The following is a 115,343-nucleotide window of genomic DNA, read 5'->3' as shown; positions in this document are numbered from 1 at the left end:
TTCCAGGCGCGCAAAAACAACCAGAAACGGATTCAGCCATACATTCTCTCGCATCCCATCGGAGGAGGGCTTGGCGCCACGGGCGCATGGGGGCAGCGTTTTGCCCCGCAGTCGTATCTGGCCAATTTTCCGCCCGACAGCGGTTATGTCCGCATTGCCGTAGAGCTCGGCTGGGTAGGATTGTTTCTTTTTTGCCTGCTGATGTTTTTTATTCTGAAGGAGGGAATCAACAACTATTACCTGATCCGAAATGCCGAGCTCAAAACCTACTGCCTGGCTATGTTGCTGGTCGTGTTTGCTTATAATGTAGGTAACTATCCGCAAGAGGCAATCGTGCAATTCCCTTCCAACATCTACTTCTATCTGGCTGCTGCGATCATCAATATTACCCGAGTACTCGACGATCGCGAATTTATCGGTTAGTGATATGTAAAATTATTTGTACAAAAACTGTAAATTAAGGGCGGTTCGGGCCTGTACGGTGGCCCTGAGTAAAGAAATAATGCCCAGCGTAGGAAATCGCTCACCTTATACTGGCAGATGCCTCGACGGTAAAATACGGGACCATCAGCAATAAAATTAAATAAATCGACTGAACCGGGCGGATCAGCTTCTGCCCGCACATGTGCCACTTGAATTATGGATATTGTCATTACAGGACAGCAGGCCTGGGATGTGGAAATCGGAAGTAATTGTAAGAACATTGCCTTGGAATTCAGTAAGAATCACCGGGTGTTGTATGTCAATTCACCATTGGACCGCATTAGTTTGCTCAAAAATGGCCATGATCCCAAAGTTGTCAAACGGAAGAATATAGTCTACGGCAAGGCCGATGGGCTGGAAGAGATTCAGAAAAACCTCTGGGTACTTTACCCCGACCAGCTGATAGAATCCATTAACTGGCTGCCGGGCCTTTTCTTCGATATTTTAAACAAACGGAATAACGGGCTGTTTGCTAAGTCGATAGCAATGGCTGTGCAGAGGCTGGGTTTTGGGGACTATATTCATTTCAATGATAATGACATGTTCCGGAGCTTCTATCTGAAAGACCTGCTCAACCCGAGGCTGTCTGTATACTATTCACGGGATTATATGCTCGCAGTTGACTACTGGCGCAAACACGGTGCACGTCTTGAACCCGAACTGATTGCGAAGAGTGATCTATGCGTCGCCAATTCTACTTATCTGGCCAGTTACTGCGCCCGGTACAACCCGCGTTCCCATTATGTGGGGCAGGGGTGCGACCTGGATATATTCGTGGAGGGTAAAGATGCCCGGGAGCCTGCCGGGCTCGGTGCAATTGCTCGTCCACGGATTGGGTACGTGGGCGCACTACAGAGCATCAGACTGGACGTGGAATTGTTGCATTACATGGCCGTTCAGCGCCCGGAATGGAACATCGTGCTGGTCGGCCCCGAAGACAACGAATTTTTGCAAAGTAATCTCCACCAATTGCCGAATGTGACCTTTACAGGATCGCGGAACATCAGAGATTTACCGGCCTACATCAATGCATTCGACGTATGTGTCAATCCGCAACTGCTCAACGAGGTCACGATCGGTAATTATCCCCGTAAAATCGATGAATACCTGGCAGTAGGCAAGCCGGTGGTTGCCACGGCTACCGACGCGATGAGCGTGTTTTCCGAACATGTCTACCTCGGCAAAAGCAAGGAAGATTATGTCCGGCTGATCGAAAAAGCACTCACGGAAGATTCGGAAGCCCGCGCAACCGAAAGACGTGCATTCGCCAGCTCGCATACATGGGAGAACAGCGTCGGGGAAATTTATAAAGCCATCAGCAAAGCCGGAATCGGTATGTGACAGCTTTTTATTCCAACAATTTTTTGAGCTGGGATAGTCCGAGTTCCGCCTCAGCTTTCAATTGCACCAGTTTCTCGCTTAAAGCGGTCGTCCAGATACCTTGTTTCAGTGTTGCTTCCAAATCCTTGTACTGGTTGGCGGTATTGAGCATGCCCACGGAAAACAGTGAGGAACGGAACTTGTGAATGGCCTGCCGGAGTCTTTCGGTATCACCGGCTGCCGAGGCCTCGGCTATGTTCGACAACTGGTTCTGGCTGTCTTTTTCAAAAAGGGCTATCAGTTCGTCGCGAAGTTCATTATCTCCACCGGTGATCTCCGCCAGGTAATCAAGATTCAGGATTGTATCGGTCATTTTGTTTGAGGGTTGAGTAGGTTCTTTCGGCTGGGATTGTAGTGGTTCGTAATTGTCTTTGTTTCCAAGATGGGCAATAGTATACAGTAGTTCACTTTCTTTAAACGGTTTCGAAATATAGCTGTTAGCGCCAATACTCAGGCATTCTTCTTTTTCACCTACCATCGCATGGGCGGTCATGGTGATGATCGGGATAGTGGGGGAAATGTTTTGTCGTATCTCCTTAATCGCCGTATAACCATCCATGACAGGCATCTGGATATCCATCAGCACCACGTCGAACGGCTCTTCTTTTAGCCGATCGACTGCCTCCTGGCCATTGTTTACAATTATAAGCGGGATATTCAGCCTTTCAAAAATGGCTTTCAATAATTTCTGATTAAGCGTGTTGTCCTCCGCAGCCAGTACCCGCAGCGATATAATGGAGGTGTTGAAATCTAGTGTTTTTTCGATCTCTTCCTGCAAATCTACTTCCCTGATCACCCGGAAAGGGAAATCAATGGTGAAGACGCTGCCTTTGCCCAGCTCACTTTCCAGGTTGAGGGTCCCGTCGAAAAGCTGCACGAGCGATTTTACGATGCTCAGTCCAAGACCGGTACCGCCGAAGACTCGGGTCGTACTTTCGGTAGCTTGCACAAAACGGTTGAAGACCTCTTTGATCTTATCCTCTGGAATGCCGATTCCGGTATCCCGGACTTCGAAACGAAGATTTTGTATATCATTGATCGGCTCGCCGAGAGGTGCCACCAATAGTTTTACGCTGCCGTGCTCGGTGAATTTCACCGCATTGCCACAAACATTGAGCAATATCTGGGTCAGACGTAATTTATCTGTTTCAATGTATTCAGGCAGACCGGCTGCCAGGATAGGTTCGTACGTAATGCCTTTCTCTACCGCCCGATGGTTGATGATCGCCGAAATAGAGTCGGTCAGTTCGCGGATCGATACCGGCGTTTTTTCAAGATGTACCTGACCCGCTTCAATCTTGGAGAAATCCAGGATGTCATTGATCAGTTCAAGCAGGTTTTTCCCGGCATACTGGATGTAGCCCACGTATTCCTGGCTTTTAGGATCGGTAACTTCGCCCAGCAGCAGGTTGGTAAATCCGATAATCGCATTCAGCGGCGTACGGATCTCGTGGCTTACATTGGAAAGAAAAATATCCTTGACACGCACCGATTTTTCGGCCAGAATACGCGCTTTTTCAAGCGTAGCCTCGTAGTTGGCGCGTTCGGTAATATCCCTGAAAACCGTAATGGCGCTGGTAATCTGGCCATCGAGGCCGATTACAGGCTGTACATTCGTTTCCAAATGATAAATCCTGTCGTTTTTGACAAGGTCTATCTTATTGCCTGTCAGCTTTTCTCCCTGTAATGCGCGCGCTACCGGCAATGTCTCCGATGTAAAACGAACATGGTAGCGAGTAGGATCGAGCAGTTTGATCCGCTGAACCTGTTCTTCAAGTGATTCGGGGCGCTCGCCTGCCACCCCAAGGATCTCGCGACCCGATTCGTTAAGCAGTTCAATCTTGCGCTCGTTGTTGATAACCATTACGCCATCCGGGATTGCTTCCAGGTACTGGCTGACGGTCCGTTCTTTCTCGTTGATCTCCTTTTGTAAAAGTTGCTGCTTACGCTTGTCGAGGTTAAGGAACACGATCGAAAGGATGGTGAGGATAAACCCGACCGCTCCGGTGACAAAGATGAACAGCACCGAATTCTGCTGGGTGTCCGACACTAGTTTGCGCCGCTGGTCAAGATTATGATTTTCGTAATCATCTATCTCGTTGATCTTCCGGGTAAGCAGGCCGTTGAGCCGGATGCCTTCCCCCTCCTGTATCTTGCTGAATGCCTGTTGAGAGCCCTGAATGCGGTAGATACTGATCACGTTCTGGGAATAGCCAACGATCTGGCTGGATATGTCAAGCAATTCCTTAACCCGGCGGGTCTGAACACTGTCTGTCTTAACAAGGTTAAAAAGCGTATCCGTGATTCCGACAAGCTGGATCTTTTTGTTGTAGTTGTCCGCAAGCAGGTTGTTGTCTCCTGTGATGAGGTAACCGCGCATGTTCGACTGAAAGTCCTTTGTCACCAGTCCGAAATTGGCAGTCTGGTTCAGGACGCCTATCGTCACATTGAGGCGTTCATTGTTCAGCGAGAGATCCCTGACGTTTTTATAGGTAAAATACTGGGAGCCGAAGATAAGCGCCAGGCCCAGGTAAATGCTCGCGTAATACCATCTGAATGAGTCATTTGTCAAGCTGGTGGGCATGTGCTGGGGTGGAAACGTTGGAGTTTGACATGAACAAGATCGGAATAAAGTCAGACTTCTATTCAGATCAGGTAGTCAAAATTAAATTTTAGATGCCGGTAAAGATGCCTCATTTGGGTGAGCAGGAAGCCGTTGCTTTCGCGCCACATGTTCCTTTTCATCGTACTGGGTTCGGCCTCTGAGTTCTTTTGCGTGAACAGTCCTGTGAAATCTTTGTAGAAATATGCTTTGCCATTATTTTTTAGGAAAGACATCATCATCCGGTACTCGGTAACATCCCCTTTCTGTCCTTCGACATACCTTCCGAACTTTTCAAAAAAATTGCTCCTTCTCAGGTGTGGGTGGTCGCTGTACATGTAAAATTTCCTGTAACCCGGTTTAAACAGCCCGAACACCATTTCGTGGTAGCCCTTTTGCGGGTTACGCAGATAAGGATACTCGAAGTAGGCATAGAACCGTACTACATCGTTGTCCGGCTTTTGCTGCATAATGTCCAGTGCGTGATTGAAGCTTTCCGGAAAGATCGCCGCAGGCGTGAAATCTTCCTGCACATACAAGGTAAGCGGCGTGCGTACTGCGTCCTGGCCTTTGTTGATGTTGTTGCCAAGCCCCCTGTTTTGAGGCGTTGTAATGAGCCGGAACTGGTATTTTTTCTGCAATTGCAGCAGGTAGTCGACGTGTTCGGGTTTACTGCCGTCGTCCGATACTACGATCTCTTCGAACCGGCAGTCGAGCGCAACGAAAGATTGGAGCAGCTGTTCCAGCGACTGACTCCTGTTGTAATGGGTGATGAGCAATGTCACTCCCTCGAAGAAATATTCCTTTTTCATGCAGGTCAGTCCGGTCTATTTCATAAAAGCCACGTCCAGGGTATTTTTCAGCCAGCGATAGCGCAGGTAAGCGAGCCTGGAAAGTTTGATCAGCGGGTTTTCACTGAGCTTCCAGTTGGCACGCTCCATGGTGCTGGGTTCGTCAGATGAGTTTTTTTGGTAGAATAGCTTGGTAAAATCATCGAAAAACAGCCCTTTGCCCCTTTTTTGGAGGAAGCTTACCGCCATTTTATACTCGGTGAGGTCGCCTTTGATGCCTTCCGGGTAACGTCCGAATTTTTGCAGGAAATTGCTTCTGCGTAAATGCGGGTGATCGCTGTAGTAATAGAATTTGAGGTGATTCATGTCCCAGAAACGGTACACCATTTCGGAATAACCCTTCCCGAATGATTTCAGCGTAGGGTAGGCGAAATAGGCGTAAAAACGCACGATATCCCAGGCAGGATCTTCGCGCATGAATGCGAGCGCGTCCTGGAAATGTCCGGGAAAAATGTCGGAAGGCTCGAAATCCTCTTGTACATACAAGGTGTATTCCGATCGCACCGCATCCTGGCCCTTGTTGATATTGTTGCCCAGGCCCCGGTTGACCGGCGTGGTAATCAGCCTGAACGGAAAGCGTTCTTTGAGCGCGGTTACTTTGTCGAGGTGCTCAGGTTTACTGCCATCATCGGACACGACGATGTCGGCGAACCGGCAGCCGAGCGATTCGAAGCTGGTCAGTAGCCTTCCCAGGGAGCCGCTGCGGTTGTAGTGAGTGATCAATAACGTAGTGTCCGGGAAATCGTGCTGCATAGTGGCTTACAGGATCGAGAGATAATCGCGCATGCCTTGCAACTGGCGTTTCGCGCGGTTAAAGAATGCATTGCTGATGCTGCCGTCGTCGAGCAGGCGGCGCGGGGAAGTAAACACCGTCGCCCTGGAGCTGGTCACTTGTTTCAGGTCTCCGGCTTTTTTCAGGTTCAGGGCCATCCGGCCATCTTCCGCCTCGTTCTGGAAGTCGCTGCCAACAATGTTGGCATAAACCCGCGAACCGCTCACCTTGAAGCCTCCGGTGGTGCGCCCAATTTCGGTGACAAAACCCATATTGAACCCATACACATTCAGGTATTCCCTGTTTTTCTTGCGTATCCGGATCATGATGCCGGCAAATTTTTCATAGAGCCATAAACCCAGGCGTCCCTGACCGGCCGGGGGAATGAAAGCATAGTTGCCGTAAACACCCGTAATCCGGGTATTTCTGGCCATCGGCTCTACCATCAGATCAATCCAGTCGGGTGGGTAAAACGTGTCTGAATCGGCGCAGAGGTGGTATTTGCCACGTGCAAGTTCGAGCCCCATTTGCCTGGCAAACGGCGTTCCCTGTACCGTCTGGAGATAATTCCGGACGCCGAGTGTATCCAGCACATGTTGGGTGCCGTCGGTAGAGTTGTTGTTAATGACAATGATCTCGACTTTCGCCCGGGTATTGCTCGCCGAGAGCGATGAGAGTGTCCTGTAAATGTTGTTTTCTTCGTTCCAGGCCGGAATTACCACTGAGATTTCCGGACTTTCTTCCTTGAAGCGGTTGATGCGTTCCCGCAGGTCCCGGATTTCACCTTCGGTGAGGTCTTCAAATCGCTTGTTTGTAAAAAGGTGCGGTAAAATCCATTTAGGTAAACCCAATAAACTCATATTCTGGTAATCAGTAGGTTTTATACATCTTTACAGTCATGGAGGCCCGGTTGCCGGGATAGCACGGAGGAAAGTTAAAACATTATTCCAGCTTTGCGCAAAAATATTGTAAAATTACTTCGCATATTGCGTGGGGTCGGCTATTGGTAAATTCGTTAAAATAATCTGTGGAAATAATTCCGGTTGACCATAATATCTTGCAAGCTACCTTATGGCCATTCACCTTTTACAGAAATTAAGGAATAAACATTTTCTTTCGCTGGCGGGTAACGGGATCATGTCGGTACTGGGAATGCTCAATATGATCATTCTGTATCGCGCTTTACCTGTGGAGGGTATCGGGATGTGGGTGTTCTTTCTGTCGATCCTGCTGCTGGTCGATACTTTCCGGTCGGGATTTCTGACGACCGCCTTTATCAAATTTTACGCCGGCGCGGACGAAGCGCGCAAGCGGGAAGTGGTGGGTTCGGCCTGGTTAATAGGCGGGGCGATCACAGGCATTCTCGCGTTGATCAACATACCTGCATTTCTGTTTTCTTCCTGGATTCAAAATCCTTCCGTCGTGCTGTTCGTGGAATGGTTCGGGATCATTTACATTGCCTCGCTGCCCTATTTTATTGCTTCATGTGTGGTACAGGCCGAGCAGCGTTTCGATCAGTTGCTTTGTATCCGTTTCCTGAGTCAGGGGTTTTTCATTTTGTTCGTGATGGTGATGGCGTTTACCAGGATGGCAACGCTTCAGAATATTATCTATGCCTACCTGGGCGGAGCAGCGCTCACCAGTGTGTTCACTATCGTGATGGGTTGGGCGAGGGTGGCCAATTTCAAGGACCGCACCAAGGAATGCATTGACGAAATTTTTCATTTTGGCAAGTTCTCCGTTGGAACCACATTGAGTTCCAATCTTTTTGGTACCTCCAATACGCTGATCATCAATTTCATGCTGGGACCGGCGGCACTGGCCGTCTTCAACCTGGGGCAGCGGTTGATGGAGATCGTTGAAATCCCGCTTCGCAGTTTTGCCGCTACCGGAATGCCCGAACTTTCGGCCGCCTATAATGAGGGCAACCGCGAAAAGGTGATTCAAACGATGAAAAGATATGCCGGGCTCATAACCATGGCGCTGCTTCCGGCCTGTACCGGCGCGGTAATCCTCGCCGACGTGGCGATCCATATCATTGGCGGGGAGAAGTATGTGAATTCGGAGGCCGCCAACATCATGCGCTTGTTCATGACGTTCGCATTACTTTATCCGCTCGACCGCTTTTTTGCGTTGACGCTCGACGTGATCCATCAGCCCGAAATCAATTTTGTGAAGGTTTTGATCATGCTCGCTTGCAGCGTCATCGCTTCCGTCACGGGCATTTACCTCACCGGCAGTATTTACGGTGTTGCCATCGCGGGTGTTGTTCCGACACTCATTGGAGTGAGCATAGGTTATTGGGGACTGAACCGTTTCTACCCCTTCAACATCCTGAGCGTCTTCACCACGGGTTACGCGGAAGCGATGAACCTCGTCAGGAACTGGTGGGGGCGGCTCGTTGTACACAGGGCACGGTGATTGGAGATATTGAACATCCGGCCGAATGGTTGCGCTCCCGACCAACAGCAAAAAACCAAAGAAATCCTGGCAGACCACTTTAAATGGAGGGATGTATGACAAAAATTTCTAAATTACGGGTTAAACGACCATGGTTGAGGCTGTTTTGTCATGCCGATCTGAGGAGAATCTAATGAATGCGATTTACTCATGAAACTGAAAGGACATCAGATCTTGATTTTAGGTTTATCCCGATTTGACGCGCCCATTGAATCAGCCAGCTACACGACCGCCAAAATGCTGGCGAGGGAGAATGAGGTGTATTATATCGAAAATCCCTTCACGCTGAGCGATTTTTTCAGACTACGCAAAACAGCTGAATACCGGTTCCGGAAGGAGCACTTTTCACTTACCGGGCATAGTCTGATAGAAACGGAAATCCCAAACTTGAAAGTGATCATACCGCCGATCCTGCCATCGGTCAACTTCCTGCCTGAAAACGTTGCGTTTCGTACTGCATTGAGAATCAATGAATTTTTGATCCGCCTGAAGCTCAACAGTATTCTTCGGGCTTACAAGATCAGGGATTATATTTTTATCAACTCCTTCAATCTCCATTATCCTACCGTTGCTGACGGACTCACGCCCAAGTTGAAAGTTTATCATTGCATGGACTCGGTGATGCCACCCCTTTACAGGAGACATGGTGTGGCATCGGAGGATATCCTCGTTAGAGAAAGCGACGTAGTAATATGTAGCACCAAGCGCCTCTATGAAGAAAAGAAAAAGCAGAACCTGCACAGTTATTTTATAGCCAGTGCGGCAGATTTGGGACATAGCAGCAAGGCGCTTCGTGTAGATCTGCCCGTTTTTCCGGTCATTCAGGCATTGAAAAAACCGGTGATCGGCTATCTGGGTGCCATTGGACGCGAATTGGACTATCCATTGCTGCGGTCGGTCATCGAGGCTAATTCCGACAAGCGTTTTGTTTTCGTCGGGCCCATTTCCAGGGAGTTTGTTCCGGATTGGTTCTTCACCGCTGAGAATGTCTATTTCTCCGGACCGGTCGGTTATGACGACGAGCCCGCGGTGATTAAAGGCTTCGACGTGGCACTGATCCCGTTCAGGAAGGATGATGAGAGCAGCAGTATTTTTCCTTTGCAGTTGTTTGAATACCTCGGAGCAGGTAAGCCCGTGGTGGCGGTGGATTTTAATCCGGATCTGAAAGAGTTTACCAAGGGCGCAGTGATATTTTGTGACGATGCCAGGCAGTTTTCCGCGGCGATCGGCCATGCATTACAAAGCGATAGCCCCGAACAACGCAGAACCCGCGTTACCATAGCGGCAGAAAACAGCTGGGAAAACAGGGTGGACGCGATCGCCGATATTATCCACTATCACCTCGAACAGGTCATCCATCCCTGACCGGCGCGGCATTATTTGCCCACTACCTCTTCGTCCTGCACTTTTTTCGGGGACTTGTACTGGAATCGCATTTCGATGTGTTTGTACGTCCAGGCCGACACAAAATAGATCAGTATAAAGTTGAGTACAAAAAGGTAAGTGTAAGCCTCGGGTGGAAATTTGAGGATGCGGATAAAAAGCACATTGAAAAGGCTGATCAGCAATGCATGCGTCATGTAAATGGAGTAGGAGTACTTGCCAAGCTGATGCAGCAAGCCCACACTTTTCATGGCTTTTGAAACAATCCCCTTCTCAAAAGCGAAAGTATAAATGCAAAGAAAGAACAGCGCTTCGAAAACCACACCCCAGGGTTTCATCTCTTCGCCATTGTAAATGCATAGCCCGATCAGCCCCAGGGAAGTGATTTCCATCACCGAGAAAAACAGGGGAGGCCATTCCCGAACCGAAAGATGTGTTCCGCTAAACAGGTTGAAGCAAAGTACACCCGTGAAAAAACCCAGGATACCCCTCAGGAAACCATAATCGAAGCTGTAATTGATCTGAAAGCTGTTGGATACACTCCAAAGGCCGGTTAGTGAGATAACGATCATCAAAGCGTACCACATATTGCGTCGGCTCAACTGGCGGGACTGATGAATGTACACGACCAGGGTTCCAAATACGAGATAAGCCATCATTTCGGCGCTGATCGACCAGCTCGGAATGTTCCAGCTTACGTCGTGCACACCGGGAACGGGCGTGGAATTGATGAGAAAGAGCGAGGTGAAAAAGGTGTAAACATTATTAGCCGGGTTGACCAGGTTATTGACCTGAATGTATGGGTTAAGCAGGTTTTTGGCTATTTCCATGCCCACAAATGCCAGCAGCATCACCAGATGCAGCGGATAAATCCGGTAGACCCTCTTTTTCAGGAATAGTCTGAACTGCGGCCAATCGGCCAGGAACTGGTAGCTGTATGCGATTACGAAGCCGCTGAGCACAAAGAAGAAATCTACGAACATATCCGAATTCTCCACAAAACGGTTATTCAGGATGGGGGTGTTGGCGAAAGGGCCGAGATGGAACAGAAACACCAGGCATGCAAAAAGCCCGCGGAAAATGTCCAGTACTTCGAAACGGTGCTTCATGTCAGGTGCGGGTCAGATGGAATGTGCTGATAAACCGGTTCACGCCGGTAGCGGGGTCGTATTCATAGGTGAACTCGTCGGAGGCTTTGGTCATGATCAGCAAGCCGAAATGTTCGCTGGTATCCGACAGCAATGCGGGCATTTCAAGTTCTGCCAGCTGTTCGATAAAAAATGTCGCTTTCCCTGATTCATCCATGCGCACACAGAGGGAGTCCATGCCATTGTGGTAGATGGGGAAATCGAAGGGACGCATGAGACCTTCCAGCGGCCACATGATTTTTTTTCTGTCGTGTCCCACCAGTACCAGGGGAGGGCCGTAATCTTCCTTTTCCAGGACTATCGTTCCTCTGGAGACGCTGATTTTTAACATAGATTCCCGCTCGCCCGAATGCTTGACTGCATTGGTAAGCAGTTCAATCACGACCCATTTGATTTTGTCCATGACTTCATCTGCCAGTGGGCTCGCCCCCGCTTTGATCCGGATATGGTCCAGGCACAGGTGTAGCGTTGCGGGAACTTCTTCCCGTTTGCTGCTGAAAACTATTTTAATATGATCAGAATCCCCCCTCATAAACTAGTTAAGTGTTCCCATGGCCTCCCCGTAATTGTCAAAAATCCTGAAGACCTTATCCATGCGGATGAGCGTGAGTAGGTTTTTGACATCCGGTTTGAGCGAGACCAGGTAGATATCAACATTTCGTGGCATCGCGTATTTCAGCGCCACCACAAGGCTTCCCAGAAAAGAGCTGTCGATGTAATTGACGTTTTCAAAACTGACGATTACCAGCTTAATGCCACCGGCAATCAAGGTGATCATTTCTTCCTTGAATGCATCCGCATTGGCCAGGCTTGCTTCCTCAGGTAATATGGTGGCCTGTACTACACGGTTGACTTCTTCTGTTTGCAGTATCATATAGGGTTATTGTTTTTCTATAAAAATGATGCTAGCGTCGTCCATCTGGTTGCTGTCATCAATGCGTTCCAGAACGTGCTCCCGGATCAGTCCGAAGCTGTCGGGTTGACCGAGGTACGGCATTATTTTTTCCACAAAGAAGGGATAATCACTTTTTTTGGATCCATTCGACGGTATATCGATCATCCCGTCGGTAAAGATCGCAAGCTGATCACCGGGCTTCATCGAAATGGTCTTGTTATCATAGAATCCGTCTTCCAGCAGACCCAGCAACAGTCCTGCCGATTGTATCGTGGTCGTTTTACCTGTCTCAGGCTGGTAGCTGATCAGTGGCAGGTCGCCTGCACCTGTGTAATGCACATCGCCCGTACGCGTATCCAGCAATAGCAGTGACAGGCTGGAAAGAATATTCTGGAGGCTTTCATCCAGGTAAATCAGCTTGTTGATCTTCTGGACGATGGTAGCCAGGTCAAAATCCTGATCGAGCACACAAAACCGGATCGCGGCTCGGATATAACTCAGAAAGCCGAATGTGAAAAACCAGGCCTTCCATTTCTTCCCCATGATATCTCCCAGGAATGCAAAACAGAAGCGATCGTCGACTTGTACAAAATCGATAAAATCGCCGCCGGGGTAACCGCGGTAACCTTTATGCCAGAAGTGGATGCGGAAACCCTGAACGGAAGGGGAATGCGTGGGGATTGATTTGACATTCAGCGTTTCAGCCGCCACTTTCAGTTCCCTGACCGAACGAACGTGTTCGTTTTCAAGGGTTTTGATAATGTTATTGAGCTTGGTGATGATAACCGGGATCGGCGTTTCTTTGTTGATGAAGTCCAGCGCCGACATGTTCAGGCCTTCCAGCACGAGTTTGTTGTCGGTGGCAGAAGTGAGGAACACGAACGGGATGTCGCTGATATTCGGGTTGAGCAGGACGGCCTGGCGGAAATCGAAGCCATTCATTTCCGGCATATCGTAGTCCGAGAGGATCAGGTCCGGTGTTTCTACAAGCAGCAGGTTCAGCGCTTCCGTAGCCGATTCGCATAACACGCAATTGTAGCCCGCTTTTACCAACGAAGCTTCCACCACTTTGCGGAAAAGCAGGTTGTCTTCTACAAACAGGATTTTTTTGACGGTTGTAGGCGGATCGCGAAAGCTGATCATTTTTTGTTGAAGTTTAATACAAACAAAAGTACTCCCCCGAAAATAATCAGCAGCGAGACGAGATCCATCACCGTCACGCCATCATTCGCATTAAAATAGAAAACAGTAAAAATTTCAAAACTCGGCGGTGCGGGCATGATGATCATCGCAAAACCGACGACGATGAGCAAGATGGACAGGATAAACATAACCCCCTTCTGGACCATTTTTCCACTGCGCTTTGGAGCGCTGATCCGGCTGTCGATCTGGTTCTCGGCCAGCAATTTTTCCAAACCTTCGAGCAACTCCTCCCTGGAAAGGTTATTGTCCTGGTCCAGCTCCTTGAACGGCGCAATTCTTTTTTGTGTTTGCGCGGACCGTTCGAATGCTTCCGCTATCTGTTTCTGATACTGACGTGCATGCTGCGGATCAATATCTGCATGTGCTATGGCATCGATCAGTTCCCTCATCCTGGTTTCAACCTGTGCCAGGTCCTGTGCGTGAGGACCGGACGGGGAATGGCCGGGTTCTGAGTCGTTGAGCAGGCGGTTGAGTTTCACGCGAACAGGATTGTTTGGTAGCCGGAAGCCTATCGGAACGAATCAGGCATGTTTTTAGAAAAACATTTGACGAATTCCGGATTTTGGTTAAAGCTATGTTTTTATTGTTAAATTTGAAATAGTTCTACAAATCAATCAAGATATTCCTTCATTTCCAGTACATCCTGAGAGTTTGGTTTTACCAATGAAAAAAGTCTCCATTGTCACAGTGAATTTCAATCAGCCGAAGGTGACAGAAGATTTATTGAAATCATTGCAAGAAGTTAATAGCTATCCAAACCTGGAAATCATCGTCGTCGACAATGGGAGTAAAGCCAATCATGTACCTGACTGGCAGGAGCGGTATCCGGGGATGACCTTCATTCGCTCGGACCTGAATACAGGTTTTGCGGGTGGAAACAATATAGGAATGGCGGCTGCGACGGGTGATTATCTCTTTCTGATCAACAATGATACCGAAGTGACGGCCGGTGTGATCGGCAAGCTGGTTGCTACTATGGAGGCCAATCCACAGATCGGGATGATTTCCCCGAAGATCCATTATTTCGATCACCCCGGGATGTTGCAGTACACCGGCTATACCCCCATGAACTACTACACCGCCCGCAACGCATGTATCGGGCAGTTCGAAACGGACCAGGGGCAATATGATTTTCTCACGGGCGTAACCGGCTACGCACACGGAGCAGCTATGATGATCAGCCGGGAGGCCTGGGAAAAAGTGGGCGGAATGGCCGAGAATTATTTCCTTTATTACGAAGAGCTGGATTGGTGCGAGCGCATCCGCAAGGCTGGTTATGAAATACACGTGAACCTGGATGCATTGATCTACCATAAGGAATCCGTATCAGTAGGTAAAAGGACGGCGCTCAAAGAATTTTTCATGAACCGTAACCGCATCCTTTTCATCCGCCGGAATGCACGGGGCTTTACTTTTTTCATTTTTTGCTGCTACTTCCTCATAGCGGTGATCCCCCGGAACATCATTCAATATATCAGGAATAAAGAATACAACTTCATTCCGGTTTTTCTGCGAGCCATTACCTGGCATTTCAGCAATAAACCGGATAGCTCAAACCTCGGCTTTCCGTTGACCCGCTGATTTATGGAAATACTTTTCTGGCTCAGTTTGTTTATTGTTTTCTACACCTTTCTCGGTTACGGCATCCTGCTTTACATGATGGTGCGGATCCGCCGGATTTTCAGAGGGAAGCGGCTGGCGCCCGGCCTGGACCAGGAATTTCCCACGCTTACGCTTGTGATTGCGGCATATAACGAAGAGAGTATCATTGAAGAGAAAATCAGGAATACGCTGGAACTCTCGTATCCCTCGGAAAAGCTCAGCGTTCTCTTCGTAACCGACGGCTCCAACGACCGCACGCCGGATCTGGTCGCAGCTTACCCCGAAATCAGACTCATGCATACACCGGTGCGTAGCGGCAAGATTTTGGCCATGCATCGTGCTATGGATCAGGTAGATACGGAAGTGGTGGTGTTTACGGACGCGAATACCTTTCTCAACCGGGAAGCACTGCTGTTGATCGCGCGGCATTACGCAGACCCCCGTGTGGGTGCGGTGTCGGGGGAGAAACGGGTCATGCAGGATACGGTGTCGGACGCGACGGCCGGGGAAGGTTTTTACTGGAAGTATGAATCGGCATTAAAAAAATGGGATTCTGAGCTCTATTCGGTCGTTGGCGCGGCAGGAGAGCTGTTCAGTGTGCGGAGGTCACTCTATAAATCGGTGCAACCGGATACGATCCTGGACGATTTCATGATTTCCATGCAGATCGCCGAGCAGGGTTATCGGATCGTGTACGAACCGGACGCTTATGCTTCCGAACTTTCTTCTGAAAGTATACAGGAGGAGTTGAAAAGAAAGGTGCGTATTGCGGCAGGCGGGATCCAGTCCATACTGCGATTGAAAAAACTGATGAACCCATTCCACGATTCGCTGCTTTCGTTTCAATATATCAGCCACAGGGTATTGCGGTGGACTGTCACGCCATTCCTGATGATCCTGGCACTGATCCTGAATGTTTTCATTGTTTTCAAGTCCGGTGGTTTCCTTTATAGCTTACTATTGGCAGGACAGGTCGGATTTTACTTGCTTGCGCTGGCCGGATGGTTGCTGGAACGCCGCAAGATCAAGGTCAAAGCCCTTTTTGTACCTTACTATTTTTGCATGATGAACTATGCGGTATTGGCCGGGATCCGAAGATACCTGAAAGGGTCGCAGAGCGCTGCCTGGGACAAAGCCAAAAGAAAAAGCGCATAACCGGCCATGCGCTCGAATCATGCTGTATCACAGGCTTACATTTGTTTCAACCGCTCCGACTCGACTTCCAGGATGGGGGTCAGTGCTGCAAGCTCCCCGGAAATCTCCTGGTACATCGTCATGAGCGTTTCGGTCGGTTCGTTCTCTTTAATCGCCTTTTCCAATACTTCCACCTTTGGTCTGACAAAGGTGAGGCCAGTCATGGTGAAGGAAGGTTTTAATCCATGTACGATGCTGGCCGCTTCTTTGAGTTCACCCGACTGCAACGCATTCTGAAGAGTTTGCCAGCGGGGAATGGAGTCACTGAGGAATGCGTCAAAAATCATGTGCAGGATCACAGGATCTTCTCCGTAGGCCTGGTCAATGTATGCGAGATCCAGGGCGGGGTTGAGTTGTAATGCCATTGTGCTATGCGATAAGTTTTCAGAAGCTCAACAAGTGGGATTTGAGCCGGGATCGTTGGTGAAATATTTCGACAATATAGCCGCTTTCTGCAAAACTATCACATTTATTGGTTCACCGGCTCCTTAGCCTCTTCTTTCACCGGTTGTTTGGCTTCTTCCTTCTCTTTCTTCCGGAAATACCTCCGGAAGAGGAAATTGGACCGTAGGGCAGTCATGTTTTCATCCAGCTTTTCGGTGGTACTTTCCAGGTTTTTAAGCGTTTCCTTCATACTTGTCGCGGTCGCTTCATCGTGGAGAAGGACTCCCAGGGGGCTGGTTTTATTCGAATTAAGATCGGCACTGGCAGTTTTCAGGTTGTTGACCATCACGTTGGCCGACGAGACTGTCTCATTCAACCGCGCAATGCTTCCACGCAGGTCTTTCATAATGACCGTGTCGGTGGCGAAATCATTTGCCAGCCCGCCTTTTTGGGTCAGCTTGGCCGAGTAGCTGGCCAGTGACGCTGTAAGTGCCTGCGCATTAACCGACGCTTTTTTCATCGCAGCCAACGTCTGATCCAGGTCGTTATAGAGGCGTTCGTCGTTCAGTAACATACCTACGGTACCTTTTCCGGCGAGGATATTTTTACTGATCGTCTTGAATGCGCTCGTGATGCCCAGCAGGTTCTTGTTGTTTTCGGACAATACTGCGAGCATTTCTTCGGTGCTTTCGATCTTTTCAACGGCCAGTTCGTCACCGTCTTCTATGGACGGAACTTTCTGAGTGCCACCGTAGATAACGATGATCTTATTGCCGATTAAACCGTCGGTGCTAACCTTGGCTTTCGCATTTTTGCGGACAAATTCCTGGGACTTCTCCTCGATATTCAACATGACCTCCACTTTTGAGTTTTCCAGGAACCGGATCGTTTTGACCGTCCCGATTTTTACCCCTGAATACCAGATGTTGTTGCCGATTTTGAGGCCGTTTACATCATCGAAAATGGTCTTGACGGTAATGGTGGAAGAAAAAACCTTTTTCATGCTGCCGACCGTCAGTATCCCCACAACGAATATGATAATGCCGATCACAACAAAAAGGCCTACGGTGACGGATCGTTTGATTGATGTTTCCATTATTACTGAATAAAATTATAATCGTAAAAACTTTTAATGCGCTCCTCGTCGGTATCGAAAACTTCCTCAAATGTGCCTGTTTTCAGGAATTTACCATCCAGAAGCATTGCGATCCGGTCGCCGGTGGACCGTGCGCATGTGAGATCGTGTGTGATGATGATCGAGGTTGTCTGGTACTTTTCCTTTACTTCGTTTATCAGCTCGTTGATTTCCAGACAGGTAATAGGGTCCAGGCCCGCAGTTGGCTCGTCATAGAGCATGATTTCAGGTTTCAGGATCAATGTGCGTGCAATACCAATGCGCTTGCGCTGCCCACCCGAGAGCTCAGAGGGTACCTGGTTGATCGTTTGCAGCAAGCCTACGGCATCCAGCACATACTCCACCTGTTCGTTAATTTCGGCGCGTTTCAGGTTCGGGATGTTTCGTACCAGTGGAAATTCCAGATTTTCGCGGACGGTCATGCTATCGTATAATGCACTGTTCTGAAAAGAAAACCCTATTTTCAGTCGTAGATCGCGCAATTCTGTACCAGCCAGCTTGGAGACTTCCTGTCCCAGTACAATGCAATCGCCCCGGTCCTGTTTAAGGAGACCGATCATAATTTTGATCAGGACCGATTTCCCTGTTCCGGAACGACCCAGCACAACCAGGTTTTCGCCTTTTTCAACAGCCAGGTCAACGCCGCGGAGGACGTGTAAATCGCCGAATGATTTGTAGAGGTCCCTTACTTCAATGACCGGTTCGCCGGATTTAAAAACTTCTTCCATTTTAAATTCTGAAATAATTGGAAACCTGCACGATGATTACCTCTTCTATGAAAATAAGGAACATCGAGATCACGACAGCAGAATTGGCCGCTTTACCGACGCCCTCGGTGCCTTTGCTTGCATTATAGCCCTGGTAACAGCCCACGATGCCGATGGTGAACCCATATGCGACGGCTTTTGCCACTGATGTCCAGATGTCTAGAAATGTAATCTGTTCGAATGCGTTTTCGAAGAAGGCAATGAAACTGGTACCCTCGTTCAGGGTCACATTCAGAAATGCGCCGAACAGGCTGACTAATGAACAGTAGAACATTAGCACGGGAATGGCGATGGTGGAGGCCATTACACGGGTTACTACCAGGAATTTGAACGGGTTTACCGCGGAGACCTCCATGGCGTCAATCTGTTCGGTAACCCGCATGGAGCCTAGTTCTGCACCGATGCTGGAACCTATCTTCCCGGCACTGATCAGGGCCGTGACGAGTGGTGCGAGGGCCCTCACGATGGCGATCGCCACAAGTGAAGGCAGCCAAGAAGTAGCTCCGAATTCAGAAAGGGAAGGCCGCGACTGCTTGGTAAATACCATTCCGGTAATAAATCCGGTGAGACTGATCAGGACCAGCGACTTATTGCCGATCGCATAACATTGCCGGACCATTTCCTGGAATTCCATCCTTCCGCGGAAGAGCTCGCGAAAGAACCGGATAAAGAAAACATACGCATCGTAAACCGCCAAAAAGGCGTTATCCAGAGTTTTGCCGTATATGTATTGCTTTTTCTTAGCGCTCATTCAATGGGACCAAATAGATCTTTACTGTACTAATACTTATTTTATTCAGGCTGTGGTAGGCAGGAGCGTCCTTTCGCCACTGTCGAGCATGCGTTCTTCAAACCACCTCATCCTGTAAGCGTTGATTGCATTCTTGCCGAGTTGATCAAGCAGGCGGTAATTGACAATGACACCCACAGCCGCGCCAATCCCGGGGATCAGCTGTGCCATTTTGGCCAGATCGATATAGTCCCGGTACTCTTGCTGGAATGTTTTCCAGTCGAACTGGTGTATGTCTTCCGGAAGTTCTCTGCTTTTGGAATCCCATTGTACCATTCTGGCAAATATTTGTTGCCGTTCTTTCTGGCTGGAAAATGTCAGTTGAAAAATATGGAGGATGAAAAGGCGTTCCCGATAGTCGTTGACGGGCTTGCCATACAGGGCGGCAATCTCAAACAGTAACTTGATTTTGATGCCTAACAGGATCGGGAAGTCGGCTAATGCAAGCCAGAACCCACCGGCTCCGGCAATACCCCCTTCCGCAGCGCCGGCCTTTTTATAGAAATCCAGCTTCTTTTTTACCGCGGTTTCGATTTCTTCGAGAGAGCTGGCCGGTGTCGGTTGGGATGTGGTGAATTCAGCGCCTGTCAGCACGCCACGCACCATTTGTTTGATCGTGCCTGTAACGATCTGATGTATTTTGTCAGGGATAATATTGTTGAGCTTGTCCTGTACTTTTTTTGACGTCCTGTCAATGAAGTTGGGCCGCTTCTGCATTTTAAGCTGCCATTTGGTGAATTCAGGCATTACTTGTTCTTCATATTTGTTGATGTGCATATCGGATCAAGGCTATTAGCGGACAGGATAGAGACGCGATGAGTTTGCCTTTGTCAGGCAAAAATCATTCCAATAACGCATAAAGTTAAAAATAGCCGCAAGAATTCCCGAAGTATCCGGAGAAGAGGGCCGGAATTTGTCTCAACGCACGGTACTATATGGCAGAACTATTTGACCCACAGTTTTTTGCTCAATATAATATTTCCTGAATCAAATCGGATCAAATGACTCCTGAAGCATTTCGCGGAAACCTAGCTGTTTTGTTTCCGTGTCCCGTGACCGCACGTTCCCACAATTTTGCCCGCCGGAATCGATCATGCCCTGACCAGGATTCAGGAACATCCCTCCACTTATTTACAGGGCGCCGCCGCGTTGGTATAGATCGATAAAGAAAAAATAAGAATTCTCCGGTCCCACTCAAAGGAAGCCAGTCGGACTGGAGAGTTTGGATACTGAGTAGGGGAGGTTATTTTAAACGGACGGCGCTGACGCCTTCTCGGGTTATCTTGACGGGATTGATCATTCCTTTTTTGTCGAAAGTCATTAGGTCGATACAAGTTTCGCGGTGGTTGCCGTCGGTTTCCGTCAGGGGTCTTCTGTGGTAGACAATGTACCATTCGTCTTTTCCCGGAACTTGTATGACGGAATGGTGCCCTGCTCCCGTCGCCACCTTGGGGTCTTGCTGAAGAATTTTACCTACCCGCTCAAACGGACCGAAAGGGGAGTCTGAAATGGCATAGGCGACCGAATAATCCGGGCCTGTCCATCCGCCTTCCGACCACATGAAATAGTATTTGCCGTTCCGGATAAACATGAATGGGCCTTCGACATAACCTTTGGGAGTAATTTCCCGGAAAATCTTTCCGTCTTCGAAGGGAATGAAACCGGTAAAATCACTTTTGAGTTTAGCTACATTGCAGTGTCGCCAACCGCCGTAAAAGAGGTAATACTGGCCGTCTTTGTCCCTGAAAACAAACTGATCGATCGGCTGGGCGCCGTTATGGAATTGATCAACGAGTGGTTTGCCCAGATAATCCCTGAACGGACCTTCGGGCCGATCGGCAACAGCGACGCCGATACCGCCTTTCTCCTGGTCGTTCTGAATGTCATTAGCTCCGAAAAAGAGGAAATATTTTTTGTCCTTTTCAATGATTGACGGAGCCCACATCGCCCGCCTGGCCCATTTGACGGCCGCTGTATCGATAATATTCGGGTGTTTTTCCCAGGTAACCAGATCCTTCGAAGAGAATGCGTCCATATGTACCTGCTGGTTGTAGGGTGCAGAATACGTCGGATAGATCCAGAATGTTTTATTGAAAATGATCCCTTCAGGATCGGCATACCAGCCGGGGAAGACCGGATTGCCGGATGTTTTGGGTGCTTGGGCGAGTACGCTGAGTGTTAAAAGGCAAAGTAGGGCTATTCCGAAAAGTTTTTTCATTACAAATGTTCGTATGTAAATAAGTAACTGTTGTAAAGTTCCAAATTTTTAACGGATTAATAAGCTTCCCCTGCTCCACCTCCTCCGAAATCCCCTCCTCCGAATTCGAGCCTGTTACCTTCCGGTGTTGCGCCTAGTTTTTGCGCGACGATCACCGCTTCAAGGTTGGCAAAACGGCGTTTGCGGTCCTGCTCATCCGAAATACCATATCGGGGCACATGGAGGTATCGGATCAGCGCAACAGACGCTGCGAGCATCACTCCACCAGCCAGGACCAGTTCCTGTGACGCGGTGAATGGACTGAAATAATGGAGAAAAGTATAAATAGAAAATGCGAGAGCCAGCAGCCCCAGAATGAAGAGGAGTCTGTCGCGCTTTTTGGCCCCCGTAGCAATATACACCAGGGGGATAATGCATGTAAAAAGGTAAAACACGGGAGCAAATGAGATCTGTGGGGCTATCGAAAGTGTCAGATCATTGAGCATTGCGTTCGCTTCCCGCACGATCAGGTAATTTCCGCCCAGGTAGAAGGTTATTAATGATAAAACTTCCAAGACCTGCCGGCATTCACGATAATAGAGATCGGTACTTTTTCTGGCCAGCCAGTAAATGAGTGCCGACAAGACCATCACTCCGAATGGCAGTAATGCTTTACCGAGAGGAGATTTCATCATAAGATCGGCAAGCAGGGTGAAAATCAATCCGAAGATGACAATCGCGCCGAGGAGGTCTGCGTAGCGTAGCGTTGCGGGAGCGATAATCGCCAGCGCGACGAGACAATGTATCCACAGCGGGGCGTGATCGAAAAGCAGAAACATGGGTGTCAGCGCCGCCGTGACTGCCGCATATAGCAATGCCTGGTCGACACCCGAGTGAAAAAGGCCTTTTGTTTTGATCAGATATTCCAGGCAGAAGATGAAGCAGGCACAACATATAAGGCTAAGCGTCGAAAAACCTACCTCAGAGCCTGTGTCGTAAAAGAATAGCGACAGGAAGCCCACAAAAAACGAACAGGCAACCACTGCAAAGCAGAAAAGCCCGATTTTGACAAACAAGCCGGGACGGTAAAATTGTTCGGGAAACTGATTTCTGACTTCTGTCTCTTGTTCAGCCGTAAGCAGGTTTTTGAGTTTCCATTGGGATGCCTGCTGTTGAATGTACAGGTTTTCGATCCAGGTTTGGTTGTAGGCCTTTTTCATTTTTTAATCCCCAGGAATTTTTTGAAGTTCAACAGAAAATAAATCACTCCCACACTGGAAAAAAGGAAATAAAATATGCTTAGTCCTAATGCAACTTCAGCGCCCAGCGTGGTAAACAATGTGTAGGTGACAATGCAGTAACCATATACCGTTCCCATCAGGAGAAATAACAGCGACTGCTCATGACGGGCGCGCCGGATAAAGAAGTAACAGAGCCCGATGCCTATGAGAAAGTAAAGGATTTTTGGTGCATGTGTAAACAACCCGATTTGCGCTGCAATAGCTGCCAGATTCCCACCCATTAACATATAGGTGAATGCGAAATGCTTTTTGATTTTTTGCTCTTCCGAAATCCAGCCTACTGCTGTCAGGGCCGAGCCTAGTGCGATAGCCGGGATGATCAGCTTACCGTCTGAAAAGTCGTTGTCAGCCAATACGGAAAGTGGCGCGATCGTCAATCCCAGCCAGGAGGCAAGGCCGGTGATGGCCATCGACAATGCGCCGCGGTGATCGAACCGGTAGGCGCAGACAAAGAAAAGAATGGTCGGAATGATCACAGCCAGGCCGTAACGGCTTCCGAAAATGTTGTACTGATACTGTATATAGCCTTCCAAACCGAGGAATGTAGAGCAGCCGAGCAGCAACACATAATCAACAAACTTGTTGGGGTTGTGGAGCTCACCGTGGTCGTATGGCAGGCTGTTCTTATAGGTGTAATAGAAACATCCGGCCGTCAGACAGGCGATGGCCGCGATAATTACCTGATGCCCTATCGTGTCAATGTTCTCATAAATTAAGATACCGGCACCCGAACTGAAAATCAGTATTCCCAGATAGAGTATGGAGCGCAACTCCCAGTGGATAGAGAAAGTTTTGCCTGCCTCGAAAGATGCAATAGTGTCGGCTTGCTGTTCTGAAATAACTCCCTTGTTCATCAGGGAATTAAGGATGGATTGTGTGGTCATGGAAGTTGAGACGGGGATGATAAAGGTAATAACTTTACCTCCAATTAACCTTTGCGCAACTTCTGATAATTATTCAATGGATTATACTCGTTATTTAATGGTATACGAATTAAAATCGTAACGTGAAGTCTTCTTTAACCTGTCCACTCCGGAAAAAAACCAGTCCGATCCAGAACAGGTCCACGGTGACCGTCACTTTGGGATGTGCTTTGATATACTCCCAGGCCTCGGTCATGCCCTCTGACCAATAGATGTCGTCGAAAATGAAAACAGAACCATCTTGGATATGGGGCAAACAGTCTTCAAAATACCGCACTGTGGGTTCATAACGATGATTGGCATCGAAATACGCGAAATCGATCGGTTGATCAAGCTCTTTCAAACGGGCAGGTAATGTTTCGTCGATGTTGCCGAGTACAATTTCGATGTTATTCGCATTTTGCCTATGAAAATGCTGCCGGGCCTTTTCAGCAGTTTGCGGACAGCCTTCAAAAGTGATTAGCCTGGCTTTGGGATTGGCCTTTGACATGTACAATGTCGTCAAGCCCAGGGAAGTACCCAATTCGATGATTGTCTGCGGTTGGAACCGCTGGATCAGCCTGTAAAACAGCCGACCGAATTTGGCTGGTTTTTCCGCATTTCTCGCAATGGTACGAATCTTACGCAAGTTGGATTTATTCACACGTGATCCCGCGCCCAGGTCGAGTACTTCGATTGCCTCATCCGATCGCAGGAGTTTCTTGCGCAGCGCAACGATGGGTTCGTAATCCGGCCGATTATCTTTTCGGACGGCTATCACCTCATTGTACAGCTCAAACAGAAAGGGGGAATGTATGGAATGCTCATTACCGGAGCGCAAAAGGTACTTGATGTAGGCAGCAATCAATGGTATGGAATTTTAAAAAGGCCGTAGCAGGGCTCATGATTTAGTTGAGGCGGTAGGGCGCAATCAGTGAGAATGCGGGGATTACCACACGAAACTGGCGACCGTCGAGCACCTTCTCCATCAGATAGGTTCCGGCCATTTTGCCCATGTCCGTACGCAGGTTGCAGCCGGACACGTAATCATGCACATCCCCGGGTTCCAGCACAGGTTGTAGCCCGACTATTCCGGCGCCTTCCACTTCCCGTACCGTTCCGTTTGCATCATAAATAAGCCAATGGCGCCTGAGCAACTTCACGGTATGCTCACTATGATTTTCAATCAGGATTTTGTAGGTAAATACAAAATGATCCTGATCCGGATTAGAGTAATCTGGCTGATATTCCGTCAAAACGGTGACTTTGACACCATCTGTAACTTTGGAAACCATATAAGCTGAGGGTGTTGTAAAGTACGGATTGTTAGAGTAGCGGCAAATATATCGGTTTGCACCCCACTTTTAACGAAAATAGTAATCAATTGCTGATAAAACCAAATCAAAAAACACATAATTTGGTTTCCCAAAACAAAAACAACAGCATGGATGTAAAAATTGAGCAGTCGTGGAAAGAGAGGCTTGCTCCCGAATTCAGCAAGCCTTATTTCGAATCGCTCGCCTCTTTTGTAAAGGAAGAATATGCCACAAAGCAGATATTCCCGCCCGCCAAACAGATCTTCAATGCGTTTAACTATTGCAGTTTCGATGATTGTAAGGTGGTGATTCTCGGGCAGGATCCCTACCACGGACCAGGACAGGCACATGGTCTTTGCTTCTCAGTAAATGATGGTGTGCGGATGCCGCCTTCGCTGATCAATATTTTTAAAGAAATTCAGGAGGATCTCGGAAAGCCGTTTCCTCAGTCGGGAAATCTCGAACGCTGGGCCAAACAGGGCGTACTTCTTTTAAATGCGACGCTGACGGTACAAAGCGGAGCCGCGGGATCTCACCAGAACCGGGGATGGGAGCGCTTTACCGATGCGGTCATCAAATGCGTTTCAGACGAGAAAACCAACGTCGTGTTTTTGCTCTGGGGGCGCTATGCGCAGGAAAAAGGGGCTGTGATAGATGCTTCGAAGCATTGTGTACTGAAAGCAAAACATCCCTCACCGATGTCGGCCAATGGAGGCGGTTGGTTTGGAACACGGCATTTCAGTAAGGCTAATCAATACCTGGAAAGCAAGGGGCTGACGCCTATTGCGTGGTGAAGAAGCAAAAAAAGAGAGCCGGGATGCCCGGCTCTCTTTAAGATTTTCACTCCTATTACTATTATTAATTACTTCTCGATGTTGGAATTCATCTCCAGCACTTTGTCCCACTGGGCTTCGTTGGCTTTTACAAATGCCAGCCTGTCGGCATTTGCTTTATATTCCTGAGCAGCTTCGTTAGTACGGAATGTCAGATAATGGATCACATCGAATTCTTCGTTGTTGCTATCCGATTTCTGTACATGTCCCGCAGAATAAGCAACGACATCTTTCACTGCCTTCTTCATCACCGCGAAATCTCGCAAATGCTTTTCAACTTCCTGAGGCGTGGTACCCTGTTTGAACTTGATACATACTACCCGTTGAATTTCAGCAGGCTTATGAGGCACGTAAGCTCCATAAATAACCAGCATAAATACGCAAAGCGCAAAAACCGGCACCAAATATCCTAATGTTTTATTTCTCGTTCTCATTATAGCAAATCAACAAATACACTTATTTATTTTCTTGCTACAAATTTAAAACATTATTTGATTATTGTATTATTTGTATATTAAATATAAATAATTTTGAAAATTTAATATTTAAGAAAAGAAACAGTCGATCAAAATCTACTTTTCGAAATATTCTTCTGAGGCGAAATTTTTGATAATTCTTCGCACTGCAGGCTTTGCCATGCGCGTTACGGAACTGGCAGGCGATAAAATCACCAGCTCCTATGAAAATGGGTTTCAGAAATAAGCAAACCGTTACTTTTTTTTGCAAATGACGTCTTAACGAGTGAGGAAGGGTTAAAAACAACTTCCAAATTTTGTATGGCATCATTTATCCGGCTTCCGAGAGGAAAAATTAAAAAAAGTCGATTTTTTTACAAAAGATGCTTGAATCTCAGCCTTCTGCTTGTGTTTTCAGTCTTGTATGCGGACACCGGAAGCCAATGGGGGTTCTGGGCGCACAAGCGGATCAACCGGCTTGCTGTATTCAGGCTGCCTCCCGAAATGATGGGCTTTTATAAAAAGCATATCGATTTCCTCTCAGAAAATGCGGTTAATCCGGATAAGAGGCGGTATGCCGTAGTGGGTGAAGCCGAGCGGCATTTTATTGATCTGGATGCTTATGGCGGAAAAGATTTGCCGAGACAGTGGCAGGCAGCGGTTAACAAAATAGGGGAGGACAGCCTTCGCAAGCACGGGATTGTGCCATGGCACGTAATGCTGGCGGTACACCAGCTCACGGAGGCGTTCAGGGCAAAGGAGGAAAGAAGGATCCTCCGGATTTCGGCCGATCTCGGGCACTACATCGCTGATGCTCATGTACCTCTGCATACCACACGCAATTATAACGGCCAGCTTACAGGTCAGGATGGTATCCACGGCTTCTGGGAGTCGCGGTTGCCGGAGCTATTCGCTGAGCAGTATGATGTATGGCTTGGGGTGGCGACTTACCGGAAAGACATCTCTGCGGATATCTGGGAGGCTGTGGCAAGTTCGCATATCGCCATGGATTCTGTTTTGCAGATGGAGCGGATACTGACTGATTCTTTCAAATCGGATAAAAAATACAGCTTTGAACTCCGGAATAATGTGCTTACCCGAACCTACTCCCGGGGTTTTTCCGAAGCCTATCACCGCATGCTCTCCGGGCAAGTAGAGAGGCGGCTGCGCGCTTCGGTACAGATGGTGGCCGACGTATGGTATACCTGCTGGATCAATGCAGGCCAGCCGGATTTGCAGGCGCTTTCCGGAATAGCCGTCGACACTTCCGGTATACGGACGGTGGAGGAGCAGAGTAAATTGCGAAAGCAGTTCGATGTTCGGCCGGAAGCCGACCGTTAAAGGGGCGATTAGCTTCCGGAAAACACGGAATTATGTCACCGGATTCCCGTGAACCTGTCAAGATATCCGGTCATCGTGACCCGGTCATCATGACCCGGCCATCGCGACCCTGGCCGTGACCAGTAATTGCCCGACGTGCCGCTGGGTATGCTCAGCAGCGTGGAAGAGCAGCCCCAAATGGGTTGAGGGAACCATCGCCCTGCCCACGTATCGTATTTCCGTCAGCGAGGAAGGGTCGGTTTCTCTGAGTTGTTTCAATGCCCTCGCGAGCTGTTCGCTGAACTCGTCCAGCAAGTAGTCATAAGTACATTCTTCAAACGGTTCGTTTCCTTCCTTTTTCAGATACTCCATTTGACTTTCGCTAAGCGATTCGCTCCGTGCATAGGTGAGGAGGCGATCGAGCACGCCCGCAATATGTTGCAGATGAAAGCCGACAGAAGCTACGCCAGCCGGTTTTTTCCATAGCAGTTTGGAGGGAAACGAATGAGCGAATATACCCAGTTCTTCCCGGGCCTGTAACAATGCGTGTGCGACGGGTTGCAGCAGATCGGGTATCCCGGGAAGTGGCCCGCGAAGCCATACTTCGAGTTGTTCGTTATTTTGCATGACCAAAAATAAACGAAAAAGGGACCTTTTTACAAGTCCCTTTTATCGCTAATTGTTGTCAGAATTTATTTTGCAATGTCGATCTGTACCGGCTTGCCTTTGATGGTGTTGCCATCCATCGCACGCAATACTGCACGCGCATCGCGCTCAGGTACGTCTACGAATGTGAATTTGTCATAAATGTCGATCGCACCGATGGTCTTACCCGGAATGTTAGCTTCGCCGGCAATAGCACCCACGATGTCCTTCGGCATGATGTGATCTTTGCGGCCAAGGCTCAGGAACAAACGGGTCATACCAGCCTCGGGAGCCGACTGACGACGTTCGCCGCCATCACGGCCGCCTTCGCGACGTTCGCCTTTACCGAAACGGTCGCCACCACGATCTCCACCGAAACGGCTTCCGCCATCACGACGGTCTCCGCCTCTTTCGAAACGGCTTCCGCCCTCGCGACGATCAGTTTTAGCATAACGGTCCACACTTCCTTCACGACGGTCGCCGCGACGCTCTTCCCACGCGAGGTTACTGTCGGCATATTCGTTTTTCTGAACGCCCATGATCTGTTTCGCCATTGCGCCAACGATCTGTTCGGTTGAGAAACCGCTGTGGTGCAGCATTTCAAGTACGTCGTTGTATAAACCTTCGTCTTCGGTTTCCTTGATAGAGGCCGAAATGTTTTCTACAAAACGTGCCTTACGAACGCCGACGATATCTTCGAAAGAAGGAATAACCCCTTTTTCAATTTTCACCTTGGTATAGCCTTCAATGGATTTCAGACGGTATTTTTCGTCACGAGCCACGAGAGAGAACGCTTTTCCGGACATCCCGGCACGGCCTGTACGACCGATACGGTGTACGTAATACTCTTCATCCATCGGAATGTCGTAGTTGATCACACCGTCCAGGCCGCTTACGTCGATACCACGGGCCGCAACGTCGGTAGCAACCAAAATGGTAGTAACACCAGCCTTGAATTTGCTCATCACATTGCTGCGTTGCTGCTGGCGAAGGTCGCCGTGGATACCTTCTGAGGCATATCCGCGCAATTGCAGGTCTTCCACAATCTCGTCCACCTTGCGTTTAGTATTACAGAACACCAGAAGGGATTTGATGTGGTGCATATCGATCAGACGGGTCATTACTTCAACTTTCGCCTGTGGTTTAACTTCGAAGTAAACCTGCTCGATATTCTGGTTAGTCAACTCGTTACGAACAACTTTGATCAATACAGGGTCATTCAGGAAGCGCTTGGTGATCGACATGATCGGCTTCGACATGGTTGCCGAGAAAAGGATCGTTTGCCGATCTTCCGGCATATCGGCCAGAATGCTTTCGATGTCCTCACGAAAGCCCATATCGAGCATTTCGTCGGCTTCGTCAAGCACCATCATACGGACTTCGTTAAATTTCAGTGTTTTGCGCTCCATGTGGTCCATGACGCGGCCCGGAGTTCCCACTACTATATGTACTCCTTTTTTCAAAGAGCGGATCTGACGATCGATAGAGTCACCACCGTAGATCGCTTCAATGCGTACACCACGCATATATTTGGCCAGGCGGCCGAGTTCTTCGGATACTTGAACCGCCAATTCACGGGTTGGGCAAAGGACCAGGGCTTGTACTGCGTTGTTGGAAGTATCTATTCTTTCCAGCACGGGAATTCCGAATGCAGCCGTTTTACCGGTACCAGTCTGGGCCTGACCAATTACGTCAGAACCCTGCATTACTGCGGGGATTCCCTGTGCCTGTATCGGTGAGGGTTTAGTGAAACCCATTTCTAGCACGGCTTTCAGGATGTCTTCGTTGAGTCCGAGCTCTTCGAATGTTTCAAAAATTTCAGTAGTCATTATATTGCTTTTAGTATTAATTCTTGAGTTGAACGGTTGTTCCGGAGGGAAGGGGGATGATGGCAGGCCATAACACAATAATCCTCAGGGCGAAGCCCAGCATATGCGTTAGTTCCAATGAAATTGGACCATATCACCGGCATTCCGGTTGTACTCGGTAAATAATTGAAAGGGATCGCGCAAAGCCCACCACAAACCATCCGTGGGGCTCTGCATGTGAACGGTAGGTCCAGCCGGGACAAATTTTGAGGCTGGCAGGTGATCTAAAAAAATGGTAGACCGTTTATGAAGCAGAGAAGCGAACGGATGTTCCTTCAAATTCGATGCAAAAGTAAGAAGATAATCCGAAACTGCAATGGCTATCGAAAAAATAATAGTAATATTTTTAGAAAACAAAAACCCGGCGCACTGGAAATGGCCGGGTTTGTTTAGGCAGGTTTGTTGATTCAGAATAATTCTTTTACGTCGGTATACGGCAATTGCCACGCATCGGCTACTCCCTTAAATACTACTTTTCCGTGAACGACATTGAGTCCTTTGCGCAACTCCTCGTTGGCGGAGCATGCTTGCTGCCAGCCCTGGTTGGCCAGTTGTAATGCATAGGGGAGCGTAGCGTTGGTTAATGCGAGTGTGGAGGTATAAGGTACGGCGCCCGGCATGTTCGCCACGCAATAATGTACGACGCCATCCACTTCATAGATCGGATCTTCGTGCGTGGTAGCCCGCGACGTTTCAAAGCAGCCTCCCTGGTCAATGGCCACGTCTACCATCACGGTACCCGGCTTCATCAGTTTAAGCATATCACGGGTGATGAGCGACGGCGCTTTTGCCCCGGGGATCAGCACGCCACCGATAATGAGATTAGCGCCCTGGATCAGCTCACGGATATTGTATTCGTTGGACATGACGGTGTCTACATTCGCAGGCATAATGTCTTCCAGGTAACGCAGTCTCGCGAGGCTGATATCGACGATCGTTACATTCGCTCCAAGTCCCGCAGCCATTTTTGCCGATTGCGTTCCTACGATCCCACCACCGAGCACTAGCACATTGGCTGGTTTCACACCTGCGACACCGCCGAGGAGGATACCAAAGCCCCCCATTGGTTTTTCGAGGTATTTCGCTCCTTCCTGGATCGCCATCCGGCCCGCTACTTCACTCATCGGGACGAGCAATGGCAAACTTCTGTCTGTTTTTTCAACCGTTTCATAGGCGAGGCATACGGCCTTACGTTCGATCATGGCGTGGGTGAGCGGTTCCGAAGATGCGAAATGGAAGTAGGTGAAGAGGAGCTGGTTTTCTTTAATTAGCGGGTATTCAATTTCAATGGGTTCTTTTACCTTGATGATCATATCGGCAACCCCGTAAACTTCTTCGATGGTGGCGAGGATGACTGCTCCGGCGTGTGTGTATTGGTCGTCGGTAAAACCGCTGCCTTTGCCTGCCTCCGCCTGCACGTACACTGTGTGTCCGTGCTTACGTAACTCTGTGACTCCTGCGGGCGTTAAAGCTACCCGGTTCTCGTTGTTTTTAATTTCTTTGGGGACACCAATGATCATCGGTATGTGAGTGTTTATATAGTTTAGATTGATGGATTCAAAATTAATTTCTGGCAGAAAAACATACTATAACCAGCGAAAAAGACAGAAAAGAAAACTATTTTTGATCTGATTCGTAAGAAAAATTTCTTGCGGGAACGTAACCAGCCTATACACAGCCACAAAAAAAACTGTATGCAGCCAGATCAGACCGATCGCAAAATCCTCGAATTATTACAAAATAATGCCCAGATGACGATTAAGGAGATCGCGAGCAAGATCAACTTGTCGGTTACGCCGGTGCATGAGCGCATACGAAAGCTTGAAAAAGAGGGGTTTATCGATAAATACGTGTGCCTGCTCAACCGAAGGAAGTTGGGGAAAAGTCTGGTGGTTTATTGTAATGTGACCTTGGACAAACAGCGAAAGGAGAGCTTCGAGGACTTTAACCAGGCCATTGTGAAAATGCCGGAAGTACTGGAATGCTCGGTCGTTTCGGGCAACTTCGATTACATGCTGAAAGTAGTGGTGGAAGATGGCGATGCCTACAATCAGTTTTACCAGCATAAACTTTCTGCCCTGTCGAGCGTGTTACACATCAGCAGTTATTTCGTAATTTCCGAAATCAAGTACACCACCGGAATCGCTGTCATCTGATTCGCAACAATATTTTAATTGATCATCGGGCCGGTAGGCGCGCGCTGATCGCATAATGCCCAGCATATGAACAAGAATTTTAAGGATGGCCTGAACCTGATGTCGAAAGTGACGCCGAAGCGTGCCTGGAACGCGATGCAGATATTGGGCAGCTATTTTTATTCGAAAGCAACCGGAAATCCGGTGCATTGGGGAATGCCCATTGCTATTTCTTTTGAGCCCACCACTTCCTGCAACCTCCGCTGTCCTGAATGCCCGAGCGGACTTCGTTCTTTTACTCGGCCGACCGGGATGATGGAAGAGAAGTTATATAAAAGGACGATCGACGAGCTTGGAGATACCTTGTTATACCTGATATTCTATTTTCAGGGAGAGCCCTATTTGCATCCCAAGTTTTTTGAACTCGTCAGATATGCCCACGACAAGGGTATTTATACTGCTACTTCTACCAACGCGCATTACCTTACCGACGAGAAGGCACGGAAAACCGTTGAGTCGGGCCTCGATCGCCTGATCATTTCGATAGACGGCACTACGCAGGACGTTTACCAGCAATATCGCGTGGGCGGTAACCTCGAAAAAGTACTGGAAGGAACGCGCAACATTATTAAATGGAAACGCGAGCTGAAATCCGCGACCCCCCATGTGATATTCCAGTTCCTGGTTGTGAAGCCGAACGAGCATCAGATCGAGGAGGTAAAAAAGCTGGCGGAAGAAATGGGTGTGGATGAGGTAGGCTTGAAAACCGCGCAGATCTACGATTACGAGGAAGGTTCCGATCTGATCCCGACAATTGACAAATATTCGCGCTACAAGAAGCAGGAAAACGGCAGCTACTCGATCAAGAACAAGTTTGTGGACCATTGCTGGAAGATGTGGCATTCGTGTGTGATCACCTGGGACGGTGCTGTTGTACCCTGCTGCTTTGACAAAGACGCGGAGTACAAACTGGGCGATATGAAAACTTCGACTTTCCGTCAGCTTTGGAAGGGTAAAAAGTACGCTGACTTCCGTGCTTCGCTGATCCGATCACGCTCAGAAATAGAGATGTGCAAGAATTGTACAGAGGGAACCGAGGTGTGGGCGTGAAACATTTGCTTTTTTTGTAATCCAAATTATTTTTAATTAAATAATAATATGGTTTAAGTATTTGATATTTAGACTATTGAATATTGAATTTAAAACTCCGTGGAACATTTTTTGGTGAATTGCCCCGAATAATAGAAATTTGACATTGGTAACTCAAATGAATACATGGGCAAAGTAATTGCAATTGCAAACCAAAAAGGAGGAGTAGGGAAAACCACCACTGCTATTAACCTGGCGGCAAGTTTAGCCGCACTGGAATTCCGGACACTGATCATCGACGCTGATCCTCAGGCCAATTCTACGTCGGGGTTGGGATTCAACCCGCAGGAAATGGATAACAGCATTTATGAATGCATGGTGGAAGAGGCGAAAACTTCTGAAATTATCCTGGAAACCGATTTTCCAAACCTGAACCTGCTACCGTCACACATCGACCTGGTAGGCGCGGAAATCGAGATGATCAATCTGAAAAACCGTGAGCACAGAATGAAGGATGCCATTGCGGAAATCCGCGATGATTACGACTTCATCATCATCGACTGCTCTCCTTCGCTGGGGCTTATCACGATCAACAGCCTGACCGCCGCCGATTCGGTGATCATTCCGGTTCAGTGCGAATATTTTGCATTGGAGGGATTGGGGAAACTGTTGAACACCATTACCATCATTCAGTCGCGCCTGAATACCCACCTCATTATTGAGGGTATCCTGCTGACAATGTATGACCTCCGCCTGCGTCTGTCCAACCAGGTTGTGACGGAAGTTACCAATCACTTCGAATCTCTCGTTTTCAATACCATTATCCCTCGTAACGTACGAATCAGTGAGGCTCCCAGCTTTGGGATACCTGTGATGGCGCAAGACTCCGACAGTAAGGGAGCAGTGAGCTACCTGAACCTCGCAAGAGAGATTCTCACTAAAAATGGTTTACTTTCTTCCGACAGGCAGCTGGGAGTAAACTGATCAACGATTGTATAGGACGAACAGGCAATGGAGAATAGCAGCAAGACGAAAAAAATGACCGGACTGGGAAGGGGATTAGGAGCTCTTCTGCAGGACTCCGAAAAAATCAACACGCCGAGAACGAGTACACGTCTGTCACCGACCGAAGTCATCGGTTCGATGAATGAGATCGATGTAAGTCTGATCGAGGCGAACCCGTACCAGCCGCGGACGAAATTTGACAAGGAATCACTGGATGAACTCGCCGATTCGATCCGGGTGCAGGGCATTATCCAGCCTATCACCGTCAGGCAAATGGGCGAGGATTCGTATCAGCTGATATCCGGGGAGCGCCGGTTACAGGCATCCCGGTCGCTGGGTCTTACCTCCATTCCGGCATACATTCGTACAGCCAATGACCAGCAGATGCTGGAAATGGCACTGATCGAAAACATCCAGCGTGAGAACCTGAATGCCATCGAAATCGCCTTGAGCTATCAGCGGCTGATCCTGGAATGCAGCCTGAAACAAGAAGAACTGGGCGCTCGCGTGGGTAAAAACAGAACTACCGTCAATAACTATATACGTCTGCTGAAATTGCCGCCGGTGATCCAGGCGTCATTGCGGGATGATAAGATCAGTATGGGGCATGCCAGGGCATTGATCACGATCAATAGTGACCAGAGCCAGCTGAAAATATTCAATCAGGTCATCGAGGAAGGATGGTCGGTCAGAAAGGTGGAGGACGAAGTCCGGAAGCTGGGAATGATGACCAATATCGCCACTGAGTCGAAAAAGCAGCCGACAATTAATCAGGAAATAAAGTCGTTACAGTTCCAGCTTTCGTCCTTTTTCGGGGCAAAAGTATCCGTTAAAAGCAATGAGGAGCACAAGGGCGAGATTAAGATCCCTTTTGGCTCTCAGGATGAACTGAAAAAGATTTTAGAAACACTGAAATTCAAATAAGCGTTGAAAAATTGGGTTTGGCTAGGGTTATTTGTGTTGATTTCGGGGCAGGTTGTGGCGCAGAATGAGGTCCCAAAAGACAGTTTGAAGACAGGGAAGATGCCTGAAATAGTACTCGACAGCACCGCGCTGGCCCAGGCGGACTCGTTAAAAAAAGTTAAAAGTAAGAAGTTCATGCCGGTGCCGAAGACCGCGACGCGACTGGCTTTAATTCCCGGCGCCGGACAGATCTATAACAGGGACTATTGGAAGATACCCATTGTTTATGTCGCTTTTGGAGCTGGGGTCTATACTTACTACCTCAACACGATCAAATATCACGACTATCTGGACGCTTATAAAGAGTTTTACGATCTGGATAAAAACAGCCCGGGGTACGGTCAGATCAAAAAGGGACTGACTGACGATTCGACGAAAATTGTACGCGTTAGAAATCTGTTGAATACCAGCAGCCAGTATCTGCCGGCGACTAGAGATAGGATCGTAAAGGGGAAGAACTATTGGAGGCGTAACAGAGGATTTGCATTGGTAGTGACGGGGCTTATTTATACGCTTTCAATTATAGAAGCCAATGTTGCGGCTCATTTAAAGACCTTTGACCTTTCGGATGATCTCACGTTGCGGGTGGAGCCCAAACTTCATCAGCCATCCATGCGTACGCCAACACCGGGGGTAAGACTGGTTTTTAATATTAAATGATTTACAAGTACTGATTCAAATACATAATTAATGAGAATACTATTAATGGGTTACGGAAAGATGGGGAAAACGATCGAGAAAATAGCCCTGGACCGGGGCCATACGATCGCGGGAAGGATCGATGTCCAAAATCGTGCGGATATGGATCAACTCAAAACTGCCGACGTAGATGTAGCCATCGAGTTCAGTTCACCGGAATCGGCTTTCGAAAACATTGTTTACTGTTTGAAAAAAGGCTGGCCGATCGTTTGCGGAACGACAGGTTGGCTGGACCACCGCTCCGAAGTGGAGGCACTTTGTAAATCGCAGTCAGGCTCTTTTTTCTACGCTTCCAATTACAGCATCGGCGTCAATCTTTTCTTTCGCCTGAACCGCCAGCTGGCCCGGCTCATGAACGGTCATGAATACCAGAGCTCCATGACGGAGGTACACCATATCCATAAACTCGATGCACCCAGCGGAACGGCGATCACGCTGGCCGAAGGGATTATCGAGGAGATCGGGCAAATCGACGGATGGAAGCTTGCACCGGAAAGCGAGGAAGGCTACCTCCAGATCCTAGCTGAACGTCGCGGGGAAGTTCCGGGGACCCATATTGTGCGTTACGAATCGGAAGTTGACACGATCGAGATCTCGCATACTGCCCACAATCGTCAGGGCTTTGCATTGGGCGCCGTAGTAGCGGCGGAGTGGTTGCCCGGCAAATTCGGTGTGTTCGGAATGAATGACCTCCTCAAAGTTTAATGAATTTTAACTATCAATCATCGCATGGCTGTTAATAAAGAGTTGACTTCCAGTACAGTTGAATCCAGAAATAAGAAATCGCCAGCCAGAGAGTGGTTTGATTCGATTTTGTTTGCCGTAGTGGCAGCTACCCTTATACGCTGGCTGTTTTTTGAAGCATTTACGATCCCGACGCCTTCCATGGAAAACAGCCTGCTCGTGGGTGATTTCCTTTTTGTCAGTAAGCTGCATTATGGTACACGGACACCCAAAACACCCTTGCAGGTGCCCCTAACGCACCAGACGATTTGGGGAACCAATATCCCATCCTACACCGATCTGATCCAATTGCCACAATACCGGTTGCCGGGATTCAGTGAGGTCAAAAGAGGTGACGTAGTGGTGTTCAACTATCCGCCTGAATTGCAGCATCCCGTCGATCTGAAAACAAATTATATTAAACGTTGTGTCGGTGTTCCCGGGGACAAGGTGGAAGTGAGGGATTTGCAGGTATATGCCAATGGGCAAGCCATAGAGAATCCGGCGAGGATGGAGAACGAGTACTTTGTGGCGACAACCACAGCCGTTAACGAGGAAAAGGTATTTAAAGAGAATGGAATCTCAGAATATAACGCCTACACCGAGGGAGACAACGATACCATTAAGGGTAATGAACAGATGGGCTACCTAGTTTTCACCACCACGGAAATCGCTGCAAAACTGAAGACTTATGATTTTGTAAAAAGCATTACCCTCGTTAAATCTCCGAAGGATATCAGCGAGCCCATGTTATATCCTAACTCGTCACTCTTCAAGTGGAACCGCGATAACTATGGACCGATTACCGTTCCTAAGGAAGGCATGACCGTACAGCTTACACCGGAGAACATCGCGGTTTACGGCCCGGTTATCAAGAATTATGAAGATAATGGAGACGTTATAGTGGAAGAGAAGGCAGTTAAAGTGGGTGGTAGTGCCATTACCAGTTATACTTTCAAGCAGGACTATTACTTTATGATGGGTGATAACCGACATAATTCAGCAGATTCGCGCTATTGGGGCTTTGTTCCGAAGGATCATATTGTCGGCAAGGCTGTATTCGTTTGGATGTCCATTGACCCAAATCCTACTAGTTTCTTTAATAAAATCCGGTGGAGCCGTATTTTCCGGGTGATCAATTAAGATTTGCTGCCTGCGGGGCATGGAAGGGAAGGATCGCTGAGATTCTTCCTTTTTTTGTTTTAATATATAAATTAATATTATATAATGTTAATGGTCTTATTAAGATTGATATTATATTGCATAGTGATTTATCCCGGATATCATGTCCTTAACAACAATTTCCAGACCTGCAACCCAGCCTAAAAAGAAAACCGCCATGCGCGAGTGGTTCGATTCGGTGTTATTTGCGGTAGTTGCCGCCGTGCTGATCCGCTGGCTGTTTTTCAGCGCTTTTGTGATCCCCACTCCTTCGATGGAAAACAGCCTGCTGGTAGGGGACTATCTTTTTGTCAGCCGACTGCATTACGGTACCACGACGCCCATTACACCATTACAGGTGCCGCTTACGCATCAGACGATCTGGGGAACGAGTATTCCTTCTTACCTGGATTGGATTCAATTACCTCAATACCGGTTACCGGGTTTTACCAAGGTGAAGAACGGGGATGTAGTGGTGTTTTATCTGCCTGTGGAGCATCCTGGCGCCTATCAGAAGTACAGCAATGTCTTGCCCGACCTCCATCCGCATCCCACCGATCTTCGCTCCAACTACATTAAAAGGTGTGTGGGGATTCCGGGAGACAAGCTGGAAGTGCGCAGGGGGCAGGTGTATATCAACGGGAAACTGCAGACCGTTCCCCCACGAATGCAAAACGAGTATTTTGTGTCAGTAAAAACAGCCGTGAATGAGGACAACGTTTTTAGAAAGAACGGGATCACGGATTATTCCCAGTTTACCGAGACTTTCGACGACAGTATTGCTTCGAATGACGAAATGGGGTACGTAGTCAAAACGACTTCTGCATTAGCCGATAAACTGAAATCTTATGATTTCGTAAAACGAGTGCAGCCTGTGTTTATGGAAAAGGGCTTGAAAGAACCATTCCTGTTTCCCGGAACTCCCCTACTGGACTGGAATAAGGATAATTATGGCCCGATCACTATTCCCAAAAAGGGTTTGACGGTACCATTGACAGAAATTAACATTGCATTATACGGCGATGTTATTCAGAACTACGACGGTAACGACAGAGTGATTCTGGCGAAGGATAAGGTCGAGATAGGCGGTAAGGCGGTAGATAGCTATACATTTAAGCAGGATTACTACTTCATGATGGGAGACAACCGGCACAATTCAGCGGACTCGCGTTACTGGGGCTTTGTTCCCGGAGACCATATCGTGGGGAAGGCGGTGTTTGTGTGGATGTCCATTGATCCGAATCCGACCAGTTTCTTTAATAAGATCCGCTGGGATCGTATTTTCAGAACCATCCAATAAAAACAAAGAGAGGTTTTCAGGGCCTCTCTTTGCTCATGACTACACCGATCCACCTATTCCTCCTGCGAGAATATAAGTGCTGTGTAGGGCGGAATCTGAAGTGAAGCATACTGCTCGCAATTATCGAATTCTCCATCCATCGTATCGATATCGAAAGCCCCCAGGTGAGAGAAGTCGGAGTCATAATATTCGTTGTCACTGTTGAAACGCAGGTACCATTTGCCGGCTCTCGGAAATCCTACCTTGTAGTCGGAGAATGTTTCCGTAGAAAAGTTTAGTACCACGACCACGCTGTCTTTGGGGCCGCCTTCCGCCCAGCGGTGCATGACAATGACTTTTTTCTCATTATCGGTTCTGGTGATGTCTACATGTTGTCCCTGAAGGCCTTTGGTTACGCCAAACCAGTTTCGGCGTATGTGAATCATATCGCGGTGAAGTGCGGCGAAACTGCTGAACTTTTCAAGCCGTGACCAATCGATCGGATCGCTGTCCGAAAACCACTTATCTTCCAGTAGCGGCTGGCCCTGGAAAATCATGGGGATACCCGGAGATGTAAGCACCAATGCAATGCCGAGTGCGGCCCGCTTCTTGGAATACCAGTTATTGACGTCCCCGTCTGCGATTTCCTCTGCAACGCGTGCCTGCCCGTTTGCTACTTCATCATGTGATTCGGTGTAAATGATGCGCTGGAATGAGTCGGTATTGAAGCCGTTGGTGACAGCTGCCACTACCTTTTCCATATCGCGGTCCTGATCGTTTGCCGTAATGATCGCGTCACGGATCGAATGCACGAATTCGGCATCCCATTGTGAACCGTAGCCCAGCCCACCGTCTTCAACGCGCGCAGTAATGAAATCTAGGGAATGCATATCTTCGGCGATGGTGATGCATTGGGGACAATTATCACGGATATCCTTATTGATCCATTGCATGAGCGAAATACCTTCCGGAATGTCATTGCCGGGGTTGCCATCCGCTTTGACATTGCGGATGTAAGGCACCATATCCATGCGAAGGCCGTCGATCCGGTAATCTTTCAACCACATCAGGGCATTATCGTGAATATACTGCCGCACTTCATTGCGTCCGTAATCCGGACGGGTGTTGCCCCATGGCGTTTCGGCGCGCCAGTCATTATAGAAGTAGATCCCGCCGCCGCCGTTTTCCTGCCAGCCGTCAAACTGCCACAAATCCAGGTCCGATGGGCCAAAATGATTGTATACAACGTCGAGTATCACCGCAATGCCGGATTCGTGCGCGGCTTTAACAAATGCCTTTAATCCATCGGGTCCGCCGTAGTCGGATTCAATCGCGAATGGATTAGCCGGATTATATCCCCATGACCTGGACCCTGGAAATTCGGAGCAAGGCATCAGTTCCACGGCATTGATTCCCATGTCTTTCAAATAGGAAAGACGCTCGATCGCGGTGTAGAATGTGCCAATCTGCCCTTCTTTTGCATTGAACGTCCCTACATGTATTTCGTAAATAATCAGTTCGTGCCAACCGGGCATTTGGAAAGTTACATTTTGCCAGTCAAAAGACTCATGGTTGTAAACAATGCAGTTACCCGCGGAGTTGGTTACTTTGAGCGCATAAGGGTCATTTCGATACAGTTCGGCGTCCGGCGTTTTGATAAGGAATTTATATTCATCGCCTTCCTTTGAATTTTCGACCAGGGAGCCCCAAACTCCGTTGTCTTCGGGTTGTAATGGATTTGCCGTCGCATTCCAATCATTGAAGCTACCTACTACCGAAACACTTTCGGCATGGGGTGCCCAGACGCGATAATAAACTCCTTCGGGGTGGCATGTGGCGCCCATGCCTTCATAGTATTGTTCAGTTTGTGCTTCGTCGGTTTCAGAGATTTCCATATGAACGGTTTTCAGATAATTTTTTATTTTTGAAATGTGCTGTCTGACGTATATTGGAAAAATGTATGCCAGTCCAAGTGCATATTGACCTCAATCAACACACTATATCATGGTAATCTCCTCCCGTGCAGAACGGATCTGCATTCTTGCACTCATGCATACGCCCGGAATCGGGGCAGTCACCATCAGGCAACTGATCAGCTATTGCGGCAGTGCTTCCGGTGTTTTTCAGGCAGACTATAGAAAACTCATCAGAATTCCCGGGATCGGCGACAAAGTGGTCAAAGCCGTTTTAAGCAAAAATGCTATGGAAATGGCTGAGAAGGAGCTTGTTGAATCCAGTAAGGCAGGGGTGGAATTGCTCTTTTTCACCGATGAGGCCTATCCCGCCCGCCTGAGGCCGCTCTACGACGCACCCATTGCTTTGTATGCGAAGGGAAACACGGACTTCAACTGGCCTCGAACTGTCGGCATTGTGGGAACCCGGAAAATCAGTGATTACGGCAAGTCGATAACTGAGACGATCATCCGCGAACTCGTGCCTTACCAGCCACTGGTGATCAGCGGACTCGCCTACGGTGTGGATATCACTGCACACCGTTGTTGCCTGAAGAGCAATATTCCTACATTGGGTGTGATGGCGAGCGGCCTGGATGTGATCTACCCGGCTGTGCATCAGCGGACCGCATTAGAAATGCAGGGAAACGGCGGTATCGTAACGGAGAATGCGTTGGGTACCAAGCCGGATTTTATGAGATTTCCGGCGCGAAACCGAATTATTGCAGGCCTCAGTGATGTTACGATTGTAGTGGAGTCGGGTAAGAAAGGCGGGAGCCTGATCACCGTAGAATTTGCTCAGAACTATCACAGGGAAGTATTCGCTGTGCCGGGTATGATCAGCGATCCTCAATCGGAGGGTTGCAACTTGCTGATCCGTGACCACAAAGCATCTATTTTTACTTCGGTAGAGGACATGGCAGATGCACTCGGCTGGAGCGTGGGTATTTCCAGCAACAGTTGCGACGAAGCGGTGTCAGGGTTGCTGCCGCTGACTTTCGAGGGATTTACACAGGATGAGGGACAGGTACTCTCGCTTCTGAAGCAACGGCGGATTATGCAGATCGACGAGCTGGCATGGCATTCGGGAATGCATCTGAACCGGTTGGCGGCATTACTTCTGAACCTGGAATTTCAGGGAATGATCCGATCACTGCCCGGAAAGAAATATGGGTTGATTTAAATGCATGGATAAAAGTATCATTCAATTGATTAAAGAAGGAGAGGGGCTGACGACCGAGTTCAAGAGAACGGTGGACAGCCCTTTCAAAATAGCCAAGACCATTGTGTCCTTCGCCAACACTTCGGGAGGGAATCTGCTTATAGGCGTAGCGGACGACGGTTCGGTACCCGGGGTGCATTCAGAACTGCGGGAATTGCAGAAGCTGGAAAAAGCGGCTGTGCAGCTGGCCGATCCCCAAATATTACTTCAGATCCAATCCCAAAACTTCAACGGTAAGACGGTACTCTCCATATTCATCGCTGAAAGTGCCAAAAAGCCGCATTATGCATTGAATGAAAAAGGGGAGCGGGTGATTTACATCCGTGTCAAGGATAAGAGCCTTCCGATCCCGAAATTATTGTTGTATAGCGAAACGGACCCGGAAACCGGGAAATTACTGGCTAACAGGCATGTCAAAACGTTGATTACCTACCTGAAAGAAACAGACTCCGTTACCGCGAAGGTATTTTCAAGGATGATTAATATCTCCGAAAAACGGGCTGAAAGGATGTTGCAGGATCTTGCCGCCAGGCAGATCCTGCTGAAAATATCAAGAGGTAAGCCGGAAAGTTTCAGCCTGAAATGGGCCGAATAAAAAATGCGGCTGACCTGTCAAAGGTCAACCGCATGTAGCATATCTGCCTGGAATCAGTTGATAGCAACGAGTTCCAATTCAAAGATCAGATCCTGGCCAGCCAGCGGGTGGTTGGCATCCAGTATCACGTGGGTTTCCGTCACTTCTTTCACCACCACGGGGATCACTTGTCCTCCGTCCTGGTGCATGTTCAGCGTACCACCGATTTCAAGGGGGATGTCGGCCGGGATCTGAGCACGGTCGAACCGAACGACCATTTCTTCGTTCACCGGACCATATGCCTCAGCATTAGGGATATGAATCGTTTTTTTGTTGCCGATCTCCATTCCGGTAACACCGTCGTCGAATCCTTTGATTACCTGTCCGCTACCCAGTGTGAAGCTCAAAGGCTCACGTCCCTCGGAGGAGTCAAAAAGTTGTCCGTCCGGCAGGGTACCTTTGTAATGGACCTGTACTTTGTCACCAGCCTTTGCCTGATTCATTGTTTTTGTCTTATATGGTTAGAAAAAATGCATTGTGAAGACCTTTCACGAATGCAAGGATAAAATTAATATGCCCGCGCAAAAACGACACGTCCTTTGGACGGCTTGCCCGAATAAATGCAAACGCCGTCTTCCTGCTCCTGGTTCAATGGGATGCAGCGGATCGTCGCTTTAGTTTCCTCTTTAATTTTCTCCTCGGTTTCGGAAGTGCCATCCCAATGTGCGAGGATGAAACCGCCCCTGGTATCGAGGATGTTGTTAAATTCAGCGAATGAATCGACGCGGTAAGTATTTTCTTCGCGGAACGCCAGAGCCTTGTTATAGATCGATTCCTGGATATTGTCAAGAAGATCCTGGATGTGGATTGCGATGCCCTCCACTGAGACAGTTTCTTTGGTTTTAGTATCGCGACGGGCCACTTCCACTGTGCCATTTTCTAAGTCGCGGCCACCCATTGCCAGTCTGACAGGCACACCTTTCAGTTCATACTCCGCAAATTTGAAGCCGGGCTTGTTGGCGTCGCTGTTGTCGTACTTAACACTGATACCGAGTTTTTTTAGCTGTTTGACGATTTCAGCCACTTTTTCTGAAATCTGGGCAAGCTGTTCCTCGCTTCTGTATATCGGTACGATCACTACCTGAATCGGTGCCAGTTTCGGAGGAAGCACCAGGCCGCTGTCGTCGGAATGTGCCATAATGAGAGCGCCCATCAGACGTGTACTTACGCCCCATGAGGTTCCCCACACGTATTCCAACTTGCCCTCCTTGTCCTGGAATTTTACATCAAAGGCCGTGGCGAAGTTCTGACCCAGAAAGTGAGAAGTTCCGGCCTGCAATGCTTTTCCGTCCTGCATCATGGCTTCGATGCAATAGGTGTCTTCAGCGCCGGCAAAGCGCTCATTAGGCGTTTTAATGCCTTTAAGGACCGGTAAAGCCATCCATCCCTCGGCGAAGTTCGCGTATACTTCCAGCATCTGCTTTGTTTCTTCAATGGCCTCCTGTGCTGTCGCATGAGCAGTGTGGCCTTCCTGCCACAGGAATTCGGCTGTACGGAGGAACAGGCGCGTACGCATTTCCCAGCGCACTACGTTAGCCCATTGGTTGATGAGCAGCGGCAGGTCGCGGTAGGACTGGATCCAGTTTTTATAGGTACTCCAGATCACCGTTTCGGAGGTCGGACGCACGATCAGCTCTTCTTCCAGTTTGGCGTCAGGATCCACGATAACTCCCTTGCCGTCAGGATCATTTTTGAGGCGGTAATGGGTAACCACAGCACATTCCTTGGCAAAGCCTTCGACGTGTGACGCCTCCTTACTGAGATACGATTTCGGGATGAAAAGCGGGAAATAGGCATTGGTATGGCCCGTTTCCTTGAACATGTCATCCAGCGCACGCTGCATTTTTTCCCAGATCGAATAACCGTAGGGTTTAATCACCATACAGCCTCTCACGGCGGAGTTTTCGGCCAGGTCGGCACGTTTCACTAATTCATTGTACCATTCGGAGTAGTTTTCACTTCGGGTTGGCAGGGCTTTACTCATTACTTTGTATTATTTTGGAATTAAAATGGAGTATATCGCTAAATAGGACCTGTTTTTCAGGGGAGTTGCAAAGATAGTTTTTTATGTTAACTTTGGAATTAATGTATGGTTACGGACGTTTACTTCATAGTTAGGAACGTATTTTTGACTATATTAGCAACAAACTTTTAATCCTTAAAAGCCATGAGTATGATCAATAAAGCAAAATATTTGTCTTTGTTAGTATTGCTGGGAGCTTGGGGATGTACCACAAATCAGTACGTATCCCGTTCAGGCGGTGGATATGATGACCTTTACGGCGGTGGCAATTCCGGCGGAGGGGTTGTTTTAAGAGACAAAGGTGCAGATCAAGAACTATCCCGTTTGGATAACCCGGACTATGCCTATACCGGTAACTATTCCGAAAACGGCACCAGCGATTACTACGACGAGTCGTATCTTTCATCCAGGAGCGTCAAACGCCCCGTTTCTACGGATGTCGGTTATAATGCCGGTTTTGTCGACGGTTACAATCAAGCCAGTGCATTCGCCAATCCTTACTATGGGGGACTTGGTTCGTATTGGCCCGGAAGCTATTCAGGCCTTTCATTCCAGTTCGGATTCGGCAATTCTTTCAGGATGCGTCCTTCGATCGGTTTTGGATTCGGATCGATGCTCGGTTATTCTCCGTGGGGATATTCGCCATGGGGCTACGGAAGTATGATGAGCTACGGATATGATCCGTTCGGATATTACAGCCCATGGGGATATAACAGCTTCTATGGTTACGGTTACGGAGGCGGTTACTACGATAGCTTCTATGGCTACGGATATTCGCCCTGGGCGTACAGCCGTCCGGTTATCGTGATCAATGATCGTGACAGAGGTGTCAACAGAACATATGGTCCGCGCGTAGTGAATGCAAACAATTCCCGCGGCAGCGATCGTTATAATTCCAATTTTGTCAATTCTTCACGCAACGGATCCGCTTCGGGGGAACGCAACGGCAGAAGAGGCAGCAACGCAATTTCAGCCGGAGATACTTACGCATCACCAAGATCATCCAGATCTACGGGCCGCGGCAGTGTAGCGGATGCAGGTGGAAGATCTAATGGTGAGTCCTACAACTCACGCGGTGTCGCAGAGGGGAATAATGTATACTATTCGCGTCCGCGTTCTGCCAACTCCAGCAACTATTCATCTGAGGGCGGAAACGGGGCAAGTTATGCAACACCACGTTCTTCAAGGGGTAGTTCTTCCTCTTCTTACAGTGCACCTTCTTACAACGCTCCATCGAGAAGCCAGTCGGATTACAGCACGCCAAGCAGAACTTATTCAAGTCCGAGATCTGAGTCATACAGCGCGCCAACGCGCACATATAGTGCACCGAGTTACAGCGCGCCTTCGAGAAGTTACAGCGCACCTTCTGGTGGCGGTGGTGGCGGCGGAGCAACCCGTTCGTCTTCAAGAGGTCCAAGATAATTTTCGATTGTCTTCACCAGAGATACTCATGTCAAACCCTGCAAGATGTCATAATTTTGCAGGGTTTTCGTTTAGCATCTATTGAATCAAGCTTTAATTGTCATGTCAAAAACATACTCAGGAATCGTACTCCTCTTTTCACTCCTGGCATCCTCAACATCATTTGCCCAATATGCCGGGGATGCACTTCGCTATTCAGAAATGAATCAGACCGGCTCCGCTCGTTTTCAGGGATTGGGCGGAAATCACGCTGCTATTGGTGGTGATCCAAGTTCCATTCACGGAAATCCCGCCGGTTTGGGCTTTTACAATCGATCGGAGATAGCGATCAGTCCAGCCGTGACGATCGCTGGGACCAAAGCCAACTACCTCGGAACGAACAGTACAGATAGCAAAAGCCAGTTTAACATTCCCCAGGCTTCATTGGTTTTTTCAAGCCAGCCGGGGTTCCAGAGAAAATGGAAGCGGTCGTCTTTCGGGATCTCTTATTCACGACAACAATCATTTCATAATGTCTATAATTACGGGGGAAGAAATAACAAGAGCGCTTACTTGGACAATGTAGTGGAGGGGGTTAATAATGCCAAAACGCCGCTAAGCACATTGGAAAAGGATTTTGATAGCGGGGTTCCCATTGCTTATTCGCTCCCCGCCGCTTACTATCAGATGTACCTGATCAACCCCTCTAATGCAACGGGCCCTCCCTATACGGCACTGGATGGAAATAGTGTGGTAGACCAGTCGGGAAGCTACACTTCGAAGGGATCGTCCTCGCAGTGGTCGTTTGCATATGCCGGCAATCTGAACGACAAGTTCTATCTGGGAGGTAATGTGGGATTCAGCAGGATCAAATATGAGTATTCGTCTACATTCAGTGACGACTACATCGATAGCCCCGAACTGCTTTATATTGATCAGGGAGAAAATTTCTCGGTGCGCGGGAACGGGTTCAATGCGTCTCTTGGTGCAATCTATAAAGTGAACCCGATGCTGCAGTTTGGCGGAACGATTATCAGCCCCACAATCACCGCCATCAAAGAGACGTTCAGTCAGAATGTGAGCGCAGGCTATGTGGACAACCTGGTAACGGGGCCGGATGGTAAGCTAATAACCCCGCCTTATACTTCTCTGCCAATTGCGGCCAATGATTTTGAGTACACACTTATCGGTCCAATGCGGGGGAATGTAGGTGCAACTGTATTTTTTCAGGACAAAGGGTTTGTCACAGGTACAATAGAATATGTCGGATACAGTGGTATGCGGGTGAAAACAAGCTATCTGAGCAGCGCCGACAACCAGGCATTCAAGAACGATACGAGGAACGAAATTAAGGACACCTACCGCAATACCGTCAATTTCAGACTGGGCGCGGAAGTCAGGGCGAACATTTTCAGGGCACGTATCGGTGGTGCGTACATTTCGGATCCCTATCTGACACGGGACGATGGAATTAACCGAAGCAAGTTACTTTTTTCGGCGGGCGTTGGGGTGAGAAACAGCCGTTTCTTTGCTGACCTCACCGGAACGTACACAACTTACAAGTCGGCCTATACACCTTATTATCTGAACAATGCGCAAAACTATTCATCAGTTGAAATTACCAACAAGCCGGTGAATGTAATGATGACCCTGGGTACGTTCTTTTAAGATTTCGGAGAACTTTTTAGTATAACAAAAGACCTGCTTTCGGCAGGTCTTTTGTTATAAAAGTGGTTTCAAGACTTCCAGCAGATGGCTGACATCAATCTCACCTTTTAGTGTGAAATCGGCTTGGGAGTAATATGGGTGCCGATCGACAATGCGCGACCGGAGAGTTTCTACCAGCGAACTTGTGCCTGAAAGGATAGGGCGATCGTCTTTTCCGTGGTTTTCAATCCTTTTTGCCAGGTCCTCCGCCGGAACATCCAGAAAAATGCTGATGCCCATGTGCTTGATGACTTCCATGTTGTCAAAAAAGCAGGGGGTGCCGCCACCAGAAGCCAACACAATGCCTTTTTGAGAGGCTGTTTCCTTCAATATACGGCTTTCTACTTCACGAAAATAGGCTTCTCCACGCTGTTTAAAAATAGAAGAAATTTCGATGCCCTGATCTTTCTCAATCAGTTTGTCCAAATCCACAAATTGGTAACTCAATGCCCGCGCCAGCTTTTTGCCTAGCGTCGTTTTGCCGGAGGACATCATTCCGACGAGTATAATGTTTTTCATGAATCTTAAAGTCAGGTCACATTACTTGGCGAGTTCGACCACCTCTTCCGCCGTCGGAGTGTCGTTGTAATGCCATTTGCCTTTTACGACGCCATCTTTTAAGAGCCACAGGCCCGGGTTGGATCTGGAAATGGTTTTCAAGACGGTTGCGTCCACGTAATAATAAGGCGCGGTGAGCTGGTGTTGTGACAGGAATTTGTCAATTTCGGCACTGTTGCCGGAAGTCAGGATAATCGGTTCTACGCCTTTGCTTTTCACTGCGTTGATCAGCTTATTGATATCAGGTAGCGCGGCGGTGTTGATGTCTGAGAGACTTTTGATAATCAGGAATAGCTTTTTGCCCTGAAATGTGCTTTCAGTGAAGTCGCCGGCATCATTCCAAACTTTATAATCTGTAATTTTCGGCTTCGCATCTTCATTCAGCACCACCATTTCTTTGAATTTCAGCGTAGTATCACTCGGATATTGCTCGTACTTAACCGTTTTGCCATCTTTTTCAAAAATATACTGATACCGTAATGGCTCCGATGGCTTCATTTGTGCGGGAATGCTCGCGCCCACCCGGTAAGGCAGTAAGTCAATAATAGGTAAATGCCTTAAAGCATAAACAGCCACACCGAGTGACGCAACGGTTGATAGCACGACAATAATGCCTGTCGGGTAAGATTTGAAACTTTTCCGGTAATAAACAATGATCAGGATCAGCGCTAATAGGAAAATATCTTTACCGAACGAAGTCCAGGGCGTGAGTTTGATCGCCGCCCCAAAGCAACCACAGTCGGTCACTTTGTTGAAATAAGCCGAATAAAAAGTCAGGAATGTGAAAAAGACGATGATCAGCAGCAATAGCCAGGAGATCGTTTTAGGCTTGTAGGCCACCAGCAATGCGATACCGAGAACGACCTCCGCCGTACAAAGGAAAACTGAAAAATAAAGCGCCAACGGAACGAGTGCCATGAAAAAGTCATGAAACGCGGGAAGGTCGGCTGCAAAAACCTCGAAATATTCTTCCAGCTTGTACTGCGTCCCGATCGGATCGTTCAGTTTAATGATTCCGGAGAAAATGAAAAGTAATCCTACAACGACTCGTGAGATCTGGGCGAAGATTTTCATTGCAAACGGGAGATTGACGCAGCGGTTTGAATTGTCTTTTTTTAGTTGGTCTGTAAAGCATTCGACTTGATCAGGCAGAATACCGAATAGTTGATAATATCCTGGTAACCTGCTTTGACGCCCTCCGACACAATCGTCAGGCCCTGATTATCCTCGATTTGTTTGATCCTTAACAGTTTCATGAGAATGATGTCCGTCATGGAGCTTATACGCATGTCGCGCCAGGCTTCGCCATAGTCATGATTTTTATTAAACAACAATTCCTTCACTTCGTTCACCTGCTCATTGTAAAGAATTGTTAATGCTGAATCGTCGATGGACTGCTTACCCTCCACCGCGTCGATCTGGATCAGCGCCATTACGCAGTAGTTGATGATGCCGATAAATTCCGAAGATACGTCCTCATTCACTTTCTGGACGCCTTTGTCCTGGATCGTGCGAATTCGCTGGGCTTTGATGAAGATCTGATCGGTAATGGAAGGGAGTCGAAGGATGCGCCAGGATGTTCCGTAGTCCTTGTTTTTTTTTGTAAAAAGATCTTGGCAATACTGAATGATTTCCTGATATTCCGATTCTGTGGATTTCACTGTTTCAAATAATTTAGAGACTTTCAGACGGAAGGAAGAGAATGCTTTGATATTCATTCCTTTGCCTGTTTTTGAAAAGAATTTATGTTGCAAGTTAGTAAAAAAACGCTCAATATCCGGGGCAAGCTCTTCGACCTGTCGGAGCCTGTTGTCATGGGAATTCTCAATATAACACCGGATTCTTTTTTCTCCGGCAGCCGGGTAGGATCGGAGGAGGAGATCGTAGAACGGGCTGGCCAAATGCTACTTGAAGGAGCAGGGATGATCGATGTCGGAGGCTACTCGACGCGACCGGGTGCACGTGAGGTGGATGCCCAGGAGGAGAGTGACCGTATTGAATCCGCGGTGACGCCACTTGCTAAATATTTTCCTGAACTGGTCATTTCTGTTGATACCTTTCGGGCCGTGGTGGCGGAACGGGGTATTCGGAGCGGTGCACACATCGTCAACGACGTTGCAGGCGGAACGCTGGACGATGAAATGTTCGATACAGTGGCACGCCTGCGCGTACCCTATATACTGATGCATATGAGAGGGACGCCTCAGACTATGAATCAATTAATTGGTTATCAGCAGCTTGTTTCGGATATATTGCGCGATATGAAGCAGAAAGTAGATTTATTACGGAATAAAGGCGTTGCGGATCTCATTATTGATCCGGGCTTTGGTTTTGCGAAAACCATTCCGCAGAATTTCACGCTGATGCGTCATTTGAGCGATTTCGGCTTGTTGGGATATCCGGTCCTTGCCGGTATTTCCAGAAAGACAACCATTTATAAAACATTGAATATTTCAGCCGACGAAGCGTTAAATGGCACAACGGTATTGAACACGCTGGCGTTACAGCAAGGCGCTTCGATCCTGCGTGTGCATGACGTCAGGCCTGCGGTAGAAGCCGTAAAACTCTGGATGGCCGCCGGTAACTATCCAAATTAAAATAGTAATTTAGTCGCTCAAAAATATCACCTTTCTTATGCGCGTGGGTTTTCTGAACATCAACTGGGCTGATATCCTGGATGTTTTTTTAGTGTCCATTCTTCTTTATCAGGTATATACCCTTGTTCGGGGAAGTATTGCAAGCAGAGTTTTTCTTGGATATTTGTTCGTCTATGTCTTCTATCTGGTTGTAAAAGGCCTGGGGCTTGGCTTACTTACAGCAATCCTGCAATACTTCATGGGCGTCGGAGCGGTGGCTTTGATCGTCATTTTTCAGCAGGAGATCAGACGTTTCCTTTTGATCATCGGAAAATCTACGATTTACACCAATAATGGTATTCTAAAAAAAATTATAGGGAACTCGATGCTGGATTTCAAGGTGAAAAACCTGAAAGAAATTATCGATGCGAGTAAAACCATCGCAGCCAATTTTACAGGGGCATTGATTGTCGTAAACAAGCGGGACGACCTGGGCAAGTACGTAGAAACCGGGGAACTGCTCGACGCGCGCGTCTCGAAACCTTTGCTGGTGTCATTATTCAACCAGTATAGCGAGCTGCATGACGGGGCGGTGATTATCGTCGATGGTGTACTGAAAGCGGCCCGGTGCGTGCTGCCCGTAGCCGATGGGGTCGATGTTCCGTCGTCATTGGGGTTTCGTCACCGTGCGGCGATGGGTATGAGCGAAGCCACCGACGCCATTGTGATTGTTATCTCTGAGCAGACAGGTAAAATATCGCTGGCGGTTGAAGGGGAGTTGCACAGCAACATTCCATATAACGAACTGGAGTCGAGGATCGAGGAGTATCTGGCCTCGGATGTGCAGCGAATGCCTAAATAGACTGTTTAATTAAATATATTTTGAAAGGAAATTTGGCATTTTGAGAAGCAATTTCTATTTTTGCAGACCGAAATGAGAAATAGAAAAATATTCATTACCAATGGCAAATCATAAATCAGCTTTAAAAAGAATCCGCGCTAATGAGACAAAGCGTTTGCGCAATCGTTACCAGCACAAAACCACACGTTCATACATCAAGAAATTGCGTGAAACGTCTGACAAAACAGTAGCTATCGAAGTTTACAAAACTGTATCTTCAATGTTGGACCGTTTGGCAAAGAAAAATATCATCCACAAGAAAAAAGCTTCAAACCAGAAATCTAAATTGGCGAAATTCGTCAACGGACTGGCTGTTGCAGCGTAATTTTTCTACGTGTGAAATTTAAACCCTGGTAAGCGTTTGCCAGGGTTTTCTTTTTTGTTGTATATTGCGGATTATGTTAAGAACCTTGCAGGATATAAATCACCTTGCAAGGTTCTTTTGATATTGTGTCAAATTCTTGAACCACCTAAAACTTAAATTCTTTTCTATGAAAAAAGTTGCATTATTTGCTGGTTTGGCTGCGTTGGGAGGTGTTCCATCGGTGGCCCAATCGCCCATCAGCTTCAATGCCCGCGGTTTAGTTGTAGTTTCTGACGCTGATATGGCAGCGTCGGCATTGGTTGATGGAAAGCTATTAAGAGACAACACATCGAAAGATCAGTTGACAACAATCAAGTTCCCTGTCGAACGGGGAAGCAAGGGCCTCGGAAGTGCGTTGGTATCCAATTCTGTGCTGGGTTATTCCAAAACATTGGCCGTTCCTGCCACAGGCGGGCTGGCATATGTGCTTGAAAACCGGATCCGGCCGGAAGATGGAGTGGGGGAGTACAAGGATCCTTCCAAGGATTTTCCGGTGGGAGAAAAGCTATTTGTCGTAGATATCAGTAACCTGGCTGCTCCGAAAGCTAAATTCGGATTTCCCGTCGGAAAAAGGCCGACATCGATTGATGTTAACAAAAACGAGCTGATCCTGTCGACCAGCGAGGCGGGTAAAGAGCTTGTTTTCATTGAGGCGGGGCCGGATGGCAAGCCGGGGAGATTCCTGAACCTTCCCGCAGCTATCGATACAGCCAACAAGATCATCGATATTTCATGGCATCCATCAGGCGATTTTATTGCATTCACATTGGATAATTCCAACGAGGTAGGACTTTACAAGGTGATCCGTGAAGCAGGTAAACTCAAAAACGTCGAAATGGTAGGCAAGCCGGTCAAAGTCGGTACAGAACCCTCTTTCGGTAAGTTTTCTGCGGATGGCAAGCACTACTTCGTATTGGATACCAAGGGTGCTGCCGGGAAGGCGACCGGAGAAGGAGAGGTTTTAGTCGTTGATTTTTCAATGGACGGCGCTGTGGAACATAAAGTTTCAGCTCAGGTGCCGGTCGGAGCCAATGCAGGCTCTTTTGCTATCAGTCCCGACGGATCGTCGCTCGTGACCGTGAATGCGGGTAAAAGTGGTTCGCCATGGGCCGAAGCCGGTGCAGGAACGGGCGCTTCGCTCTCACTTTACAAGGTAGCTGCTACGGGCGCGCTCACAAAAGTAGCGGATTACCCGTTTGACGGAATTTACCCGCAGAGCGTAGCATTCGACAAAGACGGTGCTAATCTGGCGGTTTCCGTATTTGAATACCTGGAATATGGCAGTGGTAATGGAGGCGTGGAGTTTTGGACCGTAACAAAGGGGGACACTCCGTCGTTGAAAAAGCAGGGTGCGCGGGTGAGCGTAGCCAAGGGTGCACATACATTGCGTGTAATTCCCTGAGAAAATATTTCGCTATTGGGATAACAGGCCGGTTGATACCGGCCTGTTTTGTTTGGTTTTAGTTTACACAAGGATGTTAAATAAGACCGATTTTCGTAATTTTGCGGTCTCATTCATAAATAATCAATTTTCAGATGATTACGGTTCAGAACGTATCGCTGCGATACGGTAAAAGGGTATTGTTCGATGAAGTAAATATAAAATTTGTCCCAGGTAACTGCTACGGCGTAATAGGTGCCAACGGGGCCGGGAAATCCACTTTTTTGAAGATTCTTTCAGGTGAAATCGAGCCGCAGACAGGAAATGTAAGCATGAACCCCGGCGAACGGATGACCTTCCTGAAACAGGATCAGTTTGAATTCGACGCTTATTCGGTAATGGATACTGTGATTTTGGGACACGAACGGTTGTACAAAGTCATGAAGGAGCGGGAGGCGATTTATGAGAAAGAAGAGTTCACCGATGCCGACGGAGAGAAAGCGGCAGAACTGGAAGCGGAATTCGCAGACCTGAATGGTTGGGAAGCCGAAACGGAAGCAGCACAGCTCCTCAGCGGCCTGGGACTCGCAGAAGATCTGCATCACACGATGATGAGCGATCTCAACTCAAACGATAAGGTTAGAGTATTGCTGGCACAGGCGTTGTTCGGTAATCCTGACGTGCTGCTGCTTGATGAGCCTACCAATAACCTGGACGTTGAAACCGTTTTGTGGTTGGAAAACTTCCTGGCCGATTTTAAAAATACAGTGATTGTGGTTTCTCACGACCGCCACTTCCTCGATGAGGTATGTACCCATGTGGTGGATATCGATTTCAGCAAAGTGCAGATGTTCTCGGGTAACTATTCGTTCTGGTACCAGTCGAGCCAGCTGGCATTGAAGCAGCGTCAGGAATCCAACAAGAAATCGGAAGAGAAACGTAAAGAATTGGAGGATTTCATCCGTCGTTTCAGCGCAAATGCTTCCAAATCCAAACAGGCTACTTCGCGGGCGAAACTTTTGGAAAAACTCACGATCGACGATATCAAGCCATCGTCGCGAAAATACCCTTATATCGCGTTCAAATCGGAACGGGAAGTGGGAGATCAGCTTTTACGCGTAGAAGGTCTATCTAAAACTGCCGAGGATGGTACCAAATTGTTTGACAATGTTAACTTCACAGTTAACAAAGGCGACAAAATTGCATTCGTGAGCCGCAATGTACTTGCGATCAGTTCATTTTTTGACATTATCAGCGAGGTGCAAAAAGCCGATAAAGGGGACTACACCTGGGGCGTAACGATCACGAAATCGTATTTCCCGAAAGATCCGGGACAATTCTTTGACGTGGATCTGAACCTGGTAGACTGGTTGCGTCAATACTCGGAGGAAAAAGATGAGAGTTTCATCCGGGGCTTCCTGGGGCGTATGCTGTTCTCCGGAGAGGAGTCCCTGAAAAAAGCGAAAGTGCTTTCAGGAGGAGAGAAAGTTCGCTGTATGCTCTCGCGCACGATGTTGTCTGGTGCCAATGCACTGGTTCTGGATGATCCTACCAACCACCTCGACCTCGAATCGATCACTGCGCTCAACAACGGATTGATCGATTTTACAGGCTGTCTGTTGTTCTATTCTCACGATCACCAGTTTGTTCACACGGTGGCAAACCGGATTATCGAAATCGGACCGAAGGGGGTATTGGACAAACTCATGACGTATGATGAGTTCCTGACAGACGATACGGTGAAACAACAGCGTCAGAAATTATATTGACCTGCGTTAATAAATGAAAGCGGCCCCGGTTCAAACTGAACCGGGGCCGCTTTCATTTAGCCAATCCGCAAAAATCAGTCGTAGCTCAGGCCATATTGTTTCAAAACATCGGCAGGAACGCCTTCCCATACATTCGGTGTATTTCCCACGTATCCCAGGTCGGCAATGCCTATTTTGGACGTATAGAAACCGGTTGCAGTGAGATTGCGCATCAAATTGAAAAAAGCAACACCCTGGCTGTAAATAGGCTTCGCTTTTTCGGGGTATGCGATGTCATCGATGATCTGCAATTGCTGCGCTTTTGTACAAAGCACAAATGTCTTGCTGAACCGGTTCCCAGCTTCTCGTTCAAGCCACCTTAATCCGCCTCTCAGCGGGGTTTGATGCTGCGGCATATCTTTCGCAATGAACTCGATGAAATCGGGCACACCGGCTTGCGAAGCGCTTCCCGATTTATCGTCAGCCGGGATGATAATGTCTACCAGTACTTTCACAGTGGCCAGTTCTGCAACTGTAAAGAACTTCTCTTTCATCAGTTGAGCATCGCGGATGGCCTCTTCCTTCAAACGTCCTCCGGGCACTTTAATCGGTGTTTCAGGAGGCATTTGGGTTTCCAGCTCGCGTTGCTCCGCAAGTGCTACCTGCGGGCTCAACGCCGTGATGCCGAGTGAGCTGAGCGTCAATGCTTTTAAAGAATCTCTGCGTTTCATATGCTTGTGATTTGAACTGGGTTCAAATGTTAGATATTTTTCTGTTTAACCTGATTGATAATGTATTCCGATGCCCTCATTGACAATGCGAGGATCGTCCAGGTCGGGTTTTTGTCGGCTTGTGATACAAATGAGCCGCCATCTACCACGAATACGTTTTTGGCATCGTGCGCCTGCGAATACTTGTTCAAAGCCGATGTTTTCGGATCGTCGCCCATACGAACGGTTCCAACTTCATGGATGATACGTCCTGGTGCCGCCAGACCATAATTAGTGTCTGCGCCAGGTTTCGTGCCGTTTGGAATACCACCCAGTGCATGAATCATCTCTTCGAAGGTATCATGCATGTGTTTAGCCTGTTTGATCTCGTAATCAGACCATTTATAGTGGAAGCGCAGCACCGGTATGCCAAACTTGTCTACTACATTCGGATCGATTTCACAATAGTTGTTGTAATCGGGAACAGCTTCTCCGCGCCCCGCCATACCGATGTTGGCGCCATAGAAACGGCGGTAGTCTTCTTTCAATGACGAGCCGTAGCCGCCAGCCTGTTTAGTAACACCTTCTTTGGTAGGATATTTACCATTGAGGTTTTCGATGCCAAACCCGAAACCATAGGCCGGCATTCCCATTCCGCCACCGTACTCGATATGATATCCCCTCGGGAAATCGAGCTTTTTGTTGTCTAGCCACCAGGGCGTGTAAACGTGCATTCCGCCGACACCATCCTCATTGTAGCGCTTACGGTCCATCATATGCGGCATGAATGCCCCCCGTGAGGCACCCGTGGAGTCGTGCAGGTAATGTCCCACCACACCGCTTGAATTGGCCAGACCACTCTGATGGCGGGCGGATTTCGAGTTCAGGAGGAGCCGCGAAGATTCCGCCGCGCTGGCAGCCAGTACCACCACTTTTCCTTTGATGGTATGCTCAGTCAGTTTGTTCCGGTCAATGTAGGAAACACCGGTGGCCAGACCGGTCGTGGGATCTGTCAAGACCTCGCGGCACATCGCATGGTTGATCAGGGTCACATTGCCCGTTTTGAGCGCCGGGATACAAAGTACCGAGGAAGAAGAGAAGTCGGCGTATGCCTGACAGGCCCGCCCGCATTGGCTGCAATAGAAGCAAACCCCGCGCTGATCATTAATGGGTTTGGTTAGAATGGACAGCCGGGAAGGGATTACGGGAATATTGGCCTTCTTACCTGCCTGTTTGAGGAAAAGCTCATGCAGACGCGGCTTTGGAGGTGGTAGAAAAATTCCATCCGGTTCGTTATCGAGGTTTTCAATGGTCCCGAATACCCCGATTAGTTTATCGACCTGATCATAATAAGGTTTAACATCGTCGTAGCTGATAGGCCAGTCGTCTCCGAGCCCGTCAATGCTTTTTCTCTTAAAATCTTTTGGACCGAAACGCAGCGAAATCCGTCCCCAGTGGTTGGTACGACCACCCAGCATACGTGACCTGAACCAGTCGAATTGCGTTCCGTTTTTACGTGTATAGGGTTCGCCCTCAATTTCCCAACCCCCCCAGGCCGCGTCGAAATCACCGAAAGGACGGTGGTTACCCGCTCCGCGACGGGGTGATTCGTAAGGCCATTTTAGCTGGGTAATATATTTGGGATCGGCAGGGTCGAAATATCCGCCTGCTTCCAGAAGAGCCACCTTGGCACCCGCTTTGGCAAGTTGATAAGCTGCCATTCCACCTCCCGCTCCCGAGCCTACGATGACGACATCGAAAACGGTAGGTTGTTCTTTGATTTGAAACATAGTAAAGGGTTGTTTAGATAGTACTATTTAACCATTAAATATAAACAGGTATTGGCTAACGGGCGGCCAAGTTTCACGCATTCGGAGTTATTTAAAAACAATCTAAATGCGGATACTCGGATTTATTCCGCGCCGCCGTATTTTTGCATTTTTAAAAAACGAAACAATATTTTGGCAGTAACCGGCAGCGACCTGAATGTCGCAAAAGAATTTCTCATAAAAGGCGAACTCGTAGCCATTCCTACCGAAACCGTGTATGGACTGGCAGGCAATGCATTGAACGAAAAAGCGGTGCTTTCTATTTTCGAAGTCAAGAACAGGCCCGCATTCGATCCCTTGATTATTCATACGGATTCTATTGAAAAAGTGGCCATCTACGTGGCTGATTTCCCTGAAAAAGCACGAAAACTAGCCGGAAAATTCTGGCCGGGCCCGCTGACGCTATTGTTACCTAAAAAGGAAATCGTACCCGATCTGGTCACTTCCGGGCTGGATACCGTGGCTGTACGTATCCCTCGTCACCCGTTGTTGCTTGATTTACTGGCAAGTCTCGATTTTCCATTGGCAGCGCCAAGCGCCAATCCCTTTGGTTACATCAGTCCCACCAGCCCGGTGCACGTTGATCAGCAACTGGGTGAAAAAATTCCCTACATTCTAGACGGTGGAGAATGCGAGGTAGGAATTGAATCGACGATTGTCGGGTTTGAAAACGATGAGGCGATTGTTTACCGGCTGGGAGGATTGGATATTAATGAGATAGAAGCAGTAGTGGGGCCTGTGGCATTGATGCCGCATTCATCGTCAGATCCCAAAGCTCCGGGAATGCTCAAGAGCCATTATGCGCCGCGAAAACCGCTGCACCTCGATCAGAGAGAGGCTTTGCCGACGGGATCAGCGGACACGGGGTACCTGATGTTCGACCGTTATCTGGAAAATACTGACACGCGATTTCAGCGCATATTGAGTCCGACGCGGAATCTCAAAGAAGCTGCGCATAACCTGTTTGCATACCTCCGGGAACTGGATGCATTGCCTGTGTCGGAGATCAGGGCGGAGCTGGTGCCGGCGAGCGGGCTGGGCCTGGCGATCAACGACCGTTTGCAACGTGCTTCGGTGTCGGCATGACAACCTTTATTTAAAAAACTGCTGGTGAAAATTCATGAGGAACACTTCATCCGTCGCCCGCGTAATGGCCGTGTAGAGCCATCTCACGAACTCGACATTGATTTGCTCCTCGGGCAGGTATCCCTGGTCTATGAACACAGCGCTCCATTGCCCTCCCTGAGCCTTGTGGCAGGTCAATGCATAAGCAAACTTGACCTGCAGTGCATTGAGATAAGGATCTTTCCGTAACGCTTCGACGCGATCCTTTTTGGATTTGATATAAAAATAATCCTGCTGCACGCTCTCGTAAAGTTTCTTGTTGTCCTCTGACGACATCGACGCAGAGGGAGAATGCAAAGTGTCCAGAAAAATCTTGGCATCGAACTCCGGCTGTTTTTCGTAATCTGTGAGCCGTAAAGTAACGTCAGCAAAGCGGAAGCCGTGGATTTCCTGGGTTTTCCGGATTTTCAGCAGCTCCACAAAATCTCCGTTCGCGATAAAGCCGGCGGGGGAGTCTTCGTCCAGAATATTGTAATTATTGCGGACGACCATCAGCCTGTCGCCGGCGTCGAGTTCATCTTCCGAGAAATTAATGACCCGCCGGATATATTCGTTGTACTGGACGGCCGACTTGTTCGATCTTGTCAGAATAATAGCATTCTCCTGGCCATATTTATCGTATGCGTAACGAAGCCCCTCTTCCAGTTTCTCGCCGGTCATCCTGAAAACGTCACGATAGGAGCGGGTAGTGATCCGGATTTCGCTATGCTCTGCGCCGACCTGATTTCTTAGTTCGGTTGCGTTGAAAAGAATTCCCGATTGCTCGTCCTGCCGCATTACTTCTCTTAATTCTTCCTGAAAAACAGACATATAGAATGTCCTTTCGAGATAGTCCCGGTCCAATGCAGGACTGAGCTCTTTGCCAACGGGAGGCAGCTGCGCCGTGTCGCCCACAAGCATCAGTTTGTTTCCGGGGTTCTCAAACACAAATTCGACCAGGTCGGCGAGAAGGCTGCGGCTTCCGAAATCGGCCTCATCGGTGATCATCGAAGCTTCGTCCACGATAAAAAGGGTGTTATCGTGGTAATTTTTCTGACGCTGGAACGAGAGCGTTCCTGAAAACGCATCCGCCGTTTGCTTATATATTTTTTTGTGGATCGTCAATGCGATTTTCTCGGAATAACCAGACATTACTTTGGCTGCGCGGCCAGTCGGGGCAAGCAGTACGGACTTGTAACCGAAATTCCGGAGGACTTTTATCAAGGTGCTGATGATGGTCGTTTTACCGGTTCCTGCATATCCTTTAAGCAGAAAACAGTCGCGGTAACGTTCGAGACCTTTCTCTTCGATCAGGAAATCGTTGGTCTGTTCGAAGAAACGAAGCTGGCCGTCAGTGGGTTTGAAAGGGAATTTTTTGCGAAGTAATTGGGATGGCAAAATTTTGTCTGTATCCATGGGAGCGAATCTAACGCAAGGAATCTGAATATCAAAAACCACTTTTTTCTACAAAAATATACTCAGAATAAATTGGATTTTAAAGCACCAAATCCATATATTAGACTCCCTTTTATCTTAAATCCCCAAACCTAAACATCTATGCTGGTACAACATGTAATGGGCAACAAGCCTGTCAATGCGATTTGGTCGGTTACGCAGGACAATACAGTGTTTGAGGCTCTGGAGCTTATGGCCGAGAAAAACATTGGTGCAGTTTTGGTACTTGAAGATAATGATCTGATCGGTATTTTCTCCGAACGCGACTATGCGCGGAAAGTGATATTGTTGGGGCGCGGATCAAAAGATACGTTGATCCGCGATGTAATGACCAGTAAGGTAATTACAGTCGAAACAGACGATAAAATAGAAGAATGTATGCAGATCATGTCGGATAAGCATATCCGGCACCTCCCTGTGAACCGGGACGGTACGCTTATCGGCATTATTTCGATCAATGATATTGTTTCCGCTATCATTCACGAGCAGAAGGAACATATCAACACCCTGGAAAGCTACATTTCAGGAAGCCCCTATTCCTGATTCAGCCCCGCTGCTTTATCGACTAGGCAGGCTCATGAGGGCAGGTGTGTACATTCCGGCACCTGGACGGTTGAATTATGTCTTGTCAATTCTGGCCCGATGTTTATCTTTGCCGGTCTAAAAAGCAGGTTTTGCAAACACTCAATGCTGAGATAGGGAATTTATACGGGGGCTCGGTGCGCATACGTGTCTGTGGTATCTGCACGCAGGGAGATCGTATACTGCTCGTCAATCATGCGTTGTATGGCCCGAATGGTATCTTTTGGGCACCGCCGGGAGGAGGTATCCGGTTCGGCGAAAGCGCGGAGGAGGCGTTGGTGCGCGAATTCCGGGAGGAAACCGGCTTGATCGTGTCAGTGGGCAGACTGCTGTTTGTTCACGAGCACATTGAAGCGCCCCTTCATGCGATCGAGCTGTTTTTCGATATTGCTTCATTTGAGGGGAAAGAGGTGTCAGGCTTCGACCCGGAACTACCGCCGGAAGGGCAGATCATCAATGCGGTTCAGTTTATGGACTGGAACAAAATTGCTGCGCTCGAACAGGATCAAGGTCATCGCGTACTCAAAATGGCCGGGTCGTTGGCAGGCATTTTTAAACTGAACCATTATATTTCCGGGACAAACACCGGTAGAAACTTAAAATAATACGACCCCGACCACGTGGCAAATTCTGAAAACCAGGTTATTGAAGTTATTCCGACATTATTGGTAGGGGATAATTCCTTCGATGCCGCCAGTATTCCGCTCTGTACGCTTTGCATTGAACTGGACGAGCGACGCATCCGCTTTTGCATTGTCCGGGATGAAAATATGGAGTGCATTTGGCTGGAAGACTACTCTTTTGACAATCCACTTACCCCGGCTGAGATTTTTGAAAGGCTCAAACGGATTTTTGCGGGCCATTTATCCTGGTCACCCAACAACTGGAAGAATGTGCGGGTGACGGTAAACTCGCACGCATTTACATTGGTACCGACTCTGCTTTTCAAACCGGAGTCTGCCTATGAATACTTGTCTTTCGCACTGGGAAATCCTGTATCCAAACATGAGAAAGTGCTGTGGCACGACTTACCGCTGGTGCATGCGCAGAATGTTTTTAGTGTACAGGAGCTGTGGTACGATTGGGTTGTCAATCACTTTAGTGCATCTACGGTGAGCTTTTATCACCTCACCAGCGCGTTGGCGATCGGTTCGCTGGTCAATCACCTGGAGCACCAGGAAATGCGGATGATGTCGATCTATTTTGAAAAGGACTATTTCACACTGGTGATCAGTGAAAGCCAGCAACTGGTGCTTTGCAACCGCTTCAAATACGCCCAGACGCAGGAGCTTGCCTACATTATCCTTTTTACATTGAGCCAGCTCAATATGCTGCCCGAGGAGATCAAAGTGTTGTGTTACGGGGAGGTAACCCCGACATCAGAAGCCTATCAGGAGCTTTCGCGATTTTTTCCCAACTTAAACATGGGAACCAGGCCCACTACGCTCAGGTACAGCACACAATGTGCGGAGGTGCCGGGGCATCGGTATTTCGGCCTGTTCAACAGCTATCTCATCTCGTCCTAGTATTCCCTCTCTGTCTTATGAAGCGTATCGCATTATTTCCGGGATCATTTGATCCTTTCACAAAGGGTCACGAAGATATCGTCCTGCGCGGACTGAGGCTGTTTGATGAGGTCGTGATCGGTATCGGTAACAATGCGACCAAGAAGCGCTATTTTCCGCTGGATGTGATGAGTGAGATGATCAGGAAAACATTTGCATCACAGCCCAATGTAAAGGTAGTTACCTACGACGATCTGACTGCACATGTCGCGCGTGAGCTGGGAGCCCGGTTTTTGCTCAGGGGGCTTCGTAATACGACGGATTTTGAGTATGAGAACGGTATTTCTCAGGTCAACAGGTATTTGTACGAAGAGATCGAGACCGTATTCCTCATTACTTCGCCAAGCCTGGCGCCGATCAGCTCCAGTATTATTCGTGACCTGCACCGCTATGGGCAGGAGGTAGATAATTTTCTTCCTTATTCGTTATCTGAATTGAAAGTATTCGGTCAGAAGTAACAACGCGAAAAACTGGTTTTTTAGGATTCTTTCAGATTATGTATGCGGTTGAGGCTGTCGATTACGTAGCGGATCGAGCTGAATGAATTGATGAGCAGCGGTTTTACATCAGCAGGCTCGTACCAGTCCAGTTTTTCGATTTGCTCTTCTGCCTGCGGGCTCATCTTAGAATCATCGAGGCAGTCGCACAGATACCATTTGGTGCGCTTAAGAATGCGGCTGTTGTTTAGCGTGTAGGTATGCCAGGTAGTGCATATTTTGTCCCGGATAAGCGCTTTTACACCGGTTTCTTCTTCAATTTCACGGGTTGCGGCTGTTTTTGAATTCTCCCCCTTGTCAAGCTTTCCTTTCGGGAGATCCCACGTCTTGCGGCGGAACATGAACAGCCATTTGCCATTCTTGACGACCACGCCGCCCGCGGCCTTGATCACTTTATACTGCGCCTTGATTTTATCCTCAACCTCCGCTTTTTCACGTGTCGCCATGGTGATCGAAAGCATTTCCCTGGGGAATTCTTTTTCAAGCATTTGAATCACCTGAATAGCACTCGTCGTAGTTGAATTGAGGAACAAAACGTGGCCGGTCAGCATCGTTCTTTGCAGCTTTTCCAATCTGAGGTCTACAATGTGCTCAAAACGCGAAGTTTCGGCAGCAGACAGCTGATTGGTTCGTACAATCCTGACAGGACGGTCGTCGAAAAAAATGATCATTTTTGAATGGGTACGTGAATCGATGCCAAAATTAAGTAAAGAGTTTAGTTTAGGCAGAGATTATTATTGATAAATTTGTATTTGTAACAAATAAACAGTTCTTGGAACTCCTTATAATTTTACTTCTGGTGCTGCTCAATGGCCTTTTTTCCATGTCAGAGATCGCACTGGTTTCATCCCGAAAGTCCCGCCTGGAAGCAGCAGCAAAGAACGGTGATTCGAGAGCCAAAGCAGCATTAAACCTCGCTAATTCCCCTACTAAATTTCTCTCCACAGTCCAGATAGGTATTACGCTCATTGGTCTGCTCACGGGTATGTACAGCGGGGATAATATCACATCCGATTTTGAAAAAGTGGTCGCTTCTATTCCTGCGCTGGCGCCTTACAGCCATTCGTTGGCGGTAGGTACAGTGCTGGTGCTGATTACCTACTTGTCGCTGGTTCTGGGAGAGTTGGTTCCTAAACGGATCGGAATGTCGAATCCCGAAGCTATTTCAAAGGTGATGGCGACACCCATGAACCTGCTTTCGAAGCTGACAGCCCCTTTTATCGCGTTGCTTGGTTTTTCAAGTGACCTGATCATCCGGGTGTTGAATATCAAGCAGTCCGAAAATGCGGTCACCGAGGAAGAAATCAAGAGCCTCATCCAGGAGGGAACATCCGGAGGAGTGTTTGAGGAGATCGAGCAAGAGATCGTGCATAATGTGTTTCAGCTAGGTGACCGTAAAGTAACCTCGCTGATGACCAACCGGCAGGAAATCGTGTGGCTGGACCTTGAGGATACAGTGGAGGAAAACAAAGCCAAGATATTTGACTCCAGGCATTCCATTTACCCTGTCTGCCGGGGGACAGTGGATGATGTAATAGGTCTTGTATATGTAAAAGACCTGATCGCCACAGATATTGAAGCCCAGATGGCCAACCTGAATGTCATCGCACGTGACCCGGTTTACCTGCCTGAAAGTAACAGGGCCTATCAGGCACTGGAAAAATTCAAAGAACAGCGGGTATACTACGGGATCATTGTAGATGAATACGGCGGGACGCTGGGAGTCGTCACGATGCACGACATTATGGATGCATTGGTAGGAGATATTTCCGAGGACATCGAGGAGGCGTCGGAGATCGTCAGACGGGATGATGGCAGCTATCTGGTGGACGCCCAGCTGCCGTTCGATGATTTTATTCAGTATTTCAGTATCAACATTCAGGAAAGCGACCGAAGGGAGCTCGTAGGCTTTAATACGCTGGGAGGCTTCGTACTGCATGTCCTTGAAAATATTCCTCAAACCGGCGAGAAATTCCAATGGAAGCAATTCGAATTCGAAGTAATCGACATGGACCGCAGCCGGATTGACAAGCTTTTAGTGACCAATCATAATAAACAAGAAGAATCCGAAGATTAATAATGTCGAACGATCTGGATATTACCAAAAGAATAGCAGCGTTGCTGCTGGAAGCAAAGGCTATTAAGCTGAGCCCTGAAAAGCCCTTTCAATGGAGTTCGGGCTGGCTGTCACCCATTTATTGCGATAATCGCGTGGCATTATCGTATCCCGAAACCCGCACGTTCATCAAAAGGACGCTGGCCGAACTGATCCGCGCTGAGTACCCGCAGGCGCAGGCCGTTGTAGGAGTGGCGACAGGTGGTATCGCTCAGGGTGCCTTGGTGGCGGACCTGCTCGAATTGCCATTTGCTTATGTGAGGCCTGAGCCTAAAAAGCACGGCATGGGTAACCAGATCGAGGGCAGACTCGAGCCCGGCCAGCCGGTGATCATTGTGGAAGATCTGATTTCCACTGGCGGAAGTTCGCTCAAAGTGGTTGACGTATTGCGGGAAACCGGTATAGAGGTCGCCGGAATGGTGGCGATATTTACCTATGGGTTTGAGATAGCAGCAAATAACTTCGCGGCGAGAAATGTCAAACTGAGTACGATCAGCAACTACAATGCGTTAATCGAAATCGCATTGGAGCACGAATATATCACAAGCTCCCAGGTGGAAAGCCTGGCGGCCTGGCGGACAGCACCGGAGTCGTGGGGCAAATGATAAGGCTGTAAGTCAATGGCCGTCGACAATCGGCTTTCGCAGATCCGAATGTCGACGGCCATTGACTTGTATTACCCTCTGTGATTATCCAGGCTTTCATAGAGTCCGCCGAATGCTTCTTCCTTGATACCGTCGGATTTTAGAAATTCATGAGGAAAACCGAGCTCGATTTTGCTCACTTCATTCAGTTTTGCCAGGGCGGTATCGGGTAAACGGAAGTCGAGGCAGCCCAGTGAATCTGTGAGTTGAGATTCCTTCGACGCGCCGATGATGGGGATCATGACCTGATCGCGGTGGCGGGTCCAGTTGATGGCGACCTGGGCAGGTGTTACCCCAAGTTCAGTCGCCACATCCACCACAGTTTGGGCAATAATGCTACTATATTCATTTCGGCGCGTGCTGTGGTCGGGCACACGGCCTGTTTCACCTCTCAGGTATTTACCAGTCAATGCGCCTCCTCCTATGGCGCCCCAGGGGGTCACTGCAAGGTCGAGCGCTTTGGCCATGGGAAGCAGGTCACGCTCGGGCGTCCGCTGCAGCAGGGAATACTCAAACTGGATGGCTGCAAACGCGTTCCATCCGCGGAAGTCGGCGATGGTATTGGCTTGCGATACGATCCAGGCCGGCGTGTCGGATATGCCGATGTAATGTACAAGACCGCGTGTGACCAGGTCATCGAGGCCTTTCATGACTTCTTCGACCGGTGTGGTGTTGTCCCACATATGCACCCACAGCAGGTCAATGTATTCTGTATTAAGGCGTTTCAAACTCGATGTGACCGAGCGCATCATGTTTTTACGGTGATTGCCGGCGAAGTTCAGATCGTCGTTGCGGTCTTTCAACGTAAATTTCGTGGCCAGTACCCAATGGTCGCGATCGCTTTCGATGAACTCACCGACGTATTTCTCGGAGGAGCCTTCGGTGTAACGGTTAGCTGTGTCGATGAAATTTCCACCTGCATTGGCAAAGGATTCGAATATCTTGAAGCTTTCGTGCTTATCTGCGCCCCAGCCCCATTCTTTACCGAACGTCATGGTGCCCAGGCAAACCTCCGATACCCGTAAACCCGAGCGGCCTAATAATTGATAACGCATAGTGATTTTACTTAGAATTTGGAATGAGATATAGCTCTGTCTGCTTGCCTGACAAGGTTAATTTTTGTCCTGCAAAGTTATACCCTTACCCGCCAAATGTATTTATATTGTAACAAATTTTGGATCTTTTACACCACACTCAATGATCGACGTTGCCTATCCCTACTTTGATACTAATCTGAGCTGGCTTTCGAATAATTACAGGTTGTTGCTCGAAGCAAACGACGATACGGTACCAGTTAGGGAGCGATTGCGGTTTCTGGGAATCTACGCTTATCAGACCAAGGAGTTTTACCGGGTGCGTATCCCAAACCTTCTGGCGATGGGAGAGGTCAGTAACGATATCCGCTCGAAACTCAACCTCTTCCCCGAATCCCTACTCGAACATGTGTACGAAACGGTTGAGAACCAGCTCAGGGAGTTTAACGACATTCTCGCCAACAGCATTTTGCCTGCATTGCAGGATCAGGGTGTTCATCTTTATTACCGGGAAGGATTTGTCCCCGAGCATGCGGCATTTCTCCGTCGGTTTTTTGTAGACAAGCTATTCCGGTATTTGCAGCCGGTTTTTCTGGATAGCCGCCGCACGGTGAAAACACCTGCGTTTGAATCCAAACAGCTATACCTGATCGTCAGGATGCAATACAAACAGGATGCCGATGAAGATTGGTATGCTTCTGTGAATGTACCTTCCGACCATTTCGGCAGGTTTGTCGAATTGCCGGAATGGGACGGGAAACGGCAGGTGGCATTCATCGAGGATGTGGTGCGGGAAAATCTCACGGTGTTGTTTCCGGGCTATCAGATCCTGGAAAGCTATGCATTGCGCGTGGAGCGGGAAACCGAGCTGTCGGTAGAGGATGAATATCCTATGCCGGTTGCACAGCGTATCCTCAAACAGCTGGAAAAGCGAAATTTTGTACTGCCATCCCAATATTTTTATGAATCGGGAATGCCGCTTTACGTTCGGGAATACCTGGTTAGCAAGCTGGCGATCCCGATGAACGACTTTCACGAGCGGGGTGAATACCTCTTTATGCAGGATTTGGCGCGGTTTCCGGTGCTGTCCCGCCGTTTGGATTACCCCTATCAGCGACCGGTTCAGAATCCGGAATTTGATGATACCAAATCCGTTTTCGAATCGATTCAGCAGGCCGATCAGATGCTCCATTTGCCTTATCAGTCTTATGAACCTATCGTCCGGTTTTTCAACGAGGCGGCAGTAGATCCCCATGTTCGTGAAATACATGTTTCATTGTACAAGATCAGTCCTAACTCGTTTATCCTGAACTCCCTGATCAGCGCGTCGAGAAACGGGAAGCGGGTGACAACTTATGTAGAACTCAATACGAAGCTGGACATTCAGGAAAACCTGCAATGGTCGAAGAAAATGAGGGATGCCGGGGTGAAGATACTCCTGAGCGTGCCGGGCTTAAAAGTACATGCGAAAATGGCCCTCGTGAAGCGCAAAGTACAGAAAGGCTGGGAACGGTATGCATTTCTGGGTACCGGTGGATTTTACAGGCTTACAAGCCGGGAGATCGTGGATCATGCCTTGCTGACCTGCCACAGGGAGCTGACCAATGAGCTGGAACTGCTGTTTGGCTATCTTTCGACCCAGGATGAACCGAAGAAGTATAAATACCTGCCATTCAATTATTTGCAGGTAACGCAGTTTAATCTCCAGAAGCGTCTGCTCGATTTGATCGACCGGGAGATTGCCAACTGCAATGCGGGCCTTAAATCTTTTATCACCATTAAAATCAGTCAGTTACAGGACCATATCCTGATTGATAAGCTGTATCAGGCAGGTCAGGCAGGCGTGCCGGTGCATGTGATCGTGAGCGAGAGCTGCGGGTTGATTTCCGGGTTGCCGTCGCTGAGCGATAATATCGTGGTAAGCCGGCATGTGGACCGTTACATCGAAAATACCCGGATATTCCACTTCGGAAACCGGGGTAACGATGAGATTTACCTGACTTCCTGCGATTGGACCCACCGCAACTTCCATCGGCGGATCGATATTTGCTTTCCGGTACTGGATGAAATCCTTAAAGGCCAGATGCGGACCGTGCTCAGGAACTACGTAAGTGATAATCAGAAATCGGTAAGGCTGGACCTTTACCAGAATAATCTCCGGATAACCGATGACTCGCGGGGGAAGGTACGCGCGCAGGAGGCAAACTACCGATTGGTAGAAAAAGTGGAGCGCAACGGACCCATGCGGCGTTCAGAAATATAAGCTTTCCGGTGGCTTAAAAAAATTTTAACGGCATTAAATTTTCGAATCCGCTGTCAGATTTAATGGACGGGCTTTGTAGAAAAGGTGAAGTAATTTTTCAGTGGCTTTTTCCATAAGGCATGCGGATTGGTCTTGAAGTGTAATGGGTATATCGTTATATTTGAAGACATATCATTCTGAATCAATCCTAAAAGATATTTTGAAGCATGGGAATAGTAGAGCGAAGAGAGCGGCTTAGAATACAGGTACGCTCAGATATCGTTAAAACGGCCAAAGACATCGCCCGTGAGGATGGATGGACGGCTGTTTCGATTCGCAAAATTGCTGATGTGATTGAATACAGTCCTCCTATTCTCTACGAATACTTTGAAAGCAAAGACAAGCTCCTGGAAGCCATCCGCATGGAGGGTTTCGATTATCTGCAGGGAGAGTTTGTTAAAATAAAAGGCCACTTCAGCAACCCTCAGAAACAACTCGTGGAGGTTGCCCAGACCATATGGCACTTCGCTGTGGAAAATCCTGAAGTTTTTCAAGTGATGTTTAACCTCGAAGGGGCTTATTGTGACTCCAAGAAAGCATATTCGCAGGCGATGAGTATTAAAGACAACCCGGTTTGGGAAATGATCGCCGGGCTTCGTCCGAAGTCGGGGGAGGCTGTTACGAAAACTTATTATGAATGGTGGTGCCTTACTTTCGGGTTCATAGGTATTACCATGACAACCCAGCCGCGTTACGCTTTCCCGCAGGCAGAGCCTGTGTATATGGAAGGAATCCGGAGATTTATCCGGAGCATTATGTAACGGACGGGGTCGAATGCTGGCGTATCTCTATTTTGCTTTGGTGATAAACCAGGGAATATGGAGGTACGCTTTTTGTTAACCACGCGTTTCCGCCGATGATCGAGTCATGGCCAATGATGGTTTCTCCCCCAAGAATAGTCGCGTTGGCATATACCACCACATTATCCTCGATCGTCGGGTGCCGTTTGTGCGAGGCGAGCGACTTCGATACATGTGTGGCTCCGAGTGTTACTCCCTGATACAATTTCACGTTGTTGCCTATATGAGTCGTTTCACCGATAACGACCCCGGTTCCGTGGTCGATAAAAAACGAATGACCGATCGTGGCATTGGGGTGGATGTCGATCCCTGTCTGGCTATGCGCAAATTCAGTAAGCATACGGGGCAGCAACGGGATGCCGCTTTTGGAAAATGAATGTGCAAAACGATAAGTGGCGATGGCCATGAAGCCCGGATAGACGGAGATTACTTCCTCGATGCTCACTGATGCGGGATCGTTGTCGGTAATAGACTTTGCGTCTGTGAGGAGCCTCTCATAGATGTCGGGAATTTTTGCAAACACTTCGTCCAGTATTTCCTCTTTGTCGCGGTGCAGCTGTGGCAGGAGCGGTTGCAACATGCAATCCAGATCATGCCGCAAATCAGCATACTTCATACCCAGGTCCTTGGCGGGGCAGCTGGGGCAGTCCTTGCTGATCGGGAAGAGAAAATTGATCAGATTCTGAATAAACTTACCTGCATCCTGCCTGGAAGGCAACTTATACCTGTAATTCTTGTTTTGAGCGTTTAGCCGCTCAAAAAAAAGCGTTTGGTGGTTGGCTGTCATCAAAAATAGAGGTTGAACTTTCACCGTTTTTTCGGCTCTGGCATTCCTTTTGAATATCCAACAACGAAAAGTCCCGAAAAATTTTACGACGGTGTTTCTTTTTAAAAAACGGCTGCTGTCGCAACGATTATCCTGATTTAAATCGTATATTGAAATATCCTGTGAATTTAAGAAATAAGGTAAGATTCTTTAAAGCATATGTTAAGTTTTAAATTTCTGCGGTCGGCTATCCTGTTTCTTTTTCTTTCGGCGTCGTTGAGTTCCTGTTTTTCCAGGTATATTATTTCAGCGAAGGAAGTAAGGCGCCATTATGCGGACAAGAAGGTCAAACCTACCGAGATATTCATCAGGAACGACACGCTGTCTCTTTGCCTGGCAAGCGTCGGAGCCGATACGCTGCCGATGTTGCTTCTGATCCATGGTGCCCCGGGGTCGTTGTGGGGATATATGAACCTTATGGATGATGAGGACCTCCAAAAACACTTTCACATTGTCTCTGTTGATCGGGTGGGATATGGCAAGTCAAGACTCAAAAAGAGGCGTTTCGTAACGTCCATTGCGACGCAGGCCAATGCATTGCTTCCTGTTTTTTCGTTAAATAAAAGTGGTGAAAAGGTACTTGTGCTTGGCCGGTCATATGGTGCGCCTATTGCCGCGAAACTGGCGTCCATGGCGCCCGATCAGGTGAAGGAGCTCATCATGGTATCGCCGGTGATCGATCCCGAAAAGGAGCGCTTTTACTGGTTTTCAAAGTGGGGTAGAATGGGGGTGGTTAAGTTATTTTTGCCAGGGGCGTTCAATGCCGCTACGGCAGAAAAGTACAGTCACGCCGATGAGCTCAGAAAGCTTCTCCCGGTTTGGCAGAATCTCAGCGTCCCTACGACTGTCATACAGGGGGGGAACGACTGGATAGCAGATCCGGCCAACATTGAATTTGCCAAGGCACATATTAAAAGTAAGCGTGCACAATACATTTTCCTGTATAATGCGGGACATATGATTACGTTTTCACACGCCACGATGATCAAGGAAATGCTTTTGAAGAGCCGTCTTTTTCAGGATAAGATCACCTCTGCCAATATTGAAACAAAGGATGGGCAACTTCTCGGCAACTAGCTTACTATATTGCGCATCAAAGAAAGCGGCAAGTCATGAGACCTGCCGCTTTTCCGTTAATAATTAACCTATGGTAATACGTGAAATCAGATTTCACCTAAAACAACTATATTACCTGGGACGATATCTTTTGGGTTTACACCGACAAACATTGGCATAATTTACCGAACTACTTTCTGAGTGACGGCATCCGTGGCATTGCTGGCCCGGATCAGGTACATGCCTTTAACGAGGCTACGCATATCAAATTCTTCCTGTATCAGTATTTCAGGCGTTTTGCTGGCGATTTCCCTGATAATACGGCCGTTCATGTCGATGAGCTGCAAACGGATGATCGCTCGTTTCTTGCTGTATGCTTTTACCGTTACAAAATCTTCTGTAGGCACCGGATAGGCTTCAATCGCCATCGAAACTTCTGCGGACTTTACATTAGGAGCAGAGGTAATCACGCCGCCATACTCCGACGATTCGTAAGGCGGTATTTCAATGGTTTCCCCCGGTTTGTCAATTACGCTGATGAGTCCCTCACGGTAACTCTCAGATATTTTGACACCGTCCCGCCATTCGGTAACCACCATGGCAAAAAGATAGTTACCCAGTAATTCCGGAGCCTTCCACACCAGCTGTTTGGTGGCCGCGTCAACCTTGAATGTGCCGGTAGCACTGATTTCATTTGGGAAAAGATAGCTGTGGTCGACCATTCTTACGCCGCAGGTACCCGGTGACGGTTTGCTCAAACGAACGACTTTGATGCTGATGCTGTCGTTATCGGCTACAGTTGGCTTCAGATCCACTGTATACACCTGGCGAATGCCGGCGTAGAATGCCAGATAAGGTAGAACAGGGGTAGAATTGGCCAGCTGGGTATCGATGACGGTCCAGATGAACTGTGATGTTGATTGGGCGTTGGGCAGGTTCAGTAATCCGCCGGTGCGATTGTCGAGTGCAACTGCAATCTGATAAATACCGGATGATGGGTAGGTGTAGCGCGCCTGATATTCTCCGACTGATACGTTGCCACTCAAATTGATGAGGGAAGCCCTTGAAAGGTCCTTGGTTCCCCCGTCTCCCATACAAACTGTTACGCTACTCAGCGCGTTGACGGCGTTCCCTCCCTGCTGCATGTCGAAGTACAGCCTCACTTTGATGTCGTACGTCTGGCCCGAAATATGGGCCGCCAGAATCTCGCCTCCTCTCAGGTGCGACGCCTGCGCGAAGGCTGCGGACAGCAATATCAGTAAGAAGGTTCTGTAAACTGATTTCATATAGAGGAAAAGATGCCGTGAGGTTACATAACTATAAAGTGAAAACGAGGAAACAGTTTGATTTTGTATGGTATGCTTTCAAAACAAATGCAAAAAATGCAACTCAAAATGTGATTCTGAAGAGCCTGCGTTCTTAATCCTTGTAAATCAGTATTTCGCTTTTCCCATCACTTTGGATATAAGCACGGTACATTCCTTCACTGTTGAAAGGCATGGCAATATTACCTGCGCGGTCGACAGCGATAATTCCGCCTTCACCGCCTCTTTCCACCAGCTTTTTCATCACCACCTCATTGGCGGCGTCCTTCAAATTCATGCCCTTGTATTCCATCAATGCCGAAATATCGTGCGCCACCACCGAGCGTATGAAATACTCGCCGTGGCCGGTTGCCGATACGGCGCAGGTGGTGTTGTTGGCATAGGTTCCTGCGCCGATGATCGGAGCGTCACCAATGCGTCCGTATTTCTTGTTGGTCATTCCGCCGGTGGAAGTCCCTGCTGCCAGGTTTCCGAAGCGGTCCAGGGCTACACAACCCACGGTCCCGAATTTATTGCCCTCCGTGAAAATGAGATCCTCGTCTTTTCTCAGGCCTGTTTTAGGACTTTTTTTAATATTCTCATCTTCTTTTGCATTGTGATCGAGTTCAGTCTTTTCCTGTTCCCTGGCCTTTTGCAATGCTCTGTAACGTGTATCTGTATGGAAATAGGATGGGTCGACGATTTCCAGTCCCTTTTCCTTTGCGAACTGTTCCGCCCCTTTGCCGGCCATCATCACGTGCGGCGATTGGTCCATAACCGCGATCGCCGCGGATATGGGGTTTTTGATCGTCGTTACGCCGGCGACAGCTCCTGCTTTCAAAGTTTTGCCTTCCATGATGGCAGCATCCAGTTCATTTTTGCCCTCATTGGTGAACACGGCTCCTTTACCGGCATTGAACAGCGGTGAGTCTTCCATCACATGGATCGCCGCCTCGACCGCTTCCACACTCGTTCCACCCCGTTTCAGCACGGCATAGCCTTTTTCCAGAGCCATATTGAGTCCCTCCCGGTAAGCCTTTTCTTTTTCCGGGCTCATGTTCGCGCGGGTAATGGTGCCCGCGCCACCGTGTATGACGAGCGTAATTTTGTCAGAGAAATCCTGGCCAATCGCCGGGACGATAGTCAATGCGGTAATCAGCGTAAAGAAGAGCTTTTTCATGATCGCGTAATTTGAGTGAACTATACCAAATCTAACAAGGAAATTCACAAATGCCTACGTTGCCGATATGGGAGTGATGAGAAGAGAACGGCCGACAATGCCGTTTTTAAATGCAGTAGAGGCTCTTCCGGAGCTTCTTTTGGTATGTTTAGGCAAAAAACTATTCAAAACCGAAAACAACACCGATGAAAAAAGTAATGCTTTGCCTCGGGGCAATGCTAGGGAGCTGGGATGTTCCAGCGTTCGCGCAGAAGCCGAATGACTGGAAATATCGCCAGGGAAAGATCGTCAGTCCGTGGGCGGACAAGGTCGCGGTGCAAAATGTACATCCCGAATATCCGCGTCCGCAACTCGTGCGACAAAACTGGTTAAATATCAATGGCCTTTGGGGTTACGCCATTGTCCCGCAAAGTGCTTCTGGAACGAAACCGGCAGCTTTCGATGGACAAATCCTCGTTCCGTTCGCAGTGGAATCCGCACTGTCGGGTGTTGGCAAAACCGTTGGCAAGGACAGTATACTCTGGTACCAGAGAACAATTGATTTTGCTCCAAAACTAAAAGACCAGCGCGTCCTGATCCATTTCGGAGCCGTAGACTGGAAGTGTGAAGTGTTTGTCAATGGTAAGCCCGCGGGAAGTCACCAGGGAGGTTATGACCCATTTACATTGGATATCACAGATCTGCTGGTGAAGAAAAAGCAGCAGGAAATTACCGTGAAAGTGTGGGACCCGAGCAGTGACGGTCCCCAGCCGCGCGGCAAGCAGATCAAAAACCCACATGGGATATGGTACACGCCCGTAACGGGCATCTGGCAGACGGTGTGGTTGGAAACGGTTCCCACGAGTCATATCGCTGACATTATACCTGTCGCTGACATAGATAAGCAGTCGCTGACCGTGAAGACCGATGTGGTGAATGCAGGTGCTGCTGACAAGATCAAAGTAACTGTATGGGATGGGGCCACCCAGGTAGCCGGGCAAGAGGTTTCCCCTGATCAGGAAGCGGTTTTAACTATCGCTAATCCGAAGCTGTGGTCGCCTGAAACCCCATTTCTTTACGATCTGACGGTCTCTCTGATCCGCAACGGTAAAGTTGTGGACGAAGCCAAAAGCTACGCGGCAATGCGTAAGATTGCGATGCAGCCCGATGAGAATGGTGTGCAACGCATGACTTTGAACAACAAATTCCTGTTTCAGTATGGCCCCCTCGATCAGGGCTGGTGGCCGGATGGCCTGTACACAGCTCCGACCGACGAAGCGTTGAAGTTTGATATTATCAAGACGAAGGAAATGGGCTTCAATATGATCCGGAAGCACGTCAAAGTAGAGCCCGCACGCTGGTATCGCTATTGCGACGAATTGGGTATGCTGGTGTGGCAGGACATGCCTAGCGGTGACCTGGGAAACAACTGGGAGCAACGCCCCGGCATCACCGGTAACGAAACCGACAAGAACAGGACGCCGGAATCGGAAAATATCTACAGGAAGGAATGGAAAGCCATTATCGATGCCAATCGTTTTTTTCCGTCGATCGTTGTATGGGTACCATTTAACGAGGCCTGGGGGCAGTTTAAAACGGAGGAAATTACTAACTGGACCATGCAATATGATCCGTCCAGGCTGGTCAACAGTGCTAGCGGGGGAAATTTCCACCCGGTTGGGCACATCCTCGATCTGCACAACTATCCCGCACCGGTAATGCCGAGACCGGATCTTTTCGGTGCGAAGCAGATCATCGTGCTCGGTGAGTTCGGAGGACTCGGCTTGCCCGTAGACCAGCATACCTGGCAACAGAAGGATAACTGGGGTTATCAGAGTTTTAAAAGCCAGCAGGAGCTGTACAATCGTTACGAAACTTTTATCAGCCGTTTCGAGCCGCTGATCAGGAAGGGATTGTCGGCGGCGGTTTACACGCAGACCACGGACGTGGAGGTGGAAATCAATGGTTTAATGACCTATGATCGCAAGGTGGTCAAATTTCCCGAAGCGAAGCTGAAACAGATCCACTCGAAACTTTATGATCCTTCCTTCGTTAAGCTGAAACCATAGTCGATACAGACTCGGATAAAAAACAGGGAAAGAGCATTTACCCTTTCCCTGTTTTTTATATCAGATTTGTTTTGCCGTTGGCTACTGGGCGCCTTTCATTTGTGCTTCCACCACAGCAATTGCAACCATATTCACGATCTCGCGAACCGAGCTACCCAATTGGAGCACGTGAACCGGCTTTTTGAGCCCCAACAGGATCGGTCCGATGGTTTCGAGCTCCGCTGCCTCTTTCAACAGGTTGTAGGCGACGTTGCTGGCTGAAAGATTGGGGAAAATCAACGTGTTAGCAGCCCCGTCGATCAGGTCGCTGAACGGGTGGTTTTCTTTTAACAAAGCCGTGTTGAATGCCAGGTGCGCCTGCATTTCACCTTCGACGATCATGGACGGGTTGCGTTTTTTCAGGATAGCGGTAGCCTCCCGCATTTTGTTCGCATCCGCGCCCTGGGCGCTGCCGTAGTTGGCGTAGGTCACGAGTGCAATGCGAGGCTGTATGTTGAAGCGCTCTACCGCTTTTGCTGTCAGTTCCGTGATTTCGACGATTTCATCTACCGTTGGGTCCAGATTCACCGTGGTATCAGAAAAGAACAGCGGTCCTTTGGGCGTGAGCAGGATATACATCCCTGCTACCTTGTCGACACCTTCCTGTTTCCCGATCACATGCAATGCCGGACGGATCGTGTCGGGGTAAGTACGGGTTAAGCCGGAAATAAATGCATCCGCTTCCCCGTTTTCGACCATCATAGACCCGAAATAGCTTTTGAAATACATCGTACGACGCGCTTCGATGGGAGTAAGCCCCTTTCTTTTCCTTTTGTTGTATAATTTGGCGGCATAGGTTTCGATCATAGGCTCACTTTCCTCTGCGCGCGGATCTACGATCGATACGTCGTTCAGATCGAGTTTGCTCTCTTTGATCAGATGCAGGATCGTCTCCTTACTTCCCAGCAAAATGGGGACCGCAATACCTTCGTCGCGCACTTGCTGTGCCGCACGCAATACCTGGATGTTTTCCGCATCTGCAAAAACGACTCTTTTCGGTGCCAGTTTGGCTTTATTAAGGATCACACGGGATATCTGCTCATTGCGGCCCAGTCTGCTCGAAAGCTCCTGATCGTAAGCATCCCAGTCAGTGATGACCCTGCGAGCCACGCCGGTCGCAATGGCTGCCTTTGCCACGGCAGGTGCAACGGTCGTCAGCAGCCTGGGGTCAACGGGCTTGGGTATAATATAGTTTTTGCCAAATACGATATTGGTTTCATTGTAGGCAAGATTGACAATATCCGGTACTGGTTTTTTCGCGAGGTCGGCCAGCGCGTGCACAGCCGCCAGTTTCATTTCCTCATTAATTTCCGTCGCTCGTACGTCGAGTGCACCCCTGAATATGTAGGGGAAGCCCAGCACATTGTTGACCTGGTTCGGATAATCCGAACGGCCCGTAGCCATGATCACATCTTCGCGAGCCTCGACGGCGTCCGGGTAGGGAATTTCAGGATTAGGATTGGCCATCGCCAGCACAATAGGGTCTTTGGCCATGGATTTGACCATATCCTTAGACACGATATCGGCGGTGGAGAGCCCGAGGAAGAGGTCGGCGCCCTTCATAGCCTCTTCCAGCGATTCAAACGATACGTCCGTTGCGAACTGCTTTTTCATATCGCTCAGATCCGTGCGGCCATTGTGAATGTGGCCCTTTGTATCGAACATGGCGATGTTTTTCGGGTTTGCACCCAAGGCAAGATACAGCTTGGTGCAGGATACAGCCGAGGCGCCTGCTCCGGACACCACGATGCGGATATCTCCGATGTTTTTTTCGACCAGTATCAATGCATTGAGCATAGCGGCCGCGCTGATGATGGCAGTGCCGTGCTGATCGTCGTGCATGACGGGGATATTCAACTCTTTCTTAAGCCTGGCTTCAATTTCAAAGCACTCGGGGGCTTTGATATCTTCCAGGTTGACGCCTCCGAAAGTCGGTTCCAGGATTTTGACGGTCCGGACAAATTCGTCTACATCTTTTGTATTGAGCTCTATATCAAATACATCGATGTCGGCATATATTTTAAAGAGTAGCCCTTTCCCTTCCATAACAGGCTTGGAGGCTTCGGGGCCGATATCGCCGAGGCCGAGCACGGCCGTACCATTGCTGATGACAGCCACCAGGTTGCCTTTGGCAGTATACAAATAGGCGTTTTCTACATTTTCGGCGATTTCGAGGCAGGGCTCTGCTACACCCGGGGAATAGGCCAGGGAAAGGTCTCTCTGGGTACTGGTTTCTTTGGTGGGGATTACCTGTATTTTACCTGGCCTACCTTTGGAATGGTAGTATAAAGCGTCCTCTTTTCTGATCTTCTTATTCATACCTAAATAGACGATGTTTCGCGCTAAGGTACAAACATTCGGTTCACGGCAAAGAAATTCCGCGCGGGTTTCACAGAATTTCGCTGCCGCTTTTACCTACGGCAGAAATGGGCATTTACTGGAAGGTAGAAAGATCGTCGTCGCTGAATGACGGGCTCTTTGCCAATTTTTTCCTGGCTTTTACCACAACCACTCTTTTCTTGAGAAAATGGGCAAAGACCATATACAAACCAAACATTGCAATGTAAATGTACATCGATGCGGTGTTGGTGATATTGCCATGGAAAGTAAAAAAGAGACCCGTGTTGACGATGGTCACCATCCAGAGCGTAAAGGATGCCCAGAAATGGTTAAGCCCGTTGTCGATCAGAATGTGGTGCATGTGGTTACGGTCCGCGACGAAAGGCGAGCCACCTTTGAAAATACGCACGATAAATACCCGCAGCGTGTCGAAAATCGGAACGATCAGTAACACCATCACGATGATCGGTGCGTTGAAATAGGCGTTGGGATCGTGTAGGTAACCCACATTCAGGGAAAGGAACTCGACCGCGAAGATCGATAGCAGGTAACCTACGATCAATGAGCCTGTATCCCCCATGAAAATTTTGCTGGTCTTGGAAAAATTAAACCGGAGGAAACCCAATAGTGAGCCCGACATCGCAAAAGAGAGGCAACCGAACGAGAAATGATCATTGAGTATGAACCAGATCCCGAAGCCGAGACCTGCAATGAGGCTGATTCCCCCCGCGAGGCCGTCGATGCCGTCGATCAGGTTAATGGCATTGATAATGGCGATGAAAATGAATACGGTGAGCGGAATGCTGATGAAATCCGACACACCATGGATACCGAATATGCCATAAAAGTTATCAACCTTGAAATTACCCATCGCCACCAGGATGAGCGATGCGAAAATCTGGATGATGAGCTTCTTCGTGGGGTCTACCGCCAGAATGTCGTCCTTAATACCCAGGAAAAAGAGAATGATCACCCCGGTCATAGCCAGGCTGATCAGGTTCGAATCCAGGATGTTTTCAGAATGGGGCCACAGGAAATAGGCGATCAGGGTTGCGGCAAATATCGCAATTCCTCCCAAAGTGGGGGTTTCTGTTTCATGAGAACTTCTGAAACCCGGTTTGGCCGTCAGATGCAGCAGGTTTGAGAGGTTAATGATGATAGGAATCGAAATGATAGACAAAAAACACGCAATCAGAAAGGATAGAAGGCATTGATACACATCGTGGTGGATAATGTTGCTGACGTTCCCCTCGGTCAGTATTTGCAGAGGTAGTTGTAGTTCCATAGTGTCTGTCAAATTAGTGCAGTGCCGTCGAGTTGCAGGAAAAATCCTGGTTCAAATATCGAAATATAAACCATTAATTGAAATGTGCAAACGGTTGAGTATAAAATATTTACTGTATGGCTCGCCCGGTTCAATTGCTTTCTGGTGTTCAAATAAATTGTATAAGTTTTCTCAAAGGTTTTAGCCATAGTGTGTAGAATTTTGGTTTTAAATTGTTGACCTTCCATGCCAGGCGATCATTCCGGTTCGCTGCGATCCTGTTTTTAAAATTACTGTTACTAACTCCGCCTGCACGCATTTTTACGAGCACTTTCGGCAGATAGGCAAGCCGGACTCCCTGGCCGTGAACGAAGCGCAGCATCAATTCGTAATCTGCGGCGCTCCCGAGGTCCAGCCTGAATTTCCCGAATGCCTCGTAAACCTCTTTCTTCACAAAGAACGTAGGGTGAGGAGGCATCCAGCCATTCAAAAAGGAGCCGAGCTTATATGCACCAGAGACCCACTTTCTCCTGACAATCGTTGCATCGTTTGCATCAATATATTCGAGATCGCCATAAGAGGCCTGAACGTCATCCGATTCCAGTATTCCGGCGACATCGCTGACCACCGATGCGTAGGCATAAAAATCATCCGCATTCAATATCCCTATGATATCTCCGGTTGCCAATTGTATGCCTTTGTTCATCGCATCGTAAATTCCGCTATCACTTTCGCTGACAAAACGGGCGATCCGGTTGCCGTAGGACTTTACGATTTCCTGCGTGCCGTCTTTCGAATTTCCATCGACAACAATGTACTCGATATCCGGATAATCTTGCCCAAGCACAGAATCGATGCAATGCCGGATGGTCGGTGCACCATTATAGACAACGGTCAGTATGCTAACTTTCAAGGGTTTATTGTTCTTGTTTTAACGTATTTTGCCGGATTTCCCTGGTAAATGCCGTATGCTTCCAAATGCGCCGTGGCGACCGAGCCGACTGTGAGCACCGCATGGGAGCCTACCTGAACACCGGGGCAGACCGTTGCTTTGGCGCCGACCCAGGAGCCGCTGCCAAGCGTTATCGGCTTCACAATCAGGTCGAACGTGCTCTTCCTGTAATTATGATTGCCCGTCAGTAACATAGCTCCCTGGGACAAACAGGCATTTGATTCAATTGTCACCAAAGTGAGGTTGTCGATCCACACCTCTTCGCCGACCCAGACATGGTCCCCGATACGCAGGAACCAGGGATATTTGATATTCACTTTGGGTTTGATCACCACACCCTGACCGATCTCCGCACCAAACATCCGGAGCAGTGCTACTTTGAATGCCGAAGGATACGGTATGTGCGTGTGGATGAACAGGCGGTTGAGCAAATACCAGCTCATGAGCTTGGGATAGCTGCCCGGCTTGTACCAGCTGTTGTTATACGCGGACAGATTGGTTTGGGTTCCTGAGGTCTTTTCCATATTCTGTCCTGAAATGTGTTACAATAGCGTCTTTATCCCGGCCTGCCCGGTGATAAACTTCGAAGATCTTGGCATCGACCAAAAAGCGGTACCAAAACCCTTGCAAAACGTGCCATATGAGCCCTTTTGTTCCATCCAGAAATCCGCCTTTCAGAAAATAGCGGTAAGTGAAATAGATGAATGGCCTGGTAAACAGCGGCATGCCTGCGTATTTGACTTTCAAAAAACGCGTGCGTTGTTCCTGGCTCCCCCAGAAACTGGGGTCGACTGTATCTTTACTGTCAAAGTTATATTTAATATTCAACAGGTCGATAACCTCCCTGATTGCGTAATTATTATGCTTTTGTGTCCACCAGGTGAGATTGTTAAGGTTATGGTCAACAATGTCGTGCTGGAGCTGGGCCGTCGTTCCGCTGCTGAGCTTGATATGCTCGTCCATCCATAGCTCCTCGCAAATGCCCAGTCCCCTGCGCCACAGCCTTAGCAGCCAAATGGGGTAGTAGCCGCCACGACGGATCCACTTCTCCATGAAAATGACCCTTCTTTTGACATACAATCCTGAAACACTTTCCGGGACTTGCTGAATCGATGCATTCAGTTCCGCCGCAAGTTCCGGCGTAATGTACTCATCCGCATCCATCCGCATCAGCCATTGGGTCTGGAAAGGATTATTCCGGATGCCGTGGTTGAACTGAAATGCGTAGGAAACCCAGGGATTCTGCACGACGGTGGCACCCAGCTGCTCGGCGATAGCAACCGTGTCGTCAGTGGAAAAAGAGTCTACAATGAAGATCTTGTCGGTAATCGGAAGCAAACTTTGGATGCACCGGCCGATGTGCTTGGATTCGTTGTGTGTTAAAATGATGACGGATAAATCGATCATATCTGGGAGAATACGGAACCGGTTGCCGGTCAACGGTTACTTCTGGCGGTAAATGTAGTCACTTTTTTTGAACCTTCTTGTATTCTTCCAATAACTGATTGGCAACCACCCGTATATCAAAGTTTTCGGTAACCATGTTGTAAGCTCGATTTGCGATTGCCTCGGCATAGGTTCTATCTTGTAATATTTTAAGAAGGCCTTCCGCAACGCCTTCGCTGTTGAGCGGGGCGAGGAACGCCGCCTCATAGCGCCCAATGTAGTCGCCGAACCCCACGCGGTCGGAGACAAGAGCAGGCACGCCGGAGGTCATCGCTTCGAGCACTGCGATCGAAAAACCTTCGGAGTAGGAGGGAAGAACAAACAGATCCGCGTCAGCGAGCGCTTCTTTTTTGATGGTGTCGGTAAGCATTCCAACCAGTTTGATCCGATCTCCCAGATTGTGTTTTCGGATAAATTCTTCAGTTTCCGCCTGGTATCCATCGTCTGGACCAGCGAGTATAAGTATTGCTCCGGGAAGCTGTTCATGTACTTTGTTGAATGCAGGTAGCAGCAGGTCGAGACCTTTCTTGATGTTGAGCCTTCCCATGAAAAGCACCATTTGCTGGTCGGTCCGGATGCCATGCTTTGCCCGGAAAATGCCTTTCGCTGGTAAATGGGAACGGGTATATTCATCGAGTTTCATGCCATTCGGGACGATGACCATGTTTTTGGGACGATAGCCGAGATAACGGATCACGTCTTCCTCTTCGTCCGTATTATTGATCTGTATCAGATCGGCACGTCCCAGCAACCTTCGCTGATAAAGCAGGGTGACCAGGTCCTTCTTCCATTTGCTGTGAGCCACTGCCCATTTGTCGAGCAATCCGTGAATGGTGATCACCATCACAGCATTCGAAGGGATCAGGAATGGAGCGAGACTTCCGAAATGCCAGATTCCGTGCATGTGTATCACATCGTACCGGTGAATATGCTTTTTCAGATACTGATACATATCGATCGAGAACTCACGATAGAAGTTACTGATTGGGGTCGTGCGTGCACACTCGATCAGCCGGGCGCCGTCGGGTACCGGATACATTTTCTCGCCGGGCGTCATCGGGCTCAGGATATCGACCTGGTGGCCTTGTTTAAGAACCTCGGTTGTGTGGTCGTAGATAATGCGCGCCGGGCCGCCGATAGCCCATGTATATGCACAAATATTGAGAATTCGCATGCTTTGTTTCAATGTATAGTTGTGTTTTGCACCTCTTTGTTTTGGTCCAGGCTACGATAGGTTTGCACCATCTGCCGGGCTACGGGACCTGCCGAGAAAGGAGCAATCAATTTTAAAGATTCCCGCCCCATTGCCGGAATACTGTCGGGGTGCCGGAGAAAGAACCGGATATGGTTTTCAAGTTCGGTCTGGTCCGCCGGATCAAATGCAAATCCATTCTCACCACTTTGCACGAGATCGGCTACGCATCCGCACTTTTGCGAAACGATGACCGGCATCCCGCAAACCATCGCCTCATTGACCACCAATCCCCAGGGTTCCGATTTGCTGGGCAAAATCAGCACGTCGCTTTGAGCCAGCCAGTCGGGCACCTGATACCATGGAAAACCTCCGGGCATGACGACGTTTTCGGCGATATTCAGCGATTTGCTCAATGCCTCGAGCGCAGCGCGCTCCGGACCTTCACCCACTATCAAAAGCTTCCATGCGGCGCGGTCGTTTTCTTCTGACATCACTTTTGCAAATGCCCGGAGCAGCATATCCAGGTTTTTTTCAGGTGCTAACCTGCCCACGTAGACAAATTGTCTGTAACCCCGGTTCAGCGGCTTCATTCTTTGCCTGGCCGTGTCATACTTCTCCCGGATCAGCCTTTCATCGATCACGGCTGCATTGCGGACCGTGATCTCGCGGTGGCGTATCCCGAGGCTTTCGAGATATTCTGCTGAGGTCTTTCCGAAGCAGAAGAATGCATGGGCGCGGTTTACAATGATTTTCTTAAACCGTTCTTTCCAGGGTGAACGGTTATGGTCCGCTGCCGATGATTCCGACGAGATGACCACCTTTACACCTCGGAACCTGGCATAAAACATGAGCAAGACCTGGGCCCAGTCGAAATAGCCCGTGATATTGAGAACCGTAGGCGTATACTCGTCGAATATCCGGAAAAGGGCCTTCAGTCTTTCGGCAAAACTTACCTGATCCAGGCTCCGTTCAAAAAGTATCCGGTAAGGATAATCGTACCGGATGGTGTCGTCAGGCTGCATGTCTTTCCGGCTTGCCTCATATAATGCGATCTGGGCCACCAGCAGTTCATCCTGCCCACCCGTTTCCTGCATTGCTTTGTAAATCTCGCTGAACAGCTTCGACTTGTAATGCGCCCATAATTGGTTGTGAACAATCAATATGCGCATCAGTGATGGAGATTTAGGTATTCCTGAAACAAAGGATACAAATTGTCGGCCAGAAATGCCTGGCCCTGGCTGTTGAAATGGACAACATCCATTTTGCGGTAGTTTTTCTTGGAAACACCGAATTTGAACTCGTCGATCAGCCTGATATCCTTCTCTCTGGCAAAGGCGATGATTTCCTGGCCCTGGTCATTGAAATGGCCCAGATCTATTTCCGAAATCTCGGGATGCAAGTAAATGAACATCGGAATGCCGTTTTGCCGCGCCATTTCATACAGCTGCTTGTAACCGGGGTTGAAGGTCAGTCCCGGTTTGCGGATTCCTGCGTCGTTCAGCGCTTCCGCTTTGATGGAATCCTTTACCGCGGCAGCGGCGGCAGGAGTGCTGGCTGTGTCGGCTTTGGGCGTCGCGGCCGTTTTTGTTTCCTGAGTTTTCACTTCCGGCTCCGGCGAAAGGAAAATAGTGTCCAGGTAGTAGAAGATAATCCAGCGATAACGGTCCCATAGTTCGTAGAGCGCTAATTTATATTGCTTGTTGGGCCACCCGGGATCGACGCCCACCGGGCTTTGCGGAGACATGATATCGTGCGCATCGTGGCTGCTGGTGACCAGACAAATCAGTTTCGCTTTAAACAGTCCGTATTTTTTCAGATATGCCGCAATGTTGTCGGGCCCCCAGGAGCCTGCCGAGATATTCAGAATACGCACCCGCTTGTTGTATTCTTTTGCGAAGCGCTTTTCGAGGAGGGTGGAGGCGATACTGTCCTGATCCGTCAGGCTGCCTCCATTCACAACCGAGTCCCCGATCAGAAGGATCACAAGGCTGTCGGTGGGCAGGACTTCCTCATTGCGCATCGAGTAGCTGTTGGTTCGAAGCACCTGTCCGAACCGTTTTACATCCTGGTTGGGTGCATATATATATTCAAAATCAGGATCGGAAACGTAGAGGGGTGAATTGCAAAAGCCATATTTTACTCTCAATACAATTTCTGCAATCCCCGCTAGAATGACGATGGCAATTAAAAATCTATAAATAAACTTCAACATCAAATGAGGTTCTTCTGCGTAGAATGTGCCTGCAAATTTAGGATTACTTTTGCCATTTGCGACTTTTTGGCTATTCGTTAACTAAATATCCGGGTATTTACATGCCGAAGCGGTGTTTGGTGACCTCCTTGCCCGTTTTTCTTCCCATTCCCGCCGGAACGTGTTTTTGGAGCTCTCTGTTCCGCCGTTTTTCAGTTCGAAACGTTGGCCTGTGAGCCTGGCACGGGTCTTTTTAGGGAATGACTCTTTCATTACATCAATCAATATCTAAAAACAGGATCATGAGATTTGTCGAATCAAAAGCAACAGGAGAGCCCGTGAGGCTTTTTGTTAACGAAGTGGGGCAAGGGAAGCCCGTGATCTTTATTTCCGGCTGGCCTTTGAGCCATGAAATGTGGGAATACCAGTTTAATGATCTGCCCAAGCACGGAATTCGCTGCATCGGATATGATCGAAGGGGTTTTGGAAAGTCCGACAAACCCTGGAGTGGTTACGACTATGATACGCTTGCAGGTGATTTGAAATCGGTTATCGACGCGCTGGACGTCGATGAGGTGACATTGGTCGGGTTCTCCATGGGAGGCGGGGAAGTAGTCCGTTATCTGACGAAATATGGCAGCAGTAAAGTTTCAAAAGCGGTGCTCATCAGTACGATACTTCCCTACATGTTGCAAACCGACGACAATCCGGAAGGAATACCGCAGGAGGTTTTCGACGGATTCATTGAGGAGATCGCGAAGGACAGGCCCAAATTCCTGGCCGGATTTGGGAAGGAATTTTATGGTAATTCGCTGTTGAACAATGCGGTGAGTGATGAACTATTGCAATGGCATTCCATGCTGGCATTGCAAGGGTCGGGCAGGGCTACCATGCAATGCGTGCGGAGTTTCAGCGCCACCGATTTCCGCAATGAAATATCACTGCTTGACATCCCACTCCTGATCATTCACGGCGAGTCGGACAAAACGGTGCCCGTTAAGGCCAGCAGCGAGCGGACTTCCGAAATGTTGCCAGGTGCGGAGTACATCGTCTATGAAGGTGCACCGCACGGGTTGTTTATCACGCAAAAGGAAAGGTTGAATGAAAACCTGATCCAGTTTATCAATCAGGAAGTAGTGACGATCAGCAATCCCTATACCGATATTATCTCCTAGGTTTGAAACAGGATGGTTTGGATCGGTATATTAATGCAAAGAGGCTGCGTTCGTGGGAGTGCAGCCTCTTGCCTTTATAGCATCTCGATCAGTTCGATGCGGTTACCAAAAGGGTCACGGAATGAAAAGCGGTCTCGATCGGGGATCTTGCTTTCGTTCTTATAGGGAATACCGTGTTTTTCCAGAACAGCCCTGGCGCCTGCCAGGTCGTGTACTTCAAATGCAGGATGCCTTTGGGAAAGGTCGTGTACTTCCTCGGCACGGATATGCAACTGTATATCGGCTGCCTGAAACCAGATCGCACCATTCGGAAGTGGGTATCCAAGATCGGTCAGTTCTTCCAGGCCGAGCACGCCACCGTAAAATTCTCTGGCTTCCTGTTCTTTGCCAGGCGGAATGCAAAGCATAATATGGTCGAGTCGTTTGAATTCGATTTTCATGGTAGGAGTGATTTATTTTAATATCGTTTAAAGTTACCTGGCCAAAGGCCCTTTGCTGACTTCTTCGCCTTCCCTCCAAACAGATTCAATCTTCCTTGTGTTCCGGATGTCGGTTAACGGGTTAGCACCGAGGATAATGAGGTCGGCTTTTTTGCCTTTCTCAAGCGTGCCCGTTTCCTGGGCGGTACGTAGTGCGTGGGCAGCATTGCGTGTGCTCACGGTGATCGCCTGCAAAGGCGTGAGTCCTGCTTTTACCATTAGTTCCATTTCAAGATGCTCAGTAAATCCCTGCGTGCGAATGGGGAATGCACCGGAATCAGTGCCGAGTGCAACCGTGATGCCGGCATCGTGGATTTTTTTAAGATTGATCATCGCAGTTTTGAATGCGGCCATATTGCGGGGATAGTCCGGCGAGCTCCGGATGCGTTCACCGTATGTCTTGTCCGTAATCATTTCCAACACGCCTGGTTCGAGGGACGCCGTGAAAAACGCATCGCCGATCCAGTCCGGGTTACCGGCATATGCGAACTGATATTGGTCGAGTGACAACGTAGGGATGTACAGTACGTTTTTCTGCTTCATTTTATCGAGCAGATCCTGATCCACTTCCTTGTCACGGATGCTGTGCGCGATAATGTCGATTCCGGTCTCTGTCAGTTTTCGGGCGTCTTCGACATAAAAGAGGTGAGCCGCAACCCGGATATGATGCTTATGTGCTTCGCGGATGATTGCCTGATAGATCTCCGGTTTCATTTTTCCGGCATTGCCGCCATGATCGTCGACCCAGATCTTCACAACGGCCGGTTTCACGGCGGCCAGCTTTTGCATCATGGCAGGAACGTCTTCCGGCTTATCCGGACGCAATAGCAGGTTCATCCACGAGCCGGGATTAGGATCGGGCGTGTTGAAGCCGTAGCCTGCCGAATAGAGCCGTGCCCCGGGCAGCAGCCCCGCCTGGGTAGAGTCGATGAAGCCATTGAAGATCAGCGGCCGGTCGGTACCCATGGCGAGTACGGCGGCTACGCCATAATCCTGGTACTTTCTGAGATGGCGGATAAGGTTCTCGCGGGTATAATTGTCGGCGGAGGAGGTCGTGCCTTTAAGCGTACCCACGTGTGCGTGTGCGCAGATGAGCGACGGCATTATGGTCTTGCCAGTCAGGTCGATTTCCCTGGCACCATTGGCTTTCAGCCCGTTTTGGATTGCGGCAATGCGTCCGCCCGAGATGAGGATGTCCGTCTTTTCCTGCGGAACAGCGCCAGTCCCGGTAATAACGGTCGCATTCTTCAGCAGTATCGCACCCTTTGTTTGCGCGTTGCATGCCGCGTTCGATAGCGACGTGAGCAGCAGGATAAGCAGAATAGCATTTTTCATGGGAATCGGATTTAGGATTGAATAGGAAACAAAGCTAAGAGCCTTGGTTACTGGTATGCATTTTGCCAAAAGCGCTGTACTTGTGCCGCAGTGGCGCGTAAAGTAAAACATCAATCATGTAAATTGTATTAACATGGCCAAATATTCAAAAAAAGCAAGTGAAAAGGTCGGAGAAGCCTTGCATGAGCAAAAGGAAGGAAAATTGAAGTCCGGCTCAGGGGATAAAGTGACCTCCAAAAAGCAGGCCATCGCCATCGGACTCTCCGAAGCCAGAAAAGAAGGCGCCAAAGTTCCGAAAAAGAAAGATTGACCGAATGGCGGTTACGGATCCTTTTCCCCGTTGTTCGCATCGGGAAAAGGTCCGTTATGCGATGAATAGCAGTCGTAATACTTACATAGTATTTATTTGTAATGAAATGTAAAACTATTACAATAGTGCTTCATGATAATGCTGAAATCGGCAACTAAATATTATATTGTACGGATTAAAGACATCAACTGCTGACGTTCTAAATTTGGAAGGCTGTTAATCATGAATGATCTAAGGAAGGAGCTGTTGAAGCTGCTGCAAGGGGATGAACGTATTTTTGACTTTATCCAGGACTCGGCAACTGACGGATTACTGATCTGGGAACATTCAAATCCTGAGAAGCATTGGGCGGACAAGAAACTGACACGAACGCTCGAGGCCGGGATAATCCGGAATGAAGGAGCGGACCCCCTCTATCCGCTTTTTGAAAACCAGGCATTCGTTTTTCACATCGGAAAGGTCCGGTCCTATTTTCCGGGACAGTCCGGCGAATGCAACGGGATCATCAGGATACCCCGCAGCGACCTGCGGGTACTTCGTTTAGGCATTACATCTATTTGTGTTACTACTGAAGCGCATGGGATACTGATTTTATCGGGTTTCCAGCGCGATGGGCTTATGCCGGAACCACCGGGCCTACTGACCAACACCCGTATCTACGAATCCTTTCTAAACAGTAATTCGATCTACGTCACGGGGATAGACCTTCTGGGTAACTATATGTACGTCAACGACTATTACTGTGAATTTTACGGACTCGACCGGAGTGAAATTATAGGAACGTCCTCGCTGACCGGCATTATACCTGAGGATATTGAGAAATGTCTGCAGGCTGGCGAGCAATGCTTCGTCAATCCCGGGACTCCCAATCGGGTCGTATTGAGAAAACATTCCCAATCCAATGGCGTCAAAACAACGTTGTGGGAGTTCACCGGTATCGCGGATGAAAATGGGGTGTTGACTGAAATTTTCTGCATTGGCTACGATATTACCCAGCACCTGAAAGTGGAAGAGGACCTTTCGGTATTGGTGTCGAACATGCAGGATGTTCTTTTTACGATTTCTCCCGGGGGGATATTCACGTACGTCTCCCCAAGTTGGACTGCGATGTATGGGCACAGTATAGAGGAAACGGTTGGGCGCCCTTTTACGGAATTTATACACCCCGAAGATTTTGAGGTATGTTTTGCGGCACTCAGAGAAACTGCCGAGACCGGGACCCCGGTGCCGGGCGGCGTGGAGCATCGGATCCTGCACCGGGATGGTTCATGGTCGTGGAGTAACACCAGCGCGAACATTGATCCGGTAAGTAAGGAGATCATTCTGACGAGCCATGATATTACAGAGCTCCGGAATTCGCGCGAACGGCTGAAAGAACTGGCGATTGTTGCTTCCAATACCACCGACTACATCGTCATCACAGATAACAAAGGACACATTACCTGGGTAAACAAAGCCTACGAAAGGCGTACGGGGTACCGTCGGAAGGAGGTCAGGGGTATGAATCCGACGCTCCTGCTTCGCGGCCCCGAAACGGACCCGGATACGATTGACAGAATATACCAGCATTGCAAGGAAAAACAAGTGGTGCAGGAAGAAGTGCTTTGCTACACCAAAACCGGGGAAAAATACTGGGTAGATCTCAGGATTACGCCCGTATTCGACGATCATGGAAATTGTTCACATTTCATAGCCATCGAACGCGACATTACGGCCCGGAAGGAGTCCGATATGGAGCTCAGGCGGATCAAGGATATTCAGGAGCAGACCAACGGCATTGCGCGTGTAGGCGGATGGGAGTTGCACGCGTTCACGGGAGAGTTGTACTGGTCGCCGACCACGAAGGAAATTCATCAGGTCGGACCCGATTATGTCCCGGAAACCGAAAGTGCGATCGGATTTTACAAAGAGGGCGCGAGCAGGGATACGATCCGGGATGCGGTATCGCAATGCCTGGCAGATGGTACCTCTTTCGACATAGAGTTGCAATTGGTGACTGCGAGGGGTAACGACCTGTGGGTGAGAACAATGGGGAAGGCCGAAATGGTCGACGGTGTTTGTGTGCGGATTTATGGTGCTTTCCAGGATATTACGTTCAGAAAGCAGTCGGAGGTGGATATTATGAACTCCGAAGCAAAGTTCCGCAGGCTGTATGATTCAACAAGCGATGCTGTAATACTTTTCGACCGGAGCGGCTACCTCGATTGCAATGCGGCGGCATTGAAGATGTTTGGCCTGGAATCGGTGGAGGCGTTGGTTAACATGCCATTTGGCGATTTGTCGGGATTGAACGAGACCGGTATGGAAACGATACAAGGGGAGGGAAACGGGCATGTCGACAGTGTATACCTGAAGGGAACACATAGTTTTGAATGGAAATACAAAAGATTTGGGGAAAAGAAAGAGACTTTCATCGCCGAAGTCCTTCTGAACCTTATCAGGATCAATGACCAGGAGATTATCCAGTCGGTCATCCGTGATATTACTACCCGAAAACATGCGGAGCTCGAATTGCTTGAAGCGCGGGAGCAAGCCGAGGCCGCCAGCAAACTGAAATCGGAATTCCTGGCGAACATGAGCCACGAGATCCGCACGCCGTTGAATGGGATAGTAGGCTTTACAGACCTGTTGATGAAAACCCAAATGGATGAAACCCAGCAACAATATATGTCGATGGTATTTCAGTCCGCCAATTCATTAATGGATATTATCAACGACATTCTGGATTTCTCAAAAATAGAGGCTGGTAAACTCGAACTGACACCGGAAAAGACGGACTTGCTCAAAGTATGCGGGCATGTTGCAGACATGGTGACCTATCAGGCCCAGCAAAAACACCTGGAAATGCTGCTGAACATCCCGGCAGACATTCCGCAATTTGTCTGGTCTGACTCGGTCAGATTGCGTCAGATTCTGGTGAACCTGCTCAGCAATGCGGTCAAGTTTACGATTCAGGGAGAAATTGAGCTAAAAATCGAACTGTTACGCAAGGTGAGCGATCTGGATTATACTTTCAGGTTTTCAGTGCGCGATACCGGTATTGGTATTGAACCCCTTAATCAACGCCGGATTTTTGAGGCCTTTTCACAGGAAGACTCCTCCACTACGAAGCGTTTCGGGGGGACCGGGCTGGGACTGACCATTTCGAACAGCCTGCTGGAGTTGATGGATAGCCGGTTGCAGCTCAACAGCACGCTCGAAAAGGGGAGTACTTTCTTTTTCGATGTCACATTCAGGGCAGTCGAGGGCGAGGACCGGTTTGAATGGGAGAACATCGAACAGATTGAGCGGGTGCTTATCGTGGACGACAACTTTAACAACGGACATATTCTAAGAGATATGCTCGATAACAAGCGTATTGCGTCCCATTATGTCCGGAGTGGGGAGGAAGCTTTTGATTTGCTTGCATCCGGCAAACAATATGACGTCATTTTGATGGATTGCCAGATGACGGGTTGGGACGGGATCGAAACGATTCGGAGAATCAGGAAACTTGAGAGTGGTTTGGAAAATCAGCCTGTCATCTTGATGAATGATTCGTTCGACGAAGATGCGCAGAGAGTTTTTGGCAATGAGTTGGATATCAGGCATTTTTTGGTGAAGCCGGTGAAGATTCAGCAGCTTTTTTATGCATTGTCGAATCTGGGTGTGAAAACGGAGGTAACGGGAGGAGGAGAAGATGCGCACTTTCCGGTTGAATACCGCGAATATGATGATCACCGTCCGACAACCATCCTCATTGCGGAGGACCATAAGATCAATATGTTACTGGTGAAATCGATGCTGGGTAAGATTTTGCCTCAAAGTGAACTGGTAGAAGCGGCGAATGGAAAGGAGGCTGTTTCCGAATTCAGCCGGGTGCGTCCCGATCTCGTTTTTATGGATATACAGATGCCAGAGATGAATGGCTATGAGGCAACAAGGGAGATCCGCCGGATGGAAAGCGATACCCATGTTCCGGTTATTGCGCTCACGGCCGGAACGGTAGTGGGAGAGCGTGAGAAGTGTATGGAAGCAGGAATGGATGATTACCTGACAAAACCTGTTTTGAAAGATACACTCGAAACCGCGATTCGAAAATGGTTATTTAAAATGCAGTAGAAAGGATGCAAAGAAATCTGCTGTCGTCGCTCCTTTTCAGGTGGTTTCTGCTGATGCCGTTTGTCGTGGTGCGAGTGAACGCCTTAGCAAGACCTGCACAGCTTCCGCGTGACCTTAATGCATTGTATGCCAAGGCGGAAGAATATGCGAGTTCCTCTCCAGACTCCCTGCTGGCAGTGGCAGTACTGGTCAAACAGGAGGGAGATCGCTTAAACGATGCTGCCGCCCTTGTAAAAGCCGCGAAGTTCCGGGCCCAGGCATTATGGCGGCTCGGCAGGCATCAGGATGCCATGCAGGCGGCGGTAGAAGCGCTTGAACTGGGAGAACAAAAGAAGATTCATGCGGACCTGCCGGATATTTATGCCATTATTGGGAATTTGCATAAAGAGAAAGCCAACTATGATATGGCTTTGGCTGCCGCGGACAAAGGGCTGGATATAGCAGAGCAAATGCATGACACCATATCCATTATTTACCTGAACCGGGTGAAAGCGATGTTTACTCAAGGCTTGGGAGCGATAAAGGGTGACACGGCGTTGATCCGCAAATCGTTGCACATGCATCTCGACGCGCTGAAACTGGCCGAAAGTTCGCCTCGTTTTGAGAAATACCGCATTGGCTATTACAATAACATTGCCCAGGTGTATGTCAAACGGGGGGAAATGGACAAAGCGCTGCATTACGTCACCAGGGGGATCGATCTGGCCAAAAAACACAGGCAGTTTCTGTCGCTGACGTATGGCTACACCTGGCTGTCACAGATTTACCTCCACAGACGTGACTATGCCGCGAGCACGGCTTACCTGGAAGAGGCTTTGAAAATAGCCAGGCAATTGAAAAACCCTTTCCGGGAAATGGAGCTATCGGATTATCTGGCGGAAGGGTTGGAATCAGGCGGTGATCACAAGCGTGCCCTGGAAACCTACCGGCGGTATAGCCACATCCGTGATTCGTTGCGGGTTCTGGAAAATGTGAGGCAGGTAAGTGAAGTGCAGGTCCGTTATGAAGCCGAGAAAAAAGACCAGCGGATCAGTGCGCTGGCAGCTGTGAATGAGATCCGGGCGAGGGAAATATGGGTGGCCATGGGAGGGCTGATCGTGTTTCTGGGCTTGTCGTTGTTCATGATCTTCCAGTATCGTACGATTGCACGAACGAACCGGACGCTGGAAGAAAGCAATATGCAAATCAGGGAGCAATCGGATCAGATGCAGGTGCTGATGAAGGAATTACATCACCGGGTCAAAAACAATCTGCAAACGGTCTCGAACCTGCTGAGCCTGCAATCCAACCGGCTCACGGATGAGGATGCCAGGGAGAGTATCCGGACCGGACAGCAGCGGATCGAGGCGATGTCCCTCATTCACAAAAGCCTGTACAGTCACGATCGGGTGAACATGGTCGACATGAGCGAGTATATGACCCATCTGACAGAGAGTGTGATGCAAAGTTTCGGCTGGGACCGCGACAGGCTTCGGCTGGTGGTGGATGTGACGGTCACGGAACTGGATATCGACATGGCTATGCCGTTGGGGCTGATCGTCAACGAATGGATCACTAACTCTTTCAAACATGCTTATCAGCATGTGACAATGCCGGAGCTGAGCGTGAAAATATTTAGGTCTGACGCATTGTATCTGGAAATTCACGATAATGGGCCGGGTTTCAATATTGATCTCTGGCAGAAACCGGGGAACTCATTTGGTTTGAAGCTGGTGAAGGTATTAGCCAGGCAACTGGACGCCAAGGTTACCGTTACTACGCAGCCGGGTACGACATTGGCACTCAGAATTCCCGTCAGGGAGCCGTTAACTATGGCGTAAGGCGTTGAAAAAGTCTGGAAATGGATAAAAAGCGCATATTGATCGTTGAAGATGAAGGCATCCAGGCCATGGGATTGGAAGAAACCCTGGAACGCGCGGGGTATGAGGTGGTGGGTATTGCCGACAATGGGCTGGAAGCACTGGAAAAAGTCCGGAGCGATGCCCCGGACCTGGTGTTGCTCGATATTCATATCAAAGGAGACATGGATGGCATTGCCACGGCCTGGAAAATCCGCGATTTCAGTCCGGCACCTATCATTTACCTCACCGCCTATGTAGACTCTGAAACCATCCGAAGGGCGGAAGAAACCAATCCTGCTGCGTATATCACCAAGCCCTACCGGCAGCCGCATCTGCTGAAATGCGTGGAGGATGCTGTCGGGCGTTCAGGGGATTAGCTTAACTATCCGTTCACAATCTGTCCGCCATTCGGGTGCAATACCTGCCCGCTCATGTAGGAAGCGTCTTCACTCGCCAGAAACACGTAACACGTCGCTACCTCACAGGGTTGCCCCGGCCTTTTGAAAGGAGTGTCCTTCCCGAATTTTTTAACCCGCTCCGAATCGAATGTCGATGGAATCAGCGGCGTCCAGATCGGCCCTGGCGCCACTGCATTAACCCTTATGCCCTTGTCGGCAAGATTATCGGCCAGGGAACGGGTGTATGCTACGATGGCACCTTTGGTTGAGGAGTAATCCAGCAGCGAAGGACTTCCGTGGTAGGCCGTGACGGATGTAGTATTGATGATCGAATCGTGTTCTGCGAGGTGTGGCAATGCAGCTTGTGTGAAATAAAAGAATGAGAAGATATTGGTAGAGAAAGTGTCGTTAAGCTGCTCTGCCGAAATTTCCGTCACGCTGGCCTTCGGATGTTGTTCTGCGGCATTGTTGACCAGGATGTTGATTTTGCCAAACGCATCTAAGGTCTTTCGCACCGCTTCCTTGCAAAATGCCTCACTGCGTATGTCTCCCGGGATAAGCAGGCATGTTTTACCTTCTGCCTCTACCATTTCCTTTGTTTCCCGTGCGTCCTGGGTTTCATCGAGATAAACAATGGCGACATCTGCGCCTTCGCGTGCGAAGTGCACCGCCACCGAGCGCCCAATCCCACTGTCGCCACCGGTAATCAATGCGGTTTTACCCTGAAGCTTGCCGCTGCCGCGGTAATTCTCACGAATGATCACCGGTGCGGGGTCCATTATTTGTTCTATTCCCGGCTGCGCGTTTTGCGTTTGTCCGCGGGTATCTATTTCAAAGTTCATATTAATCCGGATTTAAAAGCGTTGATGCGGGCACCCGGCAAAAACCGTATGCCAGCGGGGGATTCGCATTTTTCGACTACACAAAAACCCCAAAACTTATTGATGATGGGCGATATGTGTAAGGTTTTTCACAGAAAAAGTGCTTCGAAGAACCCATTTTCCGGTACGGCACGAAATTAAGAGGGCAAACGGATCGAATCCGTTTGTCGGGGTCGCCGACAGCCGAAAGCCAATAAAACATGGAGCAGAAAAAAGTAGTCATCGTAGGAGGTGGTTTCGGGGGAATTAACCTGGCGCAGGAATTATCACGCAATCCCGATTTTCAGATCACACTGGTCGACAAGAACAACTATAATTTTTTTCCCCCATTGCTGTACCAGGTCGCGACCGGGTTTTTGGAAGCATCCAATATCAGCTATCCGTTCCGAAAGTTCTTTCAGGGTAAAAAGAACATGCGATTCAGCCTGGGAGCGTTTCAGGAGGTTTTTCCGCATGAAAAGAAAATTTCAACGGAAGGTGGAGATATTTACTACGATTATCTCGTATTCGCGACCGGAACGGAAAGCAACTATTTCGGATTGGAGAATGTGCGAAAATACGCTGTACCGATGAAAACCGTTCAGGATGCGCTCGCTTTGCGTAACCATATTCTGCTTAAAAAGGAGAGAGCGACCAAAGTGTACGACTCAGCCGAACGCCGTAAGATCCTGTCTATCGTCGTGGCAGGTGCCGGGCCAACGGGCGTAGAGGTGTCGGGAATGCTGGCCGAAATGCACAAGGGCATTTTTAAAAAAGATTACCCGGAATTGAAACGGGAGGAAATACAGATTTATCTGGTCGATGCGTTGCCGGCGGTCCTGAATCCGATGAGCAAAAAATCGCAGCAGGAAACGCTGGACGAACTGCGTCGGCTGGGCATTGAAGTACTGCTCGACCATACTGTAAAAGACTACCAGGGGGGGTAGTAACGTTCGCGAACGGCAAGACCATTGAAACGGAGACATTGATCTGGACGTCGGGCGTGACGGCGACCGCGTTACCAGGCCTGCCCGCTGAAGTGCTTGGAAAGGGCAAGCGCGTGTTGGTCGATGCCTTTAACAGGGTGAAAGAATTTGCCGATATTTTTGCGATTGGAGATATCTGTTTCATGGATTCGGATGAGGGGTATCCCCAGGGACATCCGCAATTGGCGCAGGTCGCTATTCAGCAGGGACGTAATCTGGCCAGAAACCTTCCATTGCTGGCAGAAAGTAAAAACCTGAAACCGTTTCGCTACAAGGACAAGGGAACTATGGCGATCATCGGGGTGAACAAGGCTGTGGCCGACTTGCCTGGTTTGCATTTCAAAGGCTTTATCGCTTATTTTCTGTGGCTGGTCGTCCACCTGTTCTCACTGATACGGTATCGTAATCAGGTCAAGACCTTTTACAATTGGATGGTAGCCTTTTTTACCCGGGATCAGTCATTGCGTTTCATTATGGAATCCAAACCGGAGAAGTGATTTTGTGCCGCCATTAAATGATCTAACACCGTAAATTCTATTTAAATACTTATGATTGAAACCATTGTGGGTTCGGATAAATATCCATTTGAATGGATTGACGTGACGGACCCTGACCAGGACGAGCTCAAAACCGTTACGGAAAAATATGCTTTACACGAGTCGTCGGTGAAAGACTGGCTGCAACCGGACCACCTCCCCAAGTACGAGGATGTAGGCAGTTACATTTTCATCATTTTCAGAATGCACTGCGATCGGGTAGGAACGGAGGCCGATACGGTTACAGAGCTAACGGACAAGGTAGCCATTTTTGTTACCAGCGAACGGGTGATCACCATGCACCGCAAAAAGTGGGATGCGCCGGCGCATATCCGCGAAAACCAGATCGATCAGCATTCCTGTGAGAACACGCATCATCTGGTAAACGAGATCATCAAAAACTGTATCGCTACCTACGAAGCTCCTTCGGTGAAACTGACAAAGGATATTGAATATTACGAGGAGAACATGTTCCTCAAAAACCGCAAGGCATCGTTGCTGAAAGGCCTCTATTACCTGAGGAGGAGGGTAGAAGTAACACGGCGCATTCTGCTGCTGTCGCACGATATCATCGACAAAATGGACGCGCCGGAGCATTCGAACACCTACACCCGGGATACACGCGACCTCTACGTGAAGCTCCACAATATCTATGATACCCTGTTCGAAAATATGAACCACCTGGTGATGGTTTACTTTTCACTTTCCTCCCAGCGTACCAACGAAATCGTACGCGTTCTTACCGTGTTCTCCGTATTTTTCATGCCACTCACTTTCATTGTGGGGGTTTACGGGATGAACTTCGACTTCATGCCGGAATTGCGGTTGAAATGGGGTTACCCCGGGGTGATGATCCTGATGGGGCTGATTACTTTTGCGATTTATGTCTGGTTTAAACGGCGCGGATGGCTGTGAGCGGTGGGATGATTCAGTTTAACCTCTATTTTTGCCCTCCTATTATCCCAAATCTATGAACAGCGTTTTTATCCGGCATACCTCATCTTTTGTTTTTTTACTGACTTTCCTTGGCCTGTTTATACCATGTACCGGAATGGCGGCGATCCCCAAAGCGCCCACGACCCTGGCTGCTGTTGCTGTTTCTCCTACCCAGATTACATTAACCTGGCTCGATGTATCCACCGACGAAACCGGTTTCGAACTTGAACAATCAATCGATGGTACCAAATTCGCGAAGATTACCGACCTGCCTGCCAATATGGTAACCTATCGGAATACATTGTTAAAACCATACACAAAATACTGGTACCGCATCCGGTCCAAAAATGCGTCGGGAGTCTCGGCTTATTCCAACCTGGCCAGCGCGACGACACTACCCGTGGTAACCATCCCTCCCGCGCCCTCGGCATTGGTGGCAGCGCCGGTTTCGGCAGCGCAAATCAATCTCACCTGGACGGACAATGCAACGGACGAGACCGGTTTCGAACTCGAAGTATCTGCCGATGCCCTCACATTTACGAAAATAGCCGATCTGGGTCCCAATGTTAAAAGCTATCAGCATACCGGTCTGAATCCGGCAACGCGCTATTGGTACCGCGTGCTGGCCAAAAATTCAGCGGGTAAATCAGCCTATTCGAATGTCGTCAACGCTACTACACTTCAGGTGGCGCCCAATGCACCGGGCAACCTGACTGCAACACCGGTTTCAACGTCTCAGATCGATCTGAAATGGACGGATAATGCCAGCAATGAAACCGGTTTCCAGGTAGAGCGGTCATTGAACGGCACTGCGTTTACTAAGATCACCGATCTCGCCGCAAATACGAAGGCTTACCAGAATGCAGGGCTCACCGCGGGCACGACATATTACTACCGGGTAAGGGCAGTAAATGCGGCAGGACCGTCGGCATATAGCAATGTAGGTTCGGCCAAAACGCAGAACATTCCGGTGCCCGATGCTCCGGTTAACTTCACCGCAGTGCCCATTGCGCTGGATTTTATTCAGCTCCGGTGGGCGCCCCTCACAGGTAATGCGACCGAGGTCGTCATCGAACGGGCGAAGAATGGCGATGAGCGGTTCGTGCAGATCAGAAAACAGCCCGCTGCGGTGTTGCAGTATGAAGATAAGGAGAAACTGGAACCTGCTGATTATTATTACCGGATCAAGGCTGTGAATGCAGGTGGCGATTCGCCTTACAGTCTGATAGCGATCGTGCGGGCTTCCTCCGTGATCACGGGAAGAGAATCTCCTCAGGGCCAGAACAAGGTCTATACAGTAGGAAGGACGCTCGTGGTGGAGCTGGCCAGAGCTGCAGAGGGGCGTCTGTGGGTGTATGATCTGAATGGAGTTGTCCGTACGGAGCAGGCGGTCCGGCAGCATTTACGCACCGAACTGGGCGCGCTGCCCGCGGGTATTTACATTGTGGCGGTACACACCGGTAAGGAAGTAATATCCAGGCGGATACTGCTTTACTAAGTAAATCCTGAACCTTAACCTGACTCTATGAAACCCCTTTCCAGCGTGATGCTGGCACTTGCATGGTGCTTGCTGTTGTCCGGTGCTGTTTCGGCACAAAAGAAGAAAAAGTATATCGTCAATGGCTATGTAGGCGGTTTTCGTGGCCTTGCCAACGTCGAAGAGATCGATGCGGAAAAGCTGACGCACATCAATTATGCTTTCGTGAATGTGCAGGACAGTATGGCCGTTCTCACCAACCTTGCCACAGATTCCACCAATTTCAGAAAACTTAATCTCCTTAAAAAGAAGAACCCGGATCTCAAAATCGTGATCTCGATCGGCGGTTGGGCGTGGAGTGAGAACTTCTCCGACGCCGTACTGACGGAATCCTCCCGGCTGAAATTCGCAAAATCCAGTGTCGACGTCGTGCGCCAGTACGACCTCGATGGCGTGGATATCGATTGGGAATACCCAGGCATGCGTGGCGAGGAAGGCAACATTTTCCGCCCCGAGGACAAACAGAATTTTACACGGATGTTCAAAGCAATACGCGACGAGCTGAATATTCTTGAAAAAGAAAAAGGCAAGAAGTACCTGCTGACCACGGCGGTCGGCGGATCAAAGTCGTTTATTGAACATACGGAAATGGGCATGGCGCAAGCTTATCTCGATTATATCCTGATCATGACCTACGATTATGGCGGCCGCAATGGCACCGTGGGGCACCATACCAACCTTTATGATTACGATGCTTCCGGCGAGGGTTCATCCGCCGACCGCTCGGTGAAGAACTTCATTGCTGCCGGTGTGCCTGCGAGCAAGATTGGTCTCGGCGCGGCATTTTATGGAAAAGGTTTTGAAGCGGAAACCGTTAAAAACAATGGCCTTGGTGAAAAGCGCATCAAACAGGCTCAGGGAGGTGGTTATACCAAGCTGAAAGACACGATGATCGCCCAGAATGGCTACAAAAAGTACTACGACAAGAAGGCGAAGGCGCCTTATCTGTTCAACGATTCCACCAAAGTGCTGATCACCTATGATGACGAAAAGTCGATCAAGGCGAAATGCAAGTATGTGAAAAAGAACAAGCTGGCCGGTATTTTCTTCTGGGAGTATTTCAATGACCCCAAAGAATACCTGATCAGCGAGATTCACAAAAACATGCATTAACGCGAAACCAGCGCCATCAGGTCATCCCTGGTCAGTGACTTCAAAACATCGGTATCTGTTTTGACCAGATCATTGGCCAGGTCTTTTTTCGATTCCTGCAATTCCATGACTTTTTCCTCGATCGTACCCGGGCATATCAGCCGCACGGCGATCACATTCTTCTGTTGGCCAATGCGGTAGCTCCGGTCGATAGCCTGGTTCTCCACAGCCGGGTTCCACCATGGATCGATCAGGTAAACATAGTCCGCTTCGGTCAGGTTGAGACCCGTGCCACCGGCTTTGAGGCTGATCAGGAACACCCGGACATCTTCATTGTTCTGGAAATTATCCACACGGGCACCGCGGTCGCGCGTTTGTCCGCTGAGGTATTCATAACCGATCCCTTTTTCTTCCAGCTGGGGCTTGATCAGGTCCAGCATGGAGGTAAACTGCGAGAATACCAGGATTTTATGCCAGGGTGCATTCGTTTCGATCTGCTCCATGAGGACATCGATCTTGGACGACGCATTACCATAATACAAGTCGTCGCGAAGCAATGCAGGTGAGTTGCAGATCTGGCGCAATTTGGTGAGGCCCTGAAGCACATGCAACCGGCTCCTTTCGATATCGCCCTGGTTACGGGTATTCAGGAATGTGTAAAATTCCAGTTCGTAGGCATTGTAAACTTTACGTTGTTCTTCGCCCATTTCACAGTAGATCACCATTTCGGTTTTTTCCGGCAACTCCGATGCTACCTGCTGCTTGGTTCGTCTTAAAATGAACGGATTAATGCGTTTTTGCAGCTCGGCAGCCCTTTCGCTGTCCTTGAAACGGTCGATCGGAATCGAGAAGTGATTCCTGAACTGGGTTTTGTTGCCCAGCAATCCGGGGCATGCGAATGAAAGCTGGCCATACAAGTCGAAGGTATTGTTTTCCACGGGCGTGCCTGTTAGCACAAGCTTGTTGCGAGATTGGAGCAGGCGCGCTGCCTTGTACCGTTGCGATTCCGGATTTTTAATCGCCTGCGATTCGTCGAGTATGATGTAATTGAAATGGTATTTCTTTAAAAAATTCACATCCGCAAGCAGGGTGCCGTAGGAGGTCAGGACGATCTCGTAGCGGTCGAAATCGGCAATGTCCTTCACCCTTCCGGAGCCGTAAATGGTGAGTACTTTCAGGCTGGGAGCAAATTTGGCAATTTCCGCCTCCCAATTGAAAATCAGCGTTGTGGGCGCGATGATCAGGTTGGTGTTGCGGACCTGTTTTTTCTTTTGCAATAAAATAAATGCGATGATCTGCAGCGTTTTTCCCAAACCCATATCGTCGGCCAGGCAGCCACCGAAACTGTAATCGTCGAGGAAATTGAGCCAGTTGAGTCCTTCCTTCTGGTAATGCCGCAGTTTGGCTTTCAGGGGCTTGGGAACGGCTACCGGGGTAATGGATTCGAAATCCCTGAAATGTGCCTGGTAGAACGCGACCTGCTCCTGAACTTCCCGGTCGAGCATTTCGGCTTCGTACAGCTCGGACACGGACGCGAAACGGATTTTAGGTGTGTGGATCACCTCGCCCGCAACCTCACCTGCCTCGAAGAACCTGGCAAATTTCTCTACCCATTGATCAGGCAGGACACCCCATGTCCCGTCGCCAAGTTCTACATATTTGCTTCGGTTCTTAGCTGCCTTGTGCAGGTGTTTCAGTGTCACTTTCTGCTTTCCGAACTGTACGTTCGCCGTGGTATTGAACCAGTTGACCCCGCTTACGACGTGGACGGAAATCTTGGCCTTGTTCGCATTCAACCGGTTTTGTGATAATTTATTAAAGCCGAGAATGGTTACTCCCTGGTTTCGCCACTCCTCAAACGCGTCGGGAAACCAGTTCTCGTCCAGGAAGCGGGTGCGGTGCAGGTAAAAGTAGTCCTTTGGGACTTTGGAGCCCATATCTTCAAGCTGGTCCCCGAAATCCGGGTGCTGGCGCATCACTGCGCTACCGAAGCGCAGCTCACTTTCCTGATCCCGCTTCACCATAAATGGGTTACCGTGGCTGTCAACCGCGTAAATGTCGTTTTTCGAGAAGAGCGGGACTTCCACTTTTCCATATTTGAGAACAGGTGTGATGATCACGTAATTCCCGAAATCTTCCAGGTAAATGATCTTCTCAATGTCCAGGTCGAAACCCTGTTCCTCGCGTTGCGCGGGTGTAGCGGGTTTGACGAATGTGTAGTTGATCCGGATCTGGCTGCCTAGCCTGGAAAGGAGATTAACGCGGAATTCTTCAAATTTCGACTCATGGATGTAAATGCGCTGGTTATGCTGCCGGAAAAATTGAAGCGTCCTGAGAATATCCTGACTTTCGATCAGGTGCAGCGAGTCTTTGTAAAGCACGAAATAGTCGTACCGGAATTCTACTTTTTCCAGGTCGAGATGGACACTGTCGAGAACGAGCTCACCCATGACCTGAAAAAACGGATCTTTCTTGTGGATCGTCAGTTGTAGGTCGGCGGGCGTAGCCGAGAGTTTCACTGGCAGGAGCGAAGCCGCATTGAAATTTTCCGAAACGGACGGATTATGGTAGTAAAAATCGATTTGGGCGGGGTTCTGCACGATCGATCGAAGCGCCAGGATGTCGGTTTCTGCGTTTTTTTTTCGGAAACTATTGGGAAAAGCGGCAATAGCGGTATAAAACTTGATGATCTGCGGGTCCTGCGTCTGCCAGATCTGTTCGAGCGGATTCAATGGCGTGAGCGGATTTTTCAGCTTGCCTTCACGGGTTACCGGAGCCTCGTACATCTCCATGTAAACATGGTCATAGTACTTGTTGAGGCCGATAGCGACCATTGTTTTGGCATTCAATGCCTGTGGTTTCTGGCCAGGCAGGTTCAGTGAAGGTTTGGCGATGAGTTGCTCCTGCATAGCCTCTACCGACAATGCATTGACCGGGATCAGTTCCTTTATTTTGGGGCGGATACGCAGTTCGCGGCCCGCAAATTCGAGCTGGAAATACTGATCAAGATCAGGCTCGTCCTGCATTCCGTAGTCTGCTGCGACCTCCCGGATCTTATCGAACCGGACCTTATGGTCGAAAAACGCGCGGAGGTCTTTCCGGTTCATCAGATTGTAGAGGACCTGGCTCTGGTGTTCACACAGTTTCCTTTTCGGACGGGTGCATTCACAATACAGATTCAAGGCGCGGTCTGTTTGCTTCACTACTACCTTGACGGATTCTGACAGTGCACCCGGAATCCGGAATGAAGCATAACCGAGATCTATTTCCTGTGGCAGAAGGTCGAAAAATCCCCTTCTTTCCGTGGACGGAAGCTCGGAGCTATGGTTGAGAATGTGCGTAACGGATAGTTCGGAGATGTTGAAATCCAGGAAAATAAAGTTATGCAGACTCGGCATTGAAGGCCCGGCAGGATCATTCTTTTTCATAGGGCAAATTAACCAACTATTGCCGAAACGTTCCGAAATGCGGCATGTTACATCGCAATAAATAGACAAAAATGGCGAAATTGCGAGTCGGAAGGCCATTTAAGGGCAATCTATTGAGTTCTCAACCATTTAAAATTTACCATGAACATCGGATCGCACGCCGATTATTTGAAGCAGGTTTTGGCATTATTATTTTGCAAGAACGCCGTAATGAAAAACCTGACCTGCTACCGTTTCTCTCAGCTTGCTGTTTTACTAAGTATTATTTCCGCAACGGTATCGGTGGCCCAGGAGGCCAAAACCGACACATTGAAAGTTTTACCGGCCGATTCGGTGACCGCAGTGAAACCCGATACTTCACTTCAAAAGCCATCCGTGCTGATCGATACGATCCGCTATCGCTTTATTGGCGACGGTAACTTCACGAGGGGAAATGTGAACCGAAGCCTGATGGTGCTCCGCGCGGAGCTGGTTTTTGGCGGTCCGGTGATCAATATCGCTACCAATCCCCGGTTCACCTACGGCAAACAAAACGGCGTTTTAGCGGAGCGCGATAGCTACGTCGATCTTTTTGTGGATGTTTTCAAAAAGCGGAAGACTTATGTTTTCGGCCTGGCGGCATTGGAAACCAGCAACCTGCGGCGCATCAAGCTCCGGCAGATGGTGGGAGCAGGGATCGGTTACCGGGTGGCCAGAAACAAGAAGAACGACCTGAGCCTTACCGACGCGATCCTGTACGAATCGACCGATTTCGTGGAGATCAAGACCGTCACCACCATTCGTAATTCCTTTCGGATCAAGGGTAAGCATTCATTTTTGCAGGATAAATTCCGTTTTAACCACCTGACCTTTATCCAACCCGCTCTCAACGATTTTTCAAATGTCCGCTGGAACACCATCCTGTCGCTGGAACTGCCGCTGAACAAATGGGTAACGCTCCGCACGAGTTTCGAGAACTCCTATGAAAGCGTGGTGGAAGCTACCCGCAAGCGCAACGACTCCCGCGTTACTTTTGGGATTTCGGTAGGAAATAAATAGAAAATTCCGCGGTCGGGATTGTCAGGGAAAGCGGCACGGAATGTGGTCAATATCGTCGGCACATTATATCTGCCGAAAACGTGCTTTACTAAGTATTCACTACATTCCAATCGAGCAATGAGAGATTCACAGGACAATCGCCGCGACTTTCTACGTAATTCCGTTTTTACTGCGGCTGGCCTGGCCATGTTCCCGCACCTTACACCCAATGCTTACGGTTCCGTTAAGACCGTCGTGGCGGATCAGCCATTCATTCCCACAATGCCGCCAAGGATCAAGTTTGCGGTGATCGGGATGAACCATGGGCATATTTATGGCCAGGTTGAGGCGGTTACCCGGGGAGGGGGAGAACTGGTTTCGTTCTATGCCAAAGAGGCGGATCTCGCAGCTGCATTTGCCAAACGCTATCCGCAGGCTAAGCAAGCGAAAACGGAAGCGGAAATTCTCGATGATAAATCCATTCAGCTCGTGCTCAGCTCGGGCATCCCTGACGAGCGCGGCCCCCTGGGCGTGCGTGTGATGAAGGCGGGCAAGGATTATATGGTGGATAAACCCGGCCTCACTACGCTAGAACAGCTTGCGGAGGTGCGTAAGGTGCAGAAAGAAACCAAACGCATCTACTCCATCATGTACAGCGAGCGCCTGGAAAACCGTGCGACCATCAAAGCCGGGGAAATGATCAAGGAAGGAGCGATCGGTAAAGTAGTGCAAACGATCGGTCTGGGCCCCCATCGGATGAATGCGCCGACCCGCCCGGATTGGTTTTTTGACAAGAAGCGCTTCGGGGGCATTATCTGCGACATTGCCTCGCACCAATTTGACCAGTACCTTTTCTTTACCAATTCCACCAAAGCACAAGTTGTGGCTTCGCAGGCAGGGAATGTGAACCATCCGCAATATCCTAAGTTCGAAGACTTCGGGGATGCCATGCTCAGGGGCAACGGAGGTTCTGGCTACATTCGCGTCGATTGGTTTACACCGGATGGCCTGAAAACCTGGGGTGACGGTCGTCTGACGGTGTTGGGTACGGAAGGATTTATTGAAATACGCAAAAATATCGATATCGGCGGAAGGGAAGGAGGAAACCACCTTTTTGTCGTGAATAATAAGGAGACGGTGTACGTGGATTGCAGCAAGGTTGACCTGCCCTATGGTCGCCAGCTGGTCGACGACGTGCTCAACCGCACCGAAACGGCCATGTCGCAGGAGCATTGTTTCCTGGCTACCGAATTGTGCCTGAAAGCGCAGAAGAACGCGCAGAACGTCTCGATGGTAAGCTGATATCATTTACTGTTCCTGATCACCAAACACTTCGCAACATGATACGCAGATTGATTTTCATATTCGGGGTATTCGCTGTCCATACGACGGTAGCCCAGGGGCCTGTCAGTAATGTCGACCGTGACATTGTTTTCAAATCCGTAAATGTGATCCCGATGGATCGGGAAACTGTGTTGAAGGACCAGACTGTGGTGGTCAGGAACGGAAAAATAATCGCCGTGGGTGCTAATCCTGAAATAGGCCGGGGCGCGCTCGTAGTCGACGCCAAAGGGAAGTATCTGGCACCCGGCTGGTCGGAAATGCACGCACATGTACCTGCGATAGACGACCTGGGCCCAATGAAAGAGGTACTGATGCTGTACCTCGCAAATGGTGTTACGACGATCAGAGGGATGCTGGGTAATGCCAAACATCTCGAACTTCGTGAAAAGGTCAGAAGCGGGGAAGTGCTTGGCCCCAATTTCTACACCACCGGTCCGGCATTCAGCGGGCAGACGGTCAAAACAGCGGCCCGTGGTATTGAAATGGTGAAAGAGGAAAAAGCAGCGGGGTATGACTACCTCAAACTCCTGCCGGGCCTTACCAAAGAAACTTTCCCCGGTATTGCAAGAACTTCCAGAGAACTGGGCATCGGGATGGTCGGGCACGTTTCATTTGCAGTGGGCGTGTGGGCAGCGATTGATGCGGGTTATTCGTCCATTGACCATCTCGACGGCTTTGTAGAAGCCATCGTGCCCGGTACCGACACCCTCGCGGAGCAGGAAACCGGCCTCTTCGGCACCTGGATCGCGTATGCCGCCGATACCACCCGCATTCCAAAACTGATCAAAGGTTTGAAGGATAAAAACATCCGTGTTGTGCCTACGCAGGCGATTGCGGAACGCTGGCTTTCACCACTGCCGGCGTCAGCCTACGAAAACGACCCCGATTTGAAATATATGACTGCGAACGAAAAGAAGAACTGGCTCAATGCCAAAACGAGCTACGTGAGCAATCCCAAATTTACGAAAGAACATGCCGAAGCGTTCGTTAATATCCGTCGCAAGCTTATCCTCGCATGTCAGAAAGGCGGGGTGCAGCTAATGCTGGGTTGTGACGCGCCGCAGGTGCTCAATGTACCTGGTTTTGCCACACATCACGAAATGAAGTATCTCGTCGACGCCGGACTCACGCCTTATGAGGCATTGAAAACAGGAACAGTAAATGTGGCCAGCTATCTCAAAAAAAGTGATTCGGGCACGATCAAAGCCGGGAACGTTTCGGATCTGGTACTGCTTGCGGCCAATCCACTGGAGGATATCAATCATACCAAACGCATTGAAGGTGTGATGATCGGTACGAAATGGCTTCCGAAATCCTATCTGGACGCCGAGCTGAAAAAGCTTGAAAAACAGTAACTAATCTTCGTAAATCATTTTGCGCGTCATGCCGCCGTCGATGACCAGGTTAGCACCGGTAATGAAATCATTGTCGGGGCTGGTCAGGTACAGGCAGGCGCGGGCAATATCCTCAGGCTTGCCTACGCGCCCGGCGGGGTGTTGTGTATGGTCGGTGGGTTTCAACTGACCGTAATCACCGGTTTCGATCCATCCGGGACTGATCGAATTAACCGTAATGTGATCGGGGCCGAGTGAGATCGCCAGCGCGTGTGTCAATGCGAGAATGCCGCCTTTCGACGCGGCATAGGCCTCCGTATCGGGCTCCGACATGAGTGCTCGGGTGGAGGCGATGTTGACGATCGCTCCTTTACCGATTTGTTTCATTATTTTGGCGGCTTCCCGTGCGCACAGGAAGGTGCCGCGGAGGTTGGTATTGAGTACGTAATCCCAGTCGTCGACGGCAAGCTCGTAGGGTGAGGCCGCTTTTCCCAGACCTGCATTGTTAATCAGGATATCGATGCTGCCCAGCGATTCCCTTTCTTCCTCTATACCGAGTACTATTTCGTCGGGATTAGCAAGGTCTATCACTCTTGAAATGACTTTGTATCCTTCCTTTTCCAGTGATGCCTGGATATTTCGCAACCCTTCCGCGTCACGGTCCCATAGCGCGACCGTAGCACCCTCACGCGCATAATGCGCAGCCACAACGCTGCCGATGCCGTTGCCGGCACCGGTTACGATGACTGTTTTGTTTTGATAAGTCAGCATACTCTATCAGGACAGTGCTTTGAAATCGTCATCGGATAATACCATGTTGCCGGCCTGCATATTTTCTGCCAGGTGTTTCAGCGAGCTCGTGCCCGGGATGAGCAGGATGTTGGGAGCGCGTTTCAGCAACCAGGCCAATGCGACCTGCGCGGTGGTCGCGTTGTGTTTCTCAGCGATGCCGGAAATCTTGCTTTGGAGTTTTTCCGGACCGGACGCCAGCGGGTACCAGGGAATGAATGCGATGCCTTGTTCGATCGTAAAGTCCAGTACATGCTCCCATTGTCTGCTGCCCAGGTTATAGAGGTTTTGTACAGACACAATAGGAAGCGTCTGCTGCGCGCGTTTAATCTGCTCCACATCCACTTCCGACAATCCTACATGTCTGATCTTCCCGGCTTTTACCGCGTCGGATACCGGTCCGAGCGTTTCCTCCACAGGGAATCGCGGATCGATGCGGTGCAGTTGCCAGAGGTCTATCATATCCATTTTAAGCCGTTGCAGGCTGCCGTCGATTGCCTTCCGGATGTGATCGGGGTTGCCATTCATACGCCATTGGTTTGGACCAGTGCGGTCGAAGCCGCCTTTGGTGGCTATCAGCAGATTTTGGGAGTAGGGATGCAGCGCGTCGGCGATGAGTACTTCATTGGTATGCGGGCCATAAGAGTCGGCTGTGTCGATAAAGTTGACGCCCGAAGCTACCGCCTCCTGCAGTATTTTAAGGGCATTCGGGCGGTCGGGTGCGTCACCCCACACACCTTTGCCCGTAAGTTGCATACCGCCGTATCCCAGCCTGTTGATTTCTATCTCCCCGCCGACTTTAAAAGTGGCAGAAGTTTCCTGATTAGTGTTCATTATATATGTGTTAAAGATATTGTTGGTAAAACTGCGTAATCGCGGTTTTCATTCACCTTTAAGGTCGTTGGCACCACTCATTTTTCGCTTAGCAAATGTCAGGCCAGCAATTAGCGGACATTTAACCCCTGCGGGTGTTTTGGCATGGTTTTAGATCTAATAGCATTGAACCAAACTTCATCAACAAATGGAAACCACCGTATTTGAAGCAAGGGCCCGAGAATTGGTCGATGATATTAAAGAAATTGTGAAAGTAAAAGGGATCAACCTGGAAGATGCTTTGGAAGAAGCAGGGGTTCCCCGCAAATCATCGGATAAGATCCTGAACCGGGGCGCAATGCCGACACTCTCAGAGTTTCTGGCGCTGTGCCAGATTTCAGGCATTACATTTCATCTGCCTTACGTAGAAACGGCCAACAGCCCGATGTAGCCGTTACCCGACTTCAAAATTAAAGTCGCCGTTCATCACCAGACGTGCGTCGATAGGGTCGGAGCTGCCGGGGATTTGCAGGCCTTTTATTTTGGCTGTTTTGCCTTTGCTAAGCAGGTCAAAAATATGTTTGTCGCTGAGTTTTTTACCCAGAAACTCGAAAGGGATTTTGAAACCGCACACCTGGAAATTGCTGCATCCATAAGCTGTTTTGCCTTTCTTCAGAAGCTGTTCCTTGCATTTGGGACAATGCAGGGTTTCGATAACGATTTCTTCCTTGGGCTCACGTGGCTTGCGCTCTTTTTTGGCTTTTTCCTCCGGTTCCGGGATTGGCGCGTCTTCAACAATAGTAATCGACCGCATCCGCTCGTTTTTAACTTCATGTGTGAGCTTGACGACCATTTCAATCAGCTCTTGCTTAAAGGTATCCATCGCATATTCGCCTTTCTCGATCAATCTGAGCTTGCGCTCCCAATGGCCGGTCAGTTCGGCGCTTTTTAGAAGCTCGTTCTGAATGGTGTCGATGAGGTCCATGCCGGTCTGGGTGGCGACCACATTCTTTTTCTTTTTTTCGATATACCTGCGTTTGAACAGGGTTTCGATGATGTTAGCGCGCGTGGATGGCCTGCCTATTCCGTTGTCTTTCATTAATTCCCGCACTTCTTCGTCTTCCACCTGTTTGCCGGCCGTTTCCATCGCTCGCAGCAGCGTAGCTTCGGTATAGGCTTTGGGCGGAGTGGTTTTCCCCTGGTGAACGCGTGGCTCATGCGGGCCGCGCTCGCCTACCTCGAAAATAGGCATCACTTTTTCTTCCTCGGTCTCTTTTTTGGACGACGCGTCATTTACATACAATTCCCGCCAGCCCAGTTCGAGAATTTGCTTCCCCGTCGCTTTGAATTCAACCTGGCCAACCATTCCCAGCACTGTGGTGTTCGAAACTTTACATTCCGGATAAAAAACGGCAATAAAACGGCGGGCAATGAGGTCGTAAATGCGCTTTTCCTCCTGGCTTACGTGCACGGGCAGCACACCGGTAGGGATAATGGCGTGGTGGTCGGTTACTTTTTTATCGTCGAATACATTCTTTGATTTCGGAATCGGCAAGTTGGCGAGTAACGGCGCGGTATACTGACTATAATAGGTCAGTTCCCGGAGAATGCCTTCCACCTTTGGATGCAGGTCTTCAGAAAGATAGGTGGTATCGACCCTGGGATAAGTGACGAACTTCTTTTCGTAGAGGTTTTGAATGTGTTTCAACGTATCCTCCGCCGAGTAGCCATACTTCTTATTGGCTTCCACTTGTAAGGATGTCAGGTCGAAAAGCCTCGGGTTTCCTTCCTTTCCTTCCTTTTTTTCGAATGCGGTAACCTCAAAATCGTGTTGTTGCAGATAGGCGAGGCCCTTATTGGCTTTTTCGACGTTTTTAATGCGCTCGATGGTGGCCGTAAATTCCGTTTCCCGGTATATGGTTTTCAATTCCCAATATTCTTCCGAAACAAATGCATCGATTTCCTTTTGCCGCTGCACGATGAGTGCGAGCGTGGGTGTTTGTACGCGGCCAATCGAGAGGACAATTTTCCCCTGCCCGAATTTCTTGGTAAAGAGGCGGGTTGCATTCATGCCCAGCAGCCAGTCGCCGATCGCCCGGGCGCTTCCTGCCGCATACAAGTTGTTGTACTGGGCGCTATCGCGGAGCTTGGCAAAACCGTCCCGGATCGCCTGTTCGGTAAGGGACGATATCCATAGTCGTTTTACGGGCACGCTGCATTTGGCTTTCAGCAATACCCACCGCTGAATGAGTTCACCTTCCTGGCCCGCATCCCCGCAGTTGATCACTTCTTCACAACCCTTCACAAGCGACTCGATGATGCCGAACTGTTTGAGGGCCCCGGCATTGTCGATGAGCTTGATGCCGAAACTGGACGGGATCATCGGGAGCTCTTCCAGTCGCCAGGACTTCCATCGTTCGGTATAGTCGTGCGGTTCTTTAAGCGTGCAGAAATGGCCGAATGTCCACGTTACCTGGTATCCATTGCCTTCGTAATAACCGTCTTTGCGCTGGCTGGCGCCAATCACATGGGCAATATCTTTGGCTACGCTGGGTTTTTCGGCAATACAAACTTTCATATCGATTCTTTGAAACCGTCCGCGGGGCCGGGTGTGTCGGGCTCCCACTGTTTTTAAGGGGGACAAAGGTGGCGATTTTTATCGAGAATTTCCTTGGAAAACGGGGTCAGTAAGGAGCGGAAGAGTTGGGCCGGTTATCAGTTTGGGAGCGAAATCGAGCCGTTTAATCATTTAAGCGAAATTTTTTTGAGATTTTTTCGAAAAAAAATTCGCCTGATATGCATTCGCCGCGGTAATTCTTCCGTGATTTTGGCTATTGGTATAATGCACTCCGAATAAAATTTGGTTTTTAGGTGGTGATGCCACATAAAAATGAAGTCATCATGTTTAGTTAACAATAAGGTAATTATTTGAAAATCAGAGGCAAAATGTTTCGTTGTGCAAAATCAATTAAATCGGTGACTTTTTCATTTTGTGTCTATGAATAATCCTATAAAATTCTATTAGAAGCTGCGATATTTCACGTATTTTATGGTATATTTTTCCATACATTATATTGTGTGAATACTTGTTGAACGTTTGTTTTCAGAATATTGTAGTATATTTGTACTGGAAATACATTCAAGAACACAAAGAGAAACGAAAAACACTATTAACAATGAAAAATGCAAAAAATATGTTAGTTGCAGCCCTGGTGGCCCTGACTAGCGCAGCTTACGCCAACGTCGATAATTCTACATATACAGTTGAAGAAAAAGTTAAAGTTGCATTAGTTAGCAACACGTTGCCCGCATCGGCTCCCGCATTGGATAGCCCTGCACCACAAAATGTAAAAAACACAACTGACACCAATACCCACAATGCGGCTCAAAAAGCAGCAATCGTAGGTCTTCAATTTAAAAGTGTAACTACGAAGTAAGTAATTGAACCTCAGTGGTTCAGTTAAGATTGATTGATGGTTTTAAAAAGGGAGGAGTTTTCCTCCCTTTTTTTTATATTCTTGTCGCTAATATCGGATGGTATTAGTTTGGGGATAAAACGATATTGTGGGATGTTCCAAACAGGCCTCACCGATTTGCCGTACAGGCAGGAGTATGTGAGCCTGTTGGCGCGGAAGGGGGAAGATCGATGCGTACAAGGATGAGAACGTGTGGTACACTACCTGTGAGGCGGTGCAGGAGTATGTGGAAGGCAGGAAACGAAAACGGTCCTGATCTGAGCTGCGCCGGCCTGGGCTGCACAATCCGGGCCGGCGCTATTTATCTGAAAAAACTCCCCACGGATATCATGAGCAGCAGGGATTCTTCTTTGGACGAACCCGCGCTGATGTTGAATGCGAACTGTTCGCGGAACGGGGTAATGTAAAACCCGCCGCCATAGCCCTGGTGCCAGTAGTTAGCATTGTTTTTTTCTTCTTTTGCCCATACCCGGCCCAGATCATAAAATGCCCTGATACCCATTTTAAGCGGAACGAATGTGTTCTGTGTCTCTGTAAGCTGCCATCTGAGTTCCGTGTTCAGGAAACCTTTGGATTCGCCGGTGAATCGGTTGCGTTTGAATCCCCGTAGGTCGTTAAGCTGGCCGAGCGAGAAGAGTTTGTAGAATGGCAACTGGCCTTTGGCGATGCCTCCCCCGAGTCGTAAACCCAAAGTCAGCGGATTTTTCTGACGCGTTGAAAAGTATTGCTCCAATTCGAGTTCGGAGATCGAGGCCAGGTCGTTTCGGGATTGCGTAACGTGGCCGGCCTGCTGGCTGACCTGGAAGCGGAAACCGCGCTCCGGCAATGCAATGCGGTCACGGAAGTCCAGATTGAGAACGCCTTTGGCAAAAATGAGGTGTAGTTGCTCCACACCAAAAATGTGGGGATGGTCGGCCAGGTAGCTGTTGCTGCGTTTAATGCCTTCGGCGAGCTCATAATTGGCGGTAAATTCGAGTTTGCTTTGCTTCCAGAATTGTTTGAGTAGGCCTGCCGAGACGGCAAAGGAATTGTACTGGGTCCGGTAATAGTTGGAAGGCAGATCGTTGTTTTTAGGGGTATCGTTCCCCATGCCGAAAAAGAAGTTGTAGTTCAACGGCCTTGAAACAGAGATTTGCGAAATGCCGTCCCATTTGCCAACCAGCTGCCGGAATTGATTACTATAACTGAAGTCATAATTGCCCTTCACGCTTACGGATGCGCTCAGCGAATGCCTGGCGCTGAAATCGGGCTTGCCGAAGTGCTGGCGTGTGAAGGTAACACCCCCGTGTATGGCGAATCCGACAAAAGGATTGTAGGTTAGTAATGCAATGGGCAGGTAGGTGTTGTACTTGAATGCATTGCGGTCATAATCGTAATAACGAGCATCAACGGATTTTACATCCCGGGCTTCCACACCCAGCTCATGATGCGGATTTTCATCTTTTTCGTATACCAAAGTCTGTCTGCCTCCGCTGCGGACGTCCGATTTGTCAAAGAAATAATCATCGCCGCCGCCGCTGATAACCCGTACCAGGATCGATTTTTCGGATTTCCCTTCCAGGTCAAACACGTCGTCGCCGGAAAGGCCGTAAAGTCTGATTTCCTTTGTTTCCGATGGGTCGAAAACGCGCTGGTAGTAAATTCTGATGGTGTCCGCCTGCCGGTTTCCC

The 115,343-nt window shown here is 48.9% G+C and carries 105 protein-coding genes (2 of these 105 cut by a window edge); 51 read left to right on the top strand and 54 right to left on the bottom strand.

The annotated features are described in order from the left end of the window. On the top strand, positions 1–423 hold the final stretch of the coding sequence (locus tag BP71_RS20715) for an O-antigen ligase family protein (RefSeq protein WP_496382703.1). It extends 1,002 nt beyond the left edge of the window; 423 of the gene's 1,425 nt are visible here — the last part of the coding sequence; the start codon falls outside the window, past its left edge; it ends in the stop codon at positions 421–423. Between the two features lie 216 nt (positions 424–639). Beyond that, a complete protein-coding gene (locus tag BP71_RS20710) occupies positions 640–1,824 on the top strand; it encodes a glycosyltransferase (protein WP_496382701.1) in 1,185 nt (394 codons plus the stop codon). 7 nt (positions 1,825–1,831) lie between these two features. Here BP71_RS20710 and BP71_RS20705 read toward each other — a convergent pair whose 3' ends face one another. The 4 genes from BP71_RS20705 to BP71_RS20690 form a co-directional block, all read right to left on the bottom strand. Next, positions 1,832–4,447, bottom strand: a complete 2,616-nt coding sequence (locus BP71_RS20705) for a response regulator (protein WP_496382699.1) — start codon at positions 4,445–4,447, stop codon at positions 1,832–1,834. Positions 4,448–4,509: 62 nt separating this feature from the next. Then, positions 4,510–5,277 (bottom strand): glycosyltransferase family 2 protein, encoded by a 768-nt coding sequence (locus BP71_RS20700; RefSeq protein ID WP_496382697.1) that lies wholly within the window; start codon positions 5,275–5,277, stop codon positions 4,510–4,512. Positions 5,278–5,292: 15 nt separating this feature from the next. Further along, positions 5,293–6,069 (bottom strand): glycosyltransferase family 2 protein, encoded by a 777-nt coding sequence (locus tag BP71_RS20695; protein WP_496382695.1) that lies wholly within the window; start codon positions 6,067–6,069, stop codon positions 5,293–5,295. A 6-nt stretch (positions 6,070–6,075) separates the two neighbouring features. Next, positions 6,076–6,948 carry a glycosyltransferase family 2 protein gene (locus tag BP71_RS20690; protein ID WP_496382693.1) on the bottom strand — a complete coding sequence of 291 codons (873 nt, stop codon included), beginning with the start codon at positions 6,946–6,948 and terminating at the stop codon, positions 6,076–6,078. A gap of 211 nt (positions 6,949–7,159) precedes the next feature. Here BP71_RS20690 and BP71_RS20685 point away from each other — a divergent pair, with 211 nt between their 5' ends. Both BP71_RS20685 and BP71_RS20680 read left to right on the top strand, forming a co-directional pair. Further along, positions 7,160–8,509 carry a lipopolysaccharide biosynthesis protein gene (locus BP71_RS20685; protein WP_496382691.1) on the top strand — a complete coding sequence of 450 codons (1,350 nt, stop codon included), beginning with the start codon at positions 7,160–7,162 and terminating at the stop codon, positions 8,507–8,509. Between the two features lie 189 nt (positions 8,510–8,698). After that, the gene (locus tag BP71_RS20680; protein WP_496382690.1) at positions 8,699–9,913 is read left to right on the top strand and encodes a glycosyltransferase; all 1,215 of its coding nucleotides are present in this window, start codon (positions 8,699–8,701) and stop codon (positions 9,911–9,913) included. Between the two features lie 11 nt (positions 9,914–9,924). Here the strand turns inward: BP71_RS20680 and BP71_RS20675 are convergent, their stop codons facing one another. From BP71_RS20675 to BP71_RS20655, 5 genes are read right to left on the bottom strand one after another with little or no spacing between them, the layout of a single operon-like run. Next, on the bottom strand, positions 9,925–11,040 hold the full coding sequence (locus BP71_RS20675) for an acyltransferase family protein (RefSeq protein ID WP_496382688.1): 1,116 nt from the start codon (positions 11,038–11,040) through the stop codon (positions 9,925–9,927). Position 11,041: 1 nt separating this feature from the next. Then, positions 11,042–11,611: an ATP-binding protein gene (locus BP71_RS20670; RefSeq protein WP_496382686.1), complete on the bottom strand. Its 570-nt coding sequence runs from the start codon at positions 11,609–11,611 to the stop codon at positions 11,042–11,044. Positions 11,612–11,614: 3 nt separating this feature from the next. Beyond that, on the bottom strand, positions 11,615–11,953 hold the full coding sequence (locus BP71_RS20665) for an STAS domain-containing protein (RefSeq protein ID WP_496382684.1): 339 nt from the start codon (positions 11,951–11,953) through the stop codon (positions 11,615–11,617). A gap of 6 nt (positions 11,954–11,959) precedes the next feature. After that, positions 11,960–13,117 (bottom strand): SpoIIE family protein phosphatase, encoded by a 1,158-nt coding sequence (locus tag BP71_RS20660; RefSeq protein ID WP_496382682.1) that lies wholly within the window; start codon positions 13,115–13,117, stop codon positions 11,960–11,962. After that, a complete protein-coding gene (locus tag BP71_RS20655; protein WP_496382680.1) occupies positions 13,114–13,656 on the bottom strand; it encodes a hypothetical protein in 543 nt (180 codons plus the stop codon). The genes BP71_RS20660 and BP71_RS20655 overlap by 4 nt, the downstream gene beginning before the upstream one ends. Before the next feature lie 184 nt (positions 13,657–13,840). Here BP71_RS20655 and BP71_RS20650 point away from each other — a divergent pair, with 184 nt between their 5' ends. Both BP71_RS20650 and BP71_RS20645 read left to right on the top strand, forming a co-directional pair. Then, complete coding sequence (locus tag BP71_RS20650; RefSeq protein ID WP_496382679.1) at positions 13,841–14,758, top strand: glycosyltransferase family 2 protein; 918 nt, start codon at positions 13,841–13,843, stop codon at positions 14,756–14,758. Between the two features lie 3 nt (positions 14,759–14,761). Further along, on the top strand, positions 14,762–15,934 hold the full coding sequence (locus BP71_RS20645; protein ID WP_496382677.1) for a glycosyltransferase family 2 protein: 1,173 nt from the start codon (positions 14,762–14,764) through the stop codon (positions 15,932–15,934). 35 nt (positions 15,935–15,969) lie between these two features. Here the strand turns inward: BP71_RS20645 and BP71_RS20640 are convergent, their stop codons facing one another. The 10 genes from BP71_RS20640 to apaG all read right to left on the bottom strand — a co-directional run bounded on the left by BP71_RS20640 (position 15,970) and on the right by apaG (position 24,744). Then, entirely contained in the window at positions 15,970–16,338 is a 369-nt protein-coding gene (locus BP71_RS20640; RefSeq protein WP_496382675.1) for an Hpt domain-containing protein, read from the bottom strand. Positions 16,339–16,442: 104 nt separating this feature from the next. Continuing rightward, entirely contained in the window at positions 16,443–17,453 is a 1,011-nt protein-coding gene (locus tag BP71_RS20635) for an MlaD family protein (protein ID WP_496382673.1), read from the bottom strand. Between the two features lie 2 nt (positions 17,454–17,455). Beyond that, positions 17,456–18,220, bottom strand: a complete 765-nt coding sequence (locus tag BP71_RS20630; RefSeq protein WP_496382671.1) for an ABC transporter ATP-binding protein — start codon at positions 18,218–18,220, stop codon at positions 17,456–17,458. Between the two features lies 1 nt (position 18,221). Continuing rightward, positions 18,222–19,010 carry an MlaE family ABC transporter permease gene (locus tag BP71_RS20625; protein ID WP_496382669.1) on the bottom strand — a complete coding sequence of 263 codons (789 nt, stop codon included), beginning with the start codon at positions 19,008–19,010 and terminating at the stop codon, positions 18,222–18,224. A 45-nt stretch (positions 19,011–19,055) separates the two neighbouring features. After that, a complete protein-coding gene (locus tag BP71_RS20620) occupies positions 19,056–19,820 on the bottom strand; it encodes an EcsC family protein (RefSeq protein ID WP_496383139.1) in 765 nt (254 codons plus the stop codon). A gap of 472 nt (positions 19,821–20,292) precedes the next feature. Then, the gene (locus BP71_RS20615; protein ID WP_496382667.1) at positions 20,293–21,267 is read right to left on the bottom strand and encodes a glycoside hydrolase family 43 protein; all 975 of its coding nucleotides are present in this window, start codon (positions 21,265–21,267) and stop codon (positions 20,293–20,295) included. 56 nt (positions 21,268–21,323) lie between these two features. Next, complete coding sequence (locus BP71_RS20610) at positions 21,324–22,466, bottom strand: hypothetical protein (protein WP_496382665.1); 1,143 nt, start codon at positions 22,464–22,466, stop codon at positions 21,324–21,326. Next, positions 22,463–23,431: a DUF2157 domain-containing protein gene (locus BP71_RS20605; protein ID WP_496382663.1), complete on the bottom strand. Its 969-nt coding sequence runs from the start codon at positions 23,429–23,431 to the stop codon at positions 22,463–22,465. The genes BP71_RS20610 and BP71_RS20605 overlap by 4 nt, the downstream gene beginning before the upstream one ends. Positions 23,432–23,540: 109 nt before the next feature. After that, on the bottom strand, positions 23,541–24,317 hold the full coding sequence (locus BP71_RS20600) for an O-methyltransferase (RefSeq protein ID WP_496382661.1): 777 nt from the start codon (positions 24,315–24,317) through the stop codon (positions 23,541–23,543). 40 nt (positions 24,318–24,357) lie between these two features. Next, positions 24,358–24,744, bottom strand: a complete 387-nt coding sequence (apaG, locus tag BP71_RS20595) for a Co2+/Mg2+ efflux facilitator ApaG/CorD (protein ID WP_496382659.1) — start codon at positions 24,742–24,744, stop codon at positions 24,358–24,360. 149 nt (positions 24,745–24,893) lie between these two features. On the opposite strand from apaG, the gene ung reads away from it, so the two are divergent. Continuing rightward, positions 24,894–25,559, top strand: a complete 666-nt coding sequence (gene ung / locus BP71_RS20590) for a uracil-DNA glycosylase (protein WP_496382657.1) — start codon at positions 24,894–24,896, stop codon at positions 25,557–25,559. A 68-nt stretch (positions 25,560–25,627) separates the two neighbouring features. On the opposite strand, the gene BP71_RS20585 is transcribed toward ung, so the two are convergent. Beyond that, complete coding sequence (locus BP71_RS20585) at positions 25,628–26,032, bottom strand: Dabb family protein (protein WP_496382656.1); 405 nt, start codon at positions 26,030–26,032, stop codon at positions 25,628–25,630. A 429-nt stretch (positions 26,033–26,461) separates the two neighbouring features. Here BP71_RS20585 and BP71_RS20580 point away from each other — a divergent pair, with 429 nt between their 5' ends. After that, positions 26,462–27,394: a zinc dependent phospholipase C family protein gene (locus BP71_RS20580; RefSeq protein WP_496382654.1), complete on the top strand. Its 933-nt coding sequence runs from the start codon at positions 26,462–26,464 to the stop codon at positions 27,392–27,394. Positions 27,395–27,481: 87 nt separating this feature from the next. Here BP71_RS20580 and BP71_RS20575 read toward each other — a convergent pair whose 3' ends face one another. The 3 genes from BP71_RS20575 to ald all read right to left on the bottom strand — a co-directional run bounded on the left by BP71_RS20575 (position 27,482) and on the right by ald (position 31,406). After that, positions 27,482–28,000, bottom strand: a complete 519-nt coding sequence (locus tag BP71_RS20575) for a DinB family protein (protein ID WP_496382652.1) — start codon at positions 27,998–28,000, stop codon at positions 27,482–27,484. Positions 28,001–28,065: 65 nt separating this feature from the next. Beyond that, positions 28,066–29,847, bottom strand: a complete 1,782-nt coding sequence (locus BP71_RS20570) for a DEAD/DEAH box helicase (protein ID WP_496382650.1) — start codon at positions 29,845–29,847, stop codon at positions 28,066–28,068. A 446-nt stretch (positions 29,848–30,293) separates the two neighbouring features. Beyond that, entirely contained in the window at positions 30,294–31,406 is a 1,113-nt protein-coding gene (gene ald / locus BP71_RS20565) for an alanine dehydrogenase (RefSeq protein ID WP_496382648.1), read from the bottom strand. 174 nt (positions 31,407–31,580) lie between these two features. Here ald and BP71_RS20560 point away from each other — a divergent pair, with 174 nt between their 5' ends. The 8 genes from BP71_RS20560 to lepB (BP71_RS20525) all read left to right on the top strand — a co-directional run bounded on the left by BP71_RS20560 (position 31,581) and on the right by lepB (BP71_RS20525) (position 38,961). Continuing rightward, complete coding sequence (locus BP71_RS20560; protein WP_496382646.1) at positions 31,581–32,042, top strand: Lrp/AsnC family transcriptional regulator; 462 nt, start codon at positions 31,581–31,583, stop codon at positions 32,040–32,042. A gap of 66 nt (positions 32,043–32,108) precedes the next feature. Next, on the top strand, positions 32,109–33,131 hold the full coding sequence (locus tag BP71_RS20555; RefSeq protein WP_496382644.1) for a radical SAM protein: 1,023 nt from the start codon (positions 32,109–32,111) through the stop codon (positions 33,129–33,131). A gap of 165 nt (positions 33,132–33,296) precedes the next feature. Further along, positions 33,297–34,094, top strand: a complete 798-nt coding sequence (locus tag BP71_RS20550; RefSeq protein ID WP_496382642.1) for a ParA family protein — start codon at positions 33,297–33,299, stop codon at positions 34,092–34,094. 27 nt (positions 34,095–34,121) lie between these two features. Then, entirely contained in the window at positions 34,122–35,039 is a 918-nt protein-coding gene (locus tag BP71_RS20545) for a ParB/RepB/Spo0J family partition protein (RefSeq protein ID WP_496382640.1), read from the top strand. 3 nt (positions 35,040–35,042) lie between these two features. Then, entirely contained in the window at positions 35,043–35,738 is a 696-nt protein-coding gene (locus BP71_RS20540) for a DUF5683 domain-containing protein (RefSeq protein WP_496382638.1), read from the top strand. Between the two features lie 30 nt (positions 35,739–35,768). Then, the gene (dapB, locus tag BP71_RS20535; RefSeq protein ID WP_496382636.1) at positions 35,769–36,482 is read left to right on the top strand and encodes a 4-hydroxy-tetrahydrodipicolinate reductase; all 714 of its coding nucleotides are present in this window, start codon (positions 35,769–35,771) and stop codon (positions 36,480–36,482) included. A gap of 24 nt (positions 36,483–36,506) precedes the next feature. Further along, positions 36,507–37,643, top strand: coding sequence for a signal peptidase I (lepB, locus tag BP71_RS20530; protein ID WP_496382634.1), 1,137 nt, complete (start codon positions 36,507–36,509; stop codon positions 37,641–37,643). Positions 37,644–37,785: 142 nt separating this feature from the next. Then, positions 37,786–38,961 carry a signal peptidase I gene (gene lepB / locus BP71_RS20525; RefSeq protein ID WP_496382632.1) on the top strand — a complete coding sequence of 392 codons (1,176 nt, stop codon included), beginning with the start codon at positions 37,786–37,788 and terminating at the stop codon, positions 38,959–38,961. A gap of 53 nt (positions 38,962–39,014) precedes the next feature. Here lepB (BP71_RS20525) and BP71_RS20520 read toward each other — a convergent pair whose 3' ends face one another. Further along, a complete protein-coding gene (locus tag BP71_RS20520) occupies positions 39,015–40,835 on the bottom strand; it encodes an alpha-amylase family glycosyl hydrolase (RefSeq protein ID WP_496382630.1) in 1,821 nt (606 codons plus the stop codon). A 109-nt stretch (positions 40,836–40,944) separates the two neighbouring features. Here BP71_RS20520 and dprA point away from each other — a divergent pair, with 109 nt between their 5' ends. Together dprA and BP71_RS20510 are read left to right on the top strand one after the other, a co-directional pair. Next, entirely contained in the window at positions 40,945–42,075 is a 1,131-nt protein-coding gene (gene dprA / locus BP71_RS20515) for a DNA-processing protein DprA (RefSeq protein WP_496382628.1), read from the top strand. A 4-nt stretch (positions 42,076–42,079) separates the two neighbouring features. Continuing rightward, positions 42,080–42,709 carry an AlbA family DNA-binding domain-containing protein gene (locus BP71_RS20510; protein WP_496382626.1) on the top strand — a complete coding sequence of 210 codons (630 nt, stop codon included), beginning with the start codon at positions 42,080–42,082 and terminating at the stop codon, positions 42,707–42,709. A 53-nt stretch (positions 42,710–42,762) separates the two neighbouring features. Here the strand turns inward: BP71_RS20510 and BP71_RS20505 are convergent, their stop codons facing one another. Together BP71_RS20505 and proS are read right to left on the bottom strand one after the other, a co-directional pair. Further along, positions 42,763–43,191, bottom strand: a complete 429-nt coding sequence (locus tag BP71_RS20505) for an FKBP-type peptidyl-prolyl cis-trans isomerase (RefSeq protein WP_496382624.1) — start codon at positions 43,189–43,191, stop codon at positions 42,763–42,765. 65 nt (positions 43,192–43,256) lie between these two features. Then, a complete protein-coding gene (gene proS / locus BP71_RS20500) occupies positions 43,257–44,732 on the bottom strand; it encodes a proline--tRNA ligase (RefSeq protein ID WP_496382622.1) in 1,476 nt (491 codons plus the stop codon). 189 nt (positions 44,733–44,921) lie between these two features. Between proS and BP71_RS20495 the strand changes: the two genes are divergently transcribed. Both BP71_RS20495 and BP71_RS20490 read left to right on the top strand, forming a co-directional pair. Then, the gene (locus tag BP71_RS20495) at positions 44,922–46,193 is read left to right on the top strand and encodes a hypothetical protein (RefSeq protein WP_496382620.1); all 1,272 of its coding nucleotides are present in this window, start codon (positions 44,922–44,924) and stop codon (positions 46,191–46,193) included. A 102-nt stretch (positions 46,194–46,295) separates the two neighbouring features. Next, positions 46,296–47,840 carry an OmpP1/FadL family transporter gene (locus tag BP71_RS20490; protein WP_496382618.1) on the top strand — a complete coding sequence of 515 codons (1,545 nt, stop codon included), beginning with the start codon at positions 46,296–46,298 and terminating at the stop codon, positions 47,838–47,840. A gap of 54 nt (positions 47,841–47,894) precedes the next feature. On the opposite strand, the gene BP71_RS20485 is transcribed toward BP71_RS20490, so the two are convergent. From BP71_RS20485 to BP71_RS20475, 3 genes are read right to left on the bottom strand one after another with little or no spacing between them, the layout of a single operon-like run. After that, entirely contained in the window at positions 47,895–48,398 is a 504-nt protein-coding gene (locus BP71_RS20485) for a shikimate kinase (RefSeq protein ID WP_496382616.1), read from the bottom strand. Positions 48,399–48,419: 21 nt separating this feature from the next. After that, positions 48,420–49,511: a BT_3928 family protein gene (locus BP71_RS20480; RefSeq protein ID WP_496382615.1), complete on the bottom strand. Its 1,092-nt coding sequence runs from the start codon at positions 49,509–49,511 to the stop codon at positions 48,420–48,422. Positions 49,512–49,552: 41 nt separating this feature from the next. Continuing rightward, entirely contained in the window at positions 49,553–50,098 is a 546-nt protein-coding gene (locus BP71_RS20475) for a DUF1599 domain-containing protein (protein ID WP_496383137.1), read from the bottom strand. An 84-nt stretch (positions 50,099–50,182) separates the two neighbouring features. Between BP71_RS20475 and folP the strand changes: the two genes are divergently transcribed. From folP to BP71_RS20450, 5 genes are all read left to right on the top strand, one after another. Next, on the top strand, positions 50,183–51,034 hold the full coding sequence (gene folP / locus BP71_RS20470; RefSeq protein ID WP_496382614.1) for a dihydropteroate synthase: 852 nt from the start codon (positions 50,183–50,185) through the stop codon (positions 51,032–51,034). A gap of 37 nt (positions 51,035–51,071) precedes the next feature. Continuing rightward, positions 51,072–51,875, top strand: coding sequence for a diadenylate cyclase CdaA (gene cdaA, locus BP71_RS20465; RefSeq protein ID WP_496382612.1), 804 nt, complete (start codon positions 51,072–51,074; stop codon positions 51,873–51,875). Positions 51,876–51,975: 100 nt separating this feature from the next. Beyond that, entirely contained in the window at positions 51,976–52,239 is a 264-nt protein-coding gene (rpsT, locus tag BP71_RS20460) for a 30S ribosomal protein S20 (protein ID WP_496382610.1), read from the top strand. Between the two features lie 166 nt (positions 52,240–52,405). Continuing rightward, entirely contained in the window at positions 52,406–53,680 is a 1,275-nt protein-coding gene (locus BP71_RS20455; RefSeq protein ID WP_496382608.1) for a lactonase family protein, read from the top strand. Between the two features lie 134 nt (positions 53,681–53,814). Next, a complete protein-coding gene (locus BP71_RS20450; RefSeq protein ID WP_496382606.1) occupies positions 53,815–55,428 on the top strand; it encodes an ABC-F family ATP-binding cassette domain-containing protein in 1,614 nt (537 codons plus the stop codon). Between the two features lie 74 nt (positions 55,429–55,502). Here the strand turns inward: BP71_RS20450 and BP71_RS20445 are convergent, their stop codons facing one another. Together BP71_RS20445 and BP71_RS20440 are read right to left on the bottom strand one after the other, a co-directional pair. Continuing rightward, positions 55,503–56,138, bottom strand: coding sequence for a gluconate 2-dehydrogenase subunit 3 family protein (locus tag BP71_RS20445; RefSeq protein WP_496382604.1), 636 nt, complete (start codon positions 56,136–56,138; stop codon positions 55,503–55,505). Positions 56,139–56,167: 29 nt separating this feature from the next. Continuing rightward, entirely contained in the window at positions 56,168–57,907 is a 1,740-nt protein-coding gene (locus BP71_RS20440; protein WP_496382602.1) for a GMC oxidoreductase, read from the bottom strand. Positions 57,908–58,078: 171 nt separating this feature from the next. Here BP71_RS20440 and BP71_RS20435 point away from each other — a divergent pair, with 171 nt between their 5' ends. Then, positions 58,079–59,032 (top strand): L-threonylcarbamoyladenylate synthase, encoded by a 954-nt coding sequence (locus tag BP71_RS20435; RefSeq protein ID WP_496382600.1) that lies wholly within the window; start codon positions 58,079–58,081, stop codon positions 59,030–59,032. 6 nt (positions 59,033–59,038) lie between these two features. Here BP71_RS20435 and BP71_RS20430 read toward each other — a convergent pair whose 3' ends face one another. After that, positions 59,039–60,466 (bottom strand): ATP-dependent DNA helicase, encoded by a 1,428-nt coding sequence (locus tag BP71_RS20430; RefSeq protein ID WP_496382598.1) that lies wholly within the window; start codon positions 60,464–60,466, stop codon positions 59,039–59,041. 159 nt (positions 60,467–60,625) lie between these two features. Here BP71_RS20430 and BP71_RS20425 point away from each other — a divergent pair, with 159 nt between their 5' ends. From BP71_RS20425 to coaD, 4 genes are all read left to right on the top strand, one after another. Continuing rightward, positions 60,626–61,048 (top strand): CBS domain-containing protein, encoded by a 423-nt coding sequence (locus BP71_RS20425; protein WP_496383135.1) that lies wholly within the window; start codon positions 60,626–60,628, stop codon positions 61,046–61,048. A gap of 131 nt (positions 61,049–61,179) precedes the next feature. Beyond that, positions 61,180–61,692, top strand: a complete 513-nt coding sequence (locus BP71_RS20420; RefSeq protein ID WP_496382596.1) for an NUDIX domain-containing protein — start codon at positions 61,180–61,182, stop codon at positions 61,690–61,692. A gap of 15 nt (positions 61,693–61,707) precedes the next feature. Continuing rightward, entirely contained in the window at positions 61,708–62,613 is a 906-nt protein-coding gene (locus BP71_RS20415) for a DUF3822 family protein (protein WP_496382594.1), read from the top strand. 17 nt (positions 62,614–62,630) lie between these two features. Further along, complete coding sequence (gene coaD / locus BP71_RS20410) at positions 62,631–63,110, top strand: pantetheine-phosphate adenylyltransferase (protein ID WP_496382592.1); 480 nt, start codon at positions 62,631–62,633, stop codon at positions 63,108–63,110. 20 nt (positions 63,111–63,130) lie between these two features. On the opposite strand, the gene BP71_RS20405 is transcribed toward coaD, so the two are convergent. Further along, complete coding sequence (locus tag BP71_RS20405; protein WP_496382590.1) at positions 63,131–63,820, bottom strand: NUDIX hydrolase; 690 nt, start codon at positions 63,818–63,820, stop codon at positions 63,131–63,133. Positions 63,821–63,921: 101 nt separating this feature from the next. On the opposite strand from BP71_RS20405, the gene BP71_RS20400 reads away from it, so the two are divergent. Beyond that, a complete protein-coding gene (locus BP71_RS20400; RefSeq protein WP_496382588.1) occupies positions 63,922–65,226 on the top strand; it encodes a hemolysin family protein in 1,305 nt (434 codons plus the stop codon). 2 nt (positions 65,227–65,228) lie between these two features. Beyond that, a complete protein-coding gene (gene pyrE, locus BP71_RS20395; RefSeq protein ID WP_496382586.1) occupies positions 65,229–65,870 on the top strand; it encodes an orotate phosphoribosyltransferase in 642 nt (213 codons plus the stop codon). A 71-nt stretch (positions 65,871–65,941) separates the two neighbouring features. Here pyrE and BP71_RS20390 read toward each other — a convergent pair whose 3' ends face one another. After that, entirely contained in the window at positions 65,942–66,964 is a 1,023-nt protein-coding gene (locus tag BP71_RS20390) for an aldo/keto reductase (RefSeq protein ID WP_496382584.1), read from the bottom strand. A gap of 142 nt (positions 66,965–67,106) precedes the next feature. Between BP71_RS20390 and ppk1 the strand changes: the two genes are divergently transcribed. Next, on the top strand, positions 67,107–69,206 hold the full coding sequence (gene ppk1, locus BP71_RS20385) for a polyphosphate kinase 1 (RefSeq protein ID WP_496382583.1): 2,100 nt from the start codon (positions 67,107–67,109) through the stop codon (positions 69,204–69,206). A gap of 206 nt (positions 69,207–69,412) precedes the next feature. After that, positions 69,413–70,006: a TetR/AcrR family transcriptional regulator gene (locus BP71_RS20380; protein ID WP_496382581.1), complete on the top strand. Its 594-nt coding sequence runs from the start codon at positions 69,413–69,415 to the stop codon at positions 70,004–70,006. Here BP71_RS20380 and epsC read toward each other — a convergent pair. Then, positions 69,999–70,832, bottom strand: coding sequence for a serine O-acetyltransferase EpsC (gene epsC / locus BP71_RS20375; protein WP_496382580.1), 834 nt, complete (start codon positions 70,830–70,832; stop codon positions 69,999–70,001). The two genes, BP71_RS20380 and epsC, sit on opposite strands and share 8 nt — an antisense overlap. Before the next feature lie 198 nt (positions 70,833–71,030). Here epsC and BP71_RS20370 point away from each other — a divergent pair, with 198 nt between their 5' ends. Further along, entirely contained in the window at positions 71,031–71,948 is a 918-nt protein-coding gene (locus BP71_RS20370; RefSeq protein WP_496382578.1) for an alpha/beta fold hydrolase, read from the top strand. Positions 71,949–72,109: 161 nt separating this feature from the next. Here BP71_RS20370 and BP71_RS20365 read toward each other — a convergent pair whose 3' ends face one another. Then, positions 72,110–73,213 carry a T9SS type A sorting domain-containing protein gene (locus BP71_RS20365; RefSeq protein ID WP_496382576.1) on the bottom strand — a complete coding sequence of 368 codons (1,104 nt, stop codon included), beginning with the start codon at positions 73,211–73,213 and terminating at the stop codon, positions 72,110–72,112. A 133-nt stretch (positions 73,214–73,346) separates the two neighbouring features. Beyond that, positions 73,347–74,411 (bottom strand): isoaspartyl peptidase/L-asparaginase family protein, encoded by a 1,065-nt coding sequence (locus BP71_RS20360; protein ID WP_496382574.1) that lies wholly within the window; start codon positions 74,409–74,411, stop codon positions 73,347–73,349. Positions 74,412–74,596: 185 nt separating this feature from the next. Here BP71_RS20360 and BP71_RS20355 point away from each other — a divergent pair, with 185 nt between their 5' ends. After that, the gene (locus BP71_RS20355; RefSeq protein ID WP_496382572.1) at positions 74,597–76,459 is read left to right on the top strand and encodes a glycoside hydrolase family 2 protein; all 1,863 of its coding nucleotides are present in this window, start codon (positions 74,597–74,599) and stop codon (positions 76,457–76,459) included. Between the two features lie 81 nt (positions 76,460–76,540). Here the strand turns inward: BP71_RS20355 and BP71_RS20350 are convergent, their stop codons facing one another. The 9 genes from BP71_RS20350 to BP71_RS20310 form a co-directional block, all read right to left on the bottom strand. Next, a complete protein-coding gene (locus BP71_RS20350; RefSeq protein WP_496382570.1) occupies positions 76,541–78,817 on the bottom strand; it encodes an NADP-dependent malic enzyme in 2,277 nt (758 codons plus the stop codon). Positions 78,818–78,932: 115 nt separating this feature from the next. Next, positions 78,933–80,123: an MraY family glycosyltransferase gene (locus BP71_RS20345; protein ID WP_496382568.1), complete on the bottom strand. Its 1,191-nt coding sequence runs from the start codon at positions 80,121–80,123 to the stop codon at positions 78,933–78,935. 148 nt (positions 80,124–80,271) lie between these two features. Beyond that, positions 80,272–81,015 carry a glycosyltransferase family 2 protein gene (locus tag BP71_RS20340; RefSeq protein ID WP_496382566.1) on the bottom strand — a complete coding sequence of 248 codons (744 nt, stop codon included), beginning with the start codon at positions 81,013–81,015 and terminating at the stop codon, positions 80,272–80,274. Further along, positions 81,012–81,578 carry a putative colanic acid biosynthesis acetyltransferase gene (locus BP71_RS20335; RefSeq protein WP_496382565.1) on the bottom strand — a complete coding sequence of 189 codons (567 nt, stop codon included), beginning with the start codon at positions 81,576–81,578 and terminating at the stop codon, positions 81,012–81,014. The genes BP71_RS20340 and BP71_RS20335 overlap by 4 nt, the downstream gene beginning before the upstream one ends. Continuing rightward, positions 81,535–82,461: a glycosyltransferase family 2 protein gene (locus BP71_RS20330; RefSeq protein WP_496382563.1), complete on the bottom strand. Its 927-nt coding sequence runs from the start codon at positions 82,459–82,461 to the stop codon at positions 81,535–81,537. The genes BP71_RS20335 and BP71_RS20330 overlap by 44 nt, the downstream gene beginning before the upstream one ends. Positions 82,462–82,519: 58 nt before the next feature. Beyond that, positions 82,520–83,674, bottom strand: coding sequence for a glycosyltransferase (locus tag BP71_RS20325; RefSeq protein ID WP_496382561.1), 1,155 nt, complete (start codon positions 83,672–83,674; stop codon positions 82,520–82,522). Positions 83,675–83,682: 8 nt separating this feature from the next. Further along, on the bottom strand, positions 83,683–84,864 hold the full coding sequence (locus BP71_RS20320) for a glycosyltransferase family 4 protein (RefSeq protein WP_496382559.1): 1,182 nt from the start codon (positions 84,862–84,864) through the stop codon (positions 83,683–83,685). Beyond that, positions 84,864–85,907 carry an SGNH/GDSL hydrolase family protein gene (locus tag BP71_RS20315; RefSeq protein WP_496382557.1) on the bottom strand — a complete coding sequence of 348 codons (1,044 nt, stop codon included), beginning with the start codon at positions 85,905–85,907 and terminating at the stop codon, positions 84,864–84,866. The genes BP71_RS20320 and BP71_RS20315 overlap by 1 nt, the downstream gene beginning before the upstream one ends. Before the next feature lie 81 nt (positions 85,908–85,988). After that, positions 85,989–86,159 carry a hypothetical protein gene (locus BP71_RS20310; protein ID WP_496382555.1) on the bottom strand — a complete coding sequence of 57 codons (171 nt, stop codon included), beginning with the start codon at positions 86,157–86,159 and terminating at the stop codon, positions 85,989–85,991. 29 nt (positions 86,160–86,188) lie between these two features. Here BP71_RS20310 and BP71_RS20305 point away from each other — a divergent pair, with 29 nt between their 5' ends. Next, positions 86,189–87,061 (top strand): alpha/beta fold hydrolase, encoded by an 873-nt coding sequence (locus BP71_RS20305; RefSeq protein WP_496382553.1) that lies wholly within the window; start codon positions 86,189–86,191, stop codon positions 87,059–87,061. 74 nt (positions 87,062–87,135) lie between these two features. Here the strand turns inward: BP71_RS20305 and BP71_RS20300 are convergent, their stop codons facing one another. Beyond that, positions 87,136–87,501 (bottom strand): VOC family protein, encoded by a 366-nt coding sequence (locus BP71_RS20300; protein WP_496382551.1) that lies wholly within the window; start codon positions 87,499–87,501, stop codon positions 87,136–87,138. 33 nt (positions 87,502–87,534) lie between these two features. Continuing rightward, positions 87,535–88,875 (bottom strand): amidohydrolase family protein, encoded by a 1,341-nt coding sequence (locus BP71_RS20295; protein ID WP_496382549.1) that lies wholly within the window; start codon positions 88,873–88,875, stop codon positions 87,535–87,537. A 133-nt stretch (positions 88,876–89,008) separates the two neighbouring features. Between BP71_RS20295 and BP71_RS20290 the strand changes: the two genes are divergently transcribed. The 4 genes from BP71_RS20290 (at position 89,009) to BP71_RS20275 (ending at position 95,504) form a co-directional block, all read left to right on the top strand. Continuing rightward, complete coding sequence (locus tag BP71_RS20290; RefSeq protein WP_496382547.1) at positions 89,009–89,185, top strand: DUF6496 domain-containing protein; 177 nt, start codon at positions 89,009–89,011, stop codon at positions 89,183–89,185. A gap of 222 nt (positions 89,186–89,407) precedes the next feature. Further along, the gene (locus BP71_RS20285) at positions 89,408–93,286 is read left to right on the top strand and encodes a PAS domain-containing hybrid sensor histidine kinase/response regulator (protein WP_496382545.1); all 3,879 of its coding nucleotides are present in this window, start codon (positions 89,408–89,410) and stop codon (positions 93,284–93,286) included. A gap of 5 nt (positions 93,287–93,291) precedes the next feature. Continuing rightward, positions 93,292–95,106 carry a sensor histidine kinase gene (locus BP71_RS20280; protein WP_496382543.1) on the top strand — a complete coding sequence of 605 codons (1,815 nt, stop codon included), beginning with the start codon at positions 93,292–93,294 and terminating at the stop codon, positions 95,104–95,106. 20 nt (positions 95,107–95,126) lie between these two features. Beyond that, positions 95,127–95,504, top strand: a complete 378-nt coding sequence (locus tag BP71_RS20275; protein WP_496382541.1) for a response regulator — start codon at positions 95,127–95,129, stop codon at positions 95,502–95,504. A gap of 5 nt (positions 95,505–95,509) precedes the next feature. On the opposite strand, the gene BP71_RS20270 is transcribed toward BP71_RS20275, so the two are convergent. Further along, complete coding sequence (locus BP71_RS20270) at positions 95,510–96,367, bottom strand: SDR family oxidoreductase (protein ID WP_496382539.1); 858 nt, start codon at positions 96,365–96,367, stop codon at positions 95,510–95,512. Positions 96,368–96,606: 239 nt separating this feature from the next. Here BP71_RS20270 and BP71_RS20265 point away from each other — a divergent pair, with 239 nt between their 5' ends. The 5 genes from BP71_RS20265 to BP71_RS20245 are packed head-to-tail and all read left to right on the top strand — an operon-like array spanning position 96,607 to position 101,493. Next, positions 96,607–97,332 carry an NAD(P)/FAD-dependent oxidoreductase gene (locus tag BP71_RS20265; RefSeq protein WP_496382537.1) on the top strand — a complete coding sequence of 242 codons (726 nt, stop codon included), beginning with the start codon at positions 96,607–96,609 and terminating at the stop codon, positions 97,330–97,332. A 38-nt stretch (positions 97,333–97,370) separates the two neighbouring features. After that, positions 97,371–97,868, top strand: a complete 498-nt coding sequence (locus tag BP71_RS20260) for an NAD(P)/FAD-dependent oxidoreductase (protein ID WP_496382535.1) — start codon at positions 97,371–97,373, stop codon at positions 97,866–97,868. 51 nt (positions 97,869–97,919) lie between these two features. After that, the gene (locus tag BP71_RS20255; protein ID WP_496382533.1) at positions 97,920–98,822 is read left to right on the top strand and encodes a magnesium transporter CorA family protein; all 903 of its coding nucleotides are present in this window, start codon (positions 97,920–97,922) and stop codon (positions 98,820–98,822) included. A 55-nt stretch (positions 98,823–98,877) separates the two neighbouring features. Further along, positions 98,878–100,341 carry a fibronectin type III domain-containing protein gene (locus tag BP71_RS20250; protein ID WP_496382531.1) on the top strand — a complete coding sequence of 488 codons (1,464 nt, stop codon included), beginning with the start codon at positions 98,878–98,880 and terminating at the stop codon, positions 100,339–100,341. Between the two features lie 27 nt (positions 100,342–100,368). Beyond that, positions 100,369–101,493: a glycoside hydrolase family 18 protein gene (locus BP71_RS20245; RefSeq protein WP_496382529.1), complete on the top strand. Its 1,125-nt coding sequence runs from the start codon at positions 100,369–100,371 to the stop codon at positions 101,491–101,493. On the opposite strand, the gene BP71_RS20240 is transcribed toward BP71_RS20245, so the two are convergent. After that, the gene (locus BP71_RS20240) at positions 101,490–104,900 is read right to left on the bottom strand and encodes a DEAD/DEAH box helicase (RefSeq protein ID WP_496382527.1); all 3,411 of its coding nucleotides are present in this window, start codon (positions 104,898–104,900) and stop codon (positions 101,490–101,492) included. The genes BP71_RS20245 and BP71_RS20240 overlap by 4 nt on opposite strands. 141 nt (positions 104,901–105,041) lie before the next feature. Here BP71_RS20240 and BP71_RS20235 point away from each other — a divergent pair, with 141 nt between their 5' ends. The 3 genes from BP71_RS20235 to BP71_RS20225 all read left to right on the top strand — a co-directional run bounded on the left by BP71_RS20235 (position 105,042) and on the right by BP71_RS20225 (position 108,616). After that, on the top strand, positions 105,042–105,938 hold the full coding sequence (locus BP71_RS20235; protein ID WP_496382525.1) for a DUF481 domain-containing protein: 897 nt from the start codon (positions 105,042–105,044) through the stop codon (positions 105,936–105,938). 117 nt (positions 105,939–106,055) lie between these two features. Then, a complete protein-coding gene (locus BP71_RS20230) occupies positions 106,056–107,219 on the top strand; it encodes a Gfo/Idh/MocA family protein (protein ID WP_496382523.1) in 1,164 nt (387 codons plus the stop codon). Positions 107,220–107,257: 38 nt separating this feature from the next. Then, positions 107,258–108,616, top strand: a complete 1,359-nt coding sequence (locus tag BP71_RS20225) for an amidohydrolase family protein (protein WP_496382522.1) — start codon at positions 107,258–107,260, stop codon at positions 108,614–108,616. On the opposite strand, the gene BP71_RS20220 is transcribed toward BP71_RS20225, so the two are convergent. Beyond that, entirely contained in the window at positions 108,617–109,366 is a 750-nt protein-coding gene (locus BP71_RS20220; protein WP_496382520.1) for an SDR family NAD(P)-dependent oxidoreductase, read from the bottom strand. Positions 109,367–109,372: 6 nt separating this feature from the next. Further along, complete coding sequence (locus BP71_RS20215) at positions 109,373–110,218, bottom strand: aldo/keto reductase (RefSeq protein ID WP_496382518.1); 846 nt, start codon at positions 110,216–110,218, stop codon at positions 109,373–109,375. 187 nt (positions 110,219–110,405) lie between these two features. Here BP71_RS20215 and BP71_RS20210 point away from each other — a divergent pair, with 187 nt between their 5' ends. Further along, positions 110,406–110,648 carry a transcriptional regulator gene (locus BP71_RS20210; RefSeq protein WP_496382516.1) on the top strand — a complete coding sequence of 81 codons (243 nt, stop codon included), beginning with the start codon at positions 110,406–110,408 and terminating at the stop codon, positions 110,646–110,648. Positions 110,649–110,651: 3 nt separating this feature from the next. Here BP71_RS20210 and BP71_RS20205 read toward each other — a convergent pair whose 3' ends face one another. Continuing rightward, positions 110,652–112,775: a type IA DNA topoisomerase gene (locus BP71_RS20205; protein ID WP_496382514.1), complete on the bottom strand. Its 2,124-nt coding sequence runs from the start codon at positions 112,773–112,775 to the stop codon at positions 110,652–110,654. A 598-nt stretch (positions 112,776–113,373) separates the two neighbouring features. Between BP71_RS20205 and BP71_RS20200 the strand changes: the two genes are divergently transcribed. Next, complete coding sequence (locus BP71_RS20200; protein WP_496382512.1) at positions 113,374–113,634, top strand: hypothetical protein; 261 nt, start codon at positions 113,374–113,376, stop codon at positions 113,632–113,634. Positions 113,635–113,974: 340 nt separating this feature from the next. Here BP71_RS20200 and BP71_RS20195 read toward each other — a convergent pair whose 3' ends face one another. Then, positions 113,975–115,343, bottom strand: partial view of a BamA/TamA family outer membrane protein gene (locus tag BP71_RS20195; protein WP_496382511.1) — the end only. The gene runs 2,315 nt beyond the window's last position; only the last 1,369 of its 3,684 coding nucleotides appear in the window; the start codon falls outside the window, past its right edge; the stop codon is at positions 113,975–113,977.

Source organism: Dyadobacter ginsengisoli DSM 21015 (assembly GCF_059568735.1).
This window is presented reverse-complemented; position numbering and strand designations above follow the sequence as displayed.

What these genes read in the sequence shown, in the direction of transcription:
- BP71_RS20710 (WP_496382701.1), top strand. Translation starts at nt 640, where the DNA reads ATGGATATTGTCATTACAGGACAGCAGGCCTGGGATGTGGAAATCGGA.
- BP71_RS20705 (WP_496382699.1), bottom strand. Translation starts at nt 4,447, where the DNA reads ATGCCCACCAGCTTGACAAATGACTCATTCAGATGGTATTACGCGAGC.
- BP71_RS20700 (WP_496382697.1), bottom strand. Translation starts at nt 5,277, where the DNA reads ATGAAAAAGGAATATTTCTTCGAGGGAGTGACATTGCTCATCACCCAT.
- BP71_RS20695 (WP_496382695.1), bottom strand. Translation starts at nt 6,069, where the DNA reads ATGCAGCACGATTTCCCGGACACTACGTTATTGATCACTCACTACAAC.
- BP71_RS20690 (WP_496382693.1), bottom strand. Translation starts at nt 6,948, where the DNA reads ATGAGTTTATTGGGTTTACCTAAATGGATTTTACCGCACCTTTTTACA.
- BP71_RS20685 (WP_496382691.1), top strand. Translation starts at nt 7,160, where the DNA reads ATGGCCATTCACCTTTTACAGAAATTAAGGAATAAACATTTTCTTTCG.
- BP71_RS20680 (WP_496382690.1), top strand. Translation starts at nt 8,699, where the DNA reads ATGAAACTGAAAGGACATCAGATCTTGATTTTAGGTTTATCCCGATTT.
- BP71_RS20675 (WP_496382688.1), bottom strand. Translation starts at nt 11,040, where the DNA reads ATGAAGCACCGTTTCGAAGTACTGGACATTTTCCGCGGGCTTTTTGCA.
- BP71_RS20670 (WP_496382686.1), bottom strand. Translation starts at nt 11,611, where the DNA reads ATGAGGGGGGATTCTGATCATATTAAAATAGTTTTCAGCAGCAAACGG.
- BP71_RS20665 (WP_496382684.1), bottom strand. Translation starts at nt 11,953, where the DNA reads ATGATACTGCAAACAGAAGAAGTCAACCGTGTAGTACAGGCCACCATA.
- BP71_RS20660 (WP_496382682.1), bottom strand. Translation starts at nt 13,117, where the DNA reads ATGATCAGCTTTCGCGATCCGCCTACAACCGTCAAAAAAATCCTGTTT.
- BP71_RS20650 (WP_496382679.1), top strand. Translation starts at nt 13,841, where the DNA reads ATGAAAAAAGTCTCCATTGTCACAGTGAATTTCAATCAGCCGAAGGTG.
- BP71_RS20645 (WP_496382677.1), top strand. Translation starts at nt 14,762, where the DNA reads ATGGAAATACTTTTCTGGCTCAGTTTGTTTATTGTTTTCTACACCTTT.
- BP71_RS20640 (WP_496382675.1), bottom strand. Translation starts at nt 16,338, where the DNA reads ATGGCATTACAACTCAACCCCGCCCTGGATCTCGCATACATTGACCAG.
- BP71_RS20635 (WP_496382673.1), bottom strand. Translation starts at nt 17,453, where the DNA reads ATGGAAACATCAATCAAACGATCCGTCACCGTAGGCCTTTTTGTTGTG.
- BP71_RS20630 (WP_496382671.1), bottom strand. Translation starts at nt 18,220, where the DNA reads ATGGAAGAAGTTTTTAAATCCGGCGAACCGGTCATTGAAGTAAGGGAC.
- BP71_RS20625 (WP_496382669.1), bottom strand. Translation starts at nt 19,010, where the DNA reads ATGAGCGCTAAGAAAAAGCAATACATATACGGCAAAACTCTGGATAAC.
- BP71_RS20615 (WP_496382667.1), bottom strand. Translation starts at nt 21,267, where the DNA reads ATGAAAAAACTTTTCGGAATAGCCCTACTTTGCCTTTTAACACTCAGC.
- BP71_RS20610 (WP_496382665.1), bottom strand. Translation starts at nt 22,466, where the DNA reads ATGAAAAAGGCCTACAACCAAACCTGGATCGAAAACCTGTACATTCAA.
- BP71_RS20605 (WP_496382663.1), bottom strand. Translation starts at nt 23,431, where the DNA reads ATGACCACACAATCCATCCTTAATTCCCTGATGAACAAGGGAGTTATT.
- apaG (WP_496382659.1), bottom strand. Translation starts at nt 24,744, where the DNA reads ATGGTTTCCAAAGTTACAGATGGTGTCAAAGTCACCGTTTTGACGGAA.
- ung (WP_496382657.1), top strand. Translation starts at nt 24,894, where the DNA reads ATGGATGTAAAAATTGAGCAGTCGTGGAAAGAGAGGCTTGCTCCCGAA.
- BP71_RS20585 (WP_496382656.1), bottom strand. Translation starts at nt 26,032, where the DNA reads ATGAGAACGAGAAATAAAACATTAGGATATTTGGTGCCGGTTTTTGCG.
- BP71_RS20575 (WP_496382652.1), bottom strand. Translation starts at nt 28,000, where the DNA reads ATGCAAAATAACGAACAACTCGAAGTATGGCTTCGCGGGCCACTTCCC.
- BP71_RS20570 (WP_496382650.1), bottom strand. Translation starts at nt 29,847, where the DNA reads ATGACTACTGAAATTTTTGAAACATTCGAAGAGCTCGGACTCAACGAA.
- ald (WP_496382648.1), bottom strand. Translation starts at nt 31,406, where the DNA reads ATGATCATTGGTGTCCCCAAAGAAATTAAAAACAACGAGAACCGGGTA.
- BP71_RS20560 (WP_496382646.1), top strand. Translation starts at nt 31,581, where the DNA reads ATGCAGCCAGATCAGACCGATCGCAAAATCCTCGAATTATTACAAAAT.
- BP71_RS20555 (WP_496382644.1), top strand. Translation starts at nt 32,109, where the DNA reads ATGAACAAGAATTTTAAGGATGGCCTGAACCTGATGTCGAAAGTGACG.
- BP71_RS20550 (WP_496382642.1), top strand. Translation starts at nt 33,297, where the DNA reads ATGGGCAAAGTAATTGCAATTGCAAACCAAAAAGGAGGAGTAGGGAAA.
- BP71_RS20545 (WP_496382640.1), top strand. Translation starts at nt 34,122, where the DNA reads ATGGAGAATAGCAGCAAGACGAAAAAAATGACCGGACTGGGAAGGGGA.
- dapB (WP_496382636.1), top strand. Translation starts at nt 35,769, where the DNA reads ATGAGAATACTATTAATGGGTTACGGAAAGATGGGGAAAACGATCGAG.
- lepB (WP_496382634.1), top strand. Translation starts at nt 36,507, where the DNA reads ATGGCTGTTAATAAAGAGTTGACTTCCAGTACAGTTGAATCCAGAAAT.
- lepB (WP_496382632.1), top strand. Translation starts at nt 37,786, where the DNA reads ATGTCCTTAACAACAATTTCCAGACCTGCAACCCAGCCTAAAAAGAAA.
- BP71_RS20520 (WP_496382630.1), bottom strand. Translation starts at nt 40,835, where the DNA reads ATGGAAATCTCTGAAACCGACGAAGCACAAACTGAACAATACTATGAA.
- dprA (WP_496382628.1), top strand. Translation starts at nt 40,945, where the DNA reads ATGGTAATCTCCTCCCGTGCAGAACGGATCTGCATTCTTGCACTCATG.
- BP71_RS20510 (WP_496382626.1), top strand. Translation starts at nt 42,080, where the DNA reads ATGGATAAAAGTATCATTCAATTGATTAAAGAAGGAGAGGGGCTGACG.
- BP71_RS20505 (WP_496382624.1), bottom strand. Translation starts at nt 43,191, where the DNA reads ATGAATCAGGCAAAGGCTGGTGACAAAGTACAGGTCCATTACAAAGGT.
- proS (WP_496382622.1), bottom strand. Translation starts at nt 44,732, where the DNA reads ATGAGTAAAGCCCTGCCAACCCGAAGTGAAAACTACTCCGAATGGTAC.
- BP71_RS20495 (WP_496382620.1), top strand. Translation starts at nt 44,922, where the DNA reads ATGATCAATAAAGCAAAATATTTGTCTTTGTTAGTATTGCTGGGAGCT.
- BP71_RS20490 (WP_496382618.1), top strand. Translation starts at nt 46,296, where the DNA reads ATGTCAAAAACATACTCAGGAATCGTACTCCTCTTTTCACTCCTGGCA.
- BP71_RS20485 (WP_496382616.1), bottom strand. Translation starts at nt 48,398, where the DNA reads ATGAAAAACATTATACTCGTCGGAATGATGTCCTCCGGCAAAACGACG.
- BP71_RS20480 (WP_496382615.1), bottom strand. Translation starts at nt 49,511, where the DNA reads ATGAAAATCTTCGCCCAGATCTCACGAGTCGTTGTAGGATTACTTTTC.
- folP (WP_496382614.1), top strand. Translation starts at nt 50,183, where the DNA reads ATGTTGCAAGTTAGTAAAAAAACGCTCAATATCCGGGGCAAGCTCTTC.
- cdaA (WP_496382612.1), top strand. Translation starts at nt 51,072, where the DNA reads ATGCGCGTGGGTTTTCTGAACATCAACTGGGCTGATATCCTGGATGTT.
- rpsT (WP_496382610.1), top strand. Translation starts at nt 51,976, where the DNA reads ATGGCAAATCATAAATCAGCTTTAAAAAGAATCCGCGCTAATGAGACA.
- BP71_RS20455 (WP_496382608.1), top strand. Translation starts at nt 52,406, where the DNA reads ATGAAAAAAGTTGCATTATTTGCTGGTTTGGCTGCGTTGGGAGGTGTT.
- BP71_RS20450 (WP_496382606.1), top strand. Translation starts at nt 53,815, where the DNA reads ATGATTACGGTTCAGAACGTATCGCTGCGATACGGTAAAAGGGTATTG.
- BP71_RS20445 (WP_496382604.1), bottom strand. Translation starts at nt 56,138, where the DNA reads ATGAAACGCAGAGATTCTTTAAAAGCATTGACGCTCAGCTCACTCGGC.
- BP71_RS20440 (WP_496382602.1), bottom strand. Translation starts at nt 57,907, where the DNA reads ATGTTTCAAATCAAAGAACAACCTACCGTTTTCGATGTCGTCATCGTA.
- BP71_RS20430 (WP_496382598.1), bottom strand. Translation starts at nt 60,466, where the DNA reads ATGGATACAGACAAAATTTTGCCATCCCAATTACTTCGCAAAAAATTC.
- BP71_RS20425 (WP_496383135.1), top strand. Translation starts at nt 60,626, where the DNA reads ATGGGCAACAAGCCTGTCAATGCGATTTGGTCGGTTACGCAGGACAAT.
- coaD (WP_496382592.1), top strand. Translation starts at nt 62,631, where the DNA reads ATGAAGCGTATCGCATTATTTCCGGGATCATTTGATCCTTTCACAAAG.
- BP71_RS20405 (WP_496382590.1), bottom strand. Translation starts at nt 63,820, where the DNA reads ATGATCATTTTTTTCGACGACCGTCCTGTCAGGATTGTACGAACCAAT.
- pyrE (WP_496382586.1), top strand. Translation starts at nt 65,229, where the DNA reads ATGTCGAACGATCTGGATATTACCAAAAGAATAGCAGCGTTGCTGCTG.
- BP71_RS20390 (WP_496382584.1), bottom strand. Translation starts at nt 66,964, where the DNA reads ATGCGTTATCAATTATTAGGCCGCTCGGGTTTACGGGTATCGGAGGTT.
- ppk1 (WP_496382583.1), top strand. Translation starts at nt 67,107, where the DNA reads ATGATCGACGTTGCCTATCCCTACTTTGATACTAATCTGAGCTGGCTT.
- BP71_RS20380 (WP_496382581.1), top strand. Translation starts at nt 69,413, where the DNA reads ATGGGAATAGTAGAGCGAAGAGAGCGGCTTAGAATACAGGTACGCTCA.
- epsC (WP_496382580.1), bottom strand. Translation starts at nt 70,832, where the DNA reads ATGACAGCCAACCACCAAACGCTTTTTTTTGAGCGGCTAAACGCTCAA.
- BP71_RS20370 (WP_496382578.1), top strand. Translation starts at nt 71,031, where the DNA reads ATGTTAAGTTTTAAATTTCTGCGGTCGGCTATCCTGTTTCTTTTTCTT.
- BP71_RS20365 (WP_496382576.1), bottom strand. Translation starts at nt 73,213, where the DNA reads ATGAAATCAGTTTACAGAACCTTCTTACTGATATTGCTGTCCGCAGCC.
- BP71_RS20360 (WP_496382574.1), bottom strand. Translation starts at nt 74,411, where the DNA reads ATGAAAAAGCTCTTCTTTACGCTGATTACCGCATTGACTATCGTCCCG.
- BP71_RS20355 (WP_496382572.1), top strand. Translation starts at nt 74,597, where the DNA reads ATGAAAAAAGTAATGCTTTGCCTCGGGGCAATGCTAGGGAGCTGGGAT.
- BP71_RS20350 (WP_496382570.1), bottom strand. Translation starts at nt 78,817, where the DNA reads ATGAATAAGAAGATCAGAAAAGAGGACGCTTTATACTACCATTCCAAA.
- BP71_RS20345 (WP_496382568.1), bottom strand. Translation starts at nt 80,123, where the DNA reads ATGGAACTACAACTACCTCTGCAAATACTGACCGAGGGGAACGTCAGC.
- BP71_RS20335 (WP_496382565.1), bottom strand. Translation starts at nt 81,578, where the DNA reads ATGGAAAAGACCTCAGGAACCCAAACCAATCTGTCCGCGTATAACAAC.
- BP71_RS20330 (WP_496382563.1), bottom strand. Translation starts at nt 82,461, where the DNA reads ATGATCGATTTATCCGTCATCATTTTAACACACAACGAATCCAAGCAC.
- BP71_RS20325 (WP_496382561.1), bottom strand. Translation starts at nt 83,674, where the DNA reads ATGCGAATTCTCAATATTTGTGCATATACATGGGCTATCGGCGGCCCG.
- BP71_RS20320 (WP_496382559.1), bottom strand. Translation starts at nt 84,864, where the DNA reads ATGCGCATATTGATTGTTCACAACCAATTATGGGCGCATTACAAGTCG.
- BP71_RS20315 (WP_496382557.1), bottom strand. Translation starts at nt 85,907, where the DNA reads ATGTTGAAGTTTATTTATAGATTTTTAATTGCCATCGTCATTCTAGCG.
- BP71_RS20310 (WP_496382555.1), bottom strand. Translation starts at nt 86,159, where the DNA reads ATGAAAGAGTCATTCCCTAAAAAGACCCGTGCCAGGCTCACAGGCCAA.
- BP71_RS20305 (WP_496382553.1), top strand. Translation starts at nt 86,189, where the DNA reads ATGAGATTTGTCGAATCAAAAGCAACAGGAGAGCCCGTGAGGCTTTTT.
- BP71_RS20300 (WP_496382551.1), bottom strand. Translation starts at nt 87,501, where the DNA reads ATGAAAATCGAATTCAAACGACTCGACCATATTATGCTTTGCATTCCG.
- BP71_RS20295 (WP_496382549.1), bottom strand. Translation starts at nt 88,875, where the DNA reads ATGAAAAATGCTATTCTGCTTATCCTGCTGCTCACGTCGCTATCGAAC.
- BP71_RS20290 (WP_496382547.1), top strand. Translation starts at nt 89,009, where the DNA reads ATGGCCAAATATTCAAAAAAAGCAAGTGAAAAGGTCGGAGAAGCCTTG.
- BP71_RS20285 (WP_496382545.1), top strand. Translation starts at nt 89,408, where the DNA reads ATGAATGATCTAAGGAAGGAGCTGTTGAAGCTGCTGCAAGGGGATGAA.
- BP71_RS20280 (WP_496382543.1), top strand. Translation starts at nt 93,292, where the DNA reads ATGCAAAGAAATCTGCTGTCGTCGCTCCTTTTCAGGTGGTTTCTGCTG.
- BP71_RS20275 (WP_496382541.1), top strand. Translation starts at nt 95,127, where the DNA reads ATGGATAAAAAGCGCATATTGATCGTTGAAGATGAAGGCATCCAGGCC.
- BP71_RS20270 (WP_496382539.1), bottom strand. Translation starts at nt 96,367, where the DNA reads ATGAACTTTGAAATAGATACCCGCGGACAAACGCAAAACGCGCAGCCG.
- BP71_RS20265 (WP_496382537.1), top strand. Translation starts at nt 96,607, where the DNA reads ATGGAGCAGAAAAAAGTAGTCATCGTAGGAGGTGGTTTCGGGGGAATT.
- BP71_RS20255 (WP_496382533.1), top strand. Translation starts at nt 97,920, where the DNA reads ATGATTGAAACCATTGTGGGTTCGGATAAATATCCATTTGAATGGATT.
- BP71_RS20250 (WP_496382531.1), top strand. Translation starts at nt 98,878, where the DNA reads ATGAACAGCGTTTTTATCCGGCATACCTCATCTTTTGTTTTTTTACTG.
- BP71_RS20245 (WP_496382529.1), top strand. Translation starts at nt 100,369, where the DNA reads ATGAAACCCCTTTCCAGCGTGATGCTGGCACTTGCATGGTGCTTGCTG.
- BP71_RS20240 (WP_496382527.1), bottom strand. Translation starts at nt 104,900, where the DNA reads ATGAAAAAGAATGATCCTGCCGGGCCTTCAATGCCGAGTCTGCATAAC.
- BP71_RS20235 (WP_496382525.1), top strand. Translation starts at nt 105,042, where the DNA reads ATGAACATCGGATCGCACGCCGATTATTTGAAGCAGGTTTTGGCATTA.
- BP71_RS20230 (WP_496382523.1), top strand. Translation starts at nt 106,056, where the DNA reads ATGAGAGATTCACAGGACAATCGCCGCGACTTTCTACGTAATTCCGTT.
- BP71_RS20225 (WP_496382522.1), top strand. Translation starts at nt 107,258, where the DNA reads ATGATACGCAGATTGATTTTCATATTCGGGGTATTCGCTGTCCATACG.
- BP71_RS20220 (WP_496382520.1), bottom strand. Translation starts at nt 109,366, where the DNA reads ATGCTGACTTATCAAAACAAAACAGTCATCGTAACCGGTGCCGGCAAC.
- BP71_RS20215 (WP_496382518.1), bottom strand. Translation starts at nt 110,218, where the DNA reads ATGAACACTAATCAGGAAACTTCTGCCACTTTTAAAGTCGGCGGGGAG.
- BP71_RS20210 (WP_496382516.1), top strand. Translation starts at nt 110,406, where the DNA reads ATGGAAACCACCGTATTTGAAGCAAGGGCCCGAGAATTGGTCGATGAT.
- BP71_RS20205 (WP_496382514.1), bottom strand. Translation starts at nt 112,775, where the DNA reads ATGAAAGTTTGTATTGCCGAAAAACCCAGCGTAGCCAAAGATATTGCC.
- BP71_RS20200 (WP_496382512.1), top strand. Translation starts at nt 113,374, where the DNA reads ATGAAAAATGCAAAAAATATGTTAGTTGCAGCCCTGGTGGCCCTGACT.